Source organism: Xenophilus arseniciresistens (assembly GCF_028023875.1).
GTDB classification, from domain to species: domain Bacteria; phylum Pseudomonadota; class Gammaproteobacteria; order Burkholderiales; family Burkholderiaceae_C; genus Xenophilus; species Xenophilus arseniciresistens.
Genome location: NZ_JAQIPB010000001.1, coordinates 505,598 through 620,940, shown reverse-complemented (window position 1 = coordinate 620,940; position 115,343 = coordinate 505,598). Strand labels below are relative to the sequence as shown.

General features: G+C 69.3%; 91 protein-coding genes, 1 tRNA gene, 1 pseudogene and 1 riboswitch (2 of these 94 running past the window's edge). Of the genes and pseudogenes, 40 read left to right on the top strand and 53 right to left on the bottom strand.

Annotation, left to right across the window (positions count from 1 at the left end; genetic code table 11):
• The 8 genes in view from PGB34_RS02665 to flgB are tightly spaced (at most 30 nt apart) and all read right to left on the bottom strand, a layout consistent with a single transcriptional unit that may run on beyond the window.
• Positions 1-286, bottom strand: the 5' end (the start) of a protein-coding gene (locus tag PGB34_RS02665; RefSeq protein WP_271426517.1) for a flagellar basal body P-ring protein FlgI. The gene continues 830 nt to the left of window position 1, outside the view; 286 of the gene's 1,116 nt are visible here — the first part of the coding sequence; its start codon is at positions 284-286; the stop codon falls past the left edge of the window.
• Between the two features lie 16 nt (positions 287-302).
• Positions 303-983, bottom strand: a complete 681-nt coding sequence (locus PGB34_RS02660) for a flagellar basal body L-ring protein FlgH (RefSeq protein WP_271426516.1) — start codon at positions 981-983, stop codon at positions 303-305.
• Positions 983-1,765 carry a flagellar basal-body rod protein FlgG gene (gene flgG / locus PGB34_RS02655; RefSeq protein ID WP_271426515.1) on the bottom strand — a complete coding sequence of 261 codons (783 nt, stop codon included), beginning with the start codon at positions 1,763-1,765 and terminating at the stop codon, positions 983-985. The genes PGB34_RS02660 and flgG overlap by 1 nt, the downstream gene beginning before the upstream one ends.
• A gap of 25 nt (positions 1,766-1,790) precedes the next feature.
• A complete protein-coding gene (gene flgF / locus PGB34_RS02650; RefSeq protein ID WP_271426514.1) occupies positions 1,791-2,531 on the bottom strand; it encodes a flagellar basal-body rod protein FlgF in 741 nt (246 codons plus the stop codon).
• Positions 2,532-2,553: 22 nt separating this feature from the next.
• Positions 2,554-3,768 (bottom strand): flagellar hook protein FlgE, encoded by a 1,215-nt coding sequence (gene flgE, locus PGB34_RS02645; RefSeq protein WP_271426513.1) that lies wholly within the window; start codon positions 3,766-3,768, stop codon positions 2,554-2,556.
• A gap of 30 nt (positions 3,769-3,798) precedes the next feature.
• Positions 3,799-4,476: a flagellar hook assembly protein FlgD gene (locus PGB34_RS02640; RefSeq protein WP_271426512.1), complete on the bottom strand. Its 678-nt coding sequence runs from the start codon at positions 4,474-4,476 to the stop codon at positions 3,799-3,801.
• Between the two features lie 28 nt (positions 4,477-4,504).
• The gene (gene flgC / locus PGB34_RS02635; protein ID WP_271426511.1) at positions 4,505-4,918 is read right to left on the bottom strand and encodes a flagellar basal body rod protein FlgC; all 414 of its coding nucleotides are present in this window, start codon (positions 4,916-4,918) and stop codon (positions 4,505-4,507) included.
• A gap of 6 nt (positions 4,919-4,924) precedes the next feature.
• A complete protein-coding gene (gene flgB / locus PGB34_RS02630) occupies positions 4,925-5,341 on the bottom strand; it encodes a flagellar basal body rod protein FlgB (RefSeq protein WP_271426510.1) in 417 nt (138 codons plus the stop codon).
• Positions 5,342-5,576: 235 nt separating this feature from the next.
• On the opposite strand from flgB, the gene flgA reads away from it, so the two are divergent.
• The 3 genes from flgA (at position 5,577) to PGB34_RS02615 (ending at position 7,100) form a co-directional block, all read left to right on the top strand.
• Positions 5,577-6,338, top strand: a complete 762-nt coding sequence (flgA, locus tag PGB34_RS02625; protein WP_271426509.1) for a flagellar basal body P-ring formation chaperone FlgA — start codon at positions 5,577-5,579, stop codon at positions 6,336-6,338.
• A 74-nt stretch (positions 6,339-6,412) separates the two neighbouring features.
• Entirely contained in the window at positions 6,413-6,712 is a 300-nt protein-coding gene (gene flgM, locus PGB34_RS02620; RefSeq protein ID WP_271426508.1) for a flagellar biosynthesis anti-sigma factor FlgM, read from the top strand.
• Positions 6,713-6,743: 31 nt separating this feature from the next.
• Positions 6,744-7,100, top strand: a complete 357-nt coding sequence (locus PGB34_RS02615; RefSeq protein WP_271426507.1) for a hypothetical protein — start codon at positions 6,744-6,746, stop codon at positions 7,098-7,100.
• A 105-nt stretch (positions 7,101-7,205) separates the two neighbouring features.
• Here the strand turns inward: PGB34_RS02615 and PGB34_RS02610 are convergent, their stop codons facing one another.
• The 8 genes from PGB34_RS02610 to flhD form a co-directional block, all read right to left on the bottom strand.
• On the bottom strand, positions 7,206-7,922 hold the full coding sequence (locus tag PGB34_RS02610; protein WP_271426506.1) for an RNA polymerase sigma factor FliA: 717 nt from the start codon (positions 7,920-7,922) through the stop codon (positions 7,206-7,208).
• A 45-nt stretch (positions 7,923-7,967) separates the two neighbouring features.
• On the bottom strand, positions 7,968-9,419 hold the full coding sequence (gene flhF / locus PGB34_RS02605; RefSeq protein ID WP_271426505.1) for a flagellar biosynthesis protein FlhF: 1,452 nt from the start codon (positions 9,417-9,419) through the stop codon (positions 7,968-7,970).
• Positions 9,416-11,488, bottom strand: coding sequence for a flagellar biosynthesis protein FlhA (flhA, locus tag PGB34_RS02600; RefSeq protein ID WP_271426504.1), 2,073 nt, complete (start codon positions 11,486-11,488; stop codon positions 9,416-9,418). Before flhA ends, flhF begins: the two co-directional genes overlap by 4 nt.
• Positions 11,485-12,642 carry an EscU/YscU/HrcU family type III secretion system export apparatus switch protein gene (locus PGB34_RS02595; protein WP_271426503.1) on the bottom strand — a complete coding sequence of 386 codons (1,158 nt, stop codon included), beginning with the start codon at positions 12,640-12,642 and terminating at the stop codon, positions 11,485-11,487. The genes flhA and PGB34_RS02595 overlap by 4 nt, the downstream gene beginning before the upstream one ends.
• Before the next feature lie 39 nt (positions 12,643-12,681).
• Positions 12,682-13,623 carry a flagellar motor protein MotB gene (gene motB, locus PGB34_RS02590; protein WP_271426502.1) on the bottom strand — a complete coding sequence of 314 codons (942 nt, stop codon included), beginning with the start codon at positions 13,621-13,623 and terminating at the stop codon, positions 12,682-12,684.
• A 60-nt stretch (positions 13,624-13,683) separates the two neighbouring features.
• A complete protein-coding gene (gene motA / locus PGB34_RS02585; protein ID WP_271426501.1) occupies positions 13,684-14,541 on the bottom strand; it encodes a flagellar motor stator protein MotA in 858 nt (285 codons plus the stop codon).
• A 124-nt stretch (positions 14,542-14,665) separates the two neighbouring features.
• Positions 14,666-15,205 (bottom strand): flagellar transcriptional regulator FlhC, encoded by a 540-nt coding sequence (gene flhC / locus PGB34_RS02580; protein ID WP_271426500.1) that lies wholly within the window; start codon positions 15,203-15,205, stop codon positions 14,666-14,668.
• A gap of 22 nt (positions 15,206-15,227) precedes the next feature.
• Entirely contained in the window at positions 15,228-15,560 is a 333-nt protein-coding gene (gene flhD / locus PGB34_RS02575) for a flagellar transcriptional regulator FlhD (RefSeq protein ID WP_271426499.1), read from the bottom strand.
• Between the two features lie 533 nt (positions 15,561-16,093).
• Between flhD and PGB34_RS02570 the strand changes: the two genes are divergently transcribed.
• The 4 genes from PGB34_RS02570 to PGB34_RS02555 all read left to right on the top strand — a co-directional run bounded on the left by PGB34_RS02570 (position 16,094) and on the right by PGB34_RS02555 (position 19,642).
• Positions 16,094-17,248, top strand: coding sequence for a flagellin (locus tag PGB34_RS02570; RefSeq protein WP_271426498.1), 1,155 nt, complete (start codon positions 16,094-16,096; stop codon positions 17,246-17,248).
• Positions 17,249-17,388: 140 nt separating this feature from the next.
• Positions 17,389-18,819: a flagellar filament capping protein FliD gene (gene fliD, locus PGB34_RS02565; protein WP_271426497.1), complete on the top strand. Its 1,431-nt coding sequence runs from the start codon at positions 17,389-17,391 to the stop codon at positions 18,817-18,819.
• A gap of 90 nt (positions 18,820-18,909) precedes the next feature.
• Positions 18,910-19,323 (top strand): flagellar export chaperone FliS, encoded by a 414-nt coding sequence (gene fliS, locus PGB34_RS02560; RefSeq protein ID WP_271426496.1) that lies wholly within the window; start codon positions 18,910-18,912, stop codon positions 19,321-19,323.
• A gap of 16 nt (positions 19,324-19,339) precedes the next feature.
• Complete coding sequence (locus PGB34_RS02555) at positions 19,340-19,642, top strand: flagellar protein FliT (protein WP_271426495.1); 303 nt, start codon at positions 19,340-19,342, stop codon at positions 19,640-19,642.
• A 76-nt stretch (positions 19,643-19,718) separates the two neighbouring features.
• Here PGB34_RS02555 and fliE read toward each other — a convergent pair whose 3' ends face one another.
• Positions 19,719-20,024, bottom strand: coding sequence for a flagellar hook-basal body complex protein FliE (gene fliE / locus PGB34_RS02550; RefSeq protein ID WP_271426494.1), 306 nt, complete (start codon positions 20,022-20,024; stop codon positions 19,719-19,721).
• 156 nt (positions 20,025-20,180) lie between these two features.
• On the opposite strand from fliE, the gene fliF reads away from it, so the two are divergent.
• From fliF to fliR, 13 genes are all read left to right on the top strand, one after another.
• Complete coding sequence (gene fliF / locus PGB34_RS02545) at positions 20,181-21,929, top strand: flagellar basal-body MS-ring/collar protein FliF (RefSeq protein WP_271426493.1); 1,749 nt, start codon at positions 20,181-20,183, stop codon at positions 21,927-21,929.
• Between the two features lie 18 nt (positions 21,930-21,947).
• The gene (fliG, locus tag PGB34_RS02540; protein WP_271426492.1) at positions 21,948-22,937 is read left to right on the top strand and encodes a flagellar motor switch protein FliG; all 990 of its coding nucleotides are present in this window, start codon (positions 21,948-21,950) and stop codon (positions 22,935-22,937) included.
• 4 nt (positions 22,938-22,941) lie between these two features.
• The gene (locus tag PGB34_RS02535; RefSeq protein ID WP_271426491.1) at positions 22,942-23,607 is read left to right on the top strand and encodes a FliH/SctL family protein; all 666 of its coding nucleotides are present in this window, start codon (positions 22,942-22,944) and stop codon (positions 23,605-23,607) included.
• Positions 23,597-25,021: a flagellar protein export ATPase FliI gene (gene fliI, locus PGB34_RS02530; RefSeq protein ID WP_408647816.1), complete on the top strand. Its 1,425-nt coding sequence runs from the start codon at positions 23,597-23,599 to the stop codon at positions 25,019-25,021. Before PGB34_RS02535 ends, fliI begins: the two co-directional genes overlap by 11 nt.
• Before the next feature lie 26 nt (positions 25,022-25,047).
• A complete protein-coding gene (locus PGB34_RS02525) occupies positions 25,048-25,512 on the top strand; it encodes a flagellar export protein FliJ (RefSeq protein WP_271426490.1) in 465 nt (154 codons plus the stop codon).
• Positions 25,509-26,846 carry a flagellar hook-length control protein FliK gene (locus tag PGB34_RS02520; protein WP_271426489.1) on the top strand — a complete coding sequence of 446 codons (1,338 nt, stop codon included), beginning with the start codon at positions 25,509-25,511 and terminating at the stop codon, positions 26,844-26,846. The genes PGB34_RS02525 and PGB34_RS02520 overlap by 4 nt, the downstream gene beginning before the upstream one ends.
• Before the next feature lie 149 nt (positions 26,847-26,995).
• Positions 26,996-27,571: a flagellar basal body-associated FliL family protein gene (locus PGB34_RS02515; protein WP_271426488.1), complete on the top strand. Its 576-nt coding sequence runs from the start codon at positions 26,996-26,998 to the stop codon at positions 27,569-27,571.
• A gap of 8 nt (positions 27,572-27,579) precedes the next feature.
• A complete protein-coding gene (gene fliM, locus PGB34_RS02510) occupies positions 27,580-28,569 on the top strand; it encodes a flagellar motor switch protein FliM (protein ID WP_271426487.1) in 990 nt (329 codons plus the stop codon).
• Complete coding sequence (fliN, locus tag PGB34_RS02505; RefSeq protein ID WP_271426486.1) at positions 28,559-28,939, top strand: flagellar motor switch protein FliN; 381 nt, start codon at positions 28,559-28,561, stop codon at positions 28,937-28,939. The genes fliM and fliN overlap by 11 nt, the downstream gene beginning before the upstream one ends.
• Before the next feature lie 10 nt (positions 28,940-28,949).
• Complete coding sequence (locus tag PGB34_RS02500; RefSeq protein WP_271426485.1) at positions 28,950-29,231, top strand: FliO/MopB family protein; 282 nt, start codon at positions 28,950-28,952, stop codon at positions 29,229-29,231.
• Positions 29,218-29,991: a flagellar type III secretion system pore protein FliP gene (fliP, locus tag PGB34_RS02495; RefSeq protein ID WP_271426484.1), complete on the top strand. Its 774-nt coding sequence runs from the start codon at positions 29,218-29,220 to the stop codon at positions 29,989-29,991. Before PGB34_RS02500 ends, fliP begins: the two co-directional genes overlap by 14 nt.
• Before the next feature lie 10 nt (positions 29,992-30,001).
• Entirely contained in the window at positions 30,002-30,271 is a 270-nt protein-coding gene (gene fliQ / locus PGB34_RS02490; RefSeq protein ID WP_271426483.1) for a flagellar biosynthesis protein FliQ, read from the top strand.
• Positions 30,272-30,295: 24 nt separating this feature from the next.
• Positions 30,296-31,066, top strand: a complete 771-nt coding sequence (fliR, locus tag PGB34_RS02485; protein ID WP_271426482.1) for a flagellar biosynthetic protein FliR — start codon at positions 30,296-30,298, stop codon at positions 31,064-31,066.
• A 2-nt stretch (positions 31,067-31,068) separates the two neighbouring features.
• On the opposite strand, the gene PGB34_RS02480 is transcribed toward fliR, so the two are convergent.
• Both PGB34_RS02480 and PGB34_RS02475 read right to left on the bottom strand, forming a co-directional pair.
• Positions 31,069-31,701 (bottom strand): response regulator, encoded by a 633-nt coding sequence (locus tag PGB34_RS02480; protein WP_271426481.1) that lies wholly within the window; start codon positions 31,699-31,701, stop codon positions 31,069-31,071.
• A gap of 235 nt (positions 31,702-31,936) precedes the next feature.
• On the bottom strand, positions 31,937-32,386 hold the full coding sequence (locus PGB34_RS02475) for a lysozyme inhibitor LprI family protein (RefSeq protein ID WP_271426480.1): 450 nt from the start codon (positions 32,384-32,386) through the stop codon (positions 31,937-31,939).
• A 168-nt stretch (positions 32,387-32,554) separates the two neighbouring features.
• Between PGB34_RS02475 and PGB34_RS02470 the strand changes: the two genes are divergently transcribed.
• Positions 32,555-32,815, top strand: coding sequence for a DUF2789 domain-containing protein (locus PGB34_RS02470; protein ID WP_271426479.1), 261 nt, complete (start codon positions 32,555-32,557; stop codon positions 32,813-32,815).
• A 162-nt stretch (positions 32,816-32,977) separates the two neighbouring features.
• Positions 32,978-33,544, top strand: a complete 567-nt coding sequence (locus PGB34_RS02465; RefSeq protein WP_271426478.1) for a fasciclin domain-containing protein — start codon at positions 32,978-32,980, stop codon at positions 33,542-33,544.
• A 64-nt stretch (positions 33,545-33,608) separates the two neighbouring features.
• On the opposite strand, the gene PGB34_RS02460 is transcribed toward PGB34_RS02465, so the two are convergent.
• Positions 33,609-34,520: a peptidoglycan-binding domain-containing protein gene (locus tag PGB34_RS02460; protein WP_271426477.1), complete on the bottom strand. Its 912-nt coding sequence runs from the start codon at positions 34,518-34,520 to the stop codon at positions 33,609-33,611.
• A 287-nt stretch (positions 34,521-34,807) separates the two neighbouring features.
• Here PGB34_RS02460 and PGB34_RS02455 point away from each other — a divergent pair, with 287 nt between their 5' ends.
• Positions 34,808-35,197: a hypothetical protein gene (locus PGB34_RS02455; RefSeq protein WP_271426476.1), complete on the top strand. Its 390-nt coding sequence runs from the start codon at positions 34,808-34,810 to the stop codon at positions 35,195-35,197.
• Here the strand turns inward: PGB34_RS02455 and pobA are convergent.
• Positions 35,194-36,390 carry a 4-hydroxybenzoate 3-monooxygenase gene (gene pobA / locus PGB34_RS02450; protein WP_271426475.1) on the bottom strand — a complete coding sequence of 399 codons (1,197 nt, stop codon included), beginning with the start codon at positions 36,388-36,390 and terminating at the stop codon, positions 35,194-35,196. The two genes, PGB34_RS02455 and pobA, sit on opposite strands and share 4 nt — an antisense overlap.
• Positions 36,391-36,582: 192 nt before the next feature.
• On the opposite strand from pobA, the gene PGB34_RS02445 reads away from it, so the two are divergent.
• Positions 36,583-37,341 (top strand): IclR family transcriptional regulator domain-containing protein, encoded by a 759-nt coding sequence (locus PGB34_RS02445; protein WP_271426474.1) that lies wholly within the window; start codon positions 36,583-36,585, stop codon positions 37,339-37,341.
• Between the two features lie 8 nt (positions 37,342-37,349).
• Here the strand turns inward: PGB34_RS02445 and pbpC are convergent, their stop codons facing one another.
• Both pbpC and PGB34_RS02435 read right to left on the bottom strand, forming a co-directional pair.
• Entirely contained in the window at positions 37,350-39,662 is a 2,313-nt protein-coding gene (gene pbpC, locus PGB34_RS02440; protein WP_271426473.1) for a penicillin-binding protein 1C, read from the bottom strand.
• 35 nt (positions 39,663-39,697) lie between these two features.
• Positions 39,698-41,938 carry a TonB-dependent receptor gene (locus PGB34_RS02435; protein WP_271426472.1) on the bottom strand — a complete coding sequence of 747 codons (2,241 nt, stop codon included), beginning with the start codon at positions 41,936-41,938 and terminating at the stop codon, positions 39,698-39,700.
• 256 nt (positions 41,939-42,194) lie between these two features.
• On the opposite strand from PGB34_RS02435, the gene PGB34_RS02430 reads away from it, so the two are divergent.
• The gene (locus PGB34_RS02430) at positions 42,195-42,431 is read left to right on the top strand and encodes a hypothetical protein (RefSeq protein ID WP_271426471.1); all 237 of its coding nucleotides are present in this window, start codon (positions 42,195-42,197) and stop codon (positions 42,429-42,431) included.
• A gap of 104 nt (positions 42,432-42,535) precedes the next feature.
• Here the strand turns inward: PGB34_RS02430 and PGB34_RS02425 are convergent, their stop codons facing one another.
• Entirely contained in the window at positions 42,536-48,580 is a 6,045-nt protein-coding gene (locus PGB34_RS02425) for an alpha-2-macroglobulin family protein (protein WP_271426470.1), read from the bottom strand.
• 270 nt (positions 48,581-48,850) lie between these two features.
• Here PGB34_RS02425 and opgC point away from each other — a divergent pair, with 270 nt between their 5' ends.
• Positions 48,851-50,026, top strand: a complete 1,176-nt coding sequence (gene opgC, locus PGB34_RS02420; protein ID WP_271426469.1) for an OpgC domain-containing protein — start codon at positions 48,851-48,853, stop codon at positions 50,024-50,026.
• An 8-nt stretch (positions 50,027-50,034) separates the two neighbouring features.
• Here the strand turns inward: opgC and PGB34_RS02415 are convergent, their stop codons facing one another.
• From PGB34_RS02415 to PGB34_RS02355, 13 genes and pseudogenes are all read right to left on the bottom strand, one after another.
• Complete coding sequence (locus PGB34_RS02415; RefSeq protein ID WP_271426468.1) at positions 50,035-50,892, bottom strand: SGNH/GDSL hydrolase family protein; 858 nt, start codon at positions 50,890-50,892, stop codon at positions 50,035-50,037.
• Positions 50,893-51,143: 251 nt separating this feature from the next.
• On the bottom strand, positions 51,144-52,274 hold the full coding sequence (gene ribD / locus PGB34_RS02410; protein WP_271426467.1) for a bifunctional diaminohydroxyphosphoribosylaminopyrimidine deaminase/5-amino-6-(5-phosphoribosylamino)uracil reductase RibD: 1,131 nt from the start codon (positions 52,272-52,274) through the stop codon (positions 51,144-51,146).
• Positions 52,275-52,314: 40 nt separating this feature from the next.
• Positions 52,315-56,118 carry a pilus assembly protein gene (locus PGB34_RS02405; RefSeq protein ID WP_271426466.1) on the bottom strand — a complete coding sequence of 1,268 codons (3,804 nt, stop codon included), beginning with the start codon at positions 56,116-56,118 and terminating at the stop codon, positions 52,315-52,317.
• Positions 56,119-56,245: 127 nt separating this feature from the next.
• A complete protein-coding gene (locus PGB34_RS02400) occupies positions 56,246-56,746 on the bottom strand; it encodes a type IV pilin protein (protein WP_271426465.1) in 501 nt (166 codons plus the stop codon).
• A gap of 11 nt (positions 56,747-56,757) precedes the next feature.
• Positions 56,758-57,402 (bottom strand): PilX N-terminal domain-containing pilus assembly protein, encoded by a 645-nt coding sequence (locus tag PGB34_RS02395; RefSeq protein WP_271426464.1) that lies wholly within the window; start codon positions 57,400-57,402, stop codon positions 56,758-56,760.
• Entirely contained in the window at positions 57,399-58,379 is a 981-nt protein-coding gene (locus tag PGB34_RS02390) for a PilW family protein (RefSeq protein WP_271426463.1), read from the bottom strand. Before PGB34_RS02390 ends, PGB34_RS02395 begins: the two co-directional genes overlap by 4 nt.
• Positions 58,376-58,969 (bottom strand): type IV pilus modification protein PilV, encoded by a 594-nt coding sequence (gene pilV, locus PGB34_RS02385; protein WP_271426462.1) that lies wholly within the window; start codon positions 58,967-58,969, stop codon positions 58,376-58,378. Before pilV ends, PGB34_RS02390 begins: the two co-directional genes overlap by 4 nt.
• 43 nt (positions 58,970-59,012) lie before the next feature.
• Positions 59,013-59,609: a GspH/FimT family pseudopilin gene (locus tag PGB34_RS02380; protein WP_271426461.1), complete on the bottom strand. Its 597-nt coding sequence runs from the start codon at positions 59,607-59,609 to the stop codon at positions 59,013-59,015.
• Positions 59,610-59,707: 98 nt separating this feature from the next.
• Positions 59,708-59,839 (bottom strand): annotated as a pseudogene (locus PGB34_RS02375) (type IV pilin protein); the annotation flags it as partial.
• Positions 59,840-59,995: 156 nt separating this feature from the next.
• Positions 59,996-60,439: a transcriptional regulator NrdR gene (gene nrdR, locus PGB34_RS02370; protein ID WP_271426460.1), complete on the bottom strand. Its 444-nt coding sequence runs from the start codon at positions 60,437-60,439 to the stop codon at positions 59,996-59,998.
• A 35-nt stretch (positions 60,440-60,474) separates the two neighbouring features.
• A complete protein-coding gene (glyA, locus tag PGB34_RS02365) occupies positions 60,475-61,719 on the bottom strand; it encodes a serine hydroxymethyltransferase (protein ID WP_271426459.1) in 1,245 nt (414 codons plus the stop codon).
• 43 nt (positions 61,720-61,762) lie between these two features.
• Positions 61,763-61,913, bottom strand: a riboswitch (ZMP/ZTP riboswitch).
• 45 nt (positions 61,914-61,958) lie between these two features.
• The gene (locus PGB34_RS02360; protein WP_271426458.1) at positions 61,959-62,786 is read right to left on the bottom strand and encodes a lytic transglycosylase domain-containing protein; all 828 of its coding nucleotides are present in this window, start codon (positions 62,784-62,786) and stop codon (positions 61,959-61,961) included.
• 208 nt (positions 62,787-62,994) lie between these two features.
• Positions 62,995-63,345, bottom strand: coding sequence for a hypothetical protein (locus PGB34_RS02355; RefSeq protein ID WP_271426457.1), 351 nt, complete (start codon positions 63,343-63,345; stop codon positions 62,995-62,997).
• A gap of 63 nt (positions 63,346-63,408) precedes the next feature.
• Here PGB34_RS02355 and PGB34_RS02350 point away from each other — a divergent pair, with 63 nt between their 5' ends.
• Positions 63,409-67,206 carry a DUF748 domain-containing protein gene (locus PGB34_RS02350; protein WP_271426456.1) on the top strand — a complete coding sequence of 1,266 codons (3,798 nt, stop codon included), beginning with the start codon at positions 63,409-63,411 and terminating at the stop codon, positions 67,204-67,206.
• Positions 67,207-67,355: 149 nt separating this feature from the next.
• Entirely contained in the window at positions 67,356-70,025 is a 2,670-nt protein-coding gene (locus PGB34_RS02345; RefSeq protein WP_271426455.1) for a DUF349 domain-containing protein, read from the top strand.
• 109 nt (positions 70,026-70,134) lie between these two features.
• Here the strand turns inward: PGB34_RS02345 and PGB34_RS02340 are convergent, their stop codons facing one another.
• The 5 genes from PGB34_RS02340 to PGB34_RS02320 all read right to left on the bottom strand — a co-directional run bounded on the left by PGB34_RS02340 (position 70,135) and on the right by PGB34_RS02320 (position 73,625).
• Entirely contained in the window at positions 70,135-70,929 is a 795-nt protein-coding gene (locus PGB34_RS02340; protein ID WP_271426454.1) for a M90 family metallopeptidase, read from the bottom strand.
• Positions 70,930-70,934: 5 nt separating this feature from the next.
• Positions 70,935-71,750, bottom strand: coding sequence for a UDP-2,3-diacylglucosamine diphosphatase (locus tag PGB34_RS02335; RefSeq protein ID WP_271426453.1), 816 nt, complete (start codon positions 71,748-71,750; stop codon positions 70,935-70,937).
• Between the two features lie 27 nt (positions 71,751-71,777).
• Positions 71,778-72,290 carry a peptidylprolyl isomerase gene (locus PGB34_RS02330; protein WP_271426452.1) on the bottom strand — a complete coding sequence of 171 codons (513 nt, stop codon included), beginning with the start codon at positions 72,288-72,290 and terminating at the stop codon, positions 71,778-71,780.
• A 65-nt stretch (positions 72,291-72,355) separates the two neighbouring features.
• Complete coding sequence (locus tag PGB34_RS02325; protein WP_408647826.1) at positions 72,356-72,934, bottom strand: peptidylprolyl isomerase; 579 nt, start codon at positions 72,932-72,934, stop codon at positions 72,356-72,358.
• 79 nt (positions 72,935-73,013) lie between these two features.
• Entirely contained in the window at positions 73,014-73,625 is a 612-nt protein-coding gene (locus PGB34_RS02320) for a tetratricopeptide repeat protein (protein ID WP_271426451.1), read from the bottom strand.
• A gap of 245 nt (positions 73,626-73,870) precedes the next feature.
• Here PGB34_RS02320 and cysS point away from each other — a divergent pair, with 245 nt between their 5' ends.
• From cysS to PGB34_RS02305, 3 genes are read left to right on the top strand one after another with little or no spacing between them, the layout of a single operon-like run.
• On the top strand, positions 73,871-75,250 hold the full coding sequence (cysS, locus tag PGB34_RS02315; protein ID WP_271426450.1) for a cysteine--tRNA ligase: 1,380 nt from the start codon (positions 73,871-73,873) through the stop codon (positions 75,248-75,250).
• A gap of 20 nt (positions 75,251-75,270) precedes the next feature.
• Entirely contained in the window at positions 75,271-75,921 is a 651-nt protein-coding gene (locus PGB34_RS02310) for a DNA-3-methyladenine glycosylase family protein (RefSeq protein WP_271426449.1), read from the top strand.
• Between the two features lie 24 nt (positions 75,922-75,945).
• Positions 75,946-76,926 carry an acetyl-CoA carboxylase carboxyltransferase subunit alpha gene (locus PGB34_RS02305; protein WP_271426448.1) on the top strand — a complete coding sequence of 327 codons (981 nt, stop codon included), beginning with the start codon at positions 75,946-75,948 and terminating at the stop codon, positions 76,924-76,926.
• A gap of 30 nt (positions 76,927-76,956) precedes the next feature.
• Here PGB34_RS02305 and PGB34_RS02300 read toward each other — a convergent pair whose 3' ends face one another.
• Complete coding sequence (locus PGB34_RS02300; protein WP_271426447.1) at positions 76,957-77,247, bottom strand: YkvA family protein; 291 nt, start codon at positions 77,245-77,247, stop codon at positions 76,957-76,959.
• 161 nt (positions 77,248-77,408) lie between these two features.
• Between PGB34_RS02300 and tilS the strand changes: the two genes are divergently transcribed.
• The 8 genes from tilS to trhA all read left to right on the top strand — a co-directional run bounded on the left by tilS (position 77,409) and on the right by trhA (position 95,228).
• A complete protein-coding gene (tilS, locus tag PGB34_RS02295) occupies positions 77,409-78,422 on the top strand; it encodes a tRNA lysidine(34) synthetase TilS (RefSeq protein WP_271426446.1) in 1,014 nt (337 codons plus the stop codon).
• Positions 78,423-78,483: 61 nt separating this feature from the next.
• Positions 78,484-79,752, top strand: a complete 1,269-nt coding sequence (locus PGB34_RS02290) for an aspartate kinase (protein ID WP_271426445.1) — start codon at positions 78,484-78,486, stop codon at positions 79,750-79,752.
• Between the two features lie 48 nt (positions 79,753-79,800).
• A tRNA-Ser gene (locus PGB34_RS02285) sits at positions 79,801-79,893 on the top strand.
• A gap of 483 nt (positions 79,894-80,376) precedes the next feature.
• Positions 80,377-80,946, top strand: a complete 570-nt coding sequence (locus PGB34_RS02280) for an STN domain-containing protein (protein ID WP_271426444.1) — start codon at positions 80,377-80,379, stop codon at positions 80,944-80,946.
• 3 nt (positions 80,947-80,949) lie between these two features.
• Entirely contained in the window at positions 80,950-81,492 is a 543-nt protein-coding gene (locus PGB34_RS02275; protein WP_271426443.1) for an RNA polymerase sigma factor, read from the top strand.
• Between the two features lie 56 nt (positions 81,493-81,548).
• Positions 81,549-82,541: a FecR family protein gene (locus PGB34_RS02270; protein ID WP_271426442.1), complete on the top strand. Its 993-nt coding sequence runs from the start codon at positions 81,549-81,551 to the stop codon at positions 82,539-82,541.
• 308 nt (positions 82,542-82,849) lie between these two features.
• On the top strand, positions 82,850-94,498 hold the full coding sequence (locus tag PGB34_RS02265; RefSeq protein WP_271426441.1) for a filamentous haemagglutinin family protein: 11,649 nt from the start codon (positions 82,850-82,852) through the stop codon (positions 94,496-94,498).
• Between the two features lie 103 nt (positions 94,499-94,601).
• Complete coding sequence (gene trhA / locus PGB34_RS02260; protein ID WP_271426440.1) at positions 94,602-95,228, top strand: PAQR family membrane homeostasis protein TrhA; 627 nt, start codon at positions 94,602-94,604, stop codon at positions 95,226-95,228.
• A 24-nt stretch (positions 95,229-95,252) separates the two neighbouring features.
• Here the strand turns inward: trhA and PGB34_RS02255 are convergent, their stop codons facing one another.
• Together PGB34_RS02255 and PGB34_RS02250 are read right to left on the bottom strand one after the other, a co-directional pair.
• Positions 95,253-96,170 (bottom strand): YihY/virulence factor BrkB family protein, encoded by a 918-nt coding sequence (locus tag PGB34_RS02255; RefSeq protein ID WP_271426439.1) that lies wholly within the window; start codon positions 96,168-96,170, stop codon positions 95,253-95,255.
• 14 nt (positions 96,171-96,184) lie between these two features.
• Positions 96,185-96,427, bottom strand: a complete 243-nt coding sequence (locus PGB34_RS02250) for a hypothetical protein (protein ID WP_271426438.1) — start codon at positions 96,425-96,427, stop codon at positions 96,185-96,187.
• A 251-nt stretch (positions 96,428-96,678) separates the two neighbouring features.
• Between PGB34_RS02250 and PGB34_RS02245 the strand changes: the two genes are divergently transcribed.
• Positions 96,679-97,845, top strand: a complete 1,167-nt coding sequence (locus PGB34_RS02245; RefSeq protein ID WP_271426437.1) for a glycoside hydrolase 100 family protein — start codon at positions 96,679-96,681, stop codon at positions 97,843-97,845.
• A gap of 13 nt (positions 97,846-97,858) precedes the next feature.
• Here PGB34_RS02245 and PGB34_RS02240 read toward each other — a convergent pair whose 3' ends face one another.
• From PGB34_RS02240 to glgX, 8 genes are all read right to left on the bottom strand, one after another.
• A complete protein-coding gene (locus tag PGB34_RS02240) occupies positions 97,859-98,584 on the bottom strand; it encodes a hypothetical protein (RefSeq protein WP_271426436.1) in 726 nt (241 codons plus the stop codon).
• 119 nt (positions 98,585-98,703) lie between these two features.
• Positions 98,704-103,785 carry a malto-oligosyltrehalose synthase gene (treY, locus tag PGB34_RS02235; RefSeq protein WP_271426435.1) on the bottom strand — a complete coding sequence of 1,694 codons (5,082 nt, stop codon included), beginning with the start codon at positions 103,783-103,785 and terminating at the stop codon, positions 98,704-98,706.
• A complete protein-coding gene (gene treZ, locus PGB34_RS02230) occupies positions 103,778-105,655 on the bottom strand; it encodes a malto-oligosyltrehalose trehalohydrolase (RefSeq protein ID WP_271426434.1) in 1,878 nt (625 codons plus the stop codon). The genes treY and treZ overlap by 8 nt, the downstream gene beginning before the upstream one ends.
• Before the next feature lie 81 nt (positions 105,656-105,736).
• Positions 105,737-106,663 carry a mechanosensitive ion channel family protein gene (locus PGB34_RS02225; RefSeq protein ID WP_408647811.1) on the bottom strand — a complete coding sequence of 309 codons (927 nt, stop codon included), beginning with the start codon at positions 106,661-106,663 and terminating at the stop codon, positions 105,737-105,739.
• Positions 106,660-110,022, bottom strand: coding sequence for a maltose alpha-D-glucosyltransferase (gene treS / locus PGB34_RS02220; RefSeq protein WP_271426433.1), 3,363 nt, complete (start codon positions 110,020-110,022; stop codon positions 106,660-106,662). The genes PGB34_RS02225 and treS overlap by 4 nt, the downstream gene beginning before the upstream one ends.
• A 16-nt stretch (positions 110,023-110,038) precedes the next feature.
• The gene (locus PGB34_RS02215) at positions 110,039-112,060 is read right to left on the bottom strand and encodes an alpha-1,4-glucan--maltose-1-phosphate maltosyltransferase (RefSeq protein WP_271426432.1); all 2,022 of its coding nucleotides are present in this window, start codon (positions 112,058-112,060) and stop codon (positions 110,039-110,041) included.
• A 16-nt stretch (positions 112,061-112,076) separates the two neighbouring features.
• Entirely contained in the window at positions 112,077-113,969 is a 1,893-nt protein-coding gene (gene glgB / locus PGB34_RS02210; protein WP_271426431.1) for a 1,4-alpha-glucan branching protein GlgB, read from the bottom strand.
• Between the two features lie 216 nt (positions 113,970-114,185).
• Positions 114,186-115,343: the 3' portion of a glycogen debranching protein GlgX gene (glgX, locus tag PGB34_RS02205; protein ID WP_271426430.1), read on the bottom strand. The gene runs 969 nt beyond the window's last position; only the last 1,158 of its 2,127 coding nucleotides appear in the window; the start codon falls outside the window, past its right edge; it ends in the stop codon at positions 114,186-114,188.

Sequence of the window (115,343 nt, the reverse complement as noted above, 5' to 3'; positions counted from 1 at the left end):
CGATCACGGCCGCCACGTTCTTCAGTTGCAGCTGCGCGGCCCGGTTGTCGGGCAGCGTGATGCCCAGCTGCTGCAGGTAGTTGGCCACGCTCTGCGTGGTGTAGGGCATCTGCGTGGTCTGGTCGCCGGTGCCGTCCAGGCCCACCACCAGGCCGTAGCCGGTCAGCTGGTTGGTGCGCACGCCCTGCACGGCCGCCACTTCCTTGATGCGGATGGCGTGCGCCGCGGGCGTGGCCAGCCCCAGCAGGGACAGCGCGAGGACGAAGGGGCGGATGGAGCGGATCATGGCGAAAAAAGAAGGCTCAGAAGGGCAGGACGTTCATGAAGAAGCGCCCCAGCCAGGGCATGGCCTGCGCCTCGCTTTGCGCGCCGCGGCCGCGCGACTCGATGCGCACATTGGCCACCTGGGTCGAACTGACCACGCTGCCCGACTGGATCGAGCGCGGATCGATGGTGCCGGAGAAGCGCAGCACGTCCACGTTCTGGTTCACGCCGATCTGCTTCTCGCCCGTGACCACCAGGTGGCCGTTGGGCAGCACGTCGACCACCGTGGCCGTGATGGAGCCGCGGAAGGTGTTGGCGCTTTCGGTGCCGCCCTTGCCTGCGAAGGTGTGCTCGGAGCCCGCGCGTGCGCTGGCCCGCGTGAAGGAGTTGGCCGAGAGGAAGGGCACGGCGCTGATGCTCGCGTCGATGCCGCTGTTCTTGTCGACGGTGGAGGTGGACTTCTGGCTCGCGCTCAGGTTCTCCACGATGGCGATGGTGACCGTGTCGCCGGCCATGCGCGCGCGGCGGTCCTCGAACAGCGGCCGGTAGCGCGCGGCCTGGAACAGGCTGCCGTTGACCGGGCGCGGCGGCGGCTGCACCTGCACGGCCTGCGGCGGCGCGGTGTCGGGCATGTGCACTTCGGGCGTGGCGTGCAGCGTGGTGCAGCCCGTGGCCAGCACCGCCAGCGCCAGCGCGGCCGCGGCAAGAAGGCGATGCATCACAGCTGCCCCAGCTTCTGCAGCATCTGGTCGCTGGTCTGGATGGCCTTGGAATTCATCTCGTAGGCGCGCTGGGTCTGGATCATCGAGACCAGCTCCTGCACCACGTTGACGTTCGAGGTTTCCAGAAAGCCCTGCATCAGTGTGCCCAGGCCGTTGGTGCCGGCCGTGCCGCCGTTGGGCTGGCCCGAGGCGGCGGTCTCGGCATAGAGGTTCTCGCCGCGCGGCTCCAGGCCGGCCGGGTTGATGAAGTTGGCCAGGGCGAGCTGGCCCAGGTTCTGCGGCGCGGGGTCGCCGCTCATCGTGGCCGAGACCGTGCCGTCCTGCGCGATGCTGATGTTGGTGGCGTTGGGCGGCACCGTGATGCCATTGGCCACGGGCAGGCCGGACGAGGTGACGATGCGGCCCTGCGAATCGACCTGGAAGGAGCCGTCGCGCGTGTAGCCCATGGTGCCGTCGGGCAGGGTGACCTGGAAGAAGCCGTTGCCCTTGATCGCCACGTCCAGCGGGTTGGCGCTCTGCTGCATGCTGCCCTGCGTGAAGGACCGGGCCGTGGCCACCGTGCGCACGCCCAGGCCCAGTTGCAGGCCGGTGGGCAGCTGCGACTGCTCGGTGCTGTTGGCGCCCACCTGGCGCAGGTTCTGGTACATCAGGTCTTCGAACACGGCGTTGGAGCGCTTGAAGCCCGTGGTCGAGACGTTGGCCAGGTTGTGCGAGATGACGTCCAGCTGCGTCTGCTGGGCTTCCATCCCGGTCTTGGAGATCCAGAGCGAATTGATCATGTTCTGTCCTTCGGCGCGGGCGGCTTCAGCCCTGCATGCTCAGCAACTGGGCCGCCGTGCGGTCGGCCGTTTCGGTGTTCTGCAGCAGGCGCATCTGCTGCTCGAACTGGCGGGCGGCGGCGATCATGCCGACCATGGCCTCGATGGGGTTCACGTTCGACCCTTCGAGCGCGCCCGACTCCACGCGCGCGTTGGCGTCGGCCGGCAGCGCGTCGAGCGTGGCGGTGCGGAACAGCCCGTCCTCGCTGCGCTGCAGGCGGTTTTCGGCATCGGTGCTGGCCAGCTTGATGCGGCCCACGGTGGCGGCCGGCTGGCCCTCCATCTTGGCGGTGATGGTGCCGTCGGAGCCCACGGCGATCTCGGAGCCCGCCGGAATGTCGATGGGCGCGCCGCCGTCGGACAGCACCAGCAGCCCGGCGCTGTTGACCAGCGTGCCTTCGGGCGAGACCTGGAAGGCGCCGCCGCGCGTGTAGGCCTCGGTGCCGTCCAGCCCCTGCACCGCGAACCAGGCCTGGCCCTGGGCCGCCAGGTCCAGCGTGCGGCCCGTGCGCTCGATGCTGCCGGCGCGGCTGTCATGGCCGGCCGTGGCCTCGAGCGTGAACACGCGCGTGGTGGCGCCGTCGCCGCGCACCGGCACGGCGCGGAAGGTGGACAGCTCGGCCCGGAAGCCCTGCGTGCCCGCGTTGGCCAGGTTGTTGGCCAGCACGGACTGGCGCTGCGCCGCCGCGCTGGCGCCGCTCATGGCGGTGTAGATCAGACGGTCCATGGCTGCTCGGCCTGCGTGGCGATCAGCGCAGGTTCACCAGGGTGGACATCACCTGGTCCTGGGTCTTGATGGTCTGCGCGTTGGCCTGGTAGGCGCGCTGCGTGGTCATCATGTTCACCAGTTCGGCCGTGAGGTCCACGTTCGATTCTTCGAGCGTGCCCGAACGCAGCTGGCCGAAGGTGCCTTCGCCCGGTGCGCCGCGCACGGGCTGGCCCGAGGCGAAGGTCTCGACCCAGTAGCCCGAGCCCGAAGGCGCCAGGCCCTGCGTGTTGCGGAAGTTGACCAGCGCCACCTGCCCGGCCGACTGGGTCTGGCCGTTGGAGTAGGTGGCGGTGATGACGCCGCTGTTCTCGATCTTGATGCCCGTGAGCTGGCCGGCCGAGTAGCCGTCCTGCGACAGGTCCGACACCGCGAAGCGCGCGTTGACCTGCGTCAGGCGGCTCAGGTCCAAGGTGGCCGGGAAGGTCACGGCGGGGTCGTTGGGCGAAGCCAGCGTGATCTGCGGGATGGTGGAGGCCGGGTCCAGGCTGCCGTCGGCCAGGAAGTTCAGCTGGAAGGGCGTGGAGGCGCCCGGGTCGCTGCCGTTGACGCTGGTGTAGACGTTCCAGGTGTTGTTGGCCGTCTTCTGGAAGTACAGGCCCACCGGGATCTCCAGGCCCTGCGCGTCGTAGGCCGTCAGCGAGGTGCCGTAGGTGGTCAGCGGCGTGGGCGGCGAGGCGTTGGCCGCGATGGGGGCCGAGGCGTCCAGCGTGATCTCGGCGGCCATGGCCGTGGTTCGCCGGGCCGGGATCGGCGCGCCCGTGGGCAGGCGCAGCGGCTGGGCGTCGAAGCTCTGGCGCACGCCGCTGGCGTCGGTGGGGTAGCCCATCACCTGCGCGCCCGAGGCGGTGATGATGTTGCCGTCCTTGTCCAGCTTGAAGTTGCCGGCGCGGGTGTAGGCGGTCGATCCGTCGGCCGCCGTGACCTGGAAGAAGCCCGAGCCGTTGACGGCCACGTCCAGGTCGTTGCCCGTGATGCTCAGGCTGCCCTGCGCGAACTGCTGCGTCACCGCGCCCACGGCCACGCCCAGGCCCACGTTGGTGCCGCCGATGCCGCCGGCCGAACTGGCATAGACCTCGGCGAACTCCGCGCGCGAGGACTTCATGCCCACGGTGCCCGAGTTGGCGATGTTGTGCCCGATCACGTCGAGGCTGCGGCTGGCGGCGTTGAGGCCGGAGAGTGCTTGCTGGAAGCTCATGGAGGAACTCCTGGAGGAAGTGGGGTGGGGTCAGAGCACGGAACGCACGCTGGCGTACGGCGTGCTGCCGTTGTGCTGCAGCGTCAGGGTCAGGCTGCCGTCGCCGGCGCTGCCCACGGAGGTCACGCGGTCGTGCATCAGCGCGGTGGCATCCACCGTGCCGCTGCCGTTGACGGCCACGACGTTGAACTTCAGCGCCTGGTCGTCGGGATAGCTGCTGGCGTCGAGCGAGAAGCCGTGCTGGCCCGCCTCCATCGCGCCCAGGGAGACGGTGTCGATCAGCGTGCCCGAGGCCGTGGTGACCTGGATCTTCACGCTGGTCGCGCCCGTGGGCAGGTCGAAGGCGGCGACGGCGGTGTCCGCGTCGCTGAAGGCCAGCTGGTTGCCCGGCGTGATCACGCCGCGGCCGATCATGGCGCTGGCCTGCATCATCTGCATGGCCGAAGCCTGGCTGGCCATGGCCTTGATGCTGTCGTTGAGCTGCTGGATGCCGGTGACCGTGTTGATCTGCGCGATCTGCGAAGTCATCTGCGCGTTGTCCATCGGGTTCATCGGGTCCTGGTTGCTCATCTGCGCCACCAGCAGCTTCAAAAAGCGGTCCTGCGCCTCCTCGGAGCCGGTCTTGGCAGGGGCCGTGCCCGCGTCCGCGCTGGACGTGATGTTGTAGGACTGGGTCACGCCAGTCAGGTTGGACAGTGCGGTGCTCATGCTTTTGCTTCGGGTGCGGCTTCGTGGCTCACTGGCCCAACTGCAGCGTCTTGAGCAGCAGGTTCTTGGCCGTGTTCATGACCTCGACGTTGTTCTGGTAGGAGCGCGAGGCCGAGATCATGTTGACCATCTCCTCCACCGCATTCACGTTGGAATAGGTGACGTAGCCCTGCGCATCGGCCTGCGGGTTGCCGGGCTCGTGCACGCGGCGCCCGGGCGTCTGGCTTTCGGTCACGGCGTCCACCCGCACGCCGGCCGCGCCGGTGCCGGAGCTGGCGTCCATGGGCACGGTCTGGAACACCACCTGGCGCGCCTTGTAGGCCTGGCCATCGGGGCCGGCCGTGGCGTCGGCGTTGGCCAGGTTGCTGGCCACCACGTTCAGGCGCTGCGACTGCGCGCTGACGGCGCTGCCGGAGATGCCGAAGATCGAGAACATGGACATGGTCGTTTATTGCCCCTGGATGGCGGCCAGCAGCGTCTTGCCCTGGCCGTTGATGAAGCGCAGGGTGGCCTCGTAGCGCACCGCGTTGTCGGCGAAGGCGGCGCGCTCGCGGTCCAGGTCCACGCTGTTGCCGTCCATCGACGGCTGGGTCTGCACCGTGTAGGCGCTTTGATGCAGCTGCGCCGCCGCGCTGCCGCCCAGCACGGGCAGGTGGCGCGCATGGGTTGCGCTCACGGGCGCTGGCGCGGTGCCGCTGGCGGCCTGGCTGGCTTCGCGCAGCGCCTGCGCGAAGTTCATGTCCTTGGCGGCATAGCCCGGCGTGTCGGCGTTGGCGATGTTGCCGGCCAGCAGCTGCTGGCGCTCGGCGCGCAGCACCAGCGCGTTGGCCTGGAAGTCGAGTCCGGAAGTGAGCTTGTCCAGCATGGCAGGTTGGAGGAAAGAGGGCGACCGGGGCCTTGGAGTGCCTGGAAATTGTGGGTGGCGGCCGCGCGCGCAAAGCGGGGATGAAGGGGGGGAATCGCGCCCTGTTCGCCCGTTTGCGGCACGCGCCGGCTTCTAAAGTGCAGCCCAGGTTCTTGAGCATTCGCACTCGCGCGCATCGCGCGGCCGCCCGTGCCCTTGCCTTCACACCGCTTGCCATTCCAGGAGTTGCCCCCCCATGCCCGCCTTTGTTTTGCTGCGACATGCCCTGAGCGGCCTGGCCCTGGCCGCCGCCATGCTGGCCGGTGCGCAGGCCCTGGCCCAGCCCCAGGCACCGGCCATGACGCCTGCAGCAAGCGAAGCCGCACCCGACTTCGTCGCCGCCACCCAGCAGTGGCTGGATGCTGCGGTGGACCAGTCGCGCGCCAACCAGAGCACCCCGCTGCGCATGGAAGTGAGCCTGGGCGCGCTGGACGGCCGCCTGCGCCTGGCGCCCTGCGCGCGGGTGGAGCCCTACATTCCCGCCGGCGCGCGCCTGTGGGGCCGCAGCCGGCTGGGCCTGCGCTGCGTGGACGGCCAGGCGCGCTGGAACGTGTTCCTGCCCGTGACCGTCAAGGCCTTCGGGCCGGCGTGGGTGCTGCGCGACAACGTGCTGCCCGGTGCCGTGCTGGGCCAGGACGATGCCGTGGAAGCCCAAGCCGACTGGGCCGCCGAGCCTTCGCCGGTGGTGGCCGACCCCGCGCAGTGGGTGGGCCAGGTGGCCTCGCGCTCGCTGCTCGCGGGCCAGCCGCTGCGGCAGTCGATGATCAAGCCGGCCCAGGCCTTTGCCGCCGGCAGCGCCGTGCGGGTGGTGGCCAAGGGGCCCGGCTTCGAGATCACGTCCGTGGCCCAGGCCCTCACGGCCGGCGTGGTGGGCCAGATGGTCCGCATCCGGATGGACAATGGCCGCATGACCACCGGCGTGGTCCAGGATGCCCACACGGTGCAACTGGCGCTGTGAATAAATCGCTAAAGTTTGCGCACCGGAGGCCGAAAATCCTTGTGACGTAGCTCTGTCGAGCGCTGGAGTCAACCATGAAGATCGGACCGTTGAGCGAAGCAGCATTGACCCCGGCCACCGGCCCGGTCAGGAGTGAGCGCGCGTCCACTTCGGCTGGCTTGGCGGGAGCGCAGGACAGCAGCGGCGTGCCGGTGAGCGTGTCGGCCGCCGCGCGTTCGCTGGAGGTCTCTTCCGCCGGCAGCGGCATCGACGAGGCCAAGGTGGCGGCCGTGCGCGCCGCCATCGCCAACGGCACCTTCACGGTGGACGCCGGCGCCATCGCCGACAAGCTGCTGTCCAACGCCCAGGAAGTGCTCAGCCGCATGCGCGACTGAGCGCACACAGGAAAAAGCCCTTTTTTTTGCCATGAGCGATCTGAGCAGCGCGCAGGAAGCCCTTCTGGGCCAGGTCGAGCAGCAGCTGGCCGTGGTGGACCGCTGCTTGCTGGCCGACGACCCGGATGCGCTGGACCGCGCCGCCGCCGAGCTGCGCCAGCTGAGCGTGGGCTTCGCGCAGGCCCTGGGCGCGCAGCTGTCCGCGGCCTCGCTCAGTCCGGCGCTGCGCAGCCGCATCGAAGCAGTGGGCCAGCGCCTGGACCTGCAGCGCGAAAGCCTGGCCCGCCGCAGCGTGCGGGTGGACCGCGCCCTGGCCTCGCTCATGGGCCCGGCGGTGAGCGTGACCTATTCAATGCCGGGGCGCAGCTCTTCCTTCGGCGTGCATTGAGGCTGACCAGCCCTTCGCCCGCAGGCGGGGAGCACAGCAGAAAAGAAGACGGGCCCCGACGGGCCCGTTCTGCATTGGGGAGCGAGGCAGGCCATGGTGGCCGTCTCAATGGCTGCGCATCTTCGCGCGCAGGCGCGCGATGGACTGGCTGTGCAGCTGGCACACGCGCGATTCGGTCACGCCCAGCACGGCGGCGATTTCCTTGAGGTTCATGTCCTGCTCGTAGTACATGCCCATGATGTGGCGCTCGCGCTCGGGCAGCGATTCGATGGCCGCCACCAGCGCGCTGCGCAGGCGCTGGTCCTTGAGCAGGCTCATCGGGTCCGCCGCCTCGTCGGCCACATGGCGGTCCAGGAAGCCTTCCTCGTCCTCGGCATGCGCGCCGATGTCTTCCAGGTAGACCAGCTGGGTGCCGCGCACGCGGCCAAGCAGGGCCTGGTAGTCGCTCAGGCCCATGTTCAGCTCGGCCGCGATTTCGGATTCCAGCGGCGGGCGGCCCAGCCGCTGTTCGAGCCGGTGCATGGCCTGCTCGATCTGCTTCTGGTTCTTGCGCGAGCCGCGCGAGAGCCAGTCGCCTTCGCGCAACTCGTCGAGCATCGCACCGCGGATGCGCTGCGTGGCGAAGGTCTCGAACTGCACGCCGTGGCTTTCCTCGAAGCGCGACAGCGCATCGACCAGCCCGATCATGCCCACCTGCACCAGATCGTCCAGCTCCACGTTCGGGGGCAGCTTGGCGATCATGTGATGGGCCAGCCGCTGCACGAGCGGCACGTACTGGCGGATCAGCGCCTCGCGATCGAGGCGACCTCTTGGGGTGTACATCTGGGAAGCGGTGGCAGCAAGCATGGCGTCGTCGTCAATGCGGCTTCATTCGGCCATCGAGCACTCGGACGGGGACAGGAAGAAATCCATGTCGGCGTTGTTGCGCGGCTCGAAGGCGGAACGCACGATGGCGCGCATGGCGTCGCGCACCAGCTGGGCTGCGTCGGGCGCCAGCCAGTCCTCGGGCACGCGCTGCCCGCAGCTCACGCCGCGCAGGCCCAGCCGGTGGCGGATCACGGTGTCGAGCACCGGGCCGAGCTTGACGGCCTCGTCGGTCTTCGAGATCACGGCCTGGCGCGCGCGGAAGGCGCCGGCCATGTCGTCCAGCGTGTCGCCATGCGTGCCGGCGTTGAGCACCAGAACGCGCTGCAGCTGCGGCAGCTCGATCATCGCCAGGTGGTCGGCCAGGCGCGCATCGCGCGGCGCCACGCCGCTGGTGTCGACCAGCACCAGCTTCTTGCGTGCAAACAGCGCCAGCATCTCCAGCAGCGCTGCGCGGTCATGCGCCAGATGCGCCACCACATTGATGGAACGGCCGAAGGCGCGCAGCTGTTCATGCGCGCCGGCGCGGTGGGTGTCCAAGGTGATCAGGCCCACGCTCTGCGCGCCATGGGCACGCGCACACAAGGTGGCGAGCCTGGCGATGGCCGTGGTCTTGCCCACGCCCGTGGCGCCCACGAAGGCGAAGATGCCGCCCGTCTCTTCGATGCCTGGCCCGGCGGGCACGGCCAGCATGCGCGCCAGCGTGGCCATCACGTCGCGCACCGACTCGGCCGGCGACAGCTCGGTGTTCACGCGCTCGAGCACGGTGCGCGAGAGGGCGGGCGAAAAACCCGCGCGGATCAGCTTGAGCAGCAGCGTCGAGCGCACGGGTTCCTGGCGGGCCTGGCCCATCCAGGACAGCGTGGTGAAGCGTTCCTCCATCAGCTGCTTCATGGCCTGCAGCTCGGCCATCACCTCGGCCATTTGCGGCATCGGCGCGGCGGGCGGCGCCACCTGCTCCAGCTGCGCCACCTGCGCGGGCGGCTCGGGCTGCCAGGGCATCTCGGCCACACGGGCGGTGGCCGGGGCCACCGGCAGGGCGGGTGCGGCCGCGGGCTGCGGCGGCAGCACCGGCGCGGCACGCAAGGGCGGGGCGACCTGCTCCTGCTCGGCCTGCTGGCGCCGGGCCATGCGCTCGCGCACGTAGTCCTGGAAGGACAGCGTGCTCATCGCGAGCTGCTCGGTGTCGGCACCGACCGTGCTTTCCGCCGCGGGCGCGGGCATGGCGGCGACCGGTGCCGATGGCCGGGGTGCAGCCGCGCGCGGCGCGGGCGCCGGGGCGCTTGCGCCATGGCTTTCGAGCTGGCCCAGCGCTTCCTCGGAAGTGGCCGTCACCTCGACATCGCCAGAAGGCAACTGCCGGTTGGCCAGGATCAGTGCGCCGTCGCCGAACGCGAGACGGGCCAGGGCCAGTGCCTCACGGGCGGTGGGTGCTTGGAAGCGTTGGATGTTCATGCGGCTGCGCCCCGGAGGATGGGCCCGATGCGGATGGTGTGGGTTTCAGGGATCTCGCTGTGCGCCAGCACCTGCAGGCGCGGGGCGCTGCGGCGCACCAGGCGCGAGATCGCGCCGCGGATGGCGTCGGGCACCAGCAGGCAGGCGGGCACGCCCTGCTCTTCCTGGCGCTCGGCCACTTCGGCGGCGCTGCGGGTGAACATGTCGGCCACGCCCGGGTCCAGGGCCGGGGCCTGCGCGTTGGCCAGGGCCTGCATCAGCAGGCGCTCGAAGGCCGGTTCGATGGCGATCACGTCCAGCTCGCGCGCCGGGCCGTAGATCTGCTGGACGATGGCCGGTGCGAGCGCCACGCGCACGCGCCGCGCCAGCTCCGCCGGGTCGGTGGTCACGGCCGCGTGCTCGGCCAGCGTCTCGACGATGGTGCGGATGTCGCGGATGTGGACCGACTCTTCCAGCAGCAGCTGCAGCACCTTCTGGAAGGCGGCCACCGACACCATCTTGGGCACCACCTCCTCGATCAGCTTCGGCGCGAGCTTGTTCACGTGTTCGACCAGTTGTTGGGTTTCGGTGCGGCTGAGCAGACGCGCAGCCTGCGTGTGCATCAAATGTGACAGATGGGTCGCCATCACGGTTTCCGAATCAACGACCGTAAAGCCGGCCAATTGCGCGTTTTCGCGCTGGCGCTCCTCGATCCAGTGCGCGGGCAGGCCGAAGGCCGGGTCGGTGGTGGGCGTGCCGATCAGCGGGGTGGACAGGCCGCCCGGGTTGATGGCCAGGAACATGCCGGGGAAGGATTCGCCATCGGCAATGGCCACGCCGCGCAGGGTCACTCGGTAGGCGCTGGGCTTGAGCTCGAGGTTGTCGCGCACATGCACGGCCGGCGGCAGGAAGCCGACTTCCTGCGCGAACTTGCGGCGCACGCCCTTGATGCGCGTGAGCAGGTCGCCCTGGCGGTTCTTGTCCACCAGCGCGATCAGGCGGTAGCCCAGCTCCAGGCCCAGCGGGGCCACGGGCTGCAGGTCGTCCCAGGTGGCGTCGGCATCGGGCGCGGGCGGCTGCTCCTGCGCCAGCGCCTGCTGCGGCTTGCGCCGCGACAGGGCCCAGGCGCCATAGCCCAGCAGGGCCGCGGCCAGCAGGAACACCGTGTTGGGCATGCCCGGGATCACACCCAGCAGGCCCAGGATGCCGGCCGTCAGGCCCAGCACGCGCGGCGAGGTCAGCAGCTGCTGCACGATCTGCTGGCCCACGTCGTCTTCCTTGCCCACGCGCGAGATCACCATGGCCGCGGCCACCGAGATCAGCAGCCCCGGGATCTGCGCCACCAGCGCATCGCCCACGGCCAGCAGGATGTAGGTGTCGGCCGCCTTGCCGGCCGACATGCCATGCTGCAGCACGCCCACCGCGAAGCCGCCCACGATGGTGATCAGCAGGATCAAAATGCCGGCGATGGCGTCGCCGCGCACGAACTTCGACGCACCGTCCATGGCGCCGAAGAAGTTGGCTTCCTCGGCCACCTCGGCGCGGCGCTTGCGCGCTTCCTTCTCGTCGATCACGCCGGCATTGAGGTCGGCGTCCACGGCCATCTGCTTGCCGGGCATCGCGTCCAGCGTGAAGCGGGCCGAGACCTCGGCGATGCGCTCGGCGCCCTTGGTGACCACGATGAAGTTGATGACCACCAGGATTGCAAAAACGATCAGGCCCACCGCGAAGTTGCCGCCGATCAGGAAGTGGCCAAAAGCCTCGATCACCGCGCCGGCCGCGCCCGGGCCGGTGTGGCCTTCCAGCAGCACGATGCGGGTGGAGGCCACGTTCAGCGACAGTCGCATCAGCGTGGCCAGCAGCAGCACGGCGGGGAAGGCCGCGAAGTCCAGCGGCCGCACCATGTAGGCCGCCACCATCATCACCATCAGCGCCACCGCGATGTTGAGCGTGAAGAAGCCATCGAGCAGCCACGCGGGAATGGGCAGCACCATGAGCGCGAGGATGGCCACCACCAGCAGCGGCGCCGCGGCGCGCCGCACCCTGGCGCCATGCGCGCCCAGCCAGCCCTGGATGTTCTGCGCGTTCATGCGGGTTGGCCTTTCTTGGCCGGGTGGTGGTGCGGATCGAGCTCGGGCGGCACATGCGGCTGCGGCAGCTCCAGCGGCGTGGGGCCTTCGCCGCGCAGCGAGGCCTTGAGCCGGTACACATAGGCCATCACCTGCGCCACCGCGGTGTAGAGCGAGGCGGGGATGGGCTGGTCCAGCTCGGCATGCGCGAACAGCGCGCGCGCCAGCATGGGCGCCTGCACCACCGGGATGCGGTGCTCGGTGGCGATCTCGCGGATCCTCATGGCCAGCAGGTCGGCGCCCTTGGAGATGGCATGCGGAGCGTTCATGGTGGCGTCGTCGTAGCGCAGCGCCACGGCGTAGTGGGTCGGGTTCATCAGGATGAAGTCGGCCTTGGGCACGGCGGTGATGCTGGCGCGCTGCGCGATCTCGCGCGCGGCCACGCGCAGGCGGCCCTTGATGTGCGGGTTGCCGTCGGACTCCTTGTGCTCCTGCTTGACTTCCTGGTGCGACATGCGCAGCCGGCTGCGGTGGAAATGGCCTTGCAGCGGCACGTCCACCAGCGCGGCAATCAGCAGGATCAGGAGGCACAGCCCCAGGCCCGAGACCAGCCAGTCGCCCACCATGGCGAGCGAGGCGGCCGAAGGCTGCAGCACCAGGCGCACCAGCTCATGGATGCTGCCCTTGACGAAGAACCAGCCCACGGCGGCCAGCAAGGCCGACATGAACACCAGCTTGGCCACGGTGGCCAACTGCTGTTTGCTGAACAGCTTGCTCAGGCCGTTGAGCGGGTTGAGCTTGGACAGCCTGGGCACCAGCGGCTGCGTCGTGAGCACCCAGCCACCGGCCGCCACCGCACTGAACACGGCCGCCAGCACCACGATGCCGCCGAACACCACGCACAGCAGCAGGCCCAGGCCGGCCAGCTGCGACAGGCGCTCGACCATGGTTTCAGGCGAAGCCAGCGCATGCGCGTTGAAGCGCAGTGCCGCGGCCAGGGCGCGGCGCGTCTGCTCGAAGGCCGTGGGCGCGAGCAGCAGCAGCGCCACCGCGCCCGTGCCCACCACCGCCAGATGCGACAGGTCGCGCGAGCGCGCCACCTGGCCTTCCTTGCGGGCCTGGTCCAGCTTGCGCTGCGTGGCGGGAAGCTGCTTGTCCTGACTGCTGGATTCCATGGGGCGGGTGGGAAGGGTGGGGCGCGTCGGGCGCGGCGCTCAGCGTGCAGCGATCTGCTCGGTGATGGCCTTCACGGCGTCATGCCCGTCCATGCGGCGGTTGTCGAACATGCGGGCCTCGGCTTCGCGCGTGAGCACGGTGATGCTGATGCGCCGGTTGGTGGCGGCCAGCGGGTTGTCCTTGTCGAACAGGTCGCTGGCGGCCAGCCCCAGCACGCGCAGCAGCTTGTCGTCGGCCATGCCGGCGGTCACCAGCTCGCGGCGCGAGGCATTGGCCCGGTCGGCCGACAGCTCCCAGTTGCCATAGCCGCGGTCGCCGTTGCCATAGGGCGCGGCGTCGGTGTGGCCGGCCAGGGTGACGCGGTTCTCGATGCCGTTGAGCGCGCTGCCGATCTCGCGCAGGATGTCGCGCATGTAGGGTTTGACCAGCGCGCTGCCGCTGTCGAACATGGGGCGGTGCTGCTCGTCCACGATCTGCACCTCCAGGCCCTCGGGCGTGACCTGCAGCTTGATCTGCGAGCGGAATTCCTTCAGGCGCGGGTTGCCCTCGATCAGCTTCTCGATCTTCTCGCGCAGCGAGGCCAGGCGCCGCATGTCCTGCTGGCGCGCCTGTTCGCGCAGCGTGTGGGCGTCCTTGTTCGAGCGCGTGGGGTCCTGCAGGCTGCCGTCGGACTTGCGGATCTGGCCGTTCTCGCGCGTGAGGTCCTGGCCGCCGCCGGGCACGATGGAGCTGCTGCTGCCCGAGCCGGGGCCGCCGCTCATCTCCACCTTCAGCGGCGAGTTGAAGTACGAGGCGATGCCCTGCAGGTCGCCCTTGGCCGTGGAGCCCAGCAGCCACATGAGCAGGAAGAAGGCCATCATGGCCGTCACGAAGTCGGCATAGGCGATCTTCCAGGCGCCGCCATGGTGGCCGTGGCTCACCTTCTTGACGCGCTTGACGATGATGGGCTGTAGCTTCTTGGCGCCCGGTGCTGCGGCCATGGCGGGTCTCCGGTCGGTCAGTCAGTCAGAACAGAAGCGGCGTGGCGGTGCGGCGCCGCCTCACTTCTTCTTGACGTGGCTTTCAAGCTCGCTGAAGGTGGGCCGCTCGGTGGAGAACAGCACCTTGCGGCCGAACTCGATGGCCGTGGTGGGGTTGTAGCCCTGCATGCTGGCCAGCAGCGTGGTCTTGATGCATTGCAGTTCCTTGGTGCCGTCCTCGCACTTCTGCTCCAGCAGGCCGCCCAGCGGCTCCACCACGCCGTAGGCCAGCAGGATGCCCAGGAAGGTGCCCACCAGCGCCGAGCCGATCATGGCGCCCAGCACGGCGGGCGGCTGGCCTACCGAACCCATGGTGTTGACCACGCCCAGCACGGCCGCCACGATGCCGAAGGCCGGCAGGCCGCCGGCCAGCCGCGCGATGGCGGCCACGGGCGCGTGCGACTCCTGGTGGTGGGTCTCGATCTCGCTGTCCATCAGCGCTTCGATCTCGTGCGAATTGAGGTTGCCCGACACCATCATGCGCAGGTAGTCGGTGGTGAACTCCACCACGTGATGGTCACGGCCCACGGTGGGGTAGGCCTGGAAGATGGGCGAGTCCTGCGGCGCTTCCACGTCCTTCTCGATGGACATCAGGCCGTCCTTGCGCGCCTTCTGCAGGATGTCGTAGAGCAGGGCCATCAGCTCCATGTAGCGGGCCTTGGTGTACTTGGAACCCTGAAAGGCCTTGGGCAGCATCTTCAGCGTGGCCTTGAGCACCTTGGGCTGGTTGTTCACGATGAAGGCGCCCAGGGCGCCACCGCCGATCACCATCATCTCGATGGGCAGCGCGTGCAGCACCACGGCGATGTTGCCGCCGTGGATCATGTAGCCGCCGAAGATGCAGCCCATCGCGACCAGATAACCAATGACGACAAACATGGGAAGGATGTGCGTGGAACGACAGACGCTATTGGGCAACGCGCGGGGCCGATGCGATCCATGAAAAAGGGCCCCGGCAGGGGCCCTGTTCAAGGCTTCATGGCGTGCTGGCGCATGCCCTTGCTCATTGCAGCTGGATGCCGCCCGCACCCGAGCCCTTGCCGGCGCGCGCCGGCGGCTCGCACAGGCCGCACACGAAGCTGCGTGCGTTGGGATAGGGCTCGGTCACGAAGTGCCCGCCGCAGCGCGTGCAGCGCGTCATGTGCAGCATGTCGTTCTCGACGAAGCGCACCAGGCGCCAGGCGCGCGTGATCGACAGCAGCGGCTCCAGGCTGCAGGACGTCATCTGCTCGGCATAGAGCTGGTAGGCCTTGATCAGCAGGTCCACCGGCTCCAGCGGGCTGTTCTTGGACAGGTGCGTGTGGATGTTCTGGAACAGCGAGGCATGGATGTTGGGCTGCCAGGTCAGGAACCAGTCGGTCGAGAAGGGCAGCTGGCCCTTGGAGGGCGAACGGCCCGCCACTTCCTTGTACAGGCGAAGCAGCCGCTCGTAGGACAGCTCGGTTTCGCTTTCCAGCACCTGCAGGCGTGCGCCCATGCCGATCAGGCTCACGGCCCGCTCGATCTGTCTGGATTCGTGGAGGATGCTCTTGGTGCCGGCCATGGGTGCCTCTGGAGTCCGCTGCTCAGGACGAGGTTTCCGCGAAGCGGCTGGACATCACGATGTTGGCGTGCAGGCGCGCCGTCGCCTCGTTGGCGGTGCGGCCCGGCACGTTGTGGTTGGTCAGCAGGCTCCAGACCATGTCGTCGTCGGCGCGGAAGCGGCACAGCAGCATGTTGCCCGAGGCCAGCTTCATGACCTGGGCCGGCGACAGCGTCGCGATCAGATCGGCGGAATCCTCGGAGATGCCCAGGCGGAACAGGGCCTGCGCCTTGTCGGCCCGGATCAGCGTCTGGGCCAGCATCAGGTAGGTGAGATTGGCTTCCCGGACTTCGTTGAGGATCTGTTCGCTCGTCATTTCTGTTACATCCCGTAGGACTTTGTGTCCTGGCTTGGAATGATTGTGTAATTTGGTTACGGGAACTTTAATAGGAAATTTTCCGTGATGGATGTCCGGCTCCCTTACGCAGTTGCAGGAATATTACCTACAGAGCAAGTACTCAGGATCAGTTGAATGAGGATGTTTTTCTTACAAAAACTTCAGAAACGGCGGGTGGGAGCGGATTCGAAGGTTCTACACGGGGCCGCAAAGCGCCTGACAGGGCCGCGTCTCACATTGCCAACAAATGTTTCCCGGGCTTCGCTGGGAGTCATGGGCGTTGCAAATGTTGCTGGAAGTAACTTGCGCGGAAGCGCTTGACTTGCGACCCCTTGTCTTCACCGGGCCGGAAATCTTTAGGGCGCCGTAAAAAAATAAAGCGCTAAAGAAGAGCGCCGCAGAGCCCGAAAACCACTCAACGGCCCCGACCGGGTCCGTCTGGCAAGCCAGTGTCCCCACTGGCGGACATATGGCAGCAATGCCGGAACAAGTCTCTTCTCTAGGAGTTCAGCATGGCCTCGATCATCAACACCAACATCAGCTCGCTCAACGCACAGCGTCAACTGTCGGGCAGCCAGAACTCTCTGGCCACGTCCATGCAGCGCCTGTCCTCGGGCCTGCGCATCAACAGCGCCAAGGACGACGCCGCCGGCCTCGCCATCTCCGAGCGCATGACGGCCCAGATCAAGGGCCTGAACCAGGCCGGCCGCAATGCCAACGACGGCATCTCGCTGGCCCAGACGGCCGAAGGCGCGCTGAGCACCATCGGCAACAACCTGCAGCGCATCCGTGAGCTGGCCGTGCAGTCGCGCAACGCCACCAACTCCGCCGACGACCGCGCCGCCCTGCAAAAGGAAGTGACGCAGCTGGTCAGCGAAATCGACCGCGTGGCCAAGACCACTTCCTTCAACGGCACCAAGCTGCTGGACGGCAGCTTCAGCGCCCAGTCCTTCCAGGTGGGCGCCAACCAGGGCGAAACCATCAACATCGCGTCGATCGCCAACGCCTCGACCGACAGCCTGGGCGAGTGGACCTCGGTGGGCACGACCGACTACGAATCCTCGGCGCTGACGCTGGGCACTGCCGCCGATGCGGCCAGCTTCACCGTCAATGGCGTGACCATCAACGTGGCCGCCGAAGTGGGCCGCGATGCAGCGGGCGCGCTGACGGACGTCGACGCCGCCTTCAACGCCGCCAAGACGGCGAACGCCGAAGCACTGGCCGGCGTGACGATCAGCGCGGGCGTGCTCACCTCGGTGGGTGCCGATGCCGCCGGTCCGCTGACCGTGGCCGCCGGCACCAACGTGGGCGCGGTGACGCTCACCGCCACCGAAGTGGACGGCACGGACCAGACCGGCATCGCCGACGTCGACATCTCCTCGGTCGAAGGTGCCGACAACGCCATGCTGGCCATGGACGCCGCGCTGAAGTCCATCAACGGCGCCCGCGCCGACCTCGGTGCCATCCAGAACCGCTTCGAGTCGGTGGTCTCCAACCTGGCCACCACGGCCGAGAACCTCACGGCTTCGCGCAGCCGCATCCAGGACGCCGACTTCGCGGCCGAAACCGCCAACCTGTCGCGCGCCCAGATCCTGCAGCAGGCCGGCACGGCCATGGTGGCCCAGGCCAACCAGCTGCCGCAGACCGTGATGTCGCTGCTGCGCTGATCGACCCGCGCGCTTGAATGAGGGAACAGGGGGTGCTTCGGCGCCTTCCTGATCGCTTCATGCCCAGGCGGCGAACGGACAATTCCGTTCGCCGCCTTTTTTTCTGTGCTTGCACGGGCGTGCGCAACGGAGAAGAACCAATGGCCATTTCATCCGCCGGTCTGGGCAGCGGGCTCGAGGTCGAAAGCATCATCACGCAGCTGATGGCGCTCGAGAAGAAGCCGCTGACCTCGCTTCAGACCAAGGCCGCAGCCATCGACAGCAAGATCTCGGCCTTCGGCACGCTCAAGTCGCAGCTGTCCACCCTGTCGGATTCGCTCGCGGCGCTGGCCAGGCCCGCGACCTGGAACGCCAAGAGCGTCACGTCATCGAACACGGCCGCCGTGTCGGTGTCGGTGCTCAGCGGCGCCAACGCCGCGGCCAGTTCCTTTGGCATCAGCGTGTCGCAGCTGGCGCGTGCGCAATCGGTGTCCTCCTCGGCCGTGCCCGCGGGCAGCACCGTGGGCAGCGGCACCTTGACTTTCGAGCTGGGCAGCTGGGGCAGCGGCACCGAGCCCGCGTTCACGGCCGGCAGCGCCGGTGCGGTGTCGGTGACCATCGGCGCCGCCGACACGATGGCCGACATCGCATCGAAGATCAACGCGGCCGGCGCCGGCGTGAGCGCCACCGTGCTCAGGGACATCTCGGGCGACCGGCTTCTGCTGCGCTCGGGCAGCACGGGCGAAGCCGCAGGTTTCAAAGTGAGCGCGGGCGAGGGCAGCACGGGCCTGGACGGGCTCAGCTTCACCGATCCGGCCAGCGGCGCCGGCATGGCGGCCAACCCCGTGCAGTACGGCCTCAATGCCAAGGCCCAGATCAATGGCGTGGACATCGAGTCGGCCACCAACACGCTGGCCGAGACCATCCCCGGCCTGTCGCTGACGCTCTCGCAGGTCACGACCGCGCCCGTGGACATCACGGCCAGCAGCGACACCAGCGCGATGAAGAGCGCGATCAACAGCTTCGTGTCGGCCTACAACGCCATCAACACCACGCTGAACAACGCCACCAAGTACGACGCCAACAGCAACACGGCCGCGCTGCTGCAGGGCGACTCCACCACCGTGGGCCTGCACAACGCGCTGCGCAGCCTGGTCGGCAGCCCCTCGGGCGGAGGGGCGATGCAGTACCTCTCGGACCTGGGCGTTTCCATTGCGCGCGATGGCGCGGGCAACCTCAGCGTGGATGCGGCCAGGCTGGACAAGGCGCTCAAGGACCCGGCGGCCGTCCAGCAGTTCTTCACGGCTGCGGCCGGCAGCGATGCCAATGCCACCGGCTTTGCCACGCGCTTTGGCGCCTTCACGAAGGCGGCCATCGGCGCCGACGGCACGCTGGCCGGCAAGACCGAGTCGCTGCAGGCCCAGAAGAGCGCCAACACCAAGAGCCAGGAGCGGGTGAGCGATCGCCTCACGCTGACCGAGGCGCGGCTGCGCAAGCAGTACACGGCGCTGGACACGCAGATGGCCTCGCTGACGGCGCTGAACACCTACGTGACCCAGCAGATCGCGCAGTGGAACAAGTCCACCGGCTGATCGCCGGGCGCTGATCGAAATCCTTCAATTCCCCTTGAGTTTGACGGCGGCGTGTCGATAAACAAGGCATAGAGAGCACGAGGAACCCAGATGTACACGCCCCCCAGCGCGCGCGCCCAGGCCGCCTACCGGAACATCGCCGCCCAGTCGAGCATCGAGGGCGCCACGCCCCACCGGCTGATCGAGCTGGTCTTCGACGGCCTGCTGCAATCGCTGCGGGCCGCGCGCGGCGCGCTCGAGCGTGGCGATCTGCAGGCCAAGGGCCAGCAGATCGGACGCGCGGTGCGCTTTCTGGAAGAGGGGCTCAAGGGCGGCCTGAACGACGCCCAGGGTGGCGAGCTTGCCGCTAGACTCCGCGCGCTGTATGACTATTGTGTGAACCGGCTCACCACGGCCAATTTGCACAACGATGCTGCCGCGCTCGCGGAGGTCGAGGCGCTGATCGCGCCGCTGGCCCAGGGCTGGCGCGACATCGGCCCGCAGGCTGCAGCGCAGCGGGTGTGACCTGGCGGAGCTTTTCATGCAAGACCGACTGCTGGACTACTACAAGGCCATCGAAGAGGCCAGCCGCCAGATGCTGGAGGCGGCCCGCCGCGAGGACTGGGACGACGTGGTGCGCTGCGAAGGCGTGTGCGCCGTGCTGATCGAGCAACTGCGCTTTCGCGGCAAGACCGAGGAACTCCCGCGCGAAGACCGGGCCGAGAAGACCCGCATCATGCAGCGCATCCTGCGCAACGACGCCGAGATCCGCGTGCTCGCCGAACCCTGGCTCAGCGACTTCGCCAAGCTCTTCGACGGCGGCAGCCTGCAGACCATTCACTGAGCGCTGCAGCATCAACACCAAAACAAAACGGGCGCCAGGCGCCCGTTGTTGTTTCTGCCGATGGTTTGGCGGGTGCCTAAACCTGCATGTTCATGATGTCCGTATAGGCCTGCACCATCCGATTGCGCACGTGCAGCGCGGCCTGAAAGCCGATCTGCGACTTCTGCATCGCCACCATGGTCTGCTCCAGGCTGACCTGCGGGTTCTCCATCTGCACTTCGCGCTGCAGCCGCGATGATTCCAGCTGCGAGGCGCTGACCGACTGCAGGGCACCGCTCAGGGCTTCGGAGAAGCCGCCCACGGCCTTGGGCGCGGCCGGTCGCACCAGCGTCTGCAGGTCCTTGAGGGCGGAGGGGCTGACGGGAGAAAGAGGAAGGTCCATGGCCCCGGATGCTAGGGCTGCCCGGGCTGGGCCAATCGCCGAGAAATGGGGCGAAAAGCGCCTCTTTATCGGCCTTATGCGCGGGGCGCACCGTCCGAATAATCGGCCGCAGCGGGCTGCACGGGTGCGGCCTGCGTCGCCACCGCCCCTTTCTCGATGTCCGCCGCTGCCGCCCTTCCTGCTGCTGTTCCTCCTGCCAACGGCCCGCTGGCACTGCCCGCGCGGCTCCAGGCCCTGAGCCCGGGCCAGCGCATGCGCCTGGCGGCCGGCGTGGCGCTGCTGGTGGCCATCGCCATCGCGGCCGTGGTTATCGGCCGCACGCCCGACTGGCGCGTGCTCTATGCCAACCTGGCCGACAAGGATGGCGGCGCCATCGTCGCCCAGCTGGCGCAGATGAACGTGCCCTACAAGTATTCCGAAGGCGGCGGCGCCGTGATGGTGCCGGCCGACAAAGTGCATGACCTGCGCCTGCGCCTGGCGGCCCAGGGCCTGCCCAAGGGCTCGGTGGTGGGCTATGAGCTGACCGACAGCAACCGCTTCGGCATGACGCAGTTCCAGGAAAAGCTCTCCTTCCAGCGCGCGCTCGAAGGCGAGCTCACGCGCTCGATCCAGGCGCTGGGCTCGGTGCAATCGGCGCGCGTGCACCTGGCGCTGCCCACGCAGAACGGCTTCTTCCGCGAGCAGCAGAAGCCTTCGGCGTCGGTGCTGCTGTCGCTGTACCCGGGCCGCGCGCTCGAGCGCGCGCAGGTGGCCGGCATCGTTCACCTCGTGGCCTCCAGCGTGCCCGAACTCAACCCGGCGGCCGTGAGCGTGGTCGACGACAGCGGCAAGCTGCTGTCGGGCAATGGCGAAGGGGCGGGCGCTGCCGGTGGCGGTGGCGGCGTCGATGCGCAGCAGCTGGCCTACACGCAGCAGATCGAACAGCAGCTCACGCGCCGCATCATGGACATCCTGGAGCCCATCGTGGGCCGCCAGAACGTCAAGGCCCAGGTGACGGCCGACGTGGACTTCTCCAAGACCGAAGCCACCTCCGAAGAGCACAAGCCCAACCTGGCGGCCAATGCGAGCGCCGTGCGCAGCCAGCAGACCGTGGAAAGCACGGGGCCGGGCGCCGGTGGCGCGGCGGCCGCTGGCGGCGTGCCCGGCGCCACCACCAACCAGCCGCCCACGCCGCCGGCCGCACCGATCAATGGTGCCGCCGCGCCGCTGGCGCCCACGGGTGCTGCCGCCGCAGCCACGGCCGCCGCAGCGCCCAGCCGCCGCGAGTCGGTCACCAACTACGAAGTGGACAAGACCATCCGCACCGTGCGCGGCGCCACCGGCCAGGTGCGGCGGCTCAGCGCGGCCGTGGTGGTCAATTACCAGGGCATCGTGAATGCCGACGGCAAGAGCACGCCCACCGCGCTGCCGCCGGAGCAGTTGGAGAAGATGACCGCGCTGGTGCGCGAGAGCATCGGCTTCAGCAGCGAGCGCGGCGATTCGGTGAACCTGATGAACGCGCCCTTCCTGGGCGAGGCCGCCGCGGCGCCTGTGCTGCCATGGTGGAAGCGGCCGGAAATGCTGGACCTGGTGCGCAGCCTGGCCTGGCCCGTGTCGCTGGGCCTGCTGGGCGTGCTGGTGCTCTTTGGCCTGGTGCGCCCGGGCCTGAAGCTGGCGGCGGCGCACAAGCCCGCCGAGGCCGTGCCCGCGCTGCCCGCCCCGCCCGGGGCGCAGCTCAGCGCGCTGATCGCCGACGAGACGCCACGCCCCGCGCTGGGCACGTCCGAGGCCGGGCGCCTGTCCGCGCCTGCAGAGGTGCCCGAACAGGCCCGGCTGGAAGGCGCGCGCCAGATGGCCCGCCAGAACCCCGTGGCCGTGGCCAACATCGTCAAGACCTGGATCAACGGCGACGCTGCCCGCGCCTGAACGCTCACCTTCCTTCCCATGGACGACCAAGGCCTGAACGACGCCGCCATCCTGCTCATGTCGCTGGGTGAACAGGAGGCCGGCGAAGTGCTGCGGCACCTGTCGCCGCGCGAGGTGCAGAAGATCGGCGAGACCATCGCGAAGACGCGCGCCGTGTCGCGCGAGCGCCTGGGCGAGGTGGCCGACCGCTTCGTCAGCGCCACGGCAGGGCAGGGCCTGTTTGCGGCCGACACGGGCGACTACGTGCGGGCCGTGCTGCAGCGCGCGCTGGGCCATGAGAAGGCCACCATCCTGGCCGACCGCATCCTGCAGCCCACGCAGTTCACGGGCATCGAGAACCTGCGCTGGATGGATGCGCCCTCGGTGGCCGAAGTGCTGAAGGTGGAGCATCCGCAGATCGTGGCCGCCATCCTGGTGCATCTGGAAAGCGACCATGCGGCCGCGATCCTGGTGCAGCTGCCCGAGGCGCACCGCGCCGAGATCCTGCTGCGCGTGGCCACGCTCGAGGGCATGCACCCGGCCGCGCTGGACGACCTCAACGAAGTGATGGGCCGCATCCTGGCCGGCGGCGCCAAGGTGCGCAAGCCCACGCTGGGCGGCGCCAAGGCCGCGGCCGGCATGATCAACATGCTCGGTGCCGGCGCGGACACGCAGGCCGTCGAAGCCATCCGCAGCCACGATCCCGAGCTGGCCCAGCAGATCGCCGACCTGATGTTCGTGTTCGAGGACATCATGAAGCTGGACGACAAGTCGGTCCAGCTGGTGCTCAAGGAGATCGCCTCCGAGACGCTGATCGTCGCGCTCAAGGGCGCAGCGCCCGCGCTGCGCGACAAGTTCCTGTCGAACATGTCCTCGCGCGCGGCCGAGTCGCTGCGCGAAGACCTCGAATCGCGCGGCCCGCTGCGCCTGGCCGAGGTGGAAGCGCAGCAGAAGGAAATCCTCAAGGCCGTGCGCCAGCTGGCGGACGACGGCCAGATCGTGCTGGGCGGCGGCGCGGGAATGGTCTGAGGCCATGAGCCGCACCGCACGCCTGATCCCGGCCGAAGCGCTGGGCGCCGCTTCGCCCTGGAACTTCGAGCGCATGGGCGCGCCCGTGGAGAGCGCGCCCGTGATCCGGCCCGAGGCCGTGCGCGATGCGCGCGCCATGGGCTACGCCGAAGGCCATGCGGCCGGCGTGGCCGAGGCCACGGCCCAGGTCCAGGCCGAGATGCAGGAAGCGTTTGAGCGCCTGATGGCCGAGCAGGCCGCGCGCTTTGCCGCGCTGTTCGATGCGGCGCAGACCGGCCTGGCCCAGGCCCAGCAGGACATCGCGCGCGGCAGCCTGGAAATCGCCTGCGCGCTCGCGCGCCAGGTGCTGCGGCGCGAACTCGCGCACAGCAGCGATGGTTTGATTGAAGTGGCGCACGAGGCCGTGCAGGCGCTGCTGGAGGACGGCCGCAGCGCCACCTTGCATGTCTCGCCCGACGACCATGCGCGCCTGGGCGAGGCGCTGGAACAGGCGCTGGCCCAGAGCCAAGCTAGCCAGGTCAGCGTGGTGGCCGATGCCACCGTGGCCAATGGCGGCTGCCTGCTCGAGTCGGCCGCGGCCCGCATCGATGCCAGCGTGGCCAAGCGCTGGGAACGCGCCGTGGCCAGCCTGGGGCTGGACGCGCCCTGGGAGCCGACGCATGCCGCCTGAAGCCCGGGTCTGGCAGCGCTTCATGGACGACGCGCTGCAGCGCGTGCGCATGACGCCGCGGCTGGAAGTGGAAGGCACGCTCACGCGCGTGACCGGGCTGGTGCTGGAGGCCGCCGGCCTGCGCGCGCCCATCGGCTCGCAATGCCTGGTGCGCATGCCCAATCCGCAGGGCCCACGAGGCCGTGCCGCCGACGTGTTGGCCGAGGTGGTGGGCTTTGCCGACGACCGCGCCTACCTGATGCCCGCGGGCGACGTGCATGGCCTGCGCAGCGGCGCCAGCGTCATCCCGGCCGCGGCCTTCGTGCCCGTGCCGCGCCTGGGCGAGCCCGAATCCGAAGTGCAGCCGCGCAGCGGCGTGCTGCGCCTGCCGCTGGGCGATGGCCTGCTGGGCCGCGTGGTCGATCCGCAGGGCCAGCCGCTGGACCACCAGGGCCCGCTGGTCGACGTGGCGGCGCAGCCGCTGGACCGCTCGCCCATCAACGCCATGGAGCGCGACCCGGTGCGCGAGCCGCTGGACACCGGCGTGCGCGCCATCAACGCGCTGCTCACCGTGGGCCGCGGCCAGCGCATCGGCCTGTTCGCGGGCTCGGGCGTGGGCAAGAGCGTGCTGCTGGGCATGATGGCGCGCTACACCGAGGCCGACGTCATCGTGGTCGGGCTGATCGGCGAGCGCGGGCGCGAGGTCAAGGAATTCATCGAGGACATCCTCGGCGCGCAGGGCCGCGCGCGCTCGGTGGTGGTGGCCGCGCCGGCCGATGCGCCGCCCTTGCTGCGCATGCAGGGCGCGGCCTATGCCACGGGCGTGGCCGAGCACTTCCGCGATGCCGGCAAGCATGTGCTGCTGCTGATGGATTCGCTCACGCGCTATGCGATGGCGCAGCGCGAGATCGCGCTGGCCATCGGCGAGCCACCGGCCACCAAGGGCTACCCGCCCTCGTGCTTCGCCAAGCTGCCGCAGCTGGTGGAGCGCAGCGGCAACGGCCTCAATGGCGTGGGTTCGATCACGGCCTTCTACACCGTGCTTTCCGAAGGCGACGACCAGCAGGACCCGATCGCCGACGCCGCGCGCGCCATCCTGGACGGCCACATCGTGCTCTCGCGCGCGCTGGCCGAAGAGGCGCACTTTCCGGCCATCGACATCGAGCAGTCGGCCTCGCGCGTGATGCACAACGTGGTGGAGCCGGCCTACCTCGATTCGGCGCGGCGCTTTCGCGCCATCTACTCGCGCTTTCGCAAGAGCCGGGACCTGGTGCGCCTGGGCGCCTACGCGGCCGGCAGCGATCCGGAGCTGGACGAGGCCATCCGCCTGCAGCCGGCCATGGCGGCCTTCTTGCAGCAGAACATGTTCGAGGGCGACCGGCTGGGCGACAGCATGGCCGGCCTGCAACGCACGATCAAGGCGCAGGCCCACTGAGGCCGGCCACAGAAGGGAGCAGCCGCATGTCCGACAAGCAAGGCATTCACCTGGCCATCGAGCTGGCCACGCAGCGCCGCGACGCGCTGGCCCAATGCCTGGGCCTGGCGCGCCAGCAATGGGTGTCGGCGCAGATGCAGCTAGACCAGCTCGAAAGCTATGCGCAGGAAAGCACCGCGCGCTGGGGCGCGCAGGCGGGCCGGCACCATCCCGAGTTGATGCGCCATCACTACCAGTTCATGGAACGGCTGGTGCAGGCCATCCAGATGCAGACCGGCATCGTGGGCGAGCACGCGGGCCATGTGGCGCGCGAGGCCGCCCAGGTGCGCGAGGCCGAGGCCCGGCTGGAGGCATTGCGCCAGGTGCAGGCCCAGCGTGATCGCGAACAGCTGGCGCTGACGATGCGCCGCGAGCAAAAACAGTCCGACGAAATGGCGGCGGCGCAGTACCGGCGCCTGCGCGCGGCCGGCCGCGTCGGGGTGACGGGATGAGCATCCAGCCGTTGAACCCCAGCAGCCAGGGCGTGGAGCGCGCCGGGCTGGCCCGAGGCAGCGCGCAGGAAGATGAAGCCGTGGCCGGTGATGGCGCAGGCGGCGCCTTTGCGGGCCTGCTGGCGGCACAGGACGAAGCGCCTGTGGCCGCAGACCCGGCGCCGAGCACCGAGCGCAAGGATGAGGAAGTGGCGGATGCCGCGACCGACCCGCAGGCCGGCGCACAGGCCATGGGCCTGCTGCTCGCGCAAAGCGCGTGGACGCAGACGCGCACGGCTGCGCGTTCCGATGCGGGTGAGGCCGCGGTGCTGTCACCCACGCGTGGCCGCGCACAGGGCATGAGCGATGCCGGCCTGCCTGGCACGGCCGCCACCGAATGGCCCGGGCAGGAAGCGGGCACCTCAACCGACACAAGCACAAACGCGCGCCCAGGCCAGGCCGATGCCACGGCCGCGCGCGAGACACCTGCCACCGAAGCGGCCAGCGCCGCACGCCATGGCAGCGCCGCCGCTGCATGGGACGCCGCACTGGGCCTGCCCACCGCGGCGCTCGCGCAAGCCAAAACTGCGGCCTCCGCGCTGCGGCCTCAGGCCCTGCCGGCCGCGGCGACCCGCGCCGCCGCGCGCGAGACCGCATCAACGTCCATCACAGCCGCAGCCACGCAGCGCGAGCGCGCGCAGGAGCCAGGCGGCCGATGGGCGCCCCGCGCTCTGATGCCAGTGGCCGCGCCCGTGGAGGCGGCAGCACTGGCCATGAATGCGGCCGCACCGCAGCTGGCGCGCGCACAGAACACCGAAGGCAGCCCAGGCAGCGTGCTGCCCGGCGCGGCCGTGGTGGCCGATGCGCCATCGTCACTGGCCGACCCGCAGGCCGGCCAGGGCGCTGCGGCTTCGCCGTCACCCGAAGCCGCGAGCTTTGCCAATGAGCTGGCCGATCAGGTGAGCTGGTGGCTGAGCCAGAAGACCCAGGGCGCCGAGATGACCCTGGACGGCCCGGGTGGCGAGCCCGTGGCCGTGAGTGTGCAGATCCAGGGTCACGAGGCCCACATCGCCTTTCGCAGCGAGCAGGCCGCCACGCGGCAACTGCTTTCGGGTGCGCTGGGGCAGCTGGAGCAGATGCTGGGCAGCAGCGGGCTGGCGCTGGGCCAGGTCAGCGTGGGCTCGGGCATGGCCGGGCGCGAGGAGCGCCGCTCATCTGCCGCGCCCGAGCGCGTGGGCGCTACAGCTGGCGCAGGCCGCAGCGAAAGCGCAGCGCCAGGCCAGCCCGGCACACCGGCAACCCGCGCCGGCGCGCTGCGCGGCGGCGTCAACGGCGCGGTCGATCTCTACGTCTGAACGTTGCCGCGGGCGGCGCGGGCAAGCGGCGATGAAGGGGGCTTTTGGCCCGCTTTTCCGCGGCTCGCGCGCGGCATGGCGCCGAATAATTCCTTCATCCAGGCCGGCGCCTCCAGGGCAGCCGGCGCACTTCTGAAGAAGGAACCACCGTGTCAGCCACCCCCGCGGACAGCCAGGCCCCGGCGCCCAAGGCCAAGGGCAAGCTCCTCATCATCCTGCTGGCAGCGCTCATCGTGGCAGCCGGCGCGGCGGCGGGCGGCTGGTTCTACCTGCAATCCCGGAAGAACCTGGCCGCGCAGGCGCAGGACGAGGCGCACGAGGCCCCGGCCGCCAAGCGCGCCACGCCCACCTACCTGGCGCTGGAGAACATGGTCGTCAACCTGGCCGATGCCGGCGGCGAGCGCATGGTGCAGATCGGCATCACGCTGGACCTGAACGATGCCAAGGTCGTGGACGAGGTCAAGAGCATGATGCCCGCCGTGCGCAACAGCGTGCTGCTGCTGGTGTCGCAGCGCAGCTCCGAGGAACTGCTCAAGCTCGACGGCAAGGAGAAGCTGGCCGCCGACGTGCGCGACGAGATCTCGCGCGCGCTGGGCTACGACGTGCCGCGCGCCGCGGCCCGGGGCCAGGACGGCGATGACGCCGACGAACGCCCGCGCCGCCGCACCCGCGTGCCGGCCTCGCCCGTCAACGGCGTGCTCTTCTCGGCCTTCATCGTCCAGTAGGCGCGTCCATGAGCGAGAAGGCCGACAGCAGCCCCGTCGCCCCCGCCGCGCCCGAAGGCGAGAGCGACCTCGTCGAGCGCATGGCCGAGGCGGCCGTGCGCGACTACAACCTTTCCACCGAACAGCGCTGGGTGCGCAAGCCCATGCCCACGCTGGAGATCGTGAACCAGCGCTTCGAGCGGCACCTGCGCCAGGGCCTGTTCCAGCTGCTGCGCCGCAGTGCCGAGGTGCGTGCTGCGCCCGTCACGGTGCAGCGCTTTGGCGAGTTCGTGCAGCAGCTGGCCAACCCGGCAAGCCTCAACGTGGCCACGCTCAATCCGCTGCGCGGCCATGTGCTGATCAGCTTCGAGGCCGCCGTGGTGGGCGCCACGGTGGACCTGATGTACGGCGGCAATGGCAGCCTGCAGGCCGCCATGGAAGGGCGCGACTTCTCGCCCACCGAACAACGCGTGATCCAGCGCCTGGTGCAGGTCGTGTGCGCGGCCTACAACGAGGCTTGGCGCGAGATCTATCCGCTGGAGCTGGCGCACCAGCGCTCCGAGGTGCATCCGCAGTTCGCCGCCATTGCCTCGCCGGCCGAGATGTCGGTGGTCACCAGCATGCAGCTCACGCTGGGCGGCTTTGAAGGCGCGCTGCACATCTGCAAGCCCTATGGCGTGCTGGAGCCGCTGCGCGAGGTGCTCTATGGCCCGCAGCAGGCCAGCGCCATGGCCGAGGACCGGCGCTGGGTCTCGCAGCTCTCGCGCGAGATCCAGCAGGTGGAAGTCTCGCTGGTCGCCGAACTCGCACAACCGGCGCTGACCGTGGGCCAGGTGCTGGCCATGAAGCCCGGGGATTTCATTCAACTGGACCGGCTGCCGCTGATCGCGGCCACCGTGGAAGGCACGCCGGTCTTCGCCTGCAGCTATGGCACGCACGACGGGCGCTACGCGCTGCGCGTGGAACAGAGCCTGCACAGCGCGCAGCCGCACTGGCTTGGAGAAAAGCATGTCCACTGAACAGCAGCAACCCCTGTCGGCTTCGGCCGAGGCCGCTTCATGGGCGCAGCCCCTGGAGGGCATGGCCTCGCCGCAGCTCGACGCCGGCGGCGCCGCGGCCTTGCAGGACATCGGCCGCGTGCTGGACATCCCGGTGCAGCTGTCGGTGGAGCTGGGCCGCAAGAAGGTGCCGATCAAGCATGTGCTGCAACTGGCCCAGGGCTCGGTGATCGAGCTCGATTCGCTGGCTGGCGAGCCCATGGATGTGCTGGTCAACGGCTACCTGGTGGCGCGCGGCGAGGTGGTCATGGTCAACAACCGCTTCGGCATCCGCCTGACCGACGTGGTCACGCCCTCGGAGCGCCTGCGCCGCATGAACGGCGCCACCTGAGCTTTTGCCCATGACCCAGAGTCTTCTGACCATCGTCCTGTTCATCGGCCTGATGGCGGCGATGCCCTTCGCCATCCGGCGGCTGCAGCAAAAGCGCGCGTTGCCGCTGGGCCCCTCGGGCCCGGCCTGCAAGCTGATCTCGGCGCTGGCCGTGGGGCCGCAGCAGCGCATCCTCACGGTTGAAGTGGGGCCTGAAGGCGCGCGCAGCTGGCTGGTGGTGGGCGTGTCGGCCCAGGGCATCACGCCGCTGCACACCGTGGCCGCACCGGAGCCTTTACATGTGGCGCAGTAAAGGGCCTTGGCTGCGCGCCGGCCTGCTGCTGGCCGCTGGCGCCGCGCTGGCCGTGCCGGCCTGGGCGCAACAGGCACCCGCGGTACCGGGCCAGCTGCCGCTGGTGATCGGTTCCTCGGCCGGTGGCACCAGCTATTCGGTGCCGGTGCAGACGCTGCTGTTCTTCACGGCCCTGTCCTTCCTGCCGGCCATCGTGCTGATGATGACGGGCTTCACGCGCATCGTGATCGTGCTGTCGCTGCTGCGCCAGGCGCTGGGCACGCAGTCGGCGCCGCCCAACCAGGTCATCATCGGCCTGTCGCTGTTCCTCACGCTCTTCGTCATGGGCCCCACGCTGGACCGCGTCTACGACGAGGCCTACACGCCCTACACCCAGGGCACGCTGAGCTTCGACGAAGCCGCGCAGCGCGCCCAGGCGCCGATGCGCGAGTTCATGCTCAAGCAGACGCGCCAGTCCGACTTCGCGCTCTTCGCGCGGCTGGCGCGCCTGCCGGCCGAGACCACCGCCCAGACCGCGCCGCTGCGCGTGCTGATCCCGGCCTTTGCCACCAGCGAGCTGAAATCGGCCTTCCAGATCGGCTTCATGATCTTCATCCCCTTTCTGGTGATCGACATCGTGGTCTCCAGCGTGCTCATGTCGCTGGGCATGATGATGCTTTCGCCGGTGCTGGTGGCGCTGCCCTTCAAGCTGATGCTGTTCGTGCTGGCCGACGGCTGGAACCTGCTGCTGGGCTCGCTGGCCGCCAGCTTCGTGAGCTGAGTTCTTCGCCATGGACGCACAGACCGTACTGACCATCGGCCGCGACGCGCTGATCCTGCTGCTGATGCTTTCGATGCCCGTGCTGCTGGTGGTGCTGGGCGTGGGCCTGGTGGTCAGCATCTTCCAGGCCGTCACGCAGATCAACGAGGCCACGCTGGCCTTCGTGCCCAAGCTGGTGGCGGCCGTGGTGGTGCTGGCCATTGCCGGGCCGTGGATGCTCACCACGCTGGTGGACTACTTGCGCCGCACCATCGAGTCGATCCCCGGCATGGTCGCCTGAGGGCGCGCGTGTGGAGCGCCGCCGGTGCTGACTTTTGACGAATCGCAGCTGATGGCCTGGGTGATGCCCTGGCTGTGGCCTTTCTTGCGCGTGCTGGGCCTGTTCACCACGGCGCCCATCTTTTCGGCGCGCGCGGTGCCGGTGCGCGCGCGCATCGGCCTGGCGGCGCTGGTGGCGCTGGGCGCGCAGGCCACCCTTCCCGCGTCGCCGGCCATCGGCCTGAACGACCCGCTGGCGCTGGGCGTGCTGGTGGAGCAGGTGGCCATCGGCATGGCGCTGGGCTTTGCGGCGCGGCTGGTGCTGGCGGCCATCGAGCTGGCCGGCGAGCTGGTGGGCCTGCAGATGGGGCTGAACTTCGCCTCCTTCTTCGACCCGGTGAGCAATGCGCAGGTCAGCGCGGTTTCGCGCTTCTTCGGCAACATCGCGATGCTGCTGTTCATCGTGATCAACGGCCACCTCACGGTGCTGATGGCCGTGATCAAGAGCTTTGAGGTCTTTCCCATCGGCTCGGGTGCCATGAGCGCCTTCGGCCGCCTGCGCCTGCACGAGCTGGGTGCCGAGCTGTTCGCCAGCGCGCTGTGGATCGCGCTGCCCATGGTGGCGCTGCTGCTGTTCATCAACCTCGTGATGGGCGTGATCTCGCGCGTGGCGCCGCAGATGAACATCTACGCCATCGGCTTTCCGATCACGCTGGTCAGCGGCCTGGCCGGCATGGCGCTGGTGCTGCCCATGATGGAGCAGCCGCTGCTGGCGCTGATGGAGCGCATGCTGGGCCTGTTCACCGGCGCGCGGTGATGCTAGATCAGCTCGTTGCGTATCGCGTAGGCCGTCAGGGCGGCGTTGGTGGGCAGGTTGAGCTTCTCGCGCACGCGGCTGCGGTAGACGCTCACGGTCTTGGGGCTGAGCATGAACTCGGCCGCGATCTCCGACAGCTTCTTGCCCGAGGCGATGCGCACCAGCGTCTGCATCTCGCGGTCCGAGAGGTCGTGGTGCGGCGCGGTTTCGCGGATCGGCTTGGCGATGTTGTCGGCCAGCACCTGGGCCAGCTCGCGCGTGACGTACTTCTGGCCGCGGGCCACCGAGCGCACGGCGGCGATCAGGCGGTGCGGGTCGCTGGTCTTGCTCAGGAAACCGAAGGCGCCCGCGCGCAGGCAGCGGATCGCGTACTCGCGCTCGGAGTGCATGGAAAAGATCAGCACCTTGACCGTCGAGCCGCTTTCCTGGAGGCCTGCCAGCAGATCGAGTCCGCCGCGGCCCGACAGGGCCAGCTCCATCACCAGCACGTCGCAGGGCACGGTGCGAAGCAGCTCCTTGAGCTGCGTCGCGTCGGCGGCCTCGCCGGTGATGCGGATGTCCACCGCATCCGAAAGCACGTCGCGGATGCCGCGAAGCACCACGCCGTGTTCGTCGCAGGTGATGACGTGGATCATGATGGCTGCGCTCCGGGCCAGGGCTGTGCGGCGCGAAGCATGAAAGCGCGGGGCTTCGCGAAGAAGGGACGGGATGGATTCAAGCGCAGGGAACGAGGCGGTTTCATGTCAACACGGGGCGCCGGTGGCGCGGCGCGCGGCTGGCGCCAGAGGGAAATTTCCACCCGATGTTAGTGCCCGCCCATGACCCTTGCGAAGCCATGCCTGCTGGCCTGGGTGGCAGGTGCGCCGCAGCTCAGTGGGGCCGTGGCACGGCGCATACGGCCATGTCCTGGCGGCGGGTCTGCTGGGCGCAGTCCAGGTGGGCCTGCAGCGCCTCGGTGCGGGCCTGCGTCAGCTCGGCCAGGCAGGCGTTGACGGTCATCGCATGGATGCTGCCGCCGGCCGAGCGCGTGGTCTGGAAGGCGCACTCTGCATCGCGGAAGGCCAGCCACTTGCGCTGGGCGTCCAGCAGTTGCGTGCGGGCGTTCTCGTCGCCTTTCATGCGATCGCGCATCTGCCGGTACAGCTGGTTGAGCCGGTCGTCCGCCTCCTTCAGGTCGGCGGCCGCACAGGCCGTGAGCTGGGCCTGGGTGAGGGCCTTGTCGTAGCAGGCCGGCCCGGCATGGGCCGCGGGCGCGGTGGCGGAGAACAGCAGCAGGGCGCAGGCGGAGAAAAAGGCGGACGGCAGCGGAGACAGCTTCATGCAAGGGGTTCCGATGGGCGGCGGCGCGCGCGGGCAGCCTCAGCGGCCACGCGCGCACATCACGAGGAAAAGGCAGTGGTGGCGATTCTGACCAACAGACGATGGCCCCGTGGGCACCCGGGAGACAATGACCACCTGCCCCATTTTTCCCGTGAAGGACCCGCATCGATGAACACCGCCGAGCCGAGGATGAGCAACCTCTTTCTGCAACTGGGCCTGGACGCCTCGGACCCGGCGATCGCCGACTTCATCCGCACGCACCAACTGCCGGCCGCGCAGAACATCGTCGATGCGCCCTTCTGGAGCGAGGCGCAGCGGCAGTTCCTGGCCGAGCAGATCAAGTCCGATGCGGGCTGGACCCTCGTGGTCGACCAGCTCAACGAATCGCTGCATGAAGATGCGGTGAAGCAGCAGACCGGGCTGGCCTGAAGCCCGGCCCGGCGCCAACCTCGAAGGGGGAGATACGCAGCGCGAGGCGCTTTGGATGCATGGCCCCGCAACCGGGTCGGCTTCCTCATCCGCCAGGCAGGGGCTTCCGTAGAACAGGCACCTGCCCCGTTTTGGGCAGGCACCCAGAAACAGGAGCCTCCCATGTCGTCGAAGAAAACCGCATCCCGTCTGCTTGTTGCGCTTGCTGTGACCGCCGCCTTTGCCGGTGCCGCGCCCATCGTCCACGCGCAGGTCACGGTGGGTGGCGCCCCGATGTACCCCACCAAGGACATCATCGACAACGCCGTCAATTCCAAGGACCACACCACGCTGGTCGCGGCCGTCAAGGCAGCGGGGCTGGTCGAGACGCTCAAGGGGCCGGGGCCCTTCACCGTCTTCGCGCCCACCAACGACGCGTTCGCGGCATTGCCTGCGGGCACCGTCGACACGCTGCTCAAGCCCGAGAACAAGGCCAGCCTGACTGGCGTGCTGACCTACCACGTGGTGCCCGGCAAGTGGGACGCAGCGGCCATCACCAAGATGGTGGCCGACGGCAAGGGCCAGGCCATGATCAAGACCGTGGCCGGCGGCACGCTCAAGGCTTCGGCCCAGGGCGGCAAGCTGATGCTGACCGACGAAAAAGGCGGCATGGCCAGCGTGACCATTGCCGACGTCTACCAGTCCAACGGCGTGATCCACGTGATCGACAAGGTGCTGCTGCCCAAGTAAGACAGCCGCGTGCTCGCGCTGCGGCCTGGTGCGGCCAGGCCCGCGCGCGGCCGTGCGCGCGGCCCTAATCCTCGACGCTGTAGAAGTAGCGCACGCTCGACAGCGGCCAGGGCTTGACCAGGATGGACTGATTCGTCGAGTTGCCGTTGATGGTCATGATCTCGTCGGCCAGCGGGCTGGCCACGATGAAGTGGTGGACGTTCTGCGCGATCACCGCGATGTCGCCTGGCCGGCAGTTGCGCGAGAAGTTGAGCTTGAGCTTGCTGGGGCCGGCACCCATGCGCCACTTCGTCTCCACGCCTGCGCTTCGTACCACCCAGGTGGCGAAGATGCCGCACCAGCTCACCCCGTCGCTGTTGGGTTGGGGAATGCGCCGGCCGGGGATGCGCACCCCGTCATAGGTGGCCTTGTCCTTCCACTTCTGCTCGGTCCAGCCTTCCACCCCCTCGTCGAAATACTGCTTGAGCCGTTTCCAGCCGGCGCGCACCGTTTCGTTGCCGTCGCGCACGGTCTTGAGGTCGGTCACGGCGGGTTCGGGCAGCGCCTCGCCCATGCCGATTTCCAGGATCCTGCGGCGCAGCGGCGACAGGCCCTGGGGCAGGGTGAAGGTGGGTGGCGGCTGCGGGGTGGGCGGCAGATGGCCCGGCGGCGTGACGATCTGCGGCGGCGTGATGCCGCCGGGTGGCGGCGCCGGGGCGGGCGGCGCCGCGCCCGGCGCCTGGTCGAAGCCCTGCAGCCGCTCGATGGTGCGCTGTCCCACGTCGACACGCCCGTCGGCGGAATTGAACTGCGCGAGCTGGAACTTGCGGATCGCCCCCACCGTCAGCGGCCCGCATTTGCCATCGGGCTCCAGCCTGGGCTGCGGCCCGCCGTTGCCGGTGGGCACGTTGTTCAGCATGGACTGGATGGTCACCACGTCGTTCGTCAGGTTGGCCCCGCCCAGGCCCACCGACGCCAGGATGTTTCGTGCCGGCATGCGTCCTCCTTGATGAAAGACATGCGGCGCAAAGTCTAGGCAGTCTGCCGAAGCCCGGTAACTGGCCAGAGGTGCAGGTCGCAGGCTGGCGGTGCGAGGGCTTGGCGCCGCCGTGTCGCCCATGTGGCGTAGGCCGGCGGCTTGGTGGCGGCGCCATAGGGGTCTACGCGGGCCGCGCGCAACGGCGCAGCGCTGAGCGGCGAGAGCCAGCGCCGGCAGGGGTACGATCAACGCTGGCCCGCAGGGTTGGCGCCGCTTCGGCGTGCTTGAGTCAGGGAGACGAACTGATGAAGACGGACTGGAATCTGGTGCGGTCGATGATGAACGCCGCCATCGACGCCTGCGAGGCGCTCGAGATGGCGGGCTACGACGAGCCACACCGACCACTGAAGCTCAGCAATGGCCAGGCCACCGTGTATGACCTCGTGGTCAGCGCCTGGACCCTGCCCGAGTCGATGCGCTACCAGATCATCCGCGCACGGCACGACGCCGGCACCGGCGCGCCCTATGTGCAGGAGTCCGCGCGCATCCTCGTGAACATGGCGCAGGCCGCGGCCGAGCTTGCTGGCGCACCCACGCCGCAGCCCGTGGCGCAGCCGCTGCAACACATGATCGAGTGGTACGACAAAGCCATGCCCGAACTGCGTGCGGCCATTGCGCGCGGGTCGGCGGCCTAGAGGCCCTGCAACTGCGCCAGCTCCATCGGCAGCCCCACGTAGTTCTCGGCCAGCGAGGTCGAGGCCGCGCGCGAGTTCACGAGGTAGTCCAGCTCGGCTTCCTGGATCTTCTGGCCGAAATCGCCGGTGTCGGGGAAGCGGTGCATCAGCGAGGTGAACCACCACGAGAAGCGCTCGGCCTTCCACACGCGGCGCAGGCAGGCGGTGGAGTAGTGGTCGATGCCCGCGCTGGACTTCTCGCCGTAGTACTCGCGCAGGGCCTGCCAGAGGTAGCCCACGTCCGATGCGGCAAGGTTCAGGCCCTTGGCGCCGGTGGGCGGCACGATGTGAGCCGCGTCGCCGGCCAGGAACAGGCGGCCGAAGCGCATCGGTTCGGCCACGAAGCTGCGCAGCGGCGCGATGCTCTTTTCCAGCGAGGGGCCGGTCACCAGGCGTTCGGCCGCTTCCGGGTCCAGCCGCAGGCGCAGCTCGTTCCAGAAGGCTTCGTCGCTCCAGTCCTCGGCCTTTTCATCAAGGCTGCACTGCACGTAGTAGCGGCTGCGCGTGGCGCTGCGCTGGCTGCACAGGGCGAAGCCGCGTTCGGTGTTGGCGTAGATCAGCTCGTGCGAGACCGGTGGCACGTCGGCCAGGATGCCCAGCCAGCCGAAGGGGTAGACCTTCTCGTACTCGGTGACGGCGCCTTCGGGCACGCTCTTGCGGCTGATGCCGTGGTAGCCGTCGCAGCCGGCGATGAAGTCGCACTGCACGGTGTGGGTCTGGCCGTCTTTGGTGTAGGTCACGCTCGGGCTCGTGCCGTCGAAGTCGTGCAGCGCCACGTCCTTGGCTTCGTAGATCGTCGTCAGGCCCGCGGCGGCGCGGGCTTCCATCAGGTCGCGCGTCACCTCGGTCTGGCCGTACACGGTCACGCGCTTGCCGCCAGACAGGCCATGCAGGTCGATGCGGTGGCGCTGGCCCTTGAACAGAAGCTCGATGCCGTCGTGCGGCAGCCCTTCGGCCTGCGCGCGCTGGTCCACGCCTGCGGCCTTGAGCAGGTCCATGGTGATCTGCTCGAGCACGCCGGCGCGGATGCGGCCCAGCACGTACTCGCCGCTCTGGCGTTCCAGGATGATGTTGTCGATGCCGGCCTTGTGCAGCAGCTGGCCGAGCAGCAGGCCCGAGGGGCCGGCACCAATGATGGCGACTTGGGTGCGCATGGGATGTCTCCGGGGAAGATGTGTGGACGCGGGAAAGGGGGGGCGCGTCGCGACGACGGACGGCGTCGCGGCATGTGTGCAAGCCTAAGTGCGCCCGCCCTGGTGCGTGCAAGCCGCATCCAGGCTTTGTGCGATGATCGGCTGCAGTGCGCGATGATCGCGCAACGGCTGAAGCAGCAGGAGTTTGAGCGGATGAGCATCGCCAAGGCGGACCTGATCGAGGGCATGGCCAAGGGCATGTCGGTGCTGGAGAGCTTCGACACCGAACGCCAGCGCCTGAACGCCACGCTGGCGGCGCAGCGCGCCGGCCTCACGCGGGCTGCCGCGCGGCGCCACCTGCTCACGCTGGCGCACCTGGGCTACCTGGAAACCGACGGCAGCTACTTCTGGCTGGCGCCCAAGGTGCTGCGCTTTTCGGGCAGCTACCTGGCTTCGGCGCGGCTGCCGCGGGCCATCCAGCCCACGCTGAACCGCCTGGCGGCGCAGACCGGGGAATCGTTTTCGGCCGTGGTGCGCGACGGTGACGAGGTGGTGATCGTTGCGCGCAGCGGCACCCTGCGCATGCTGGCCTATGGCCTGCACCTGGGCGCGCGGCTGCCGGTGCATGCCACCTCCACGGGCCGCGTGCTGCTGGCCGCCGAGACGCGGGCCGCCTTCACGGCCTGGATGAAGGGCCGCGCGCTGCCGCGCCTGACGCTGCACACGGTGACCGAGCCGCGGCGCTTTCGCGAAGTGATTGCGCAAGTGCGGCGGCTGGACTATTGCGTGGCGATCGAGGAACACGAGCTGGGTGTGCATGCGCTGGCCGTGCCGCTGCGCAACATGCAGGGCCGCACGGTGGCGGCGCTCAACGTGGTCGCCTCACCCGCGCGCACCGGGCGCGAAGCCATGGAACGCGAGCTGCTGCCCGCCATGCTGGACGCGGCGCGCGAGTTGCGCGGGCTGCTGTAGCCCAGCCTTCAGCGCGAGCGGCTTGCGGTGCCGGGCTGCGCCGCCGCAGCCACACCCGCGCCGCGCACTTCCAGGCGGATGCTGTGCAGCACCTGCCCGCGCGCGTCGGCCAGCTCCACGGTGTGGCGCCCGGGCCAGGGCAGCCACTGGGCCTGCGCACCGCGCGCGAAGGTCTTGCCGTCCATGCGCCATTGCAGCCTTGCGCCTTCGGTGCTGGCGTTCACGCCGTCGGCCTCGAAGCGCACGCGCTGGTGGCGCGGCGGGATGTCGGGGTCCAGCGCCAGGATGGTGCCGTCTGCCGGCGCGGCAATGCGCACCACCTGGGCCTTGCCGCCTGGCGCATCGGTCGCGGCGTTCGCCGTGTCATCGTTCAGGCCCAGCCCGGCCTGCAGGCGCGCGGGTGTGAACAGGGCCTGCGCGGTGCCGCGCAGGAACCATTCCTCGCGCGCCGCTTCGAGCGCCTGCGCGCTGCTGCTGCTGCTGCCGCCTGCCGCGCCAGGGGCCGGGCCGAAGCGCACGGCCTGCTGCTGCACGCCGGCGGGGGGCGCGGGCGCGCGGCTGGGTTCGCGCGCATGCAGGAAGGCCATCACCTCGGCCCACACGGGCGCGGCGCCGCTGATGCCGCTCACGTCCCACATGGGCGCGCCGCTGGCGTTGCCCACCCACACGCCCACGGTGTAGCGCTCGCTCCAGCCCACGGCCCAGTTGTCGCGCATGTCCTTGCTGGTGCCGGTCTTCACGGCGCTCCAGAAGCGCGTGGCCAGCACGCTGTCGGTGCCGAAGGTGCGTGCGCGTGCATTGCCGTCGGACAGGATGTCGCCCACGATGAAGGCCGCGCCGGGGTCCAGCACGGGCGTGAAGGCCGGCGCGGGCGCGCCGGGTTCGGGCAGCAGCAGCCGCGTCTGGCTGAAGCGCCCGCCATTGGCCAGGGTGCGGAAGCTGTTCGTGAGGTCCAGCAGGCGCACTTCGGCGCTGCCCAGGGCCAGGCTGAAGCCGTAGTAGTCGCCGCTTTCGCGCAGCGCGATGCCGGTGCTGCGCAGCTGGCGCGCAAAGGCTTCGGGCGTGACCATGACCAGCGTGCGCACCGCCGGCACGTTGAGCGAGGCGGCCAGCGCCGTGCGGACCGAGACCGTGCCCTTGAAGCTGCGGTCGTAGTTCTGCGGGATGTACAGGCCGCCCGAGGTGGGAATCTGCGCCGAGGAATCTTCCAGCAGCGATGCGGCCGTCAGGCGGCGCTCGGCGATGGCCTGGGCATAGAGCAGCGGCTTGAGCGTGGAGCCGGGCTGGCGCGGCGCCAGCACGGCATCGACCTCGCGCGCGCGGCTGAGGGTGCCCGAGGAGCCGATCCAGGCCAGCACCTCGCCGCTCGCGTTGTCCAGCACCACCAGCGCCCCGTCTTCCACATGGCGACCGCGCAGCTCGCGCAGGTGGCGCTGCAGCGATTCAACGGCCATGCGCTGCAGCGGCGCGCGCAAGGTGGTGCGCAGCGAATCGCTGTGGAGGTCGGGCTGCAGTGCGGCCTGCTGGCGCAGCGCCTGGCGCGCCACGTGCGGTGCGATGCCCTCGCTGGCATCGAAGGCGCGGCGCGCCAGTGCGGCCTGGGTGAAGAACTGCAGCGCGCCGCAATCGGCCTTGTGCGTGGGCTCCACGGTGCGCATCACCTCGCAGGCGCGTTCGGCCACGCGCGCGGGGCTGGCGTTGGGCGCGCGCACCAGCGCGGCGGCCACCGCGGCCTCGCGATCGTCCAGGCCATGCGCGGCCTTGCCGAAGAGCGTGCGCGACAGCGCGTCGATGCCCACCAGCTCGCCGCGGAAGGGCACGCTGTTGAGGTAGGCCTCCAGGATCTGGTCCTTGCGCCAGCGCCGTTCCAGCTGCGTGGCCGTGAGCGCCTGTCCGATCTTCTGGCCGAAGCTGCGGCCGTCACGCCCGCGCCGCAGGTCTTCGTCGAGCAGGCCCGCGAGCTGCATGGTGAGCGTGGACGCGCCGCGCGTGCGCGTGTTCCACAGGTTGCCCCAGGCCGCGGCCGAGACGGCGCGCCAATCGACGCCGCTGTGTTCATGGAAGCGCCGGTCTTCGCTGAGCACCAGCGCCGTGCGCAGCGCGGGCGACACGTCGGCCAGCGCCACCCATTGGCCGCGGCGCACGCTGGCGTCGGTGCGCACGCGCTGCAGCAGCACGCCCTGGCGGTCCAGCACCTGCACGTCTGAAGGTTGATGCGCGGCGCGCACTTCTTCGAAGGCCGGCAGCGCCCAGGCCGTGGCGGCGGGCAGCGCGAGGCACAGCGCTGCGAGCAGGGCGAAAGCAGGGCGGGTCGTCTTCATGGGCAGGCCGCTACTTTAAGCGGCCCACCGCGCGCTCAGAAATCAGCCGTGGCCGAGAGCAGGAAGGTGCGCGGCGCGCCCAGGATGGCCAGGCCGTCGCGCCAGCTCGCGTCCCAGTAGCCGCGGTTGGTGGCGTTCTGCAAGGTGGCGCGGATCGTGAGCGGATAGCCCGCGGCCTGCAGCGTGTAGCGCGCGCCCAGGTCCAGGCGCGTCCAGGCCGGGTTGCGCTGGGTGTTGGCGCTGTTGAGCCAGGCCGCGCTGTTGTAGATCACGGTGCCCGACAGCGTCAGGCCCGGCACGGCCGGCACGTCCCATTCGCCGCCCAGGTTCACCTTCCACTTGGGCGCGGCCGGCGGGGTGTTGCCCTGGTTCACGCCGCGCGCGGTGCGCGTGAGTTCGGCATCGGTGAAGGCCACGCCGCCCAGCACGCGCACGCTCTTCGTCAACTGGCCGAAGGTGTTCCATTCCACGCCGCGGTTGGTCTGCTCGCCTTCGGCATCGACGGAGTAGCGCGTGGGGGTGGTGTAGACGTTGATGGTGCTGGGCTTCTTGATCTCATACACCGCGAAGGTGTTGGTCCAGGTGCCCAGGTCCCACTTCAGGCCCAGTTCCGTCTGCTGCGTGGGCAGCGGCGGGATGGTCTGGCCGTAGTTGGTGGCGGCGGTGTCGGTGATCTGCGAGCCGCTGGTCAGGCCCTCGATGTAGTTGCCGTACACCGAGAGCTGCGGCGTGATCTTGAACAGCGCGCCCACGGCCGGCGTGGTCTTGTTGGCGCGGTAGCTGCTGCTGCGGCGAACCAGGTTGCTCAGCGGGCTGGCCAGGTTGGCCGACATGGGCGTGTAGCCCTCCAGGCTCACGCGCTGTTCTCGCAGGCCCAGCGTGAGCTTGAGCCGGTCGTCGAACATCGACAACGTGTCGGTCAGCGCCACGCTCTGCAGCGAGGTGTGCGAGCGCGGCAGCGGCAGGTAGTCGGCCGTGGTCAGCGGAATGCGGGAGGGGTTGTAGATGTTGGAGCTGAAACCCGGCGTCAGGCGCGTGGTGGACGAGCCCGCATCGATGCTCATCTGCTGGCCGCCCAGGCTCCACTGGTGCTTGACGGCGCCGGTGCGGAAGTTGCCGCGCAGGCCCGCTTCGGTGGCACGCGTGTCGTTGTAGCCCGTGCCCGGCGGCAGGGTGGTGGCGTTGTTGCAGCCGCGCACGTTGCCGCAGAAGTTGCCAAAGGCATCGACGTTGCGCGCCGCGGTGGACAGGTAGCCCGTGTAGTAGTGGTGGCGCTGGCCGTAGCCCAGGTAGGCCGTCAGGTTGTCCAGGACGTCCACCTCGCCGCGGAACATGGCGCCGGTGTCGGATGCGTCCATGTAGGTGCCGGGGAAGAAGTTGGTTTCGGCGCGCGGCGCCTTGGGCACGGTGGTGGAGCTGAACTGCGCGAAGACGCCGATGCCGTCGTTGGTGCGGTAACGCTGGTCGTACAGGTCCAGCGAGAAGCGCGTGCGGTCGCCGCGCCAGTCCAGGCCCACGCCGGCCACGCGGCGGCGGTTGCTCATGGAGTCGGTGGCCGTCTGTCCGCTCATCGAGGCCGCGTTGATGCGCACACCCCATTGCTTGCGGTCGCCAAAACGGCGGCCCAGGTCCACCGCACCGCCCAGTTGCCGGTCCGAGGCATAGCTGGCCGTGATGCGCGTGATCGGGTCGTCTTCGGCGCGCTTGGGCACGATGTTGATGCTGCCGCCCACCGAGCCGTTGGGCGACTGGCCGTAGAGCAGGGCGCTGGGGCCGCGCAGCACTTCCACGCGGTCGGCCAGCTCCACCGGGATGCGGCCATAGGGCGTGACGCCGTACATGCCCGACCAGGTGATGTCATCGCCATAGGCCAGGAAGCCGCGCAGCTGATAGAACTCCAGCCCGTAGGCCGAGGGGCTGGCCTGGCGCACGGCCGGGTCGGCCACCAGCACGTCGGCGATGCTGCGCGCCTGCTGGTCCTCGATGGTCTTGGCGGTGTACGCATTGACGCTGAAGGGTGCGTCCATCAAGTCGACGTTGCCCAGCACGCCCAGGCGCGCACCACGCGCGACCTGGCCGCCGGGGTACACCGGCGGCGCGCCGGCCACCGAGTTGGCTTCGACCGTGATGGTCGAGAGGGTCTGGCCGTCGGCGGCCGCCGTGCCCTGGGCGTGCAGCGTGCCGCACAGGGTCAGGGTGGCCAGCAGCGTGGCGGTGGGGCGCAGCCGGGGGCGCGCATGCAGGCGCGCGCGCCGTGCAGGGGAAGGCGAGGTCATGGAAACCAGCTCCGGAACAGGAAAGGAAAAAAGGCCGGTGCTGGTGACTTGGCTTGCGGCTACGTGGCACCTCTGGGGCGCAGACGAAGCACCGAGATGAGAATTATTCCATATTCCCCTTGTCTTCCTGGGGTTGGCGGGAGGCTGCACGAAGAGCATCCCTTGGATGGCGCCGCGATGGGCTGGCGTCCTGCACCTTCGGGCCGCGGCCCTGGCGCAGCATGGCGGCCTGATTGAATGTCGAAGGAGTCTGAAAATGATCAAGACCTTGGCCGCGGCGGGCGTCGCCGCCTTCGTGCTGGCCGGCTGCGTGGTGGCGCCGCCGCCCCATCCGCACCCGCCGCCGCCCGGCTATGGCTACGGCCACGGTGGCCCTGGCGGCCCGGGCGGCGACCGCGACCGCGATGGCGTGCCCAACCGTTATGACCGCGACCGCGACAACGACGGGGTGCCCAACCGCTACGACCGCCGCCCCAACGACCCGCGCCGCTGAGCGTCTTGGCCCCGCGACGGGGCTGGCGACTCACCAGGAAAAAAGAAAAGCATCGGCCGCGCATGACGCGGCCGATGCTTTTTTCTGTGCGCTCTGCTGGTGCCTTAAGGCGCCAGCACCTGCACGCGCGCGTTGGGCGTCTCGCCGAAGATCTCGGGCGCATACAGCGCTTCGGCGCGCGTGGGCGGCAGCGCGAAGTCGCCCACGTTGTTCAGCCGGATCGTGTACTCGAGCTTGGTGATGCCCTTGGGCAGGTACTCGTAGTAGGCGCGGAAGGCTTCGAAGCCGCGCTCCTCATAGGCCAGCCAGCCGGCACCCTGCGGCCGTTGTTCGCCTTGCGTGGCCACTTGCGAATCGCGGCCAAGGCCGCTGCCCAGGATGGTGGCGCCGCCGGGCACCGGGTCGGTCAGCGCGACCCAGCTCATGTCGGTGCTGGCGTTGATCTCCAGCGCCACCCGCACCACGTCGCCGCGCGTGTACTTGCCCGCCTGCGCCTGCTCGACGGGCGTGACGGTCTTCTTGACCGCATAGCCCGCCGCAAACGGCGCCTTCAGCGGCACGGCGGCCAGCGACTGCAAGGTGAGCCAGGGCTTGCCCGTGCCGGACTGCGTGACTTCCAGCGTGCCCTTGCCGGTGCCCGCGGGCCAGGGCAGGAGCATGCCGTTGTTGCGCAGCTGCCCCGCCGCGGCGGGCGCGCCGAAGCGGGTGCCTGCGTGCGCGGCGCCCTCGGGGTCGGTGGCCTGGATGCGCTCCACGCGGCTCCAGTCCACCACGGCGCTGGCGGGCTTGTCGCCCGCAGGCCCCGTGGCGCCGCGCAGCGTGGCCGTGGTGAAGCCGGCCACGGGCGTGCTTTCATGCACGCGGCTGAAGCGCTCCAGCGCCAGGCCGCCCCACAGGTTGGCCGTGGTGGTGTGCCAGGCGCCGTTCTGCTGGCGCGCGATGAAGCCGCTGGCCAGGCGGCCGATGTCGTCCTTCCAGGCCGGGTCTTCCATCACCGTCAGCAGCAGGCGCGCGGTGTTGACGTCGCCGCTGGTCATCAGCCACCACCAGTAGTCGTCGCGTTCGGTGCTGAAGACCAGCTTGGTGCCCTGGTACGACAGCCGGGCCTTGAGCACGCTGTCGGCCTCGGCCAGGCGCTGCTCGCGCTGCGGCACGTCCTTGACGCGCTGCAGGACGTTCATCCAGTCGATCACGGCGCTGGTGGGCCACTGGTTGGGCGCCACCGTCAGGCTGGCCGTCATGCGGCCGGTGGCCTTGCCGTAGCGCGAGAGCGCTTCCAGCGCGGCCAGCTTGCGCACGTCCAGGTCCTGGCGCGGCGCCCAGAACTTGCGCTCGATGCGGCCTTCGACAAAAGCGATCAGCCCGCTTTCCATGGGCGCGCGCACCGCGTCGGGCAGCGCGAAGGCCGGGTTGATGCCCGAGGCCTCATGGCTGGCGGCCAGCAGGTAGGCCGTGAGGATGTCGCTGCCGCGCCTTTCGTCGCCGCCGCGCGGCGGGAAGTAGTAGGCCAGGCCGTCGCCGTCGAGGTAGGCCGGCATGCGCGCGACCACGCCCTGCCACATCTTCTCGTCGCGCAGGCCGATGGACTTGCTGGTCTGCTGCTCGAGGCAGCTGAAGGGGTAGTTGGCGAACCAGTCGCGCACGCCGGGCAGGCCTTCGGCCAGGCGCGGCTGCAGGCTCATCTTCAGGCCGCCGCGGCGCACGCTCTCGCCCGGCGGGGCCAGGGCGTCGGCCGGTGGCGCCACGTCCAGCGTGAAGGGCTGCTCGCCGCCCACCTGCACCAGGGTGGCCTGCTGCACCGTCAGCGGCACGGCGGGCACCACGCGCTGGCTGACCTTGAGCGCATCCTGCGCGCCGCCCAGCGTGTCCCTGGCTTCGATCTCCCAGAGCAGCGCCTGGCTGCGGGTCTGCGCCATGTGGGCGGGGGCCGTCACGTCCCAGAACACCTCCTTGGCTTCGCCCGCGGGAATGTCCACGGTCTGCTCGGGCACCTGCATCAGCGTGGCGCGCGGCGTCACGGCCACCTTCATGGCCTTGCCAGTCGTGTTGCGCAGGGTGATCTGGGCGCGGAACCTGTCGTCCTCGCGCACCAGCGGCGGCAGGCCGCTGATGATCTGCAGGTCCTGCGTAGCGGCGATGGTGGTCTGGCCGGTGCCGAACAGGCCCGTGCCGGCATCGGCCACGGCCACGATGCGGAAGGTGGTCAGCGCGTCGTTCAGCGGCACCTCCACGGTGGCGCGGCCCTGCGCGTCCAGCACGATGTCGGGCTTCCACAGCAGCAGCGTGTCGAGCAGCTCGCGCGCGGGCGCCTTGCCGCCGCCGCCGCCCGCGGGCACGGCCTTCTTGCCGTAGTGGCGCCGGCCCACGATCTCCATCTGCGCGGTGGAGGTGGACACGCCCCAGCTGCGCCGCTGCAGCATGGCCTCCAGCAGGTTCCAGCTGTTGTTGGGCATCAGCTCCAGCAGGGCCTGGTCCACGGCGGCCAGTGCCACTTCGGCGCCCGCGGCGGGCTTGCCATCGGGGAGCTGGCCGGTGATGGTGACTTGCGCCTTGCCGCGCACCGTGTAGCTGGGCTGGTCGCTGGCCACCTTCACGGCAATGCGGTGCGCGGCGGAGCCGACGCGAATCTCGGCCATGCCGAAGCGGTAGGCGGGCTTGCTCAGGTCCACCATCGCGGTGGGCGCCACGTATTCGCGGCCCTCGACCCAGAAGGCCTGCCACCATTCGCGCGGCGCCTTCCAGCCCCAGCTGAAGAAGGAATACCACGGCACTTCGCGCAGCCGCCCGCGCAGGGCCAGCACGCTCACGTACACGTTCGGGCCCCATTCGGGTTTGACGGTCAGGCGCACGGTCGGGTCCTGGCCGTTGAGCTGCACAACCTGGGTCTCGATGATGCCTTCGCGTTCCACGGCCACCAGCGCGGTGGCGAAGCGGAAGGGGCTGCGCACCTGGAACTGCGCCACCTCACCGGGCTCGTAGCTCTTCTTTTCGGGCAGCACGTCGATGCGGTCATGGTCCTCGCCGCCGAACCACAACTCGCCCTGTTTGGTGACCCACACGGTGCTGGCGGCCTGGCTGCTGCGGCCCTGCGCGTCCGTGGCGGTGGCCACCAGCTCGACCTGGCCCGCTTCCTTGAGCTGCGCCTCGCACAGCAGCAGACCGCGCGCGTCGCTCTTGCCCGTGCACAGGCTGCCCAGCTCGCGGGTCTCGGTCTTGTTGTCGTAGGTGTAGAAGCCGCCCACCATGCGCTTGCGGCTGGTGGTGGTGATGCGGGCCACGGCTTTCACTTCGAGGCTGGCGCCCGGCAGCGCCTTGCCGTTGAGGTCCAGCGCCAGGGCCTGGAACTTGAGCTTGCGGTCGGTGGAGACCCAGCCTTCGGTCTTCAGCCCCGCGACCACCGCGGCCGGCCACAGCGTCTGCACGCTGCGCAGGGTCTGGATCTCGCCGTTGGGGTCGGCATAGCTGGCTTCGAGCAGCAGCTCGCGCGGCGTCTGCGTGGCCAGCGGCACGTCCTTGATCTCGATCTGGCCGGCGCCGTTGCGGTCCAGCGCCAGCGGCAGCTTGTCGGCCACCACGCGCGTGTCCTGCGCGGCGGCGGGGCTTTCCTCGTTGTCGTCGTCGCTGCCGGCCGCCGGCTCGTCGGTGCGGCGCGGCGGGTTGAAGCTGAAGGCATCGAAGTCCGGGAAGTCCAGCGACTTGGGCCGCACCAGCGCCGACACACGCACCGGCAGGTTGGCCGCGCCCCCGCCCGATACGTAGTTGACCTGCACATCGGTGGGCACGCTGCGCACCGCGACCAGGCCCTGCTTCTCGCGCGGCGCGATGCGGCCCTCGAGCACGGGCAGGCGGAATTCCTCGACGCGGAACTGGCCCGTGCTGTAGCTGCGGGCGCGGCGCGACTCGTCTTCTTCATCGTCGCCGCGACGGCTGTTGCTATTGCTGCTGCTGCCCGCGCCCCGCAGTTCCACCTGGTACAGGCCCAGCTTGGCCGCGGGCGGAATGGCGAAGCTGCTGATCGCGCTGCGGCCGCCGCTGCCGGTCTGGCGCCAGGCCAGGCTCTGCTTGAACTCCTGGCCGCTGCCCACGTGGGTGATCACCAGCTCGTCCAGCATGCGCTCGGGCAGGCCGAAGCCCTGGCCCGTGAGCGTGCGCATGAAGTGCTTCATCGACACGGTTTCGCCGGCGCGCAGCAAGGTGCGGTCGAAGACGGTGTGCGCCACCTGGTCGGGTGCGCTTTCCTGGCTGGTGGGCGTGTTGAAGCGCCAGGGCTCGATGCCGCGCTGCCAGTGGCTCCAGGTGAAGGCCAGGTCGTCGACGCCCTTGGCGTCCTTGGCGCGTGCGCTGACGAAGTAGGCCGCTTCCTCCCAGTCGTTCTCGCCGGCGCAGCTGGGCGGCTGCGGGTCCAGGCCTTGCAGGCGGGCGATGCCGTCGGCGCCGGTGGTGGCGGTGGCCAGCTCCTCGCCGCGGCAACTGGAGACGCGCACCTGCGCGCCGGGCACGGGCAGGCCCTTGTCCAGCGTGGTCACCCAGGCCATCGCGTTCTCGCGGCCCAGCTTGAAGTGCACCGCCAGGTTGGTGGCCAGCGCCGTGGTGCGCACGTACATCGTGCGGCCGTCGCCGTAGCGCTCGTCGAGCAGCGCATCGCCCAGCTTGCGCGAGGCGATCTCCAGCACATGGAAGCCCGGCGTGAGCGGAATGCCCACCACCTCGAAGGGGCGCGGGTCGGCTCCGGTCTTGGGCATGTCCAGCGTCCGGGCGCCGCTTTGCTGGCCCAGCAGCGAGACCATGCGCGACTGCACATACTCGCGTTCGCTGCGCTCGATCACCGGCGGCAGCTGCACGCGGCTGTCGCGCCGGGCTTCGTCGCGGCGGATGTTGTAGCGCTCTTCGTAGCGCTGCACGCGGCGCATCCACTGGATGATTTCGGCATCGGTCCTGGGCTGCAGGTCCTTGACCTGGCCCGGCACCAGCGCATGCACCTGCAGCTGCGGCTCCACGCGGCGCACGGTCACGGGCATCAGGGCCACGCCGTCGGGCTCGGCCAGGCGCTCGATCACGCCAAAAGGCGCGGCCGCGAACTTGGCCAGCGGGGGCATCTGGCCGGTGCCGGTCTGCAGCGGGAAGCTGCCGGGCTCGCCCAAGGTGCGGCCCGATGCGTCGGTGAAGCCGCTGGGCAGTTCGATGGTGAAGGCCGTCTGCTCGGGGAAGGGCGGCGGCAGCGTCAGGTTGTTGACCACCGTGTCGTCATCGGCGTTCTCGCTGTCGAACCTGGGCTTGACGGTCTGGCCGCCGCCCTTGGCCACGATCTGCGCGGCCATCTTGCGCGTGACGGGCGCGTTGAAGGACAGGCGCATCGGCTTGAGCGGCAGGCAGGCGGCCTGCGCGTTCTCGCGCTCGCAGCTGAACTCGATGGCGAAGGGCTGGCGCACCTCGAAGTCCAGGCGCCGCTCGACGTTGTTGGCCACGCCCGAGGGGGTGGCCACGCCCTTGCCATAGACCAGCTGCACGCGGGCGCCGGCCGTGAGCGTGCGGTTGCACTGGACGGTGATGTAGTTCAGCGGGTCCTTCTGGCTGGCCTTCTCGTAGCCGCGCGACTTGAGCAGCGCGGCGCGCTCCTCGCCTTCGACCAGCTTGACCGGGATGCGCTCGCCGGCACCGTCGGCCGCGCACCAGAGGTTCTGGCGCACGCTCTCCAGCGTGGCCGGGCCGTTGAGGCGCAGCACGAACATCTGCTGCTCGTCGATGGCGCCGTAGCTGGGCCAGTGGTTGCGCACGAAGGGGCCGCCGGTGTTGAACTCGAAGCGCTGCTTGCCGGCCAGCGCCTCGCCCTTGGGCGACTTGAAGCCGGGCGCCACGCTGGCGCTGCAGCGCACGCCGGGTGGCAGGTCGTTGGCGAAGTCCCAGACCCAGCGCTTCTCGCCGCTCCAGCGGCCCGTGCCCTGGCCGGCCTGCGCATCGTCGCAGCGCAGCGTCAGCGGCGCGGGCGCCTTCGGGTCGCCGAAATTGACGGCCGCCTGGTCGAAGCTGGCCACCACCTGACGCACGCGCGACACCTCGCCCTGCGGCGTGAAGCTGCTGATCTGCAGTGCCTGGGCCGTGCCGCAGGCAAGGATGGAAAAGGCCAGGACAGAAAGGATCGAAACTTTCATGGCGGTGCGGGAAGCAAGGGACAGCTGGCGAGCGTAGCCGATCCCGCTGCATGTTCCTGTGGCGCTGCTTCGCCATGCGCAGCGTGCGGCGCGCGCCTGCACTTTTACAATCGCGCGGCCCTTGCGCCGCTTTGGCGCCGGGCTCTTTTTTTTGACCGCCGCGCCAGCCTTTGTGCCTGCAGCCCAGCCGGGCGCGCCTGCTGCCTGCCACGGCGCCTTTTCTTTGCACGCCTCATGCGCGTGCCTGAACCCACCGCCCTCGCGCCCGCCATGAAACGCCACTGGGAAATCGATGCGCTGCGCGGGCTGATGCTGGTGCTGATGACGCTGACGCACCTGCCCACGCGGCTGTCGGAGCCGCTGGGTCAGCCCTTCGGCTGGGTCTCGGCGGCCGAGGGTTTCGTGCTGCTGTCGGCCTTCATGGCGGGCCTGGTCTACAGCCGCTATGCGCGCCGCGACGGCGTGGAAACGATGCGCCGCGCCTTCTGGCGCCGCGCGCTGGTCATCTACCTGTGCCACGCGGCGCTGCTGCTGTTCCTGCTGACGGTGATCGCCGGCGTGGGCGTGCGCGGGCAGCAGACGGCGGTGACGGATTTGCTCTCTTGGTACCTGGCCCAGCCCTGGCAGGGCTTCGTGTACGGCCTGGCCCTGGTCTACGAGCCGGCGCTGCTGGACATCCTGCCCATGTACATCTTCTTCATGCTGCTCAGTCCCTGGGTGCTGGCCTTCGCCATGCGCCACGGCTGGGCCGGCGTGATGGTGGTCAGCGCCACCTTCTGGGTGCTGGCGCAGCAGGGCTTCAGCGAATGGTTCTACGGCTGGACCGTGGCGCTCACGGGCCTGCCCGTGCCTTTCCAGGAAATGGGCGCCTTCAATGCCTTTGCCTGGCAGTTCCTGTGGTTCTGCGGCCTGTGGCTGGGCGCCTCGCGCAGCGCGCCCGACGCCCGGCCGCTGGCCTTCCCGTGGCCCGTGGTTGCGCTGGCCGTGGGGGTGGCGCTGGGCGGCCTGTACTGGCGCCACTTTGGCCTGCACGGCCAGGCGCCCTTCGGTGCCGACGTGCAGCGCAACCTCTGGGTGGACAAGTGGCAGTTGGGGCCGCTGCGGCTGCTGAACCTGGCGGCGCTGGGCGTGATCGCGGTGCGCTTCGGGCCAGGCTGGGCCGGGCGGCTGCCGCGCCTGCGCGTGCTGGAGGTGCTGGGCCGGGCCTCGCTGCCGGCCTTCTGCGCGCACCTGGTGGCCGTGCTGATCGTGCTGGCCGTGCTGGGGGGCGATCCGTTGCGGCTGCCGCTGTGGGGCGACGTGCTGCTGATCGCGGCCGTGTTCGCCTTCATGGTGGCCGTGGCGCGCTTCACCCAGCGCGCCGATGCGGCGCCGCCTGATGATGAGGAGCCGGCCGTGGTGCCGGCGCCTGCATCCGCTTCTGCGGCGCGCGATGCGCCGCTTTGACGGGGCCCTTAACGCGCGCTGGCCAGCGGCGCCCCGCCCGTGGCCGGGCTGTTGACCGGCGTGGTGGGCACGCCCGGCGGCGCGCTGACGGCGCCAGGCTGCAACTGGGCCGTGATCACGTCGTGCCAGAGCCGGTAGCCTTCGGCGTTGAGGTGCAGCTGGTCTTTGAGGAACAGCTCGGCGCGCGGGCGACCCTGGGCATCGATCATCGACGAGTAGGTGTCGATGTAGTCCACGTTGGCCTGGGTGCGGAGGTAGGCCGCCACCATCTCGTTGGCCAGCTGCACCTTGGGCAGCAGCGCGGCGCGCGAGGGACTGGGCTTGATCGAGATGAAGCTGATGCGCGAGCGCGGCAGCGTGCTGCGCACCGTGCCGGCAAAGGCCGCAAAGTCCTCCATCACCTGCAGTGGCGAGCGGCCCATGGCCAGGTCGTTGTCGCCCGCGTAGACCAGCACATGGCGCGGCTTGTAGCGCAGCACCAGTTCGCGCACCAGCAGCCGGCATTCGGCCATGGTGGAGCCGCCGAAGCCGCGGTTGATGACCACCGGCCACTCACTGAAGTCCTGCGCCAGGCTGGACCACATGCGCACCGTGGAACTGCCCACGAAGAGCACGCCGTCTTCGGCCGGCAGGCGGGCCTTGTCCGCTTCTTCAAAGGCCGTGATGGCGCTTTTCCAGCGTGTCTGCGCCGCGATGTATTCCGGCGAGGGGGTCTCGAAGAGCGTCGTGGGCGCCGCGGCGGGCTGCAGCAGCGGCCCCTGCGCCTGTGCCGCCCCCGCAAGAAGGCTCAGCCCCGCCAGCAGTGCCAGCGGAGCCTGGCGGCGCACGGCGGCAAGAAAGGACGGGGCGCGAAACGGGAAAGGCATGGCGCAGCGGCGTGGATGGGAGGGGCCTGAAAAAAGCCGGATCTACGGTCGGCCTGGTCCCAAAACTCGGCGGGGCACCGGTCGGTTGACAGGGCTAGCCCACAAAAAGACACGATCTTGATCGTAGCCTTGCCAAGCCTGCTGCGGCCGGGGTGGCGCGGCGTGGGGCAGGGTGGGCGCCGGTGCCGTGGCGCGAAGGCAACGGCCGGCGGGCGGGTGCCGCGCGCCAGGCGCGGCCGTGAAGAGATTTTCTAGAAGGTGTCGCGGCCCGCCATCCGCGCGACGATGCGCAGGTCCGGCCCCAGCATCTGGGTCGAATGGAATTCCAGCGCGGGCGCCATGGCCAGCGAGGTGAGGGGGCCGCCGGCAAAGGGTTCAGTGCTCAGGCCCGCGCCCGCGCCCATCAACTTGGGCGCCAGGTACAGCAGCCATTCGTCGACCAGTCCCGCGCGCATCAGCGCACCGTTGAGTTGCTGGCCGCCTTCCACATGCAGCTCGTTGACCTCGCGCTGCGCCAGCTCGGCCATCAGCGCCGGCAGGGCGACGCGGCCCTGGCCGTCGGGCAGGTAAATGACTTCGGCGCCGCGCCCGCGCAGCGCGTCGGCACGTGCCGTGTCGGTGCTGGCGGTGTAGATCCAGATCGGGCGCTCGGCTTCGAACAGCCGCGCCGTGGGCGGCGTGCGCAAGGCGCTGTCGACCACCGCCAGTGCGGGCTGGCGCGGCAGTTGCGCCAGCAGCGGGGTGTCGCGCACATCCATGCGTGGGTCATCGGCCAGCACCGTGCCCACACCCGTGAGCAGGGCGCTGGCACGGGCGCGCCAGGCGTGGCCATCGGCCCGCGCCTGTGCGCCGGTGATCCACTGGCTGGCGCCATTGGGCAGTGCCGTGAAGCCGTCCAGCGAGGCGGCGGCCTTCACCCGCACCCAGGGCTGGCCGCGCACCATCCGGCTGAGAAAGCCCAGGTTCAGCTCGCGCGACTCGGCGGCGCCCGGCCCCACATCCACCTGCACGCCGGCGGCCCGCAGGCGCGCGAAACCCTGGCCGCCCACGCGCGGATTCGGGTCTGACAAGGAAGCCACCACGCGGCCGATCCCGGCCGCCACGAGCGCATCGCAGCAGGGGCCGGTGCGGCCCTGGTGCGAGCAGGGCTCCAGCGTGACCCACGCCGTGGCACCTGAAACCGGCGCGCCGCGCGAGCGCGCATCCCGCAGCGCCATCACTTCGGCATGCGGCCCGCCCGCGCGCTGGGTATGGCCTTCGCCCAGCACCCGGCCCTGCGCGTCGGTCAGCACGCAGCCCACGCGCGGATTGGGGCTTGAAATGACAAGCGCCTTCTGGGCCTGCGCCAGCGCGCGGGCCATGAAGGCGGGGAGGGAAGACATGGGTGGGGAAGCGGGCAATTCAGTTGCGCGCCGAGAGACCTCAGAACGGAGGTTGTACCACCGAACGCCAGCTACGCCGCCAGCCCTTGGGCACACATCCGTCACCGGCCTTCTGCGTGCTGCCGGGGCCGGTGACATAGCCAGTCTCGTTGGTGCAGTCGACAGGAGGTTTCCCGTCCGGCCGGCCTTCGTTAGGCAGGCCGATCAAGTTGCGCGAGGTCACGTTGCCGCGCGTGAAGCCGCCGGACGGGATCGAGACAATGGAGTAGGGCTCGAACGTGCCGTTGGAGTCCACGTCGAAGGACCGCTTGTTCTTGCCCGTCAGCGCATCCAGCACGTAGATGATGTTGGGCAGGCTGCCGGTTGCGGTGCAGGACTCGATGCCCAGGTTGCGGTCCTCGGGCAGGAACGAGGTGATCATGACGCTGCTGCCCAGGTTGGACAGGTCACCCACCACGCGCTCGCCGTCCGTCATGGCGCCGGGATATCTGATCATGCCCAGGCTCAGCCTCCATCCCCTCTGTTTCTTCCAGTCCACGGGATTCGAGCTCACCGTGTAGAAGGTCTTGCCCGCCTCGGCTCTGCCCTGCCCGGTCACGGCCGACGCCAGGTCGATGGTTTGCTCCACCAAATCAGCGACCGCAACCCTGTCCCCCTTGTCGTCACCCCCGATCGGCGTCTGGTCCCAGATGCCGTAGATCGCCTGCTTTCTGGCCGGGGTTGCCAGGTCGTCCTCGTCCAGCAGGATGCCCGTGCCCACCACCACGATGGCACCGCATTGCGACTCGGTGCTGTATGTGCAATTGCCTCCATCGCCGGGGTGGGTTTGCCAAGCCGGCGCGGCATAGATGGGCTGCGACTTGCCGCCCGGGGTGGTGAAAAGGGGCCTGCCGAAGGACACCGCGAACTTGGAAGAGCGCAGGTCGAAGCGCCACAGGTTGCCGTTTGCATCGCCGGCATAGGCGGCCACGATCCTGCGCGTGGCGTCGCGCACCGCGACCACGCCGCCGAGGCCGCGGTTGCCGCCATTGGCCGTGTCGCCAGCGCCATACTCTTCCGGCAGCGGAATGAAGGCCTTACGCTTTCCAGTGAACGCCTCCACCACATACAGGCCTAGCTGCCTGCCCGCGCCGGCGTAGTGGCCGCTGCCCGTCAGCATGACCCAGGTTCCGTCATCCAACTGGCCCGCGGTGGGGTTGTTGGTCACATGCGCCAGGTCGGCATAGCCGGTGGTCTTGTTGTCCAGTTCCCAGAGAAAGCTGTCCTGGGTCGGAATCCGGTTGGAGGTGTTCATGGGCGACTCCAGGCCGTACATGAAGCTGCCGGCTCGGCCACCGGTGCCGAACACCAACTGGCGCCATTTGGTCGCATCGTACAGGTCATGCTCTACCAGCGGCCCGTCCAGCGTGTAGCGGAAGCGGAAGTTGGGGTTCGCCAGGTCGACCTGCGAAGCCATGGCCCCCTTGGGCATGAACGAAGCCAGCTCCGCGCCCGCCGCGAAGCCGGTCAGCACGTTGTCGTCCTTGGCGGCGTTCAGCACATGGACCTTGCCGTTGTTGGTGGCGGCAAATATGGTGGGCGGCAAGCTGGACTTGGTCGTCTTGTATGTGCCGTATTTGTCCTTGCCGTTCACACTGCCGAATGTCTCGTAGCCCATGTCGATGCGCCCCCCCACGAACACGGGCGGCGAGTTCACTGAAGCGCCGATCGGCTGCTTGCGCGCGCGGTAGACGGCCCCGGTCTTGTCCGCCAGCGCGTCCTCGCCAAGCATGTAGCGAATGAAGGTGTTGTCGTCCTTCTGCAGGTTGTTCGAGTTCAGCAGCGCCTTGAAGTCGGCCGGAAGGCTGGTCAGCGTCGTGTTGGAGTTCAGTTCCCAGCGTGTGGCTGCCGTGCCCCGCGTTGCGGCATCGTAGCCAGACAGCGCAAAGATCTTGCGTGTTTCCACCACCGGCATCTTCTCGTTGGCAGACCAGGCCACGATTGGCTTATTGGTAGTCGCGTCGACCTTGTAGCCGCCATCCGCATTCAACTGGAAGGCCTTGATGTCGCCGCTGTTGTCCGCAGTCTGGTATTCGGTCGTGTACTTGTATTGGTTTTCCAGGGTCTGGAACTCGCCGCTGTTGCCCGATACCGCCACGCCGGCGTCGTTGCCGGAGCCAACCATGCCGCCGAGGGCGTTGTCGAGCGCCCGGCGCACGTCTTCCCCGGAATACACGCTGTAGGCGCGACCGCCACCGGTAAAGCCTGCACGGATGAAGTCATCCACGCGCCGTGCATCGTCCGCGGGGGTGCTGCCGGCGTTCAGGTCGCCCGTCGCCCAGTTGGGACGCGTCACCGCCCTGCCGGCCAGCCAGTCGTTGTTGTACTGGTCGATCTGCGCCCATTTCAGGCCGTTCGCCGTGCCGGAATCACCCGAAGGCGTGAGCCCCCAGCCGATCGTGAACGTGGTCATGTTCTGCCAGAACGTCGGGTTGTGCTGGCCTTCGATCACGGGAACGTTGTTGTCGAGGTTCGAGAAATCGCTGCGCCAGAAGTAACGGGCGGTCAGATCGGCAAAACCCTTGCTGCTGGCTCCCCCGTCGCTATAGGGGATGTAGAGATTGCGGGCCGCCAGCTTGGTTTTGAGGTTCGTGCTGTCCCAACCGGTCGCGCCGCTGGGATTGAATTGGAGCGTGGCCGGAGTTCCGGATGGTGTGCCACTGTAGTTGGTGCCCTGCGTGCTGGCGTATTTGGTAACGTCGCTTGGCGCGGTGCCGGCGTTCCATGCGCCGTCCGACAGCACGATGGAATAGGCGCGGCGGCAACTCAGGTCTTCGGACGTGGTGTCGGCCGTGCTCGTGGGGTCGTTCTTCCAGGGATTTCCGTAAGTCGACTTACCAGTGCCGTTGTAATAGTTGGCGGCCAGGGACAGCGCATTGTGGCTTGGCGTTCCTCCATTCGGGCTGATGCCATATATCCAGTTATAAAACTGCGTTTTCCAGTTTTTCGATGAGGTGTCTTCGTCCTTGAAGTAACGGACGCCCCTGATGATATTTGTTGCAGCAGCCCCACCAATGTTGTATTGAACGTACCCCACCCTGAATTTATTCTGGTAGTTTTGCATCGCTTGACCCAAGGCCGTGCTGATTGCAAGCGTGCGGGTTCGGTACCACTGATACCAATTGACAATATTTTGGCGCTCCTGATCCGGAGTGCAGGTATTCGTGGTTTTGTCACATTCAGTGCGTTTGTGCCCCGGAGGTAAATTGACAGGGGTGCTGCCGACAGGATAGTTAATGGTAACTTCCGTTCTGGAGCTGGAGCTGGAGCAATTGCTGCCAGCGCATTGAAGGTAGGTGAATTTTTTCCCTGTGGCGGCAGCTACCGTCGTGTGGGCACTATCAGTTGGTGAGTATGGTGAACCATCGCTGGACGCTTGATTGTCCACCATGAGAGTCGGGTTGTTTAACGGAACCCCATTTGAATTGACTCTGGCAATGTAAGTGATGGCCGGATTGTAATATTGGGTATTGACGCTGCTGGATCGCATCGAATACCAGCCGTATTTATCTCGGCAACCCCAATCATTGGTGCTCTTGCATTTATCATTTACAGAGTAGCTATCCTGGTATACAAAGCCCATTGACCCGGAATTGTCCAACACGAACATCAGGTTGGGCTTGGCCCCTGGCACCGCGCTGTACAGGGGCGCCTGGCTAGGTGCCGTGGCGGCGACTGCGTCTGCACCCGGCAGCGCGGCGGCAAACCAGGCCGCGACGAGGCCGACGGTCGAGAGCTGCAGGTTCAAGCGCGCACGCCTGGCCTTGGCGGCTGTCGGAACAGGAGCTTGGTTCATGGTGTTCATGAGGTCTTCCCTTTTGATGAAGGGCTCCATGAGGGTTGTCGTGTGCGGATGGCGGGCGTATGCATCCAAGCCGCAAGCGAGGTCATGTCGAGAGCGATGCGATCCTGGCGACGAGCCGGTCAGCTAGCTACTTCCAGCAATCTGCCGCGGTGACGCCCGATCCGTCGGCGATGTCCTTGGTGCCCAGGCTGTTGAGGGTGAGCGTGCCGCACTTGTCGCTTTCCATGCCGCCCGTACGCGTGGCCTTGAGGGTGTAGCTGGGCGGCGTGTCGCGGGCAAAGACGGCGATGGTGTAGTTGGCGCTGCCCGACTTGGGCGACTGGCGCAAAGCTTCGGGCAGCATGTTGTCGCCCTTGACTGTCTGCTCGGTTTCCTCTTTTATGGTGCCGGCGGCGGCGGTATAGCGGTCGTTGGCCGAGTAGTAGCGTTGCATGTATTGCGCGGCTTCCATCAGGATGCCCTGGGCCTCGGCACGCTTGGACCGACGCACATGCTCCTGGTAGCTCGGCATGGCGATCATTGCAAGGATGCCGATGATCGCGACAACGATCATGACTTCGATAAGGGTGAAGCCGCGACCGGATCGGTTCGGCCCGAAGGATTGACGTGTCATGGCGGTGATGGGCATGTGCGTGGTGGTCAACTGGCGGGCGTCAGCACGGACTGCATCCACGACTCAGCGCCCTGGGTGGACTGCTGGGCATTGCTTGTGAACTTGGCGTTGTTGGCAAAGCCCCGGGCCGTGATCAGATAGCCGGTCAATTCGGGCTTCGAGGTGGTTTTGATTTTTTGAATAAGGCAAAGAGGCGCATTGGTCAGCGACGCGGTACCGCTGGCACTGTTCTTGAAGTAGTCGTTTGGGACTGTGATGCCATTGGCCGTCCAACTGGCCGTGGTACGCCATGCGGCTGCAGAGTCAGATTCCGAGGCAATGGTGGGGGCCGTGATGATCTTGTCGCGCATGCCGGTGGCGCCGAACCCGGTGTAGTCCTTGCCATCGTTATCGGAGATCGCGACCTGCTCGCAGAAACGCAAGGCAGTCTCTGCGGCTTCGCGGGCCACTTCGGCCGAGCGGATCCCGTTGATGCTGCGTTCGCTCTGGGTGGCATTGCGAATCGCGAAGGTGCCCAGCAGCGACAGGATCACGATCAGGATCAGCGTGATGACCAGCACGACGCCGCGTGCTCGCCGGCTGTGCCGCCCAAGCCGTGCGGCAGTGCGACGATCGAACGCACGATGCAACACCAGGTGCGGGGCTGGTTTGGCGTGGGGGATTTTGCTCATGGGATGACCACGCGATTTCTCAACAAAACGGTGGTGGTGAAGGTTCTGCGCAGATAGCCATCGGTGCCCTTCTGGTCGACGTTGCTGCAGTCCTTGTAGGTCATGCCGCCTTCGGGGGCGTCGTTCACTGGCTGGTCGCTGCGCATGAGCAGGCACACACGCACGCTCAGGACGCGGCCCCAGCGGTCTTCAGTATCAGTGGGCAGCGTGCGGGTGCTGAGCAACGCGTCGACTTCGCTTGCGTCCAGGTAGCCCACGATCTGATGACGCATGGGGTCGTAGCTGGCTGCAAGTTCGGCGCTCGGCCGGCTGGCTACGCCATAGAGGATTCGCATGCTTTCGACGTTGGCCAGCAACGGCTGGGAGCTACCGATGGCAGCGCCCTCCGACCCGCGGCATGACAGCATGGGCGCAGTGGTCGCGTCGGTGACCGAATAGCGGTTGTCGGCCAGGGCGTAATTACCGGGCGCAGGCGTGGGCGCGGGAGCCGCTTGCGACGTGGTTGTGGCATCGATGCCGTTGCCCACGCAGTTCGTCGCCCGGGCAGGGGTGTCAGCCGTGGCATAGGTGTTGTCAGTGGTGGCCTCGTAGCGAATCGCAATCGCCGAACTGCCGCGGCCTGTGGCGCAAGTTAGGCTGTCGAAGGCGGCACCGGCATTGACAAAGCCCTTATCGCATCCACGCACCGCAGGGCCCGCGAAATTCCCCATCACAGTGGCACCGGCGGCCGGGATGATCTGCTGGGAATAGCCGGCCTGCTTGAGCTGTTGCTGGATCAGGTTGATCGCCAGAATCCCGTCTTCGTTCATCTGCGTTTCGAGTTGGGACGTCTGGCTGCCGCGACTGGACGCGACGTACAAGGACAGGCTGGACGCCAGGATCACCAGGCCAATCGTCACGGAGATCAGCAGTTCGAGCAGGGTGAAGCCACCGACGCAATGGCGCGGGCGTGGCGAAAAAAGGTGTGCCCCTCTCATAGCGTGACCCGGAAGTACATGCAATTCACGGAAGTGCCTGCGTCGATCTTGGCATCGTCGGGGCAGTGCTGCCCCTGAAAAAAACCTGCACTCTCTTCGATGGCCGTCCAGATCAGCCAGATGTTCAGCACACGGGTGATCGGAAGGCCGTTCACGCCGGGGAGGGGGTCGACCTTTTCGGTGGTGATGTAGGCCGTTCCGCCCGGCAGCCGGTTGGCGACGTTGGTCCGCCATTGGGACTGGTCGTATTTCGCGATGGCCGAGCCGCAGGTGTTGGCCGGACTGCTGGGGTTGGTGGTATTGACGTTGCAGGGCCCCAGTGCCTCCGTAAAGTCTTCCGAGCGACTGGTCGCGGTGTATGCCACTTCGTATGCGTAGTCGTCAAAGCCCGCCAGATTGGCGCGAGCACGCTCGGCATAGTCCGCCACCAGGCTCAGGCCAGTCGCCCGCATGCGAGAGAACTGGTTGTACTTGACCGCTGAGGAAGTTAGCCCTGCCATGCCGAACAGTGCAACAGCCAGGATGACGATGGCCACCAGCACCTCGATGAGGGTGGCGCCTCGCTGTGTGTTGTGGGTCTTCGGGTTCATGAAAAGAGGTCGGGGTGCACCGAAGGGGCTTGGCTTGCTGGTCTCATCCTTGGGTGTCGCTGCCGCAGTTGGTCGCATCCGCCACGGCGCGGACGCGGCCGGGTTTACTGATGCACAGGCCCTTGCGCGCCCATGGCGTGGCGCTGGCGCTGCTGAATCCCATGCCATCGATGTTGATGCCGGTGGCGGTGGAGTTCAGCAGGCCGTTGGGAAGGAAGGCAAAGCGGCCCGAATTCGTGAGGCTGATGTTCGCGATGCCGGCGGGCGCATCCTGGCGCAGCAGCAGTTCGTCAGACGTCGCGTCATAGTCGGAGCTGGCATCGCGGTCGTTGTTGGCGAACACGATCCAGCCGCTGGCAAAACCGGTGGTTCCTGCTGTGGACAGACAGGTTGTGGACGTCTTGGAAGCCACACGGCAGACGACGACCGGGCGCGCTCGGGCAATGGCTTCGGTGCGGGCAATGCGCAGTGAGCCAGTCAGTGCGTTGACGGCGTTGGAGACGCGCCACTGAATGATGAAGCGCGACATCGAAGGGGCCGCGATGCCGATCAGGATCGCAAGGATCGCGATCGTGACCAGCAGTTCAACGGCCGTCAGGCCGCGCTGACGCTGCGGGTCTTTGGGATCAAGGCGCATCATGCACATGGGAGCAGACCAGGTTGCGTTGCAGTCATTGCAGCTGGTCGCAGCCGGGCTTCCGATGCGTTCATGCCCCTCACGTCGGGGCCAGGCGGCTTGCGTCGAAAAAGTGAGGGCGCCGCGAGTGCGGCAAGAACACCGAGGATCGCGACCACCACGAGTGTCTCGATGATGGTGAATCCTCTTTGCCTCCCGACTGCGCGCGGCCTTCTATGGCTCTTGAGCTGCATGCGCGGATGCTAGGCAGCCAGCCCCGCGCAAGGGAAGCAGGCGCTGACAAGCGGTCAACGCCGATGGATGGATGGTTTGGATTAACGAGCGTTGACGATTGCTCGTTTCAGGTGACCATGTCGCCAGCTCCGGCGACAATTTTTTAGGCGCTTGCGCTAGATGTCCTGCAGCAACTGCCTGAACTCTTCGACGTCCTCGAAGCTGCGATAGACCGAGGCAAAACGCACATAGGCCACCTTGTCGAGCTTGCGCAGCTCGCGCATCACCAGCTCGCCGAGCTTGCTGCTGTCGATTTCGCGCTGGGCACTGGCCAGCAACTGCTGCTCGATGCGCAGCAGCGCGGCTTCGATGAGCTGGATGCCCACGGGGCGCTTGCGCAAGGCCAGCATCATGGATGCGCGGATCTTGCGCATGTCGAAGTCGGCGCGGCTGCCGTCCTTCTTGACCACGACCGGAAAGCTCAGGTCTGGGCGCTCATAGGTAGTGAAGCGCTTGTCGCAGGCGCCGCACTGGCGCCTGCGGCGGACGAAGTCGCCGTCTTCCGAGATGCGGGTGTCCACGACCTGCGTCTCGGCGTGGCTGCAGAACGGGCACTTCATGCTTGTATTTCAGCAGCCGCGCTCAAACGACGGATTCAGCGGTAGACCGGGAAGCGGCTGGTCAGCGCATGCACCTTGGCGCGCACGGCCTCGATGTTGGCCGCGTCGCGCGGGTTGTCCAGCACGTCGGCGATCAGGTGCGCCGTGGCGCGCGCTTCCTCGTCCTTGAAGCCGCGCGTGGTCATGGCGGGCGTGCCGATGCGTACGCCGCTGGTGACCATCGGCTTTTCCGGATCGTTGGGAATCGCGTTCTTGTTGATGGTCATGTGGGCGCTGCCCAGCACGGCCTCGGCTTCCTTGCCGGTGATGCCCTTGGCGCGAAGGTCGACCAGCATGACGTGGCTTTCGGTGCCGCCGCTGACGATGCGCAGGCCGCGCTCGGTCAGCGTCTGGGCCACGATCTGCGCGTTCTTTGCCACCTGTTGCTGGTAGGTCTTGAACTCGGGCGTCAGCGCTTCCTTGAAGGCCACGGCCTTGGCCGCGATGACGTGCATCAGCGGGCCGCCTTGCAGGCCAGGGAAGATGGCGCTGTTGATGGCCTTCTCGTGCTGGGCCTTCATCAGGATGATGCCGCCGCGCGGGCCGCGCAGGCTCTTGTGCGTGGTGGAGGTCACGACGTCGGCATGCGGCACCGGATTGGGATACACGCCCGCGGCGATCAGGCCGGCGTAGTGGGCCATGTCGACCATGAAGATCGCGCCCACGTCCTTGGCGACCTTGGCGAAGCGCTCGAAGTCGATGCGCAGCGAATAGGCCGAAGCGCCCGCGATGATCAGCTTGGGCTTGGACTCGTGGGCCTTGCGCTCCATGGCGTCGTAGTCCAGCACTTCGTTGGCGTCCAGGCCGTAGCTCACCACGTTGAACCACTTGCCGCTCATGTTCAGCGGCATGCCGTGGGTCAGGTGGCCGCCTTCAGCCAGGCTCATGCCCATGATGGTGTCGCCGGGCTTGAGGAAAGCCAGCATCACGGCTTCGTTGGCCGATGCGCCGCAGTGCGCCTGCACGTTGGCGGCTTCGGCGCCGAAGAGTTGCTTGACGCGGTCGATGGCCAGTTGCTCGGCGATGTCGACGAACTCGCAGCCGCCGTAGTAGCGCTTGCCCGGGTAGCCTTCGGCGTACTTGTTGGTGAGCTGCGAGCCTTGCGCAGCCATCACGGCCGGCGAAGCGTAGTTCTCGCTGGCGATCAGCTCGATGTGGTGTTCCTGGCGCTGGTTTTCCGCCTGGATGGCGGCCCAGAGTTCAGGGTCGGTCTGTTCGACCAGGATGTTGCGTTGGTACATGGCAGTCCTTCGAGGAAAAGGGTTCTTGCGGTTCAAACCCGACAAGAACTGCCCAGGCGAACGGCTGATCGCCAGACCCGATGCAAAAAAAGCGTGGGTGGCGGTGCGCTTCCCAGTGGTCTTTCCACGTCAGCAGCCTGCGCATCCAAGGTCGTGATGGATGGCGGCGCCTATCGCCAGTCGCGCACGCGGCCGAGTTTAGCCGAGCAGCACTGGCGTGCGCCGGCTCGGGGACGAAATCAGGAAGCTGCCAGCAGGGCCACCGTGTCGGGTGGCGTGGCGGCTGGCGCCGGCGCGATCACGGGAATGGGCGCAGGGGTGGCAGCAGGCGGGGGCAGCACGGGCACGGCCTGGCCGCGTGCCACGCTGGCCAGCCGGTCGCGCTCGGCCAGCACCTTGGCGGCATAGCCGCCATCGCTGGGCAGGTTGGCGGCGCCCACGTAATGGCGCAGGCCGCCTTCAACGGAACCCGCGCGGCGGATGCAGTCCTGCAGCACCTTCACGCCCACGCGCATGTTGGTGATGGGGTCGAAGGCCGTCAGCACGCCGCCTGCGCTTTCGTACTTGTCGCCATGCACGCGCGTCATGACCTGCATCAGGCCCTGTGCGCCCACGTGGCTCTGCGCGAAGGGATTGAAGCTCGATTCCACGGCCATGATGGCCAGGATGAGGGTCGGGTCCAGCTGGGTGCGGGAGCCGATTTCGTAGGCCTCGGCCACCAGCACGCTCAGCGGCTCGGCCGCGACGCGGTACTTGCGGCTGAGCCAGTAGGCCACGGCAGCCTGCTGGCGCGGCAGATCCTTGGGGCTGGCGGCCGTGGTGCGGTCGATCGCGGTGGGCGACAGGTCCGTGGCCTCGGGAGCCGGCTTGCGGGCTTCCAGCCAGGCCATCAGCCGCTGCTCGCCTGCCACTTGCAGGTCGGGGCGGGCCAGGAGGGCCAGTACAACAAAAACCATGGCCAGGCCGATCAGGGCAAAGCCGTTATGGGTGATCTCGAAAAAGCCTTCGATCACATCACCCGCGAAGGTCCGAAGGCCTTGGCCTGCAGAGGCCAGTGCTGCTTTCATTCGCACGTTCCTTTCGATGCGCTGTCGCGGCCTGGACGGCGTCCCTTCCCTCGGGAGTGGGCGGCGGCCGGTCGGGCTCAGAAGGCGCGTGGATTGGCAGGAACCGGGCCAGCCCTCGCAGGATGCGTTGTAGAGGGGAGGGCTGTGAGGCACCGGTTGCGCCGAAGCAAGGGCTCCGGCAACGTCGTCAGTGGGGCTTGCTCGGGCATCAGGAGGAGCAGGCCGGGGCGCATTCTAAACCGTCAATATATCCAGTCAATAATAAGGGTTTGATTCCATATTCCGAAAATCTCCTATTGAGAATTCTCAACGAGGCTGCAGCGGGTGATTGCTTTTTTGGATTTGCCTCCTGCGTGGCGGCGGCGTAATCTGCATTTGCCTGCTTCGCGCAGGCATGCAGCCTGAACCAAAGCCACGCTTCGACGAGTGCCTCGGTAACGGCAATCCTGGTGGCAATCTCTTGCCACCCGTCCGGCGGGAACCGTTTCTCTTCCTCCGGCGAAAAGATGGCAGCGGCCTCGCGCCGGCCATCGAGCCCGGTGACAGGACTGTGCGTCATGTCACCGGGCTTTTTGTTTTTCTTACAGGCATGCCATGCACTTGGGGCACACTCGCCCACGTCATGAATGTCGCTGCGCTGATCCGCCACAAGTGGGTGCGACGAGGAATCGTCGCGTTGGGGACCTTGCTGGGGCTGTGGCTGCTGCTGTGGCTGGCGGTGCCGCCCATCGCCAAGAGCCAGATCCAGAAGATCGCCAGCGCCCAGCTGGGGCGCGCTGTCACGCTGCAGCGCGTCGATTTCAAGCCCTGGTCGCTGGAACTGGCGCTTGAGGGCTTGCAGGTGGCGGGCCCGACGCCCGAAGCGCCCCCGCTGCTCACGGTGGGGCGGCTTTATGCCGATGCCGAGCTGCAGTCGCTGGTGCGACTGGCGCCGGTGATCGACGCGCTGCGCATCGAGTCCCCCGTGCTGCGATTGGCGCGTCTGGACGACGGCGCCTACGACATCGACGACCTGCTGAGCCGCTGGACGCGCCCCGCCGAGCCGCCGCCTGAACCCACCGAGCCCGCCGGCTTCGCGATCTACAACATCGCGGTGACCGGGGGCGCCGCCCACTTCAATGACCAGCCCGTCGGCCGCGAGCACGTGCTGCGCGACCTGAACCTGGCCGTGCCCTTCATCAGCAGCCTCAAGTCGCAGCGCGAGGTCAAGGTGGCGCCGCATCTGGCCTTCGTGCTCAACGACAGCCCCTTCGATTCGAGCGCCTTCAGCACGCCTTTCGTGGACAGTCGCAAGACCGAGGCGCGGCTGGATTTCTCGGACTTCGATCTGGCGCCCTACCTGGGCTACCTGCCCAAGAGCTTGCCGGTGCAGCTGCGCTCGGGCGTGCTGGGCGCCCGGCTCAAGCTCGAGTTCGAGCAGGCGCAGCCTCCCGTGCTGCGTGTTCAGGGCGAGATCACGGCGAGCAAGGTGTCCGCGCGCGACGCCCAGGGGCGGGAGCTGCTGGACTTCGAAACCCTGCGCGTGGCGCTGGCCGACCTGCAGCCGCTGGCGCGCCGCGTGCACCTGGCCGAGGTGGCGCTGAGCCAGCCGCGCGCAGTGGTGGCACGCGATGCCCAGGGCCGGCTCAATGTGGTGCCGCAGGGCGCCCCGGCCGAGGCTGCACCGGCCGTGCCGGTCACGCCACCGACGGCGCCAACGGCATCGACGCCCGCCGCTGCTGCCCCGGCCCCCGCCGCCTGGCAGGCACAGCTGGACCGCTTCGTGCTCGAAGGCGGGCAGATCGGCTGGCGCGACGCGGCTGTGAAGGCGGGTGCAACCGTGGACATGAAGGCGCTGCAGCTGGAAGTGCAGAGCGTGAAATGGCCCATGAAGGAGCCGGCGCGTCTCAAGGGCGGCTTCGAGATCGACGGCGCCCCGTTCACGCTGGAAGGCGAGGGCACCGACAAGGCTGCCACCCTGCGTGCCCAGGTCACGGGCCTGCCGCTGAGTGTGGCGGGTGCCTACCTGGCCGACACGCTGGCGCCCGCGCTGGCCGGCAAGCTCGACGCCCGGATCGAGGCCCAGTGGGCCGCGCCGGCGCTCAAGCTGCTGGCCAGCCAGGCCAGCATCGAGGGGCTGGCGCTCACCCAGGGCAAGACCGCGCTGGCCAGCGTGGGCCGCTTCGAACTGGGCGATGTGGCGGTGGACATGCAGACGCGCGACGTGCGCATCGGCCGCCTGTCTGCCCGCAGCCCCAAGCTGCGCGTGGAGCGCGACAGCGAGCAGCGCTGGATGTACGAGCGCTGGCTGGTTGCGCCCCAAGGCGGCGCTGCGGTCAAGACCGCGGCCGCGCCAGCCGCGCAGCCGGCCGCGGCCCCCTGGAAGCTGCGCATCGATGCGCTGTCCATGGACGACGGCACCGTGGCCTATGTGGACAAGGCCAAGGCCCAGCCGGTGGACGTGGAGGTCAGCGCACTGAAGATCCAGGCCGGCCCCATCGTGCCTGACAGCAACACCGTCACGTCGCTGGCCCTGTCGGGCCGGCTGGCCTCCGGCCGGCGCGCGGAACCGGGGCGCTTTGACTACAAGGGCAAGCTCACGCTCAAGCCGCTGTCCACCGAAGGCCGCCTGCAGACCCAGGCCATGCCGGCCCATGCCTTCAAGGCCTACTACGCCGATGCGCTCAATGTGGACATCCGGCGCGCGTACACCAGCTTCCGCGGCAACTTCGCGCTGGCGATGCCGCCCGAAGGGCTGAGGCTGAAGGTGGCGGGCGATTCCGCCATCGAAGACTTCCGCGCCAACAGCGCCTCGCTCACGCAGGCTGCATCGATGGATGCGCGCGACGAGCAGTTGCTGCGCTGGAAGGTGCTGAGCCTGCGCGGGCTGAAGGTGGACATGGCACCTGCGCAGCCGCTGAAGCTGGACGTGAACGAAACCACGCTGACCGATTTCTTCGCCCGGATCATTCTCGAGGAATCGGGCCGCCTGAACCTTCAAAGCCTGACCAAGAAGGGCCAGGAAGAAGGCGAGGCGGCGGCCGCGCAGCGGCCCGCCGCGGCCAGCCGGCGTGAAGCCGGTGGTACCACGGTCACGTCGAATGAAACGCCCAGGCCGGCTGCGCGCAGCACGCGCTCGGTGTCGGCCGAAGAGCAGGTGGGCGGCGACGAGCCCGCACCGCCCGCTGCAGCCACAACGGCGGCGGCGCCGGCTGCGGCGAGCGCAGACAGCGGCGGCCCGGCGCCCGTCATCAACTTCGGTCCGATCAGCGTGGTCAATGGCCGCGTCGATTTCACGGACCTGTTCATCAAGCCCAACTACTCGGCCGACCTGAGCGAGCTCACGGGCCGGGTCAGCGCCTTCTCGTCGCAGCCGCGCGAAGGCAAGCCCGTCATGGCCGAGCTGGAGCTGCGCGGCAAGGCCCAGCAGACGGCGGCGCTGGAGATTTCGGGTCGCATCAACCCGCTGGCCAAGCCGCTGGAGCTGGACATCACGGCCCGCATGAACGAGCTGGACCTGCCGCCGCTGTCGCCCTATTCGGTGCGCTACGCGGGCCACGGCATCGAACGCGGCAAGCTCAGCATGAACGTGAACTACAAGGTGGCGCCGGACGGCCGCCTCACGGCCACCAACAAGCTGGTGCTCAACCAGTTGCGCTTCGGCGAAGAGGTCAAGGGCGCGCCCAACAGCCTGCCCGTGCGCCTGGCCGTGGCCCTGCTGGCCGATCGCAATGGCGTGATCGATGTGGACCTTCCGCTGTCGGGTTCGCTCAACGATCCGCAGTTCAGCATCGGCCCGCTGATCTGGAAGGCCGTGCTCAACCTCATCACCAAGGCCGTGACGGCACCGTTCAGGCTGCTCACGGGCGGCCTGGGCGGTGGCTCCAGCGATTCCAGCACCGTGCCTTTCGCCGCCGGCAGCGCCGTGCTGACCGAGCAGGCCAAGAAGAGCCTGGACGGCGTGGTCAAGGCGCTCAAGGAGCGGCCCGAGCTGCGCATGACGGTGGTGGGCGTGTCCAGCTTCGACAAGGAAAAGGAAGCCTTTCGCCGCGAGCGCCTGCGCGAGATGGCGCTGTCGGAAAAGCGGCGGGCGGCCGTGCGCTCTGGCCAGGACGCGCGCCAGATCGCGCCGGTGACCGATGCGGAATATCCCGCGCTGGTGGAGGCCGTCTACAAGCGCGCCGAAATCACCAAGCCGCGCAACATGGTCGGCCTGGCCCGCGATCTGCCGCTCAAGGAGATGGAAGCGCTGCTGCTGGCCAGCATCCCGGTCGATGCGCAGGCCATCCGCGAACTGGCCGTGGGCCGGGGCGCCTCGGTGCGCGACTACCTGCTCGAGCAGGGGCTGCCTTCGCAGCGCCTGTTCCTGGGCAACGTGCGCACCGATGGCAGTGGCGCCGACTGGCAGCCGGGTGCGCAACTGCAACTCGACGCCAGCTGATCGCGCGATCACGCAAGGGTTCGCGCGCATCGTGCGCAAGCTCGGTGACAATAGCCCTTTTGCGCCGCCCGCCGGGCGGGGCGTCTGCTCGTCGATGACCGCCGTTGCGCGGAGACGGGCGCCAATCCCATCCAGTCTTTTCGCGCGTTGTGACACAAGCTGCCATTCCCCACGACATTCCGTCCCTCGACCAGCTCACGGGAGGGGTCTTCACGGCACCGACCTCGGGCGAGCGCGCGCAGCGCGTGCGCGACTGGCTGGCCAGCGACCCGTCGATGGAACTGATGCAGGCCGTGTTCAAGGAGCTCAGCGGCCGCGACAAGGGCGCCGCGCGGGCGTTGCGAGAGCGCCTGGACGAGATCAAGCGCGCCAAGGGCCAGGAGGCCATTGCCGCCGAATGGGCGCAGCGCGCCGAGGCGCTGCTGGCGCAGCCGCGGCTGAACATCGCCGATGCGATGGCCTGGCAGCGCGATGCCGCCAAGGCCGGCGCGCCGCTGTCGCGTGAGCCCCTGGCCGGCTTCAAGGGCCAGCTGGCCGAGCGCATCAAGAGCATCGAGGACCTGCAGCACCGTGCCCAGGTGCACCGCGAAGCCGCGGTGCTGCTGGCCCAGCGCTTTGAGGTTCTCTCCACCAAGCCCTGGCAGGACGCACAGGCTGCCGAAGAAAGCCTGCGCGGCGACGTGCAGCACTGGCTGGGCCAGGCCGACGAGATCGTCCAGTCGCCGAACTGGAGCAGCCTGGATGCGCGTTTCGCGCCGCAGCTGGACGCATCGAAGACGCAACTGGGCGTGGTGTCTGAAGCCTTCCACAGCGCACTGGCGCTGACCGTGGCTGCGGCCGCCGATGCCCAGGCACCGCTGCCGCCCGTGCCCGTGTGGGCCGACGAGATCCGCGTGGCGCGCGGCATTCCACTGGAAGCCGCCGCCGCGCCTGCGCCCAGGCAGGCCGCGCCGAAGGTCGACCCGGCCGTGCGTGCCGCAGCCGAAGCGGCCGTCGAAGCCGCACTGGCCAAGCTGGAGCAGGAAACGGCCGAAGGCCATGGCAAGGCCAGCCAGGGCGCGGCCGCCGCGCTGCGCGCCGTGCTCAAGGAGCACGGCCGCCTGGTGGGCGGCGCGCTGGAGGCCCGCGTGCATGCGGCGCTGGTGGCCGCCGGCGAACTCGAGGGCTGGCAGCGCTGGGGCGCCGACAAGGTGCGCGAAGAGCTGGTGGCCAAGGCCGAAGGCCTGCTCAAGCGCCCTGACGGCCAGGCCCTGGGCGGACGCAAGATGCAGGAGCAACTGCGCGCCCTGCGCGAGCAGTGGAAGCAGGTGGACCAGGGCGGTGCGCCCAACCACGCGCTGTGGAAGCGCTTCGACGAAGCCTGCAACCAGGCGCACAAGGTGGTCGAGGCCTGGCTGGACAAGGTGCGCGCCGATGCGGCCGAGCACAAGGCCCAGCGCCTGGCACTGATCGAAGAGCTCAAGGCCTGGACGGCCGCCCAGCCTGCCGACGACCTCAAGGGCCGCAACCGCGCGCTGCACCAGTTCTCCGACCGCTGGCGCGATGCCGGCCATGTGAGCGAGAAGACCTTTGCCGAACTGCAGCCGCTGTGGAACGCCGCGCTGGGCGCTGCGCGTGCGCCTCTGGAAGGTGCGCAGAAGGCCAGCATTGAACGCCGCCAGCAGATGATTGCCGAGGCCGCGGAACTGGGCGCCGCGCCCATGCTCCGCATCGACGCCGTCAAGGCCCTGCAGCAGCGCTGGCAGGCCGAGGCCCAGGCCGTGCCGCTGGAGCGCCGCCAGGAGCAGAAGCTGTGGGACGCCTTCCGCAAGCCCATCGACGATGCCTTCCAGCGCAAGACGGCCGACCGCGAGCGCGCGGCCGCTGCGGTGAGCGAACACGACCGTGCCGTGCTCGAGGTCTCCAAGGCGCTGGAAGCGGCCAACGCGAGCGGCGATGCACAACAGATTCGTGCGGCCGTGGCGCAACTGGAAGCCGCCTTGCGGGGCCAGCGCGTGGCCGCACAGGCCGCGCCCGCCGCCGCTGATGCAGCGCCTGCTGCCGCAGCCGAAGGCGGTGCGCCAGCCGATGCAGCCGCGCCGGCTGGCGAAGGTGGGGAAGCTGCAGAAGGCGGAGAAGCCGCCGCAACACCGGCCGCTGCGCCCAAGCCCGCACCGCGCCCTGTGGTGGCCGTGCGCGGCGACGACCGGCCCGGCGCCCAGCGCGCCACGCCCGCACCCGCGGGCCGCGCCGGTGACCGCCGTGATGGCCGCGGCGCACCTGCTGGCCGTGGCGGCGAACGCCGTGGCGATGACCGGCGTGGCGGCGCTGACCGCGGCGCGCGTTTCGGTGACCGGCCGCCGCGCGAAGAGCGCGGCCCGCGCCTGGGCGATGCCGCCTTCCGCGCGCAGCGCGAGGCCATGGACCATGCGCAACTGGCGCTGCGCAAGCTTGCGGCGCAGGCGCAGGGCGAAGTGCTGGGCCAACTCGTGGGCGCCTGGGAGCAGCGCGACGCGGCGGCCCTGCCGCCCGCCGCCGAACTGGGCCGCGGCGTGACCGCCTCGGTGCGCAACCAGTGGGCACAGGCCCTGGGTTCGGCACCCGCGGGCGATGCCGGCGAAGCGCTGCTGCGCCTGGAAATGGCGGCCGACGTGCCCACGCCGGCCGACCAGATCGATGCGCGCCGTGCGCTGCAGCTGCAACTGCTCACGCGCCGCAACGAGCCCGGACCGGCCGACACCTGGGCCCAGGATGCCGGCCGTGTGCTGGCCAGCGCGCACGACGCGGGCCATGCGCGGCGCCTGCAAAGCGCACTGCGCGCGCTGCTGCGCAAGGGCTGATACGGGCGCCATCGCCTGCTGCTTCGGTGGCGGGCGGCAGGCGACCCATCATGAAGAAGGGCGGCCCGTGCCGCCCTTTCTTTTTGGCCGGGCGCAGAACCCTGCGCCTTCAGCGCAGACCGGGTTTGAAGAAGGCGTCGAACAGCGGCGCGAGCGAGCCGAACTCGCGCGCAAAACGTTCGGGCGCCACGAAGTAGGCCTCGCAGGCCACGGCGAAGAACTCGGCCAGCGACGAGGCCGCGTAACCATCGAGCCAGGGCGGCTCGCCGCCGAAGCGTTCGGCCACGATGGCCTGTTCGCGGAAGCTGTCGTACGCCGGCTCCAGCGTGCGCTGCCAATGGGCGCGGGCCTGCGCCACGCTGCCCAGGCCCGCGAAGCCGGCCGGCAGCGGCGGGCAGCCGTCCACGCTGCCGTCGCGCATGTCGATCTTGTGCGCGAACTCGTGGATCACCACGTTGAGGATGGCCCCGTCGGCGCCCAGCCCGCCCTCTTGCACATGGGGCCAGCTCAGCATCACGGGGCCGTGCTCGCGCGCTTCGCCGATGATGGATTCGTCGTACTCATGCACCACGCCGGCGTCGTCCACGGCCACGCGCGGCGTGCTCACCTCTTCGGGCACCACCACGATGCCCACGAAGTCGTCATACCAGGCCAGGTCGCCGGGCAGGTGCAGCACCGGCAGCACCGCCTGCGCCGCAATGGCCAGCGCGACCTCGTCGGTGATCTCGAAGCCCAGCGCGCCGTGGAACTCCTTGTCTTGGAGGAAGCGCGCCGTGAGCAGGCGCAGGCGCTGCAGGTCTTCAGCGGGGCGCTGATGCAGGAATGGGTAGGCCTGCAAGGTGGCCTGCCAGGCGGCGTCGGGGATCTCGGGAGCGGCTCGCAGGCCGCGCAGCCAGCGCAGCATGGGCCTCAGGGCGCCGCTGGCAGCAGGTCGATGCGCTGCACGCCGCCCTGGGCCGTCAGGCGCAGCACCTGCGCACGCGGCGGCGAGGCGTCGGCATGCCAGTCGCTGAGCACCCGGCGCTGCAAGCCCTGCCCGAGCGCATGGTCCGCGGGACGATGGGTGTGGCCATGGATCAGCGTGCGCGCGCCCGCGGCTTGCAGCCATTGCCGTGCGGCGGCGTCGTCCACGTCGGCCCACACCGCCTTCGGATCGGCCTTGTGTGCTTCGCTCTGGTTGCGGATGCCGCGCGCAATGGTGCGACGCTCTTGCAGCGGGCGGCTCAGAAAGGCCTGTTGCCACGCGGGCGTGCGCACCTGGGCGCGAAACGCCAGGTAGTCGCGGTCTTCCAGGCACAGCAGATCGCCGTGGCTCAGCAGCCAGCGCTGGCCTTGCCAGTGCAGCACCGTCGGGTCGTCCAGCAGGGTCAGGCCGGCCTGCGCGGCGAAGGCGGGGCCGATCAGGAAGTCGCGGTTGCCGTGCACGAAGAACAGGGGGCGCGGTGGCTGGTGCCCCTGGCCGGCCTCGCGCAGCCATCGCGCGCAATCGGCTTCGAAGCCGGCTTGCGCGGCTGCGTCATCGCCCACCCAGACCTCGAACAGATCGCCGAGGATGAAGATCGCATCGGCGCTACTGCTGGCCAGGTACTGGCGCCAGCACTCGAAGGTGGCAGGCTCGCCTGCTTCGAGGTGCAGGTCCGAGATGAACTCGATGCTGCGCCAGCCTGCGTCGGCCTGCAGCTGGGCAAAAGAAGGCAGGACGGGCTGCGTCAGGGGTTCAGCCATGCGCTTCTTGCGTCCCGCCTGCGGGCTTCATTCCGACAGGACGGTGGCCTTTTCGATCACCACGTCTTCGACGGGCACGTCGTCATGGAAGCCCTTGCGGCCGGTCTTGACCTTGCGCAGCTTGTCCACGATCTCGGTGCCGCCCGTGACCTTGCCGAACACGGCATAGCCCCAGCCCTGGGGGGTGGGCGAGGTGTGGTTCAGGAAGTCGTTCTTGGCGACGTTGATGAAGAACTGCGCGGTGGCCGAATGGGGCGCGTTGGTGCGCGCCATGGCCAGCGTGTAGATGTCGTTCTTCAGGCCGTTGTTGGCCTCGTTGGTGATCTCGGCGCCGGTGGGGCGCTGCTTCATGCCGGGCTCGAAGCCGCCGCCCTGGATCATGAAGCCGTCGATGATGCGGTGGAAGATGGTGCCGTCGTAGTGGCCCTTCTTCACGTAGGCCAGAAAGTTCTCAACGGACTTGGGTGCTTTTTCGGCATCGAGTTCGATGACCAGATTGCCATGGTCCTTGATGCTCAGTTCGACTTGGGGGTTGGCCATGAGTGTGTGACTCCTAGAAAGTGCGGCGAAATGAAGCGGCCTCGGCAAAGGCCGCTGTCGGATGCTTATTTGACGACGGTGGCGCTGCGGATCAGCACCGGCTCCAGCGGCACGTCGCCCATGCCGTTGCGCACGCCCGTGGGCACTGCGCGGATCTTGTCCACCACCTCCATGCCGCTGACCACCTTGCCAAAGACGGCATAGCCGTCGCCGCTGGGGCGCGAGGCGTTGAGCATGTCGTTGTTCTTCACGTTGATGAAGAACTGGGCGGTGGCCGAATCGGGCACGTTGGTGCGCGCCATGGCGATGGTGCCGCGGTCGTTGCGCAGGCCGTTGCTGGCCTCCAGCGCAATGGGCGCGCGCGTGGGCTTCTGCTGCAGCGTTGGCGTGAAGCCGCCGCCCTGGATCATGAAGCCGTCGATCACGCGGTGGAACACGGTGCCGTCGTAATGCTTGTCCTGCACGTACTGCAGGAAGTTGGCCACCGTCTTGGGGGCCTGTGCGGGCGCGAGTTCGAGCACGATGTCGCCGGCCGAGGTGGCCAGCTTCACGCGCGGCGCGCCCTGCTGCGCCCATGCGGGCGCCTGGCTCAGGCTCAGAAGCAGTGCGGCGCCCAGGCAGGCGCGGCGGGACAGACTTGTGATGTTCAAGAGAGGCCTCGTGCGGGTGTGGGGAAGGGGCGAAGGCAGCGACGGCGCAGGCGCGGGGCTGCACGAGCTGCGCTCAACGTTTGGGCGCGGCCGGTTCCACGGCGTTGGGCGCGCGCTTGGCAGGCGCGCCCTGGCTGTTCATGGCTTCGAAGAGCTGGCGCACATGCGTGAGCTTGGCCTGCACGGCGGGGCCGGCCGAAGCGTAGTTCGTGGCCTTGGCGTATTGCTGCGCGGCCAGCCGGGCGTAGATGTCGCCCAGGTTCTCATGCGCGGTCACGTAGTTGGGGTTCAGGCGCAGCGCGGTTTCCAGCGCTTCGCGGGCCTTGTCGTACTGGGACTGGGCCGCGTAGATGGCCGCCAGGTTGTTGTAGGGCTCGGGCAGTTCCGGGTACTCGCGCGTGAGCTGCGTGAAGGCCTCGGTGGCCTCGGCGGTCTTGCCCTGGTCGCTCAGGATCACGCCGCGGATGAAGCGCATCTGCGGGTCGCGCGGGTTCTGCTGAAGGTAGGCGTCGGCCTTGGCCAGGGCCTGGGTGGCCTGGCCTGTCTGCGCGAGCTGTTTGACTTCGCTGTAGCTGTCGGCCAGGGCCGGGCCGGCGAGCGCGAACACGCAGGCGCTCAGGGCGCAGGCGCGCATCAGGCGTGGCAACAAGGCGATGAAGGAGCGGGGGAGGGCGGCGTGCTGCATGAAGCCTTGGGAAGGGGCGCGAGGGCACCAGCGGGGCAGGTGAAGGCGCCTCGAGACGGCCGTTTATACTCGCGAAATTGTAGACGAGGGGCTGCTGCAACCTTTGCGAACGGCTGGTGGGTTGCAGCGCGACGTGTTCGCTGCACAATGCGTCCCCCGGACTGTTCCGTGCGTAGGCCCCGATCAGCCTGCCACGCAGGACGCCGCGGGCGCCACGGCTCGCTGCTCAGCCACTTCGATTCCTCATGACCTTGCGCATCTACAACACGCTCACGCGTGCCATGGAAGATTTCTTGCCGCTCGAAGCGGGCCATGTGCGCATGTATGTGTGTGGCGTGACGGTCTATGACAGGCCCCATATCGGCAATGCGCGCTCGGCCGTGAGCTTCGATGTGGCGCGCCGGTGGCTCGAAGCCAGTGGCCTGCGCGTGACCTTCGTGCGCAACATCACCGACATCGACGACAAGATGATCCGCCGCGCGGTGGAGAACGGCGAGACCGTGCGCGCGCTGGCCGAGCGCATGACGGCGCTCATGTATGCCGACTACGACGCGCTGGGCGTGATGCGGCCCACGCACGATCCGCGCGCCACCGACTACCTGCCCCAGATGCTCGACATCGTGGGTGCGCTGCAGCGCAAGGGCCTGGCCTACGCCACCGAAGAAGGCGACGTGAACTTCGCCGTGCGCAAGATGCCGGGCTACGGCAAGCTGTCGGGCAAGTCGCTGGACGACCTGCAGGCCGGCGAGCGCGTGGCGGTCTCCACCGCCAAACAGGATCCGCTGGACTTCGTGCTGTGGAAGGCGGCCAAGCCCGAGGAGCCCGAGGACGCGAAGTGGGACAGCCCCTGGGGCCGCGGGCGGCCGGGCTGGCACATCGAATGCTCGGCCATGGCCTGCGCGCTGCTGGGCCAGACCATCGACATCCATGGTGGCGGCATCGACCTGATCTTCCCGCACCACGAGAACGAGATCGCTCAGAGCGAAGGCGCGCACGGTGCACCGCTGGCCAAGGTGTGGATGCACAACGGCTTCCTCAATATCGACGGCACCAAGATGTCGAAGTCGCTGGGCAACTTCTTTTCGGTGCCCGACGTGCTGGCCCACTACGACCCCGAGACGGTGCGCTTCTTTCTCGTGCGCGGCCACTACCGCAGCGAGCTGGGTTGGAGCGACCGCCATCTGGACGACGCGCGCGCGGGCCTCAAGCGCCTGTACACGGCGCTCGATGCCGTGCCGCCGGCCGCAGGCATCGGCATCGACTGGCAGGAGCCGCATGCCGCGCGCTTCAAGGCAGCGATGGACGAGGACTTCGGCACGCCCGAAGCCGTGGCCGTGCTCTTCGAGCTGGCCAGCGAAGTCAATCGCACGCGATCGGCGCAGGCGGCGGGCCTTCTGAAGGCACTGGCCGGCACGCTGGGCCTGCTGCAGGGCGAGCCGCAGGCTTTCCTGCGCGCCGGCACCAAGCTGGACGAAGCCGCCATCCGCTCGCGCATTGCCCAGCGCGCCGCGGCCAAGGCCGCGAAGAACTTTGCCGAGGCCGACGGCATCCGTGCCGAACTCCTGGCACAGGGCATCGTGCTCAAGGACGGTCCAGAGGGCACCACCTGGGCCTCGGCCCAGTGATCCTCGCCGCGCTGCCTGCCATGCCCCCAGCCCGCAAGCCCGAAATCAGCATCGTCACGCCCGACTACTGGGAGGAGGCCTGCAAGCACCTGGTCAAGAAGGACCGGGTGATGCGCCGGCTGATCCCGCAGTTCGGTGATGCGCGGCTGGAGTCGCGCGGCGACGCTTTCACCACGCTGGCGCGCAGCATCGTGGGCCAGCAGATTTCGGTGAAGGCCGCCCAATCCGTGTGGGAGCGCTTCGAGAAGCTGCAGCGCAAGCTCACGCCGGCCAATGTGCTCAAGCTCAAGGTCGACGACATGCGCGCGGCCGGCCTGTCGGCCCGCAAGGTGGAATACCTCGTCGACCTGGCCTTGCACTTCGACTCCGGTGTGGTGCATGTGGATGCCTGGCACGACATGAGCGATGAGCTGATCATCGACGAGCTGGTCGCCATCCGCGGCATCGGTCGGTGGACGGCCGAGATGTTCCTGATCTTCCACCTGATGCGGCCCAACGTGCTGCCGCTGGACGACGTCGGGCTGATCAAGGGCATCAGCGAAAGCTATTTCTCGGGCGACCCGGTCAGCCGCAGCGATGCCCGCGAGGTGGCTGTGGCCTGGGCGCCCTATTGCAGCGTGGCCACTTGGTATATTTGGCGGTCGCTCGACCCGCTGCCGGTGGCCTATTGATTTCAACAACAAGGAGAAGCGACGTTGCCTAAACGAACCTTCCTCGATTTCGAGCAGCCCATCGCCGAGCTCGAAGGCAAGATCGAAGAACTGCGCTACGTGCAGAGTGAATCCGCAGTCGACATCTCCGAAGAGATCGACCAGCTCGGCAAGAAGAGCCTGCAGCTGACCAAGGAGATCTACAGCGATCTCTCGCCCTGGCAGATCACCAAGATCGCGCGTCATGCCGAGCGGCCCTACACGCTGGACTACGTCAACGAAATCTTCACGGACTTCGTGGAGCTGCACGGCGACCGGCATTTCGCAGACGACCTGTCCATCGTGGGCGGCCTGGCCCGCTTCAACGGCACCCCCTGCATGGTGCTGGGCCACCAGAAGGGCCGCGACACAAAGGAACGCGCCGCGCGCAACTTCGGCATGAGCAAGCCCGAGGGCTACCGCAAGGCGCTGCGACTGATGAAGACGGCCGAGAAGTTCAAGCTGCCCGTCTTCACCTTCGTCGACACGCCGGGCGCCTACCCCGGCATCGATGCCGAGGAGCGCAGCCAGTCCGAAGCCATCGGCCGCAACATCTACGAGATGGCGCAGCTGGAAGTGCCCATCATCACCACCATCATCGGCGAGGGCGGCTCCGGGGGCGCGCTGGCCATTTCGGTGGCCGACCAGGTACTGATGCTGCAGTACTCGGTGTACTCGGTGATCAGCCCCGAAGGCTGCGCCTCCATTCTGTGGAAGACCAGCGAGAAGGCGCAGGACGCGGCCGATGCGCTGGGCATCACGGCGCACCGCCTGAAGGCGTTGGGCCTGATCGACAAGATCGTCAATGAGCCCGTGGGTGGTGCGCACCGCGACCACGGCCAGATGGCGGCCTTCCTCAAGCGAGCGCTCAACGACGCGATGCGACAGGTGGGCGATCTCAAGCCGCGCGAGCTGCTGGACCGCCGCTACGAGCGTCTGCAGGGCTACGGCCGCTTCGCCGACACCAAGGCCGAGCACCAGCGCTGAAACGCCGGGCAGGGCCGGCGGGCGGCGCCCTCAGCGGGCCGCCGGCTGGCGCTGACCCACCTTGGCGCGCAGCGCCGTGGCCAGCTCGGGCGGCAGCAGGCGCGTGGCCAGCTTGAGCAACAGCACCGCCACCACGCCGTCGTCGATCCAGCCCAGCACGGGCAGCAGGTCACTCACAAAATCGACGGGGCTCAGCAGATACACCGCCGCGGCCAGCACGGCCAGGCGCGCGCTCCACGGAGAGCGCGAATCGCGCAACAGCGCCCAGGCCAGGGCCAGTTCCTTGCGCAGTGCGAACCACACACGACCGAGCTTCCACATGGTGAGCGTCCTTTGGCAATTGCCGGGGCCCGGCGGGCCGCGTGCCCCAGCACATGCGGGCCGGGGTCGGCGATCACAAGAGCCGGCAGCGAGCGCACACCGCTGTGGTGCAGTCGCTCCTGGTGCCAGCCATTGTGCGGTCTTCTGCACAATCGACCCAAATGCCCTGCGACAAGTCCTGCGATTTCGACGCCGCCATCGCGCGCTTTGAGCCACCGCTGCCGCTGGCCGTGGCGCTGAGCGGCGGTGCGGATTCCACGGCCCTGCTGCGGGCCTGCGCCGCGCGCTGGCCGGGGCAGGTGAAGGCGCTGCATGTGAACCATGGGCTGCAGGCGGCGGCCGACGATTTCGAGCGCCATTGCATCGCGCTGTGCGCGCGGCTGCAGGTGCCCCTGCGCATCACGCGCGTGAACGCGCGCCACGGCCCCGGCCAGAGCCCCGAAGAGGCGGCGCGACAGGCCCGCTATGCGGCGCTGGCCGCGCTGGCGCTCGACGAAGGCGTGGCGGCCGTCGCGCTGGGCCACCATGCCGACGACCAGGCCGAAACCCTGCTGCTGGCGCTGTCGCGCGGCGCCGGCCTGCGGGGCCTGTCGGCCATGCCTGCGCAGATGCAGCGCCATGGTGTGCCGTGGTGGCGCCCCCTGCTGGCCGTGGGTGCAGACGAGATTCGAAGCTGGCTGCGCGCGCGTGGCCAGGCGTGGGTGGAAGACCCGAGCAATGCCGATGCGCAGTACACACGCAACCGCATCCGCACGCAGGTGCTGCCGGCGCTGGCGGCGGCGCTGCCGGCTTTCAGGCAGACCTTTGCGCGCAGCGCCGCGCATGCGGCGCAGGCCCAGGCGGTGCTCGACGAAGTGGCCGACGAAGACCTGGCGCGCGTGGGGCAACCGCCGCGCATCGCCGCGCTGCAGGCGCTTTCACAGGCGCGCCAGGCCCATGTGCTGCGCCGCTGGCTGGCAGGGCAGGACGGACCGGCGCGCGCGGCCTATCCCAGCAGCGCCCAGCTGCAGGCACTGCTGGTGCAGATCGCGGCCTGCCGCACGCGTGGCCACCGGATCGAACTGCGCGTGGGCTCGGGCCAGGTGCGCCGCGATGCCGACGTGCTGCGTTGGTACAATTGCCAGCCCTCGCCGCCGGCCCCGCCCCTTGCGGGCGACAGCGGTCCCGAGGCCTGATGCGCTGCGCATCCTGCATGTCTGGCAGGCGCGGCCGCTTCCCACTCTTCAGCTTGCATCCATGGCATTGATTGTTCACAAGTATGGCGGCACGTCGATGGGCTCGACCGAGCGCATCGCCAATGTCGCCAAGCGCGTCGCCAAGTGGGCCCGCGCAGGCCACCGGATGGTGGTGGTTCCCAGCGCCATGAGCGGCGAGACCAACCGCCTGCTGGGCCTGGCCAAGGAACTGGCGCCCGCCAAACCCGGCGATGACTACCGCCGCGAACTGGACATGCTGGCCTCCACCGGCGAACAGGCCTCCTCGGCCCTGCTGGCCATTGCGCTGCAGACCCAGGGCGTGGAAGCCGTGAGCTACACGGGCTGGCAGGTGGGCGTGCGCACCGACAGCAACTACACCAAGGCGCGCATCGAAAGCATCGACGACAAGCGCGTGGCCGCCGACCTGGATGCCGGCCGCGTGGTGGTCATCACGGGCTTCCAGGGCATCGACGAGGAAGGCAACATCACCACGCTGGGCCGCGGTGGCAGCGACACCTCGGCAGTGGCCATTGCCGCCGCACTCAAGGCCGACGAGTGCCTGATCTACACCGACGTGGACGGCGTGTACACCACCGATCCGCGCGTGGAGCCCGATGCCCGCCGCATGGCACGCATCAGCTTCGAGGAAATGCTGGAGATGGCCAGCCTGGGCTCCAAGGTGCTGCAGATCCGCTCGGTGGAATTCGCCGGCAAGTACCGGGTGCCGCTGCGCGTGCTGTCCAGCTTCACGCCCTGGGACATCGACATCAATGAAGAAGCCCAATCCGGCACTCTGATCACTTTCGAGGAAGACGAAACCATGGAACAAGCCGTTGTCTCCGGCATCGCATTCAGCCGCGACGAAGCCAAGATCTCGGTGCTGGGCGTGCCCGACAAGCCGGGCATCGCGTATCACATCCTGGGCGCGGTGGCCGACGCCAACATCGAAGTCGATGTGATCATCCAGAACCTGTCCAAGGACGGCAAGACCGACTTCAGCTTCACCGTTAACCGCAACGAATACGCGCGCACGGTGGACCTGCTCAAGGACAAGGTGCTGCCCAGCTTGGGCGCGACCGACATTTCCGGCGACACCAAGATCTGCAAGGTCAGCATCGTGGGCATCGGCATGCGCAGCCACGTGGGCGTGGCTTCCAAGATGTTCCGCGTGCTCAGCGAAGAGGGCATCAACATCCAGATGATCTCCACCAGCGAGATCAAGACTTCGGTCGTGATCGACGAGAAGTACATGGAACTGGCGGTGCGCGCGCTGCACAAGGCTTTTGATCTCGATCAAGCCGTCGCCTGATCCAGAAAACGGCCCATTTCGCTGGCATAATGCTGGTTTTCCAGTTCAGGAAACGTGACCGAGTGGCCGAAGGTGCTCCCCTGCTAAGGGAGTATGGGGTGTAGAGCCTCATCGAGGGTTCGAATCCCTCCGTTTCCGCCAGAGATCTTTCAGCCGATCTCAATAAGCCCCGCGCAGACTCTGCGACGGGGCTTTTTCATTGGGCGCGCCGGCGCAGTCGCCCCAGCCGCCTTTGCACAAGCCTCGCTGCAGCTTCCTGTTGGAGATCGGGAGATCGCGCTGAGTCGGTCGACACCATGGCATCGGCACACCGGCAGCGAAGCTGCCGTCATGAGACCGTCATTTGCAACCGTGATGCTCGCAAAGCTTGAAATTTGTCACACGCTTGCCGATGCGATCCTCTTGCTCCTCCTTGTTGACTTCCGCGCTTAGGGGTTGCGGGGGAGTTGTTGTGCGGGGCGCGGGCCGGGGCATGGAAGACAGCCCGTGCGAGCCTTCGCCTCTGGCCTGACTTGCGCGGCAGTTTGCGTCTGTATCGCCTGGCCATCGACAACGAAGGCAGTTGCCGCAGGTCCCCACGTGCAGTCCGCCGATCACATCTCCAGCGCTTCGTCCCGATCACAAATGCTGGACTTCGATCTGCCGGCGCAGCCGTTGGCGGCGGCCCTCGCGCAATTCGGTGCGGCGTCGGGGCGATCAGTCATGTTCATCGACGACTGGGTGACCGGGCGCACTTCCGCGCCGGTGCGAGGGCGCCTGACCCCGCACGCAGCCCTGCAGGCCCTGCTGGCCGGCACAGGCTTCACCGCGGATGACGTGGACACCCAGCTGTCGGGTGCGTTCATCCTGAAGCGCGTCGCGGCGGCGCCCAGGGTGGCATCGGCGGCCGCGGCGCGACGCAGCTATGACGCGCTGGTCCAGGCGCGGGTCTGGGAGGCGTTGTGCGCCGACCGTCGCACCGCCCCCGGCCACTACCGCTCCATCCTGCAGTTGCGAGTGGCCGCGTCGGGCCGCATCAGCCAGGCCAGCCTCGTCTCGTCTTCGGGTGATGCGCAGCGCGATGCAGCCATGCTCGCGGCATTGGCCGATCTGCAGATGGATCGCCCGCCACCGGCGGACCTGGCCCTGCCGCTCACGCTTGCCATCCTGCCGCACGACGTTCTGCCGGGCCCGCGCTGTGCCGCGGTGCATTGAGCCATGACGGAGAACGTCATCCCGCTGCTGCGCAGCTTCCTGGTGCAGAGCTACGACCAGCTCAAGCAGCGGCTGGCCCTGCGTCTGGGAAATGTCGAGCTGGCGGAAGACGCCCTTCACGAGACCTGGCTGAAGCTGGAGCGCAGCGAGGCCATTGCGGGCCCCGTTGCAAAGCCCCAGGCGTACCTGCTGCGCATGGCGGTCAATCTCGCCATCGATGTGCGGCGCGCGCAGAGCCAGGTCCTGCAGTCCGACGACATCGATGCGCTGATGAACGAATTGCCGGATCCGGCACCCGGGCCTGCCGAGGTCGCAGAAGCCCGCTCGCAGCTGGAGGCGCTGGATGGCCTGCTGCTGCGCCTGCCACCGCGCCGCCGCCAGATCCTGCTGCTGGTGCGGGTCGAGGGCTGGTCCCAGCGGGACGTGGCCGAGCGGCTTGGCATTCCCGTGCGGACCGTCGAGTACGAGCTCAGAGCCGCGCAGGCCCATCTGTTCTCCCGGTGGGAACGCGATCTGACAGATTCTCATGACGGCACCAAGAAATAGTTTGGGGATCGTGGCGTCGGCAGCCGTCTACAAGGTACGGGCCCCCTGAGACCCTCATGACCACGAGCCCTCCCTCACCGAAGCTCCCGGAGACGCTGCGCGAAGACGCGCGCAGCTGGGTGCGCAAGCTGCATTCGGGCGCCGCCACCCAATGGGAGGCGCAGGCTTTCCGGCGCTGGCGTGACGCAAGCCCTCTGCATCAGGCGGCGTTCGTCGAGGCCCGGCAGCAGTGGCGAATGCTTCAGCCGGCGCTGAACAGGCTGATGCAGGCCGACGCCGACGTTGCGAAGCTGCACCGCCAGACCCTGCACCGGCCCGAAGCGGGCCGCCGGGCATTCGTCGGCCTGGCCGGCGCAGCGGCCGCGGCCGGCGTTGCGGGGGTGGCGGTCTATTCGCCCCTGGGGCTCTGGCCCGCGGCCGATGAATGGAATGCCGACTGGCGCACGGGCGCCGGCGAGCAGCGCGTGGTCGCGCTGTCCGATCAGATCGGCCTGACCTTGAACACCCGCACCAGCGTCCGCCGGTTGAGCTCGAACGGCCAGACCGTGGGCCTGGACCTGCTCAATGGCGAAGCGGCAATCGAGATGCCGGCCGGCGCAGGCAACTTCAGCGTCGTGGCCGGCGCAGGCCGCTGCACGGCCGAATCGGCCCGCTTCGAGATCAGCCGCCTGGACGGGCGGGTGTGCGTGACCTGCCTGGCAGGAAGGGTGCACATCGCGCATCCTGCCGGCGAGCGCCTGCTGCTGGCACGCCAGCAGGCGGTCTACCGCGATCACTCGATCAGCGGCATCGCCGCCGTCGACCCCGAGGTGGCCTCGGCCTGGCGGCGCGGTGAACTCGTGTTCAGGCAGACCCCCCTGTCGGTGGTGCTGGACGAGATCAACCGCTACCGCCCCGGGCGTGTGGTGTTGATGGTGGATGCGCTGCGCGGGAAAACCGTCACCGCGACCTTCAGGCTCGACCGTCTCGATCTGGCCTTGCTGCAGATGCAGCGTTCCTTCGGCCTGAACGCCCGGTCGCTTCCTGCCGGTGTGCTGGTCCTGAGCTGAGCTGGCCGTCGTTCGCGGCACTGTGATGCTTTCGTGACTTGGCCGCGGTGCGTTGCGTGCCAGCCCTTGATTCGCAAGGACTTTCAGGCGCGCGGCCGGCGCGCGTGGCGCGGGGCAGCAAACCGTCCCGAAAAATTCTTCCGGAATTCAGCCTTTGGGTTCCGTCAGGAAAGGAGTGGCCCTTGTGGCGTTGGCAGTCGATTGCCATCGCCGGGCAGTCCTTACTTTGGCGGGAACGAGAAATGACCTCACGTGGGCACAACGCAAACAATCGCTCGGCACGCGCGGCGCAGCAGCAGGCTTTCAGGATGGCGCCGCTCGCGCGGGCCATCGCGTTGGCGCTGGCCGCGGGCGGGGTGCTCGGCAGCGCGCATGCGCAGCGGGCGTTCAGCCCGGCATGGTTCGCCGCTAAGGGCGCGACCCAGGCGAGCGCGGTTGCGACGGGCAAGCTGCCCAACGGCGCCTCGGCGTTCAACGCGGCCAATCCCACGCAGGCCTTGTCCGCAGCGGACCAGCAGCGGCAGACCTCCATCCAGAACCTGAACCTGGCCGCGCGCGCAATCGCCGCGCAGCAAGGCGCACAGGCCGCTGCGCGTGCTGCGGCGCTGGCCAGCGGCGAGTCTGCGCCGGACGGCCTCGCCGAAGGCGGCCTGAAGGTCGACACCCAGTCGCTCACGGCCGGCTGGCTCAATGCCAAGGACCCCGTCCAGGCGGCGGCGAACGGCAAGACCACGGTCACCATCGAACAGACCGCCGACAAGGCCATCCTGAACTGGGAGACCTTCAACGTTGGCAGGAACACGGCGGTGAAGTTCGACCAGCGCGGCGGCACCCACCCCAAGACGGGGGCCAACGAATGGGTCGCGCTCAACCGCATCAACGATCCCAGCGGCCGGCCCAGCGAGATCGCCGGCCGGATCGAGGCCGAGGGCAGCGTCTACCTCATCAACCGCAACGGCATCCTGTTCAACGGCAGCAGCCAGGTCAACGTGCGCAATCTGGTCGCCTCCAGCCTCAAGCTCAGCGACGAGCAGTTCAAGGCCGGTCTCAACACGCGCCTGGGATCGAAGTCGGGCGACCCCGGCTACTGGAGCGGCCTGGAAGTCGGCGTTGGGGTGCCCACCTTCGGCGAGAACCCCGAGAAGCTGCCGGCCGATTCGAACGTGCTGTTCGACGACATGGGGCCGGCCTTCGACCCCGGCAAGGCGCCAGGCGATGTGAAGGTGCTGGCCGGCGCACAGATCACGGGCCAGGGCGGCCACGTGCTGATGTTCGCACCCAAGGTCAGCAATGCGGGCAGCATCCGCACGCCCGGCGGCCAGACGCTGCTGGGCGCGGGCGAGAACGTATGGCTGGAAGCCAAGGAGATCAGCCCCACCGTGCGCGGCTTCGACGCCGCCACCTCTTCGGTGCGGCCCTGGGCCTTTCCGGCCAAGTTCCTGATCAGTCCGATGACGGGCCCCGCCTACCAGCCCTATCTGTTCGGGCGGATCGTGTCCGACATCCTGCCGCTGATGGACCAGCGCGCGGCGCAGGTCGGCTACAGCGTGCTCAACACCGGCATCATCCAGGCCGACCGTGGCGACATCTCCATGGTGTCGCGCGAGATCAAGCAGCACGGCATCCTGCAGGCCAGCACCGCCCTGAACAACCAGGCCGGCTCCATCCGCCTGCGCGCCTGGGGCCAGGGCATGGCCAACATCGACATCAACCTGGCGGCCGATGCCTCGCACCTGACGGCCTGGTCGGGCGGCACGCTGACTCTGGGGCCGGACAGCATCACGCAGGTCGTCAACGAGTGGCAGGACAGCACGCGCATCGAAAGCGGCGCGCTGGCCAACCGCTACCAGCCCGGGCGCATCGAGCTCTACGGCAAAGCGATCGACGTGCAGCCACGCGCCCAGGTCACGGCCGCTGCGGGCAACATCGACATCCAGGCCCAGGCCAACCCTGCCGCCCTGGTCCGGAACAGCCAGGTGGGCGACGGCAGCCGCGTCCTCATTGGCGAGCAGGCCACCATCAGCACCGCGGGCCTGATGCAGATGCCGGTGGACATGGCCAGCAACTTCGTCGAGGCCGAGCTGCGCATCAACGAGCTGCGCGACTCCTACCTGCAGGCCAACACCTGGCTGTACGGCAGGAAGGTCATCGTGGACCGTCGCAGGTCGGGCACCTTCCAGGGGCTGATGGCAGGCGTCGAATGGGTGAGCGACGAGTCCGGCAAGGCCGTGAAGGGCGTCTGGGTCGGCACGCCGCTGGCGGACGTGACGGGCTGGGTGGGCAATGGCCTGATCGGCCTGACCGAGCTGGCGGCGCGTGGCGGCGACATCACCATCCAGTCCAACGGCTCGGTGATCACGCGGCCGGGCTCCATCCTCGATGTATCCGGCGGCTCGGTGCGCTACAGCGACGGCTGGAACACCGAAACCCTGCTGCAGGGTGCGGACGGGCGCAGCTACCTCATGTCTTCCGCGCCGGCGGACATGAGCTACACCGGCATCGCGGGCCAGTACCTGCAGACGCATGCGCGCTGGGGCGTCACCGAGACCTACGTCAATCCGCTGATGTCGGGGCGGCGCTGGGAGCCGGGCTACGAGGAAGGCCGCAACGCCGGTTCGATCGACATCCGTGCCGGCAGCGCCTTCATCCTGGAAGGCGAGTTCAAGGGCTCGGTGCAGCCCGGCGACCGCGTCCAGGAACAGGCCGACCTGGCGCGGGCCGGCCGCCTGACGGTGGGCTCCAACAGGGCGCAGGAGGGCATGTGGACGCTGGGCCAGGTCATCATCAGCGATAGGCCCACGCTGCTGCCTGCGGAATTCACCATCGACAGCCCGCTGGGCCAGGACGCCTTCCTGACCGATCCGGAAGGGCAGACCCCCGGCGCTGGCGCGGGCGTGGGGCGCACCACCTGGCTGTCTGCCGCGGGGCTGAGCCATTCGGGCCTGGGCGCCATCGAGCTGAACCTCAACACCGGCTTCGTGCTGGAAGAAAACGCGGTGCTGACGCTTCAGCCGGGAGCCAGCTTCACGGCGGCGGTCTATGAGGGCCAGGGCATCCCGGGGAACTTCGACATCCAGGGCAGGCTCATCGCCCCCGGTGGCGCCATTTCGCTGAGTGCCGGTGGCACGGCCGAAAGCGTGCTGCGCCTGGGGCCCAACAGCCTGCTGAGCGTCGCGGGCCAGTGGGTCAACGACGCGGGCGGCGGCGCCACGCCCGGCCGCGCGATCCACGGCGGCTCCATCGCACTGGGGATCCCGTTGAAGGAAGGCCTGGGCACGGCTTACGGCAAGGTGGACGTGGCGGCCGGCGCGACGCTGGACGTCTCCGGCGGCGGCTGGCTGCCGGGTGTCACCTCGGGCCGCCGGGCAGGTCAGGTGCAGGCGGGCGATGGCGGGTCCATCAGCCTGACGGCCTTCGATGGCGCGGCGCTGGACGGGCTGGACCTGCGTGGCTGGTCCGGCGGCGATGCCTCCAGCCTCACCCTCACGGCGACCGGTGACGTGCAGGTGGGCGGCACCGCCCCTGCGGCCGAGGCCACGGGCGCAGCCCTGCCGCTGCACCTGCCGGAAACGCTCCACACCGAGCGCGGCTTCGGCACCATCGGCATCCGGTCGCTCGGCGGGGAGGTCGTGGTCGCGGAAGGCGCCCGCGTTCACATCCAGCCCACGGGCTGGGACATGGCCGCGGCCGCATCGGCGCTGCGGGAGCTGCCCAGCGGCGGCGCATTGGGCCATGCGCTCACCCCGCAGCCACGGGACGCACTGAGCCAGCAGAACCGCGCCGCGCGCGCGCCCGGCGGCCTGTCGCTGGCAACCGGCGTGAACGGCGGCGGCATCCGCATCGAGGCCAACACCAGCATCCGCACGGAAGCCGGCGGCGCGATCTCGCTGAACGCGGACGGGGCCGGCGATGCTTCCGTGCGCGTGGCAGGCCGCATCGAGGCACCGGCCGGGACGCTGAGCATCCGCGCCAAGAACACCCTGACGCTGGCCGACGGGGCCGAACTGCTGCTGCCCGGCGTGGCGCAGATCTTCCACGACCCGGTCACGCAGCTGCGCGAGGGCACGGTGCTGCCGGGTGGCACGGTCACGCTGAGCGCCGGCACGCTGGATGCGCAGGCGGCTGCGCTGATCGACGTGTCCGGTGCGCGGGGCACGGTGGACTATTGGGAGCGCGGCACGGGCGCGCTCGGCGCCGTGCAGCGCGCGCAGCAGGAGCTGGGCAGCGATGGCGGCGCGGTCGCGATCACGGCCACGGCCGGCGGCGCCATGAACACCCGGCTGCGCGCCCACGGCGGCAATGCCGATGCGGCGGGCGGCTTTCTGTCCATCACCGACAACAGCCAGGCCGGCAATGCTTCCGGGGACCTGGTGACGCCTGACGTCGGCTCGTTCCTGTATTACAAGAATCCGGCTGGAACCTATACCTTCGACGGCGAAAGGTACACGCGGATCATCGCCAGCAGCGGCAACCTCGACGTGCATGACGAGCACGCCGGCGACGTCAAGATGAACAGTGCGATGCGCACGGCGATCAACTCGGCGCTGCCCACGCTGATTTCCAGCAGCAACGGGCTGGTCATCGATGCCGGTGCGGCGCAAGCCGCGGGGCCGGGCGCCGACGTGGCGCCGTGGGAGCACAACGCGAGCATCGACCCGCGGGTGGTCGAGCTGCTCAACAAGTACTTCTGGAGCGGCACCGGAACGGCGCTGAGCCACAAGATCAACATCGGCAACATCGCCACCTCGGACGGCACCCTGCACGTGTCGGCGAAGGCGCTGCAGGACACCGGCTTCTCGGCGGTGGACCTGCGTTCCTCGCAGGTGGGCGTGCAGCTCAACGGCGGCGTCGACCTGAACATCGGGGGCCGACTGGGGATTACCGCCCCCGTCATCAAGAGCGACGGGCTGGGCGGCGTGGTGCGCCTGCACGCCAACCATCTGCAGCTGAACCCGCTGGCGGGCGCGGCCGCTGCCGCTGCCACCACGGCCCCCAATGCCGGCGAACTGCTCCTGTCGGCCAGCCAGGTCATCGACATCGCGGGCAGCGGCGAGAAGGGCGCCGCTGCGCCGGCTGTCGACGTGAGGCTGCGCGGCTTCGAGCGCACGGTGCTGGAAACCGGCGATCTGCGCTTCGTGGCCGGTGCCTACAGCGAAGGCGGCACCGACTACGACGACGCTCAGCTGCGGGCCACGCTGGACGTGGGCGGTGCGCTGGAGATCAAGGCTGCGCAGGTCTACCCGGCCACGGCCGTCACGGCAGCCATCCATTCGGACGAGTCCATCACCGTGCGCGGCCACGGGAGCGCCGCGGCACCCCTGTCGGCCGGCGGCAGCCTGACGCTGAATGCGCCCGTCATCGAGCAGGACGGCGTGCTGCGTGCGCCCTTCGGGCAGATTGCGCTGAACGCCGACGAGCGCCTGACGCTGGGCGCCAACAGCCTGACCTCGGTGTCGGGCGCGGGCCTGGACGTGCTCTACGGCACCTTGCGCAATGCCGAGTACTGGCTGGATCCGGCCAATCCGCAGGGCCGCAACCGCACCCTTGCCAGCGACACCACCTTCCTGGATGAAAACCGCTACCTCTCGTTGCTGCCGGAAAAGCGCGTCTTTCTGCAGGCGCCCGATGTGGCCATGGCCGCGGGTGCGGTGGTGGACATCGCGGGCGGCGGAGAGCTCCACGCCTGGGAGCATGTGCCTGGCTCGGGCGGCTCGCATGACGTCCTGACGCTGCCCGGCATGTACGCCGTGCTGCCGGGCCACCAGGGGCTGGCGCCCGCACAAGGCGGTGCGGCGGGCGGCCAGGTCTGGCTGTCCGGCGGTGGCCTGAGTGCCGGCTGGTACACGCTGCTGCCCGCACGCTATGCGCTGCTGCCCGGCGCCTTTGCGGTACAGCGCACGGATCAGGCCCTGCCGGCCTGGGCTGCGGCGCGTGGCGAACTGGCCAGTCTGCGGGACGGCTCGGCGGTCGTCGCCGGGCGGGAACAGGACACCGTCAGCGGCGCGCGTGATGCCACGGCCTCGAGCTGGCGCGTGCTGCCCGGCAGCGTGGTGCGCGAGGTCAGCGAATACAACGAAGCGCAGGGCAACGCCTTCTTCTCATCGGACGCGTTCAAGCTGACGCAATACCGCCTGACGGGGCAGGACGTCGTGACCCCGCGGCTGGCGCGCGACGGCGGCTCCGTGGTGTTCAAGGCCACCAACGCCCTGACGCTGGACGGCGAGCTGCGCGCGCAGCCCGATGCGGGCGGCCGCGGCAGCCTGGTGGACATTGCCGCTGCCAGGATCGCCATCGTCGGCGCGGGCCAGGACAGCAGCGACCTGCGTGACGATGGCTACCTGATCGTCGATGCCGGCAGCCTGACGCGCTTCGGCGCGGGCAGCCTGCTGGTGGGCGGCACGCGCACGGGCGACGTGCGCGGCCTGCAGGTGGACGTGGCCGCCAGCGACGTGGTGCTGCGCAACACGGCCGACACGGCGCTGAGCGGGCCCGAAGTGATCCTAGCCGCGACGAACGCGGTGGCGCTCGAGTCGGGCAGCGTGCTGCGCGCGCAGGGCCAGGCTTCGGGCGGCGAGGTGGACCTGGTGCTCAAGCCGCAGGTGGCGGCCGTGTGGAGCGACAACAACACGCCCAACGACACCAGCGACGACCACATCACCACGCCTTCCAGGGACTGGGGTGCGCTGGTGCGCGTGAGCAGCGGCCAGGCCGTGCAGGCGCTGCGCGAGAACGTGGACACCACGCTCGGCGGCCAGGTGCGCATCGGCACCGGCGCACTGCTGGAGGGCGGCGAGGCACTGCTGCTGGACGCCACCAGCAACACGGAGATGGCCGCGGGCGCGCAACTGTCGGGCAAGGCCCTGTCGATTGCCGCGAGCCGCATCGGCATCGGCGGCGGCAGCGGCGGCCTGGTGCTGGACGACGACGCGCTGGCGCAGCTGTCGCGCACGCAGGCCTTGACGCTGCACAGCTACGGCAGCCTGGACTTCCATCGCTCGCTGGACATGCGGGGCCTGGAGCGGGTGGTGTTCGACGCCGCGGCCTTGCAGGGCCACGGCGTCGACGCCGTGCAGGTGCAGGCCTCGTACCTGACGCTGCAGAACACGGGCGCGTCGTCCAACGGCGCGGGCATGGGCAGTGGCCGGCTGGCGCTGTCTGCAGGCGAGCTGGTGCTGGGCGCGGGCGACAAGACAGTGTCCGGCTTCGACCAGGTGCTGCTGTCGGCCAGCCAGCGCATCGCCGGCGAAGGCAGCGGCAGCCTGGATGCCGGCGCAGCGTCGCTGAGCCTGCACACGCCGGTGCTGCAAGGCGTGTCCGGCGCCGACCAGGCCCTGCGCACGCAGGGGCAGCTGGTACTGCAGCAGGACGGGCTGCTGGATGCGCAGGCCATGGCCGCTCTGGGCCGCGCCAGCCTGGGCGCGCGCCTGAGCCTGTCGGGCCAGGGCGTGACGGTGGCGCTGCCGGTGCTGGCCCTGGGCGGCAGCATCGCGGTCGATGCCGGCACGGGTCAGCTCACGCTGGCTGCGCCCGGCCGCCTGCATGCGGGTGGCCTGGAGAAGAGCTTCTTCGACATGGCCCAGTACGTGGACGCGGGCCAGATCAGCCTGGCGACCCGGGGCGGCCTGATCGACCTGGCGCCCGGCAGCCTGCTGGACCTGTCGGCCCATGCGCGCGGCGGTGACGCCGGCAGCCTGACGGTGGATGCATCGGCCGGCGGGCAGGTGAACTTCGGCGGCGCCCTGCAGGCGCAGGCCGGCTCCGGTGGCAAGGGCGGCAACTTTGCGCTGGCCATCGACCGGCTGGAGGACTTCGGCGCGCTGGCGCGAACCCTCAACGACGCGGGCTTCAGCCAGTCGCGGCAGTTCCGCGTGCGCCAGGGCGACCTGAGCATCGCGGGCACCACGCAGGTGGCCGACTTCGAAGTCATCACCGACCGTGGCCTGATCACGGTGGACGGCACGGCGCGCGTCGAGGCCAGCGCCACCTATGGCGGCAGCATCCGCCTGGTGGGCGGGGCCGGGCTGACGATGCAGGCCGGCGCGGTGCTGGCGGCCCATGCCACCGACACCGTCGACGGCGTGGGCAGCAGCCGCATCGAGCTGGAAGCGGTGGACGGCCAGCTGAACCTGGCCGGCGGCACGCTGGACCTGAGCGGCGGCGAAGGCGGCAAGCTGCGGCTGCGGGCGCAGCGCAGTGCCGGCAACGACGGCCTGAACGTCACGGCGCTGAACGCCACCGTGCAGGGCGCGCGCTCCGCGGTGCTCGAAGGCGTGCGCCGCTACGCCAGCGCGGACGGCACGGTGGAATCCGTGGCCCCGCAGGCGATCAGCGAGGCCAATGCCTTTGCAGGCCACACCGGCATCCTGCCGGGGCTGGGTGGCAACGCGGCCGCCTACACGCTGGCAGCGGGCATCGAGATCGCCAGCGAGGGCGATCTGCGGCTGGGCCGCGACTGGAACCTGTTCGACAGCTTCGGCGCGGCGCACCGCGAAGGCACGCTGACGCTGCGTGCGGGCGGCAACCTGGACATCGACGGCCACCTGAGCGACGGTTTCGACATCGCGGGCCGCGACAACGGCGCGGGCCAGGCGGCGCGGCTGCAGCAGGCGGCTTCGTGGAACCTGCGCCTGGTGGCGGGTGCGGACCTGGCTTCGGTCGATGCCCTGGCCACGCAGGCGCCGGGCGCGCTCGCGGCCGATGCCGGCACGATCCGCGTGGGCACGGCCGGCACCGACTCGGGCGCGGGCAAGCTGGTGCGCACCGGCAGCGGTGACCTGACGGTGCGCGCCGGGCGCGACCTGGTGCTGGCGCACAAGGAGTCGGCGCTGTACACGGCGGGCCGGGCCGAGGCCGACCCCACGCTGGGCGGCGGCTTCGACACCGCCAGCATTGACGCCCAGTACGGCGCCGAAGGCGGCCATGTGGACGTCGCCGCGCAGGGCAGCGTGCGCGCGCCCACCGCGCAGGGCCAGCGCTCGGACCAGATCCTGACCGAATGGCTGTTCCGCCAGGGGCGCTATGGCGGCGAACTCGACAGCCCCACCGGCTACTACGACGCCTACAACATGGGCGACAGCTGGGCGCCGGTCATGTCCGCCCGGGGCCAGCAGCCGAGCTGGTGGGTGAACTACGCCAGCTTCCAGCAGGGCCTGGGCGCGCTGGGGGGCGGCAACGTGAAGCTGTCGGCCGGCGAGGATCTGGTGAACCTGGTGGTGGCCCTGCCCAGCACCCTGCGCGTGACGGGCGGGCGTTCCGCCAGCGATGCCGCGGCCTCGATCGTGGCGCGCAACGGCGGGCAACTGCAGGTGGCCGCGGGCGGCACCCTGAAGGCCGGCCAGTACTACGTGGGCCGCGGCGCCGGCGAGATCGAGGCAGGCGCCAGCGGCGCCGGCTACGTTCTGACCGGCCGCGTGAACAGCTGGTCCGATGCCACCTATGCCTACGACATCGCACCCGTGCTGGCGCTGTCGGACGCCACGCTCAAGCTGCAGACGCTGGGCGATCTGGCCGTGCAGACCGTGATCGACCCGATGCAGATACGCCGTGCCTACGTCGACCAGGCCGACCGGGACACCAGCACCGGGGCCAGCCATGCGGTGTTCATGAGCAGCCAGACCGAGCGCAGTGCCGTCGACCTGGTGTCCACCGGCGGCAACGTGCGCCTGGTCAACCAGTCGGAATACGTGACGGGGAATGACACGTCGAACACCACCGGGCTGGTGGCCGGCATGACGGACGGCAAGCTGCAGACGGACATGGTGGGCCTGTATCCGGCCAAGGTCAGCGTGTCGGCGCTGAGCGGCAGCATCGAGGTCGCGGGCCTGCTGGCGATGGCGCCGGCCAACACCAGCGACCTGACGCTGCTGGCCGCCCAGGACCTGCGCTTCCAGCGCGGGCGCAGCCTGCAGGACACAGGCGCCATCGTCATGACCCAGGCCACGCTCAACCAGTGGCCCTCGATCCTGCGTCCCTGGACGGGCGTCACCACGGCGCTGGGCGGCGCGTCGGCCTTCGGGGCGCCGCTGAAGTCGGTCTACGCCGGCTTCTCGGTGAGCAACACCTTCCTGACCAACAGCCTCCACGGCGCGGAGCTGTTCGACAACACCGATGTGCTGCCCATGCAGGTGCATGACTTCACGCCCAGCCGGCTGTACGCGGCCGGGGGTTCCATCAGCGACCTGAACCTGATCGCTTCGGAATCGGCGCATGTGCAGGCCGGCACCGACATCCGCAACTTCGAGCTCAGCACGCGCCATCTGCGCCCCACCGACACCACGCTGCTGGCCGCGGGCAACGACATCCTGGCGGTCGCCAACAGGCTGCTGTCGCATCGCTATGCGGTCTACAGCGGGCAGGAGCAGACCTACCACTACGACCGGGGCAGCCGCGCCGCCGTGCAGGGCGCGGGGGAACTGCTGCTGATGGCCGGCCGCGACATCCAGGGCAACAACCTCTCGCTGTACACCAATGCCAACCGCTATTGGGACTACGCGGCGGCAACGCCGCTGGGCGAGGAAGCGAACCTGATCCGCGCGCTGCCCGCCGAAGGCGCCGACATCACGCTGATGGCCGGCATGAACAAGGCCGCCAGTTACGAAGCCTTCGAGCGGGCCTACCTGGACCCGGCCAACGTGGCGGCCATGCCCGACTACCTCCGGACCACGCTGGCCGATGGCTCGGTGGCGCCGCTGTACCTGACCGACGGGGTGGAGAGCCGCGGCGATCTGGCCAAGCTGACGCGCCGGGGCCTGGTGTCCTTCATGGAAGGAATGCTGGGCGCCGACCGGGTCGCCAGCCTGAGCGGTAGCGCCGACGGCAAGCTGAGCCCGCAGCAGGCCTGGGAGCACTACCAGCAACTGCCGCCCCTGGTGCGCCAGCAGTTCCTGCGCCAGGTCTTCGTGTATGAATTGCGCCAGGGCGGGCGCGACCAGAACGAGGACGAGCCGCTGCACGGCGGCTACCGGCGCGGCTTCGCGGCCATCGACACGCTGTTCCGCGGCACCGAGGTCGCAGGCCAGGGCGCGCGCTACGCGGCCGACCTGCCCGACGACTGGCGCAGCAGCTGGACGGGCGTGGGCAGCATCGCGGCGACCCGCCTGGCGGCGCGCACCCACCAGGGCGGCGACATCAACGTGCTCACCCCGGGCGGCGGCCTGCAGGTGGCGGCGCTGGGCGCGGCCGTGCCCGAGGGTTACGGCCTGGTCAGCCTGGCGTCGCCGGGCCAGATCAATGTGTTCGCGGACCAGGACGTCATCGTGAACCGTTCGCGCATCCTGTCGTTCGTCTCGCAGGCCGAGCCCCTGGGCAGCGACCAGGTGCTGTGGTCGAGTGCGGGCGACATCGACGCCGGCCGGGGCGCCAAGACCGTGCGCGTCCCGCAGGCGCCGGAAGTCACCGCGGACGAAGACGGCAACATCCTTGTGCAGGAAAAGCGCGACATGAGCGGCGCGGGCATCGGCACCGTGGGCGAAGGCGACGTGGACCTGGTGGCGCCGAAGGGGATCATCAATGCCGGTGATGCTGGCATCCGGGTTGCCAGCAACCTCAACATCGCCGCGCTGCAGGTGCTCAACGCCGACAACATCGAGGTTCAGGGCGAATCGAGCGGGCTGCCCGTGGTGGCCGCGGTGAACATCGGGGCGCTGACCCAGGCCAGCGCGGCGGCGGCGTCGGCGGCCATGGCGGCGCAGGAATCCGTGCGGCAGGAGCGGGCTGCGGCAAGGCAGAGCCTGCCCTCGGTCTTCACGGTGCGGGTCGTGGGCTTCGGCAACGAAAGCCTGCCACCGGCAGAGGCGAGCCCGCCCTCGCAGCCGCGCGCCGGCGCGCGACAGGGCACCTCGCTGCGCTACGAGCCGACCCACTCGGTGCAGGTCTTCGGGCACGGCCATCAGTTCGACGCTTCGGTGATGTCGCTGTTGACCGACGCCGAGAAGGCCAGCTTGCGGCAGAGCCGGTGAGACGACGACGCAGCCGGGCCAGCCTGCATGGCCCCGGCGCTGTCACCGCCCCGTCATTCGCCCGCGTCCAGAATGCGCCGCGGTGCATCAAGGGACAGAGCGCATGTTTGCTGCCGGCGAGCGATTCAACGGTCTGAGCCACCTGGCGGGCTTTGCGCTGGCCATCGCGGGTCTTGTGGCGCTCGTCGCGCAGCTGGGTCCCGCCGCACGGCCGTGGCACGCCGTCGGCAGCCTGACCTTTGCGCTGGCGGTCCTCTTCCTGTACGCAGCCTCCATCGCCTGCCATGCCAGCCGGGGGCGGGCGAAGCGGCTGTGGGAGCGGCTGGATCATGTGGCGATCTTCGTGCTCATCGCAGGCACGGCGACGCCCTTCGCCCTGAGCCTGCCTTCCGATCCATGGGCATGGGGCGGGCTCGTCCTCGTCTGGGCGGCCGCCGGCCTGGGCATCGGGCGGGAACTGTGGCACCGGCCGGCGCCACAAAGACCTTCGGTGCTGCCCTACGTGGCGGTCGGCTGGCTCGCCGTGGCGGTGGCCGTGCGCGCCTGCCGGCAACTGCCGGGCTCGGTGGCCGTGCTGCTGGTCGCAGGCGGGTGCGTGTACACGCTGGGCACCTTCTTCTATGTCCGGTCCGCGCAGCTGCGCCACGCGCACGGGATCTGGCATCTGTTCGTGCTGGCGGGCACCGGCACCCACTATGCCGCCGTCTACGGCCTGGCCGGCGGGGGCTGATCACCGGCGCATGGCAGGTGCGGGTCAAGGCGCCTTGCGCGATGCGTCCTTCTTCTTCTCCTCCTCGTCCGCGTCTTCGCGGGGGCACAGCACCGCGTTGACCTCCGCGCCGAAGATCAGCGTGGTGGCGCTGACATACAGGAACACCAGCATCGCGACCACCCCCGCGAAGCTGCCGTAGACCAGCGCGAGCTTGCCGGCCGTGGCCAGGGTCATCGAGAAGAAGATCGCTGCGCCCACCCACAAGGCCGCGCCGACCAGCGCGCCCGGCAGCACGCTGCGCAGCCGCTGCGGCCGGTCTGGCAGCCAGCCGTACATCGTCGTGTAGAGCACGCTGAGCACGCCGAAGGCCAGGAGGTAGCGGATGCCGTCGCGCAGCCACAGGGCCTCGCGCGTGCGGCCGAAGTTCTTCGCCAGGAACTCCCAGACGTAGGGCATCACGATGACGGTGCTGAAAGTCATCCACGCACCCAGGCCGACGACGATGGTGAACAGCGTGACCTTGATCCGCGCCTTCCAGAAAGCCAGGCCCCGCTCGATGCCGTAGGCGCGATTGAGCGCCGAGCGCACGGCCTGGAAGCCCGAGGAGGCCGTCCACACGGTGGCGATCACGCCGATGGCCAGCAGAGCCTGGTTGCGCTGCGCCAGCACCTGGTCGATCACGGGCTGCATGGCCTGGCGCACCAGCGGCGGCGCGTACTGCATCAGCCGCCGGGCCAGGGAAGCGGCGTCCCCGGGCTCGCCGATGTAGCCGGCCGCCGACGACAGCAGGATCAGCATCGGGAACATCGCCAGCGTGATCGAGAAAGCCAGGCTGCCGGCCTGGTTGGCGCTCTGGTGGAAGATGTAGTTGGCCACGGCCTGGCCCAGCACGCGCACGCCCGGCAGCGCCCGCACGCGGCCGCGCAGCGCGGCCCAGGCCAGGGCAAGCTGGGCCCGCACGCTGCGAACGACCCTCAGGCCGCCGGCGGCAGGCCCACCCGGTAGCTGCGCACGCGTTCGCGGTGCAGCAGGCCGGCCTCCAGGCCCCTGCGGATGGCGGCGGCTGAAATGCAATGCACGGTGCCGTTGGCGTCCAGATAGCGGCGCGGCGAGATCTCGCGCAACTGGCCGCCCGCGCCCGCCAGCGATGTGAAGCGTCTGAAAAGAGGATGGGCTTCGACGGAGCCAGGCTCCGGGGGCTGGGGGGCGGCGTTCATGCCGATGTTGTAACGATGCGCATCGATTTGTGCCGCGAGCCGGGATCGATGCGCCATGTCAGCCAACACGCCGCGCATGCGGCGCAGCCTTGCAGCTCTTGGTTTCGCGGCAGCGCCAGCGCGCTGCGCGGCCGGCGGCGCGGCGTCACGGGGGCGAATCGGCCACGAATCGCGCGTGTTAGAAAGAGCCGCATCGACGACCGCCGTGGCTGCCCTGCCGGCGGCGCCCACTGATTTCTTCGCGCTTTTTCATGGCCTTGCCTTCCGACCTGATCCGCGACTGCAACCGTGCCAGCCTTGCCCTGCTGCAAGCCAACCTCAGCACCCACGGCATCCTCGCGGCCTCGCGCACCGAGGCCGCAGCCGCCCGGCGCTACACGCGCATCTTCGGGCGCGACGCGGCGATCTGCGTGATGGCCATGTGCGCCAGCGACAGCGCCGCGCTGCGCCAGGGCGCGGTGGACAGCCTGCAGGCCCTGGCCGCGCAGCAGGCGTCCAACGGACAGATCCCGAAGTACGTGGACCCCGAAGGACAGGACGCCGACTTCTGGTACCTGGGCTGCATCGACGCCACGCTGTGGTGGCTGATCGCCGTGGACGAGGTGCGCCGCGCGGGCCTCGTGCCGGCCACGCACTGGGCGGGCGAGGTTGCGCTGGCGGTCCAGTGGCTGCACGCGCAGGAGCACCAGCACTTTCGCCTGCTGCAGCAGAACGAGGCCAGCGACTGGGCGGACATCATGCCGCGGTCGGGCTTCGTGCTCTACACCAATGCGCTGTGGTACGAGGTGAAGAAGCGCCACGCGCTGCCCGAGGCCGAGGCCACGCGGCATCACTTCAACCACCTGTTCAACCCCTTCCAGCGCGACCTGCCCGAATACCACCGCGCACGGCTGCTGCGCCATTACGCGCGCCGCGGCCGGCGCGACCCGGGGCTGTATCTGAGCTTCGTGAACCTCTCATTCGTGGGCGACGAGGGGGACGTCTTCGGCAACCTGCTGGCCGTGCTCTTCGGCCTGGCCGACGAGGGCATGGCGCACCGCATCCTGAACACCATCGACAAGGCCGGTGCCGCCCAGCCCTGGCCCGTGCGCGTGACGCTGCATCCGATGTCGCAGGGGCATCCGCTGTGGCGCGACTACATGAACCGCCACCAGCAGAACCTGGCGCACCAGTACCACAACGGCGGGCTCTGGCCTTTCGTGGGCGGTTACTGGGTGATGGCGCTGGCGCACATCGGGCGGCTGCAGGAGGCGCAGCATGCGCTGGCCCAACTGGCGGCCGCGAACGCGCAGGACGACTGGCGCTTCACCGAATGGTTCCACGGCTGGACGCTGGCCCCCATGGGCATGGCCGGCCAAAGCTGGAACGCCGCCACCTTCCTGCTGGCGCAGCGGGCGCTGGCGCAGGCGGCCAGCTGAGGGGGCGAGCCGCTCAGGCCTGCGCGGGCCGCGCCCAGAGCCAGCGCGCCACCTGCTGGCGCAGCGCCTCGGCGGCAGAGGCAGCCGCGCGCTGCGGCAGCTCCAGGTGCCGCTCGCGGGCCCGGTCGAAGGCGTAGAAATAGTCCACCTGCAGCCCATGCCGGTCTTCGGCCTGCGGCGGGTCGTCGTCCGCAAGCGGGCTGACCAGCACGCTCACCTGGCCCAGGTACTGGCCTGCCGCCACGAAGGCCATGTTGTCGTTGGCGGCGCGCTCGGCCTGCGACGGATGGGCCGCATGTGCCGCATCGAGCACCATCCAGGGCAGGTCCCACCCCGCGTCGGCGTAGACGGCGGGCGCGCACAGCAGCATGCGTTCGATGGTGCGGCGCTGGCTCAGCAGGGTGCCGAGGTAGGCACCGTAGCCCGAAGCGATGAGCCACACCGGCGCGCCCGAGCCATCGGCCAGCGCGTCATAGGCGCGGGTCAGCGTCTGCAGGTGTTCGCGCCGGCTGCGGCCGCGTTCGCCTTCGCACGCCAGTGCCACGACGGCGCTGCACCCTTGGCCCGGTGGCGCGGCTTCGCCGATGAGCTGCGCCCAGGGCGCGGCGCGCGCATCCACCAGCCAGAGCAGGCGAGGAGGGGCTGCGGGCGCCGGTGTGGCCTGTGGCTGCGGCGCCGCGAACATCGCGTGCGGCGGGAGCCAGCCGGTGGGGTGATCGACATCGAGCAACGCAGGCATGGAAGGCTCCTTGAGGAAGGCAGCGCGCGGGCCGCTGCCTGCTTATGCCGCGCGTGTTCCCGTGCCGGTGTGGGACGCCGCGCCATGCGCGCGCAGGCCCGGGCCTGCGCGCCGCGGGCTCAGCCAGCTTGCAGTTCCAGCACCGCGCAGGGCAGGGTGGCCAGCAGCGCTTCGAGCGTGTGTGGACCGGCCCCCTCGTGCACCCGGCCCGTGAGCGCGTCGCGCCACGCGCCGGCGGCGGGCAGTTGCAGCTGCGTGTCGCGCCAGGGCGATGCGTCCCATTGCGGCGCTGCCGATGCCCCGTCGGCCTGGGCCCAGGGCGACTGGGACTGGCCGCCCTGGCGTGCGAAGAAGCGGGCGCACACGGTGACGATGCGCCCCTGCGGCGTGCTGCGTTCGAAGGCGATGCAGGCCTGCGCCGCGGGGCCTTGCAACGCCAGCGGCGCATGCCCGCCGTCGCGCAGCACGGGCCAGGCGCGGCTGCGCAGGGCCAGCAGCTGGTGCGTGAGCCACAGCTTGGCGTCGTCCAGCCGTGCGGGCGACAGCGCATCGTGGCCAGCGCCAGAAAAGGGTGGCTGCTGCGTCAGGGCCTCCAGCCGGCGCGCGCGGGCCTCGTAGTCCACGGGGCGCCGGTTGTCGGGGTCCACCAGGCTGAAATCGAGCAGCTCGTTGCCCTGGTACAGATCGGGCACCCCTGCGCTGGTGTACTTGAGCGTGACCAGCACCAGGCTGTTGAGGCCGCCGCACCAGGCCACGGTGGCGGCCAGCCGGTCCAGGTCTTCCAGGAAGGCCGCGCTGCGCTGGCGGTCCAGGCAGGCACGGACCCAGTGCGCCAGCGCATCCTCATAGGCCTGCTGGGGCAGCAGCCAGCTGGTGTGGCGCTTGGCCTCGCGCGCGGCCTTGCGCATGTAGGCGTCGATGCGCGCCACGTAGCCCTGCGCGTCGGGGTCGGTGCCCCAGGTGCCGATCAGCGTCTGGTAGAGCAGGTACTCGTCGGCGCGCGACGGCGCCTTGCCGCCAAAGCGCGCCTGCACCTCTTCGCGCAGCGGCGCATTGAAGGCGCGCCAGCGCCGCAGTGCCAGCCGCCACGCCGCGGGCATCTCCGAAAGCACGTCGATGCGCGTGCGCACGTCTTCGGAACGCTTGTTGTCGTGCGTGGACGTGGCCAGCATCGTGTGCGGCCAGTCGCGCGCGCGTTCCTGGCTGGCGGTGTGGAACTGCGCCAGCGAAAAGCCGAACTGCGCCGGCTCGCCGCCCACCTCGTTGAGCGCGAGCAGCGGGAAGTGCCGGTAGAAGGCCGTGTCTTCCACGCCCTTGGCCGCCACCGGCGCACTGAACTGCTGGAAGCGCGCGGCGAAGCGTTCGGCCAGCTGGCGGGCCTCCTCGCCCTCGCCCGCGCTGCGCCCGCGCATGGCCTGGTGGATGAAGTCGAAGACCGTGTCGTCGGCCAGTTCGCTGGCCTCGCGCGCGGCCTGCACGGCCTGCGTGATGAAACGCTCGTCCTGGGCCGTCAGCGCGCCGTGGGCCACGTAGGTGCGGTACACGCTCATGTGCGCGGCCACGTCGGCCAGCGCGCGGCGCAGGTTGCCCAGCGTGTAGTCGCGCGTGCTGCGGTGCGTGCGCGCCAGGCGCAGCAGCATCGCGCACAGCACCGTGAGGTCGGAGGCCAGCGCGTTCTGCGCCACGCTGCGCTTGGCCTGCAGCACCAGCGATTCGTAGGGCTCGCGCACGCCCGTGAAGCTCTGCCAGATGCGCGCGAACGCGGGCTCGGCCGCGGTGTCGATCAGCACGCCGTTGGCCACGTTGGCAAAGCGGTAGCCCGTGGTGCCGTGCACGGCCCAGTCGGGCGGCACCTCCTCGTGGCCGGCGGCGATCTTCTCGCACACCACGTACAGCGGCCATGGCGCGCCTGGAGCCGAAGGCAGGCCCGCGCGCCGCGCATAGCCCTGCTGCAGCGCGCGGAAGTACGCAGCCGGGTCGCGAAGCCCGTCGGGGTGATCGATGCGCAGCCCGTCGACCCAGCCGCGCGCGGCCAGGTCCAGCGCCAGGCCCTGCGTCGCCTCGAAGACCTCGGGGTCTTCCACGCGCAGCGCGGCCAGCTCGTTGATGTCGAAGAAGCGCCGGTAGTTGATCTCGTCGGAGGCCACGCGCCAGAAGGCCAGCCGGTAGTGCTGCTGGTCGAGCAGCGCGTGCAGGGCATCGCGCGATTGCGGGCGGTTCCAGGCGCGCAGGGCTTCGGCCAGCGGCGCGGCGGCGGCGCTCTGGGCCGCCAGTGCGGCCAGCCGCCTGAAGGCGCCCTGCGCCTCGCGCAGCCGCGCCGCGCCGTCCTCGCGCCCGGGCAGGTGGGCCAGCGCGTGGCCGATGCTTTCCATTTCGGCCTGCAGCTCGCGCTGCTCGGTCAGCGCCGCGGCCCAGCGCAGCACCTGGCCGTAGCTGGCCGGCGCGAGCGGGAAGCGGTGCGCGTGGTAGTGCACGGCCAGCCGGCCCGTGCCGGCATCCAGCGCCAGCTCGAGCTGCCCGTCGTCGAGTACGCGGCCGTAGGCATCGCCCAGCACGGGGATCAGCACCTTGCCGGTCAGGGCCGGGTCCAGTGCCTGCCAGTCGATGTCGAAGCAGCGGGCCCAGGGCGAGTCCTGGCCGTTTTCGAGCACGTCGGTCCACCAGGGGTTGTCTGCGCCCAGCACGCCCATGTGGTTGGGCACCAGGTCCAGCAACTGGCCCATGCCCAGCTGGCGCAGGGCCTGCGTGAAGCGCGCAAAGCCTTCGAAGCCGCCCAGTTCGGGGTTGATCTCGCCGTGCGCGACCACGTCGTAGCCGTGCATGCTGCCCGGGCGCGCGCGCTGGATCGGCGAGCAGTACACATGGCTGATGCCCAGGCGCGCGAGGTAGGGCAGGATGCGGATCGCGTCGTCAAAACCGAAGTCCTTGTGGAACTGCAGGCGGTAGGTGGCGCGCGGGATCAGCGCGCCGCCCTTGTGGCCCTGCAGGCGCGGCGCCGGGCGTTCGCGCGCGATGGCGGCCGTGATGGCGCGCACCTGCGGGTCGGACTGCCACTGGGCCGTGGCCAGCGGCAGGCGGCGGCGCCAGTTGGGGTGGGTGTCGATGGTGCCGGGCAGGTTGGCCTGCTCGACCACGCCCAGCAGGTCTTCGGCCTGCACCATCAGAAGCCGCGAGGGCGCGCGCGCCAGCCAGGCGTGCACGGCGGCGCTGGCCTCGGTGCTCAGAGTCTGCGCGGCCAGGTTGCGGGCCACCTGGTCGGCATCCAGCAGGCCGGCATCCTGCAGCGCGAACAGCAGCTGGGCGCGCTCCTGCGCACGGTCGGCCAGTTGCTGGCGCGCGATGGCCTCGTCGGGATAGAGCTGCAGGCGCATGCGCTCGCGCAGATCGGCCACGCCCCACCAGCCCTGCAGGGTGGCCAGGTCGTGGGTGCTGACCGACACCAGGGCCTCGCGCGGGTACTGCGTGGCGGGCTTGAAGGCATCGGCTTCGCGTTCGAAGTAGGCCAGCCGGTACGAGAGCAGGCCGAAGCGCTGCAGCAGCGCACGCGTCTCGTCGGCCACGGTGCCCAGGTCCTCACCGATCACCAGGCACTGGTGGCGCTGGCTCTCCAGTGCCACGATGGCCAGCATCTGCTGCGCGTCATAGTGCACGTAGGCGCCGTCGGCCGCGCTGGCGCCCGGCGGCATGCAGTACAGGCGCACCAGGCCCATCACATGGTCGATGCGCAGCGCGCCCGCGCCGCGCATGCTGGCGCGCAGGGTGTCGATGAACAGCTGGTAGCCGGTCTCGCGCAGGCGGTCGGGCCGCAGTGGCGGCAGTCCCCAGTCCTGGCCCAGCGGGTTGAAGGCGTCGGGCGGAGCGCCCACGCTCACGGCCGTGGCCAGCACGTCGCCCGCGCCCCAGGCATCGGCGCCGTAGCGGTCCACCGAGACGGCCTGGTCCAGGTACAGGCCGATGGCCATGCCCTCGGCGCGACAGCGCTGCGCGGCGGCCTGCAGCTGCGTGTCGGCCACCCATTGCAGCCAGGCGAAGAACTCGACGCGCGATGCATGTTCGCGGGCGAACTGCTGCGCGGCTTCGCCCTCGGGGTTGTGCAGCGCCTGCGGCCATTGCGGCCAGCCCCAGGCTTGTGGGTCGAGCGCGCGGAAATGTGTTTGCAGCGCATCAAACAGCGCCTGGCGCTGCAGCGGCTGGCCGCGCATGCGCACAAAGGCGTCGAACTGCGCATGCTCATCCTGGTCGGTGCTTTCGGCATCGCTGCCCCGGCGCCATTCCTCATGAACCAGCTGCAGCACTTCAAGCTTGGCGGCGGCCACCTCGGCCGGCACCACCAGCGGCGCAGCGCTCAGCGCGGCCAGCCGGGCCTGAAAGGCCGCAGAGGCCACGCGCTGGCGCGCGGCGCTGCTGCGCTGGTAGGCAGGGATGGCCTCCACATCGATGTACAGCGCATTCAGGTGCAGGCGCGACGAGGGGCTGTAGGGGCTGCACTTGGTGGCGTCGTCCGGGAACAGCGCATGCAGCGGGTTCAGGCCAATGGCCTGCGCGCCCAGGCGCGCGGCCATGCTGGCCAGCTCGGCCAGGTCGCTGAAGTCGCCCATGCCCCATTGGCGCTCGGAGCGCAGCGCATACAGCTGGGCCGAGATGCCCCACTGGCGCGGCACTTCGGCGGCGGGTGATTCGGCGCGGTCTTCGGGCAGGTGGCAGCGCGGCGGCGCGGCGACCACCAGGGTCTGGCCCGGCAGGCCCTCGATCTGCAGCTGGTGGTAGCCCATGGGCAGCGCAGGGCCGTCCATCTGCAGATTCACCAGCGCGCAGTCCAGGCCCAGCTGCCGGGCTTGCGGATCGGCCTGCGTGGGCGGCACGGTGGCCTGGCCTTGTGTGCGATGGCCGGCTTCGTCGGTCAAGGTCCAGCGCAGGCTGGAAGGCAAGGGCAGCAGCAGGTTCAGCGGCAGTTGCCAGACCTGCGCGTCGGCCGCCGCCAGCACCACGGGCGGCAGCGCGCGGCGCCAGCGCCGGGTGTCAAGGGCCTGCACTTCGGCCTGCCATGCGGCTTCATCGTCCGGCGCATGCGCACCCATGCCGAAGTGCGCCAGCAGCGCGGCCAGGCTCTGCGGCGCCACATCGACCCGATGGCCCCAGACGTCGTGATGGAAGGTGGCGATGCCCAGCCGCTCGCAGGCGCGGTGCAGGGCCTCATGCATGGGCATGCTCCTGCAGCGCCACGCACAGGCCGCCCGCGGCCAGCGCCATCGCGGTGGCGCCGTGGGCTTCGCAGCCATGCTGGTGGATCACGCGGCCCGGCGGCGCGGCGGCCAGGGCCGGCGCATGCCCGAGGTTCATCACCATCTGCAGCAGCGCGGGGCGCAGTGCCTTCTTTTCGCCCGTGCTGCTTCCAGCGCTCAGCGTCCATTGCAGGTAGAGCACCGTGCCTTCCACATGCCAGCGCCCGCTGCCGGGTTGCGAAGGCAGCCGCGGCGCGATGTGCCGCGCGCGCAGCGCCAGGCAGCGGCGCACCAGCGCCAGTGCCTGCGCATGCGTGGGCTGCTCGCATTCGTCGCGGTCCAGGCGCGAGGCCTCGAGCGTGGCCGGGGCGTTGGGGTCGGGAATGCCTGCGCGTGCCTGCGCGTCCTGAAAGGCCGCGAACTGCGCGAACTCGCGGCGCCGCCCGTCGGCCACGGCCTGGGCCAGCGCGGGGCCGAAGTCGCAGAAGAACTGGAAGGGCGTGAGCGCGGCCCATTCCTCGCCCATGAAGAGCATGGGCACATGGGGCGAGAGCAGCAGCGCGGCGCGCGCGGTCTGCACCAGCCGCGGGTCGGCCAGCGCGTCGATGCGGTCGCCAAAGGCGCGGTTGCCGATCTGGTCGTGCGTCTGCAGGTACGACACGAAGGCCGTGCAGGGCAGCTCGTCCGTCGCTTCGCCGCGCCGTTCGCCGCCGCGGAAGGGCGAAGGCTGGCCGCTGTAGATGAAGCCCTGCGCCATCGCGCGGCCGAAGGCAGCCAGGGGCTGCTGCGCGTAGTCGATGTAGTAGCCATCGCGCTCGCCCGTCAACAGCACATGCGCGGCATGGTGCAGGTCGTCGTTCCACTGGGCCGTGGCCTGCAGCGGCTTTTGACCCTGCGCGTCGCGGCGCAGCAGCCGGGCCTGGTTCAGGTCGTTCTCCAGCACCACATGCACCTGCCGCGCGCGCCCCGGGCCGCTTTGCAGGGCCTCGCAGATATCGGCCACGATGTGCCGCGGGGAGTCGTCGCGGATGGCGTGCACGGCGTCCAGGCGCAGGCCGTCGAAATGGAACTCCTCGACCCAGTACAGCGCATTGCGCACGAAGAACTCGCGCACCGGCTGCGAGCCCTCGCCGTCGAAGTTGATGGCCGCGCCCCAGGGCGTCTGGTGGGCCGGGTTGAAGAAGGGCGGGCAGTAGGCGTGCAGGTAGTTGCCTTCGGGCCCGAAGTGGTTGTAGACCACGTCCAGCAGCACCATCAGGCCCAGGCCGTGCGCGGCATCGACCAGCGCCTTGAGCGACTCGGGCGTGCCGTAGCTGGCTTCGGGCGCATAGGGCAGCACGCCGTCATAACCCCAGCCGCGCGCGCCCGGGAACTCGGCCACGGGCATCAGCTCGATGGCCGTGACGCCCAGCGCCGCCAGCTCGGGCAGGCGCGCACGCGCGGCGTCGAAGCTGCCCTGCGGCGTGAAGCTGCCCACATGCAGTTCGTAGACCACCGCTTCCTCCCACGGCCGGCCCTGCCAGCGCTGGTCGGTCCAGACGAAGCGATGCGGATCGGTCAGCTCGCTGGGGCCGTGCACGTCCTGCGGATTGCGGCGCGATGCGGGGTCGGGCACCGTCAGGCCGTTGGGCAGCGCAAAGCGGTACAGGTCGCCGGCCGAGGCCTGCGGCACGTCGACGAAGCAGTGGCCTTCCGAGGCCGCCTGCATGGGCAGGCGCTGCCAATGCGCACTGCCGGCGGCCTGCCACTCCAGCTGCACCGAGGCGGCCGCCGGGGCCCAGAGCTGGAAGCGGAAGCCGCCGCCAGGCAGCGGCAGGGGGCCAAAGGGCGAAGCGGGCAGGGCATGCATGGTGGACTTGGCAGGAAGCCGCGGGCCCGCGGCGCGACGGGATGATGAGAAAGCGGAAGGTCGATGGCGGCTGCCGCGGCCTCAGATGGGCGGCGGCGGGTCGCCCACGCGGCGCGGGATCAGCGGCTCGGCCGGCTCCCGGCGCGGCAGGCTTGCTTCGGCGGGGGCCGTGGGTGCGGCCGTGTCTGCAGGCGGCACCGGCACGGCAGGCGCGGCCGCTGCGGTCTGCGCAGCAGCGCGCGGAGGCGGCTGGCCCGCAGCCAGTTCGGCCGCCTCCTCGGCCACGCGCGCGGCGGGCTCTTCGGCATCGGCGCGCTGCGCGCCTCCATCGACGTGCGGCATGCCATCACGCGGCAGCCATTCGTCGATGCGGCGTGCGGCCCAGTCCTTGCCGGCCAGGCCAAAGGCCAGGGCCACGGCAAAGACGAAGCCCGCCAGGATCACGATGAAGCTCTGGCGCACGATGTCGCCGCCCACCTTGACCTGGTCCAGCGCGATCAGCACCACGAAGATCAGGATGCCGTATTGCGCCAGGCGCGAGAAGAAGTAGGCGTCGCGCAGGCCCACGTTGCGGCCGTAGGTGAGCACGGCGTCGGCCACGAAGCGGGCGAAATAGGCGCCGAAGGCCAGCACCAGCAGGGCCACGAAGATGTTGGGCACGAACCAGACCACGCGGCCCAGCAGGTCGGTGACGTAGCTCAGGCCCAGGCCGTTGAAGGCCACGATGAGCGCGGCCAGGATGACCATCCAGTAGGCCAGCACACCCACGATGCCGGTGGTGTCCATCTTCATGCCGCCCTGGCGCAGGAAGCCGTCGAGCCCGGCCCGCTCGGTGAGCACCGGGAAGTTGACGGCGCGCAGCGCGCGCGTGACGGCAAAGCGCACCACCTTGGCCAGCAGCCAGCCGGCCACCAGCACGGCCGCGGCGATCAGCAGGCGCGGGATGAAGGCGCCGATCTGGAACAGCATGCCCCGCAGGGTGCCGACCTGGAAGCCGAATTCGTTCATGCCTGATCTCCTGTGGGGCTGGCGGGGGCAGGGCTTGCGCCGTTGTGGCCGTTCAGCGCCATCAGGCCCTGCAGCGGCACCTGCACCCAGTCGATGCGGTTGTTCAGCTCGTAGCGCAGTTCATACAGGGCCTTGTCGATCTCGAACAGGCCCAGCAGCGCGGGCGCCACGGCGGGCTGGCCGGCCCGTGCGAGGGTCTGGCCGTAGCCGCCCATGAAGGCCGTGCGCACCTGGGCTTCCCAGTCGGCCGCGGCCTGGCCCAGGCGCTCCAGCTCCTGCGCGTTCTGCGCCACGCGGCGCAGCGCCGACCAGCGCGCGTAGTTGAAGGAGCGCAGCATGCCCGCCACGTCGCGCAGCGGGGAATCCTTGCGCCGGCGCTCGTCCATGGGGCGGGCCGGCTCGCCCTCGAAGTCGATGATGATGAAGTCGTTGCGCGCCACCAGCACCTGGCCCAGGTGGTAGTCGCCATGCACGCGGGTCTTGCGCAGGCCTTCGCTGGTGCCGGCGGCGTGGGTGATGCGCGCCTGCAGCGCGTCGGCCTGGCGCAGCCACTGGCTGGCGTCGGCGCGCGCGGCCTCGGGCAGCGCGTCCAGGCGCTGGCGCGTCAGGGCCAGCGTGTCTTCAAGCGACTGCTGGATCATCACCTGCAGGTCCGTCTGGTCGCTCTGCGCCCAGGGCTGCGGGGCGAAGTCGGCGTCGGCCTCGGGCGCGGCGGCCAGGGCCAGGTGCAGTTCCGCCGTGCGCTGGCCCAGCAGCCGCATCAGGATCAGGAAGGCACCGTGGTCCGGCGCCTCGGCGTCCTCGGGCGCGGCCTGCACCTCGGCCAGCACGCGCTCCAAGTAGGCCAGCGTGTACTCCCAGGCATCGCCCTGGTTGGGCACGTAGGCCTGCAGCAGCGCCAGCGTGGCCATGCTGCCGTCGGTGCGGTGGTACTCCACGGCGCCGGCCACGGGCACGCAGTTGGGGAACTGCGCGGTGTCGGTCAGGTAGCGGCCCAGCTCCAGCTCGGGGTTGATGCCCTCGCGTACCTGCCGGTAGCACTTGAGGAAGAGCTGGTCGCCCAGCACCACGGCGGTGTTGCTGCTGGCGGCGCTGGGCTTGCCCACCTCCAGCGCCTCGATGGCCTGCGGTGCCACGCTGGCCAGCGCCTGCGTGGCGCTGAAACGGATCTCGCCGCCTTCGGTGGGCAGCACGCGCTGCGCGATCATGGCCTGCACCATCGCGCGGCAGAAGCTCTCGTCGAAGAAGGCATCGGCCATCAGCCCCACCTGCGCCTGCTGGCGCACCTTGGCCACGGCCGCGCTTTGCAGCTGCCGGCTGCGCTCCTCCTCCAGGTCTTCCCAGGCGATGGCCAGCGGCATGAAGTAGTGCGAGGGCTGCGCGCCCGCATGCACCGCCAGCAGCGGCAGCAGCCACTGGCGTTCGCCCTCGGTCCACACGGCGTGGTCGGCGATCTCGGTGCGGGCGATGGCATCGCCCTTGGCGCCGTACCAGCGCTGGCCTTCGATGTGGCGCGGCAGCACCTGCGTTTCGACCTGGGCGCGCGTGCGCTCGGCCATGGCGATGCGCCAGGGCATCACGCGGTCGCGGAACAGGCTGGTCCAGCCGTCGAACAGCACCAGCGTGGGCCGGTCGTCCAGCGAGACGCCGCCCTGGTGCCACACGGGCACCGGCGCATCGGTGGTCAGCTTGAACCAGTAGAAGCCATAGGAGGACAGCGTGAGCAGGTAGGGCAGCTCGCCGATGGGCGGGAAGGTGGTGCGGCCCAGCATCTCCACGGGCACACGGCCCTTGAAGGCCGACAGGTCCAGCTCCACGGGCTGCGCCGCGCGCGAGAGGTTGAACACCGTCAGCAGCACGTCGTCGCCGTACTCGCTCAGGTAGGCCAGGATCTTGCGGTTGCCGGGCTTGAGGAAGGTCTTCTTGCCGCGGCCGAAGGCGCTGCTGGTCTTGCGCACGGCCAGCATGCGGCGCGTCCAGTGCAGCAGCGAGCTGTTGTCGCGCATCTGCGCTTCCACGTTCACGGCCTCGTAGCCGTACATGGGGTCCATGATGGGCTGCAGGTACAGGCGCTGCGGGTCGGCGCGCGAGAAGCCGGCGTTGCGGTCGGGGCTCCACTGCATGGGCGTGCGCACGCCGTTGCGGTCACCCACGAACACGTTGTCGCCCATGCCGATCTCGTCGCCGTAGTAGATGATGGGCGAGCCGGGCATGGACAACAGCATGCCGTTCATCAGCTTGATCTTGTCCTTGTCGTTCTCCATCAGCGGCGCCAGGCGCCGGCGGATGCCCAGGTTGATGCGCGCGCGCAGGTCGGCCGCATAGGTGGTGTACATGTAGTCGCGCTCGCGGCTGGTCACCATCTCCAGCGTGAGCTCGTCGTGGTTGCGCAGGAAGATGGCCCACTGGCAGCCCTCGGGGATGTCGGGGGTCTGCTGCATGATCTCGACGATGGGGTCGCGGTCCTCCTGCGCGATGGACATGTACATACGCGGCATCAGGGGGAAGTGGTAGGCCATGTGGCATTCGTCGCCATCGCCGAAGTACTCGCGCACGTCCTCGGGCCACATGTTGGCCTCGGCCAGCAGGAAGCGGTTGCTGTACTCGGCGTCGATGGCCGCGCGCAGCTTCTTGATCACCGCATGCGTTTCGGGCAGGTTCTCGTTGCTGGTGCCGTCGCGCTCCACCAGGTAGGGAATGGCGTCCAGGCGGAAGCCGTCCACGCCCATGTCCAGCCAGAAGCGCATCACGTCCAGCACGGCCTCCAGCACGGCCGGGTTGTCGAAGTTCAGGTCGGGCTGGTGGCTGAAGAAACGGTGCCAGAAGTACTGCTTGGCCACCGGGTCCCAGGTCCAGTTCGAGGTCTCGGTGTCGGTGAAGATGATGCGCGTGCCCTGGTAGATCTGGTCGGTGTCGCTCCAGACGTAGAAGTTGCGCTCGGGCGAGCCTGGCGGCGCATGCCGCGCGGCCTGGAACCAGGGGTGGTCATTGGAGGTGTGGTTGATCACCAGCTCGGTGATCACGCGCAGGCCGCGCTCGTGCGCGGCCGCCAGCATCTCGCGGAAGTCCTCCAGGGTGCCGTACTGCGGGTTCACGTCCTTGTAGGCCGCGATGTCGTAGCCGTCGTCGCGCAGCGGCGAGGGGTAGAAGGGCATCAGCCAGATGGTGTTGACGCCCAGGTCCTTCACGTAGTCCAGCTTCGCCGTCACGCCCTTGAAGTCGCCGATGCCGTCACCGTTGGTGTCGTTGAAGGCCTTGACGTTGAGCTGGTAGATGACCGCGTCGCGGTACCAGTTGGGGTCCTGCGAGGTGTCGACCTCCAGGTTCTCCAGAACCATTCTTGACACGGGTGCATTCATGGCCGCCCTCCCTCTTTCACTGGAAATAGTCGAAGTCCCGCTCGGTGCGCACGTGGCGGCGCAGCTGCATCACATGCGCGGGCGCCTCCCAGGGGTTGAGCTGGATGTAGTGGCGCGCGCCCTGCCAGCGAAAGCGCTGGCCGCCCAGCAGGTCGTGCATCTGGAAGGGCTCCTCGCTGCCCACGTCGATGAGCTCGGGCGGCAACTCGAGCCAGCCGATCTGCGTGTTCCACGGGTCGAGGTTGACCACGGTGACGATCACGTCCCTGCCGTCGGCGCTGCGCTTGAGGAAGGCCAGCATCTGCGCGTTGTCGACCGCAAGGAACTCGAGCGTGTCGTTGCGCTGCAGGGCCGGGTGCGCATGGCGGATGGCGTTCACATGCGCGATGAAGCCTTCCAGGCTGTGCGGGGCGTCGAGCTGCCAATGGCGCAGCTGGTATTTCTCGGAATCGAGGTATTCCTCGCTGCCGGGGTTGCGCGGCAGGTGCTCCAGCAGTTCGTAGGCCGGGCCGTAGATGCCGTAGCTGGCGCTCAGGGTGGCGGCCAGCACCAGCCGCGCCTTGAACTGCGCGGGGCTGCCGTTCTGCAGCGATTCATGCAGGATGTCGGGCGTGTTGGGCCAGACGTTGGGGCGGAAGTAGTCCAGCCCCGGCGAGGTGCTCAGTTCGGTGAAGTACTCGGTCAGTTCCTTCTTGCTGTTGCGCCAGGTGAAGTAGGTGTAGGACTGCGTGAAGCCCAGCTTGGCCAGCCGGTGCATGACCTTGGGCCGCGTGAAGGCCTCGGCGAGGAAGATGACCTCGGGGTGCCGGCGCTTGACCTCGGTGATGGCCCATTCCCAGAAGGGGAAGGCCTTGGTGTGCGGGTTGTCCACGCGGAACACCGCCACGCCCTGCGCGATCCAGTGGTCGAGCACGCTCTTGAGTTCGGCCCACATGGCGGGCCAGTCCTCGGTCTCGAAGTTGAAGGGGTAGATGTCCTGGTACTTCTTGGGCGGGTTCTCGGCGTACTGCACCGTGCCGTCGGGGCGCCACTTGAACCAGGCCGGATGTTCTTTCACATAGGGATGGTCCGGTGCGCACTGGAAGGCGATGTCCAGCGCAATCTCCATGCCGTGCGCGCGCGCAGCCTGCACCAGCGCGCGGAACTGCTCATGCGTGCCCAGCTCGGGCAGGATGTCCTTGTGCCCGCCTTCGGCCGCGCCGATGGCCCAGGGGCTGCCCACGTCGCCTTCCTCGGTGCTCAGCGCGTTGTTGCGGCCCTTGCGCTGCTCGCGGCCGATGGGGTGGATGGGCGGGAAATAGAGCACGTCGAAGCCCATGCGCTGGATGCGCGGCAGCTGCGCCTGCACGTCGGCGAAGGTGCCGTGGCGCCCCGGCTGCTGGCCGGCCGAGCGCGGGAACAGCTCGTACCAGGTGGAAAAGCGCGCGCGTTCACGATCGGCCACCAGCGGAAAGCCCGGGGCCAAGGTGCTTGCATGCTGCCGGTCGGGGTAGCGCTGGGCGATCTGTGTGAGTGCCGGGTCCAGCGCGCGCGCCTTCAGTTCGGCGCTGTCCAGCGCGCTGTCGGCCGCGCCGCGCTCCAGCGATTGCGCCCAGTCGCGCAGCTGGCGCGCATCGGCCGCGTTGGCGGCGCTGGCGCGGCTGGCGGCGGCGGCGATCTCGGCCGCACCCACGCGCGCCGCGATGCGGATGTCCTGCGCGTCCACGCGGCGCACGAGTTCGTGGTGCCACGAGGCCAGCGCGTCGACCCAGGCGCACACCGTGTAGTGGTAGCGCCCCGGCGTGGGCGGCGTGAAGCTCGCATGCCACTCGTCGTTCCACTTCAGCGCCATGGGCACCTCGTGCATGCGCTCGTCGTCGTCGCGGCGCCACTGCAGCATCACGCGCAGCACGTCATGCCCTTCGGCAAAGCAGTTGGCCTGCACCGCGAAGGGCTCGCCGGCCACGCACTTGGCGGCAAAGCGGCCGCTGTCCACGCTGGGGAGCACCGCATCGATCACGGCGCGCTGGCGTCCGTCGGCCACACCAATGGGGACCACGGACGGGGAGAGGAGCTCAGGCGATTTGCGCACGCGTCGGGCCTTTCAGGTAGATGGTGGAAAGAGGCGGCAGCGTCAGCACCAGCGACTGCGCGCGCCCGTGGGCCGGCACGGGCGTGGTCTGAAGGCTGCCCAGGTTGCCCCAGCCGGAGCCGTCGAACTCGCCCGCATCGCTGTTGATGCATTCGCGCCAGGTGCCGGCGATGGGCACGCCCACGCGGTAGTTCTCACGCGGCACGGGCGTGAAGTTGCTCACCACCAGCACCGGCTCGCTGCCCGGCGGGCCCTTGCGCACGAAGGCGAACACGCTTTGCGCAGAGTCATCGGCCTGCACCCACTCGAAGCCGTCCTGGCTGAAATCCAGCGCATGCAGCGCGGGCAGCGTGCGCAGCGCACCGTTGAGCTGGCGCACCAGGCGCTGCAGCCCGCGGTGGCCGGGCAGCTCGCTGACCCACCATTCGAGTTCGCCGTCATGCGTCCATTCGCGGCGCTGGCCGAACTCGCCGCCCATGAACAGCAGCTTCTTGCCCGGGTGTGCCCACATGAAGCCGAAGAGCGCGCGCAGCGTGGCGAACTGCTGCCACTCGTCGCCGGCCATCTTGTTGATCAGCGAGCCCTTGCCGTGCACCACCTCGTCGTGCGAGAGCGGCAGCACGAAGTTCTCGCTGAAGGCATAGACCAGCGAGAAAGTCAGCCGGTTGTGGTGCCAGGGGCGGTGCACCGGGGCCTCGCGCAGGTAGGCCAGCGTGTCGTGCATCCAGCCCATGTTCCATTTCATGCCGAAGCCCAGGCCGCCCATTTCGGTGGGGCGCGAGACGCGCGGCCACGCGGTCGATTCCTCGGCCACCGTGAAGGCGCCGGGCTGCTCGCGGTAGACGGCGCGGTTGAGTTCGCGCAGGAACTGCACGGCCTCGAGGTTCTCGCGCCCGCCTTCGGCGTTGGGAATCCACTGGCCGGGCCCGCGCGCGTAGTCCAGGTACAGCATGGAGGCCACCGCGTCCACGCGCAGGCCGTCGATGTGGAAGTGCTCGAGCCAGTACAGCGCCGAGGACAGCAGGAAGCTGCGCACCTCGTGGCGGCCATAGTTGAAGATGGCCGAGTTCCATTCGGGGTGGAAGCCCTGGCGCGGGTCGGCGTGCTCGTACAGGTGCGTGCCGTCGAACTGCGCCAGCCCGTGCGGGTCGGTCGGGAAATGCGAGGGCACCCAGTCGAGGATCACGCCGATGCCTTCGCGGTGCAGGTGGTCGACGAAGTACATCAGGTCTTCGGGCGCGCCATAGCGGGCCGTGGGCGCGAAGTAGCCCGTGGTCTGGTAGCCCCAGGAGCCGTAGAAGGGGTGCTCGGTCACGGGCATGAGTTCCACATGCGTGAAGCCCATGTGCCGGACGTAGGCGGCCAGCCGGTGCGCCAGTTCGCGGTAGCCGATGAACTCGCCGCCCTCGCGCTGCCAGGAGCCCGCATGCAGCTCGTAGATGGCCATGGGCGCTTCCAGCGCGTTGTGGCGCGCGCGCCCGGCCATCCAGCCCTCATCGCCCCAGGTGTGCGCGCCGGCCCAGATGCGCGAAGCCGTGGCCGGCGCCAGTTCGGCCTGGAAGGCGAAAGGGTCGGCCTTCTCGAGCCAGCGGCCGTCGCGGGTCTGGATGCGGTACTTGTAGGTCTGCCCCGGCGCGGCGTGGGCCACGCTCGCTTCCCAGATGCCGCTGCCATCGGGGCGCGGCTGCATCGGGTCGGCCTCGCTCCAGAAGTTCCAGTCGCCGATCACCCACACGCGTTCGGCATTGGGCGCCCAGACGCGGAAGTGGACGCCACCTTCAGGCCCGACGTGTGCGCCGAAGCGTTCATGAAGGCGCGTGTGGGTGCCTTCCTGGAACAGGTGCATGTCCTGTGCGGTGAGTGCAATGCTTCGCATGGGCAGGGTGGTCTGGACGCAAACGTGGACGACTGTGAAACGAGGCCGGAGCGCCGCGCGCAGCCGAAGAGGGCGCGCTGGCGGCTGCGCCGCGTCAGCGCATAGCGCGCAAGGCGCACCGGAGAACGGTCCGCACAAGCGTCGCATCGGCCGCCGCCGGGGTCGCCCCGGCATTGGCCCGTTTGCTTGTCGGACATGGGCTCAGGCCCCGCGCGCTCAGGCGGCCACGAATAACAAGAGTGAACGCGCGGTCACGGTGTAGGCGCTGCCGGCCTCGAAGCGCGCATCGGCATCGGGCACCTGCTCGTGGGCGGTGTCGATGGCCAGCTGCCACTGCGTGCCTTCCCCGTGCGCGGGCAGCTCGAAGTCCAGCGCGTCTTCCCAGGCGTTGAAGACGATCAGCACGCTGCGGTCGGGCCCGCGCCGCGCGATGGCCGTGGCCCGCCCGTGGCCTTCGAGCAGCATGCCGAAGCAGCGCGTGCGCGGGTCGTCCCAGTGCTGCGCGTCCATGGGCTGGCCGCCGCAGGCCAGCCATTGCACGTCGTGCAACTGCAGCTCTTCGTCGTAGGCGCCGGTCAGGAAGCGGTTGCGCCGCAGCACGGGCAGCGTGTCGCGCAGCCGGGTCAGGCGCTGGACGAAGGCCCGCAACGCCTGGCCCTGTTCGCCGATGCCCTGCCAGTCGAACCACGAGAGTTCGTTGTCCTGGCAATAGGCGTTGTTGTTGCCTGACTGGCTGCGGCCGAACTCGTCGCCCGCCAGCAGCATGGGCGTGCCCTGCGCGAGCAGCAGCGTGGCCAGCATGTTGCGCTGCTGGCGCGCGCGCAGCGCGTTGATCTGCGCATCATCGGTCGGGCCCTCGGCGCCGCAGTTCCAGCTCAGGTTGTCCGAATGGCCGTCGCGGTTGTCCTCGCCGTTGGCGTCGTTGTGCTTGTCGTTGTAGCTGACCAGGTCGGCCAGCGTGAAGCCGTCATGCGCGGCCAGGAAGTTGACGCTGGCCCAGGGGCGCCGGCCGCGCCGGTGGAAGCGGTCTGCGCTGGCCGTCATGCAGCCGGCCAGCGCAGAAGCCTTGCCCTCGTCGCCCTTCCAGAAAGCGCGCACGGTGTCGCGGAAATGATCGTTCCATTCGGCCCAGCCCGGCGGAAAGCCGCCCACCTGGTAGCCGCCGGGCCCGCAGTCCCAGGGCTCGGCGATCAGCTTGACGCTGGAGAGCACCGGGTCCTGCCGGCAGCTCTTGAGAAAGCCGCCGCCCTCATCGAAGCCGTAGGGTTCGCGCGCGAGGATGGTGGCGAGGTCGAAGCGAAAGCCATCCACGCGCATCTCGGTGACCCAGTAGCGCAGGCTGTCCATCACCATCTGCAGCACGCGCGGGTGGCT

Bases quoted from the DNA above. Each gene is read 5' to 3' on its own strand.
- PGB34_RS02660 (WP_271426516.1), bottom strand. From the start codon at position 983: ATGCATCGCCTTCTTGCCGCGGCCGCGCTGGCGCTGGCGGTGCTGGCC.
- flgG (WP_271426515.1), bottom strand. From the start codon at position 1,765: ATGATCAATTCGCTCTGGATCTCCAAGACCGGGATGGAAGCCCAGCAG.
- flgF (WP_271426514.1), bottom strand. From the start codon at position 2,531: ATGGACCGTCTGATCTACACCGCCATGAGCGGCGCCAGCGCGGCGGCG.
- flgE (WP_271426513.1), bottom strand. From the start codon at position 3,768: ATGAGCTTCCAGCAAGCACTCTCCGGCCTCAACGCCGCCAGCCGCAGC.
- PGB34_RS02640 (WP_271426512.1), bottom strand. From the start codon at position 4,476: ATGAGCACCGCACTGTCCAACCTGACTGGCGTGACCCAGTCCTACAAC.
- flgC (WP_271426511.1), bottom strand. From the start codon at position 4,918: ATGTCCATGTTCTCGATCTTCGGCATCTCCGGCAGCGCCGTCAGCGCG.
- flgB (WP_271426510.1), bottom strand. From the start codon at position 5,341: ATGCTGGACAAGCTCACTTCCGGACTCGACTTCCAGGCCAACGCGCTG.
- flgA (WP_271426509.1), top strand. From the start codon at position 5,577: ATGCCCGCCTTTGTTTTGCTGCGACATGCCCTGAGCGGCCTGGCCCTG.
- flgM (WP_271426508.1), top strand. From the start codon at position 6,413: ATGAAGATCGGACCGTTGAGCGAAGCAGCATTGACCCCGGCCACCGGC.
- PGB34_RS02615 (WP_271426507.1), top strand. From the start codon at position 6,744: ATGAGCGATCTGAGCAGCGCGCAGGAAGCCCTTCTGGGCCAGGTCGAG.
- PGB34_RS02610 (WP_271426506.1), bottom strand. From the start codon at position 7,922: ATGTACACCCCAAGAGGTCGCCTCGATCGCGAGGCGCTGATCCGCCAG.
- flhF (WP_271426505.1), bottom strand. From the start codon at position 9,419: ATGAACATCCAACGCTTCCAAGCACCCACCGCCCGTGAGGCACTGGCC.
- flhA (WP_271426504.1), bottom strand. From the start codon at position 11,488: ATGAACGCGCAGAACATCCAGGGCTGGCTGGGCGCGCATGGCGCCAGG.
- PGB34_RS02595 (WP_271426503.1), bottom strand. From the start codon at position 12,642: ATGGAATCCAGCAGTCAGGACAAGCAGCTTCCCGCCACGCAGCGCAAG.
- motB (WP_271426502.1), bottom strand. From the start codon at position 13,623: ATGGCCGCAGCACCGGGCGCCAAGAAGCTACAGCCCATCATCGTCAAG.
- motA (WP_271426501.1), bottom strand. From the start codon at position 14,541: ATGTTTGTCGTCATTGGTTATCTGGTCGCGATGGGCTGCATCTTCGGC.
- flhC (WP_271426500.1), bottom strand. From the start codon at position 15,205: ATGGCCGGCACCAAGAGCATCCTCCACGAATCCAGACAGATCGAGCGG.
- flhD (WP_271426499.1), bottom strand. From the start codon at position 15,560: ATGACGAGCGAACAGATCCTCAACGAAGTCCGGGAAGCCAATCTCACC.
- PGB34_RS02570 (WP_271426498.1), top strand. From the start codon at position 16,094: ATGGCCTCGATCATCAACACCAACATCAGCTCGCTCAACGCACAGCGT.
- fliD (WP_271426497.1), top strand. From the start codon at position 17,389: ATGGCCATTTCATCCGCCGGTCTGGGCAGCGGGCTCGAGGTCGAAAGC.
- fliS (WP_271426496.1), top strand. From the start codon at position 18,910: ATGTACACGCCCCCCAGCGCGCGCGCCCAGGCCGCCTACCGGAACATC.
- PGB34_RS02555 (WP_271426495.1), top strand. From the start codon at position 19,340: ATGCAAGACCGACTGCTGGACTACTACAAGGCCATCGAAGAGGCCAGC.
- fliE (WP_271426494.1), bottom strand. From the start codon at position 20,024: ATGGACCTTCCTCTTTCTCCCGTCAGCCCCTCCGCCCTCAAGGACCTG.
- fliF (WP_271426493.1), top strand. From the start codon at position 20,181: ATGTCCGCCGCTGCCGCCCTTCCTGCTGCTGTTCCTCCTGCCAACGGC.
- fliG (WP_271426492.1), top strand. From the start codon at position 21,948: ATGGACGACCAAGGCCTGAACGACGCCGCCATCCTGCTCATGTCGCTG.
- PGB34_RS02535 (WP_271426491.1), top strand. From the start codon at position 22,942: ATGAGCCGCACCGCACGCCTGATCCCGGCCGAAGCGCTGGGCGCCGCT.
- fliI (WP_408647816.1), top strand. From the start codon at position 23,597: ATGCCGCCTGAAGCCCGGGTCTGGCAGCGCTTCATGGACGACGCGCTG.
- PGB34_RS02525 (WP_271426490.1), top strand. From the start codon at position 25,048: ATGTCCGACAAGCAAGGCATTCACCTGGCCATCGAGCTGGCCACGCAG.
- PGB34_RS02520 (WP_271426489.1), top strand. From the start codon at position 25,509: ATGAGCATCCAGCCGTTGAACCCCAGCAGCCAGGGCGTGGAGCGCGCC.
- fliM (WP_271426487.1), top strand. From the start codon at position 27,580: ATGAGCGAGAAGGCCGACAGCAGCCCCGTCGCCCCCGCCGCGCCCGAA.
- fliN (WP_271426486.1), top strand. From the start codon at position 28,559: ATGTCCACTGAACAGCAGCAACCCCTGTCGGCTTCGGCCGAGGCCGCT.
- PGB34_RS02500 (WP_271426485.1), top strand. From the start codon at position 28,950: ATGACCCAGAGTCTTCTGACCATCGTCCTGTTCATCGGCCTGATGGCG.
- fliP (WP_271426484.1), top strand. From the start codon at position 29,218: ATGTGGCGCAGTAAAGGGCCTTGGCTGCGCGCCGGCCTGCTGCTGGCC.
- fliQ (WP_271426483.1), top strand. From the start codon at position 30,002: ATGGACGCACAGACCGTACTGACCATCGGCCGCGACGCGCTGATCCTG.
- PGB34_RS02480 (WP_271426481.1), bottom strand. From the start codon at position 31,701: ATGATCCACGTCATCACCTGCGACGAACACGGCGTGGTGCTTCGCGGC.
- PGB34_RS02475 (WP_271426480.1), bottom strand. From the start codon at position 32,386: ATGAAGCTGTCTCCGCTGCCGTCCGCCTTTTTCTCCGCCTGCGCCCTG.
- PGB34_RS02470 (WP_271426479.1), top strand. From the start codon at position 32,555: ATGAACACCGCCGAGCCGAGGATGAGCAACCTCTTTCTGCAACTGGGC.
- PGB34_RS02465 (WP_271426478.1), top strand. From the start codon at position 32,978: ATGTCGTCGAAGAAAACCGCATCCCGTCTGCTTGTTGCGCTTGCTGTG.
- PGB34_RS02460 (WP_271426477.1), bottom strand. From the start codon at position 34,520: ATGCCGGCACGAAACATCCTGGCGTCGGTGGGCCTGGGCGGGGCCAAC.
- PGB34_RS02455 (WP_271426476.1), top strand. From the start codon at position 34,808: ATGAAGACGGACTGGAATCTGGTGCGGTCGATGATGAACGCCGCCATC.
- pobA (WP_271426475.1), bottom strand. From the start codon at position 36,390: ATGCGCACCCAAGTCGCCATCATTGGTGCCGGCCCCTCGGGCCTGCTG.
- PGB34_RS02445 (WP_271426474.1), top strand. From the start codon at position 36,583: ATGAGCATCGCCAAGGCGGACCTGATCGAGGGCATGGCCAAGGGCATG.
- pbpC (WP_271426473.1), bottom strand. From the start codon at position 39,662: ATGAAGACGACCCGCCCTGCTTTCGCCCTGCTCGCAGCGCTGTGCCTC.
- PGB34_RS02435 (WP_271426472.1), bottom strand. From the start codon at position 41,938: ATGACCTCGCCTTCCCCTGCACGGCGCGCGCGCCTGCATGCGCGCCCC.
- PGB34_RS02430 (WP_271426471.1), top strand. From the start codon at position 42,195: ATGATCAAGACCTTGGCCGCGGCGGGCGTCGCCGCCTTCGTGCTGGCC.
- PGB34_RS02425 (WP_271426470.1), bottom strand. From the start codon at position 48,580: ATGAAAGTTTCGATCCTTTCTGTCCTGGCCTTTTCCATCCTTGCCTGC.
- opgC (WP_271426469.1), top strand. From the start codon at position 48,851: ATGAAACGCCACTGGGAAATCGATGCGCTGCGCGGGCTGATGCTGGTG.
- PGB34_RS02415 (WP_271426468.1), bottom strand. From the start codon at position 50,892: ATGCCTTTCCCGTTTCGCGCCCCGTCCTTTCTTGCCGCCGTGCGCCGC.
- ribD (WP_271426467.1), bottom strand. From the start codon at position 52,274: ATGTCTTCCCTCCCCGCCTTCATGGCCCGCGCGCTGGCGCAGGCCCAG.
- PGB34_RS02405 (WP_271426466.1), bottom strand. From the start codon at position 56,118: ATGAACACCATGAACCAAGCTCCTGTTCCGACAGCCGCCAAGGCCAGG.
- PGB34_RS02400 (WP_271426465.1), bottom strand. From the start codon at position 56,746: ATGCCCATCACCGCCATGACACGTCAATCCTTCGGGCCGAACCGATCC.
- PGB34_RS02395 (WP_271426464.1), bottom strand. From the start codon at position 57,402: ATGAGCAAAATCCCCCACGCCAAACCAGCCCCGCACCTGGTGTTGCAT.
- PGB34_RS02390 (WP_271426463.1), bottom strand. From the start codon at position 58,379: ATGAGAGGGGCACACCTTTTTTCGCCACGCCCGCGCCATTGCGTCGGT.
- pilV (WP_271426462.1), bottom strand. From the start codon at position 58,969: ATGAACCCGAAGACCCACAACACACAGCGAGGCGCCACCCTCATCGAG.
- PGB34_RS02380 (WP_271426461.1), bottom strand. From the start codon at position 59,609: ATGATGCGCCTTGATCCCAAAGACCCGCAGCGTCAGCGCGGCCTGACG.
- nrdR (WP_271426460.1), bottom strand. From the start codon at position 60,439: ATGAAGTGCCCGTTCTGCAGCCACGCCGAGACGCAGGTCGTGGACACC.
- glyA (WP_271426459.1), bottom strand. From the start codon at position 61,719: ATGTACCAACGCAACATCCTGGTCGAACAGACCGACCCTGAACTCTGG.
- PGB34_RS02360 (WP_271426458.1), bottom strand. From the start codon at position 62,786: ATGAAAGCAGCACTGGCCTCTGCAGGCCAAGGCCTTCGGACCTTCGCG.
- PGB34_RS02355 (WP_271426457.1), bottom strand. From the start codon at position 63,345: ATGACGCACAGTCCTGTCACCGGGCTCGATGGCCGGCGCGAGGCCGCT.
- PGB34_RS02350 (WP_271426456.1), top strand. From the start codon at position 63,409: ATGAATGTCGCTGCGCTGATCCGCCACAAGTGGGTGCGACGAGGAATC.
- PGB34_RS02340 (WP_271426454.1), bottom strand. From the start codon at position 70,929: ATGCTGCGCTGGCTGCGCGGCCTGCGAGCCGCTCCCGAGATCCCCGAC.
- PGB34_RS02335 (WP_271426453.1), bottom strand. From the start codon at position 71,750: ATGGCTGAACCCCTGACGCAGCCCGTCCTGCCTTCTTTTGCCCAGCTG.
- PGB34_RS02330 (WP_271426452.1), bottom strand. From the start codon at position 72,290: ATGGCCAACCCCCAAGTCGAACTGAGCATCAAGGACCATGGCAATCTG.
- PGB34_RS02320 (WP_271426451.1), bottom strand. From the start codon at position 73,625: ATGCAGCACGCCGCCCTCCCCCGCTCCTTCATCGCCTTGTTGCCACGC.
- cysS (WP_271426450.1), top strand. From the start codon at position 73,871: ATGACCTTGCGCATCTACAACACGCTCACGCGTGCCATGGAAGATTTC.
- PGB34_RS02310 (WP_271426449.1), top strand. From the start codon at position 75,271: ATGCCCCCAGCCCGCAAGCCCGAAATCAGCATCGTCACGCCCGACTAC.
- PGB34_RS02300 (WP_271426447.1), bottom strand. From the start codon at position 77,247: ATGTGGAAGCTCGGTCGTGTGTGGTTCGCACTGCGCAAGGAACTGGCC.
- tilS (WP_271426446.1), top strand. From the start codon at position 77,409: ATGCCCTGCGACAAGTCCTGCGATTTCGACGCCGCCATCGCGCGCTTT.
- PGB34_RS02290 (WP_271426445.1), top strand. From the start codon at position 78,484: ATGGCATTGATTGTTCACAAGTATGGCGGCACGTCGATGGGCTCGACC.
- PGB34_RS02280 (WP_271426444.1), top strand. From the start codon at position 80,377: ATGCTGGACTTCGATCTGCCGGCGCAGCCGTTGGCGGCGGCCCTCGCG.
- PGB34_RS02275 (WP_271426443.1), top strand. From the start codon at position 80,950: ATGACGGAGAACGTCATCCCGCTGCTGCGCAGCTTCCTGGTGCAGAGC.
- PGB34_RS02270 (WP_271426442.1), top strand. From the start codon at position 81,549: ATGACCACGAGCCCTCCCTCACCGAAGCTCCCGGAGACGCTGCGCGAA.
- PGB34_RS02265 (WP_271426441.1), top strand. From the start codon at position 82,850: ATGGCGCCGCTCGCGCGGGCCATCGCGTTGGCGCTGGCCGCGGGCGGG.
- trhA (WP_271426440.1), top strand. From the start codon at position 94,602: ATGTTTGCTGCCGGCGAGCGATTCAACGGTCTGAGCCACCTGGCGGGC.
- PGB34_RS02250 (WP_271426438.1), bottom strand. From the start codon at position 96,427: ATGAACGCCGCCCCCCAGCCCCCGGAGCCTGGCTCCGTCGAAGCCCAT.
- PGB34_RS02245 (WP_271426437.1), top strand. From the start codon at position 96,679: ATGGCCTTGCCTTCCGACCTGATCCGCGACTGCAACCGTGCCAGCCTT.
- PGB34_RS02240 (WP_271426436.1), bottom strand. From the start codon at position 98,584: ATGCCTGCGTTGCTCGATGTCGATCACCCCACCGGCTGGCTCCCGCCG.
- treY (WP_271426435.1), bottom strand. From the start codon at position 103,785: ATGCATGAGGCCCTGCACCGCGCCTGCGAGCGGCTGGGCATCGCCACC.
- treZ (WP_271426434.1), bottom strand. From the start codon at position 105,655: ATGCATGCCCTGCCCGCTTCGCCCTTTGGCCCCCTGCCGCTGCCTGGC.
- PGB34_RS02225 (WP_408647811.1), bottom strand. From the start codon at position 106,663: ATGAACGAATTCGGCTTCCAGGTCGGCACCCTGCGGGGCATGCTGTTC.
- treS (WP_271426433.1), bottom strand. From the start codon at position 110,022: ATGAATGCACCCGTGTCAAGAATGGTTCTGGAGAACCTGGAGGTCGAC.
- glgB (WP_271426431.1), bottom strand. From the start codon at position 113,969: ATGCGAAGCATTGCACTCACCGCACAGGACATGCACCTGTTCCAGGAA.